General features: G+C 36.7%; 113 protein-coding genes and 1 pseudogene (2 of these 114 cut by a window edge). 97 read left to right on the top strand and 17 right to left on the bottom strand.

Translation table 11 applies throughout. The features are described 5' to 3' along the window. Positions 1–855 carry the 3' portion of a helix-turn-helix domain-containing protein gene (locus tag ILS93_RS22530; protein WP_064476090.1) on the top strand. Its footprint begins 3 nt before the window's first position, so only the last 855 of its 858 coding nucleotides appear in the window; the start codon falls outside the window, past its left edge; its stop codon occupies positions 853–855. Positions 856–944: 89 nt separating this feature from the next. Beyond that, positions 945–1,091 (top strand): quorum-sensing peptide PapR, encoded by a 147-nt coding sequence (locus ILS93_RS22525; RefSeq protein WP_060487965.1) that lies wholly within the window; start codon positions 945–947, stop codon positions 1,089–1,091. Positions 1,092–1,108: 17 nt separating this feature from the next. On the opposite strand, the gene ILS93_RS22520 is transcribed toward ILS93_RS22525, so the two are convergent. The 3 genes from ILS93_RS22520 to cls all read right to left on the bottom strand — a co-directional run bounded on the left by ILS93_RS22520 (position 1,109) and on the right by cls (position 6,093). After that, entirely contained in the window at positions 1,109–3,787 is a 2,679-nt protein-coding gene (locus ILS93_RS22520; protein WP_064476091.1) for a DUF4084 domain-containing protein, read from the bottom strand. Positions 3,788–3,912: 125 nt separating this feature from the next. Next, positions 3,913–4,866, bottom strand: a complete 954-nt coding sequence (gene uvsE / locus ILS93_RS22515; RefSeq protein WP_064476092.1) for a UV DNA damage repair endonuclease UvsE — start codon at positions 4,864–4,866, stop codon at positions 3,913–3,915. Positions 4,867–4,899: 33 nt separating this feature from the next. Beyond that, positions 4,900–6,093, bottom strand: coding sequence for a cardiolipin synthase (cls, locus tag ILS93_RS22510; protein ID WP_064476093.1), 1,194 nt, complete (start codon positions 6,091–6,093; stop codon positions 4,900–4,902). A gap of 400 nt (positions 6,094–6,493) precedes the next feature. On the opposite strand from cls, the gene ILS93_RS22505 reads away from it, so the two are divergent. The 8 genes from ILS93_RS22505 (at position 6,494) to pyrG (ending at position 16,416) form a co-directional block, all read left to right on the top strand. Then, entirely contained in the window at positions 6,494–8,605 is a 2,112-nt protein-coding gene (locus tag ILS93_RS22505; RefSeq protein WP_222661294.1) for a (Fe-S)-binding protein, read from the top strand. A 9-nt stretch (positions 8,606–8,614) separates the two neighbouring features. Beyond that, positions 8,615–9,898, top strand: a complete 1,284-nt coding sequence (locus tag ILS93_RS22500) for an acetyl-CoA C-acetyltransferase (RefSeq protein ID WP_222661292.1) — start codon at positions 8,615–8,617, stop codon at positions 9,896–9,898. Between the two features lie 56 nt (positions 9,899–9,954). After that, the gene (locus tag ILS93_RS22495) at positions 9,955–10,806 is read left to right on the top strand and encodes a 3-hydroxybutyryl-CoA dehydrogenase (RefSeq protein ID WP_048566720.1); all 852 of its coding nucleotides are present in this window, start codon (positions 9,955–9,957) and stop codon (positions 10,804–10,806) included. Between the two features lie 72 nt (positions 10,807–10,878). Then, on the top strand, positions 10,879–12,009 hold the full coding sequence (locus ILS93_RS22490; RefSeq protein ID WP_001009066.1) for an acyl-CoA dehydrogenase: 1,131 nt from the start codon (positions 10,879–10,881) through the stop codon (positions 12,007–12,009). 21 nt (positions 12,010–12,030) lie between these two features. Continuing rightward, complete coding sequence (acdA, locus tag ILS93_RS22485) at positions 12,031–13,170, top strand: acyl-CoA dehydrogenase AcdA (protein ID WP_000545531.1); 1,140 nt, start codon at positions 12,031–12,033, stop codon at positions 13,168–13,170. A gap of 66 nt (positions 13,171–13,236) precedes the next feature. Next, positions 13,237–13,866 (top strand): TetR/AcrR family transcriptional regulator, encoded by a 630-nt coding sequence (locus ILS93_RS22480; protein ID WP_000238598.1) that lies wholly within the window; start codon positions 13,237–13,239, stop codon positions 13,864–13,866. 154 nt (positions 13,867–14,020) lie between these two features. Further along, positions 14,021–14,551 (top strand): DNA-directed RNA polymerase subunit delta, encoded by a 531-nt coding sequence (gene rpoE, locus ILS93_RS22475; RefSeq protein ID WP_064476095.1) that lies wholly within the window; start codon positions 14,021–14,023, stop codon positions 14,549–14,551. Positions 14,552–14,808: 257 nt separating this feature from the next. Beyond that, positions 14,809–16,416 (top strand): CTP synthase, encoded by a 1,608-nt coding sequence (gene pyrG / locus ILS93_RS22470; protein WP_000170450.1) that lies wholly within the window; start codon positions 14,809–14,811, stop codon positions 16,414–16,416. Positions 16,417–16,447: 31 nt separating this feature from the next. Here the strand turns inward: pyrG and ILS93_RS22465 are convergent, their stop codons facing one another. Further along, a complete protein-coding gene (locus ILS93_RS22465) occupies positions 16,448–16,972 on the bottom strand; it encodes a DUF2529 domain-containing protein (RefSeq protein ID WP_064476097.1) in 525 nt (174 codons plus the stop codon). 202 nt (positions 16,973–17,174) lie between these two features. Here ILS93_RS22465 and spo0F point away from each other — a divergent pair, with 202 nt between their 5' ends. The 16 genes from spo0F to ILS93_RS22390 all read left to right on the top strand — a co-directional run bounded on the left by spo0F (position 17,175) and on the right by ILS93_RS22390 (position 30,493). Then, entirely contained in the window at positions 17,175–17,543 is a 369-nt protein-coding gene (gene spo0F / locus ILS93_RS22460) for a sporulation initiation phosphotransferase Spo0F (RefSeq protein ID WP_000398593.1), read from the top strand. 211 nt (positions 17,544–17,754) lie between these two features. Beyond that, complete coding sequence (locus tag ILS93_RS22455) at positions 17,755–18,612, top strand: class II fructose-bisphosphate aldolase (protein ID WP_048542703.1); 858 nt, start codon at positions 17,755–17,757, stop codon at positions 18,610–18,612. Positions 18,613–18,944: 332 nt separating this feature from the next. Continuing rightward, positions 18,945–20,234, top strand: a complete 1,290-nt coding sequence (gene murA / locus ILS93_RS22450) for a UDP-N-acetylglucosamine 1-carboxyvinyltransferase (protein ID WP_064476098.1) — start codon at positions 18,945–18,947, stop codon at positions 20,232–20,234. Positions 20,235–20,350: 116 nt separating this feature from the next. Beyond that, positions 20,351–21,316 (top strand): class II fructose-bisphosphatase, encoded by a 966-nt coding sequence (glpX, locus tag ILS93_RS22445; RefSeq protein ID WP_000442336.1) that lies wholly within the window; start codon positions 20,351–20,353, stop codon positions 21,314–21,316. A gap of 394 nt (positions 21,317–21,710) precedes the next feature. Continuing rightward, a complete protein-coding gene (gene rho, locus ILS93_RS22440; RefSeq protein ID WP_001053898.1) occupies positions 21,711–22,982 on the top strand; it encodes a transcription termination factor Rho in 1,272 nt (423 codons plus the stop codon). A gap of 444 nt (positions 22,983–23,426) precedes the next feature. After that, the gene (locus ILS93_RS22435) at positions 23,427–23,672 is read left to right on the top strand and encodes a type B 50S ribosomal protein L31 (protein ID WP_000643447.1); all 246 of its coding nucleotides are present in this window, start codon (positions 23,427–23,429) and stop codon (positions 23,670–23,672) included. Positions 23,673–23,782: 110 nt separating this feature from the next. Beyond that, positions 23,783–24,367 carry a thymidine kinase gene (locus ILS93_RS22430; protein WP_000281086.1) on the top strand — a complete coding sequence of 195 codons (585 nt, stop codon included), beginning with the start codon at positions 23,783–23,785 and terminating at the stop codon, positions 24,365–24,367. A 40-nt stretch (positions 24,368–24,407) separates the two neighbouring features. Further along, positions 24,408–24,755, top strand: a complete 348-nt coding sequence (locus ILS93_RS22425; protein WP_222661290.1) for a hypothetical protein — start codon at positions 24,408–24,410, stop codon at positions 24,753–24,755. 48 nt (positions 24,756–24,803) lie between these two features. Beyond that, positions 24,804–25,871: a peptide chain release factor 1 gene (gene prfA, locus ILS93_RS22420; protein WP_002096180.1), complete on the top strand. Its 1,068-nt coding sequence runs from the start codon at positions 24,804–24,806 to the stop codon at positions 25,869–25,871. Then, a complete protein-coding gene (gene prmC, locus ILS93_RS22415) occupies positions 25,871–26,722 on the top strand; it encodes a peptide chain release factor N(5)-glutamine methyltransferase (RefSeq protein ID WP_064476100.1) in 852 nt (283 codons plus the stop codon). Before prfA ends, prmC begins: the two co-directional genes overlap by 1 nt. A gap of 113 nt (positions 26,723–26,835) precedes the next feature. Then, on the top strand, positions 26,836–27,699 hold the full coding sequence (gene spoIIR, locus ILS93_RS22410) for a stage II sporulation protein R (protein ID WP_064476324.1): 864 nt from the start codon (positions 26,836–26,838) through the stop codon (positions 27,697–27,699). 49 nt (positions 27,700–27,748) lie between these two features. Continuing rightward, a complete protein-coding gene (locus ILS93_RS22405) occupies positions 27,749–28,207 on the top strand; it encodes a GNAT family N-acetyltransferase (RefSeq protein WP_000758431.1) in 459 nt (152 codons plus the stop codon). 108 nt (positions 28,208–28,315) lie between these two features. Continuing rightward, entirely contained in the window at positions 28,316–29,359 is a 1,044-nt protein-coding gene (locus tag ILS93_RS22400) for an L-threonylcarbamoyladenylate synthase (protein WP_064476101.1), read from the top strand. Positions 29,360–29,433: 74 nt separating this feature from the next. Further along, complete coding sequence (locus tag ILS93_RS22395; protein WP_064476102.1) at positions 29,434–29,982, top strand: manganese efflux pump MntP; 549 nt, start codon at positions 29,434–29,436, stop codon at positions 29,980–29,982. A 19-nt stretch (positions 29,983–30,001) separates the two neighbouring features. Continuing rightward, entirely contained in the window at positions 30,002–30,133 is a 132-nt protein-coding gene (locus tag ILS93_RS28760) for a hypothetical protein (RefSeq protein WP_255299896.1), read from the top strand. An 81-nt stretch (positions 30,134–30,214) separates the two neighbouring features. Next, complete coding sequence (locus tag ILS93_RS22390) at positions 30,215–30,493, top strand: DUF3935 domain-containing protein (protein WP_064476103.1); 279 nt, start codon at positions 30,215–30,217, stop codon at positions 30,491–30,493. 316 nt (positions 30,494–30,809) lie between these two features. On the opposite strand, the gene ILS93_RS22385 is transcribed toward ILS93_RS22390, so the two are convergent. Both ILS93_RS22385 and ILS93_RS22380 read right to left on the bottom strand, forming a co-directional pair. Beyond that, a complete protein-coding gene (locus ILS93_RS22385; protein WP_064476104.1) occupies positions 30,810–31,421 on the bottom strand; it encodes a flavin reductase family protein in 612 nt (203 codons plus the stop codon). A 159-nt stretch (positions 31,422–31,580) separates the two neighbouring features. Further along, a complete protein-coding gene (locus ILS93_RS22380) occupies positions 31,581–31,967 on the bottom strand; it encodes a DoxX family protein (protein WP_064476105.1) in 387 nt (128 codons plus the stop codon). Between the two features lie 386 nt (positions 31,968–32,353). Here ILS93_RS22380 and ILS93_RS22375 point away from each other — a divergent pair, with 386 nt between their 5' ends. From ILS93_RS22375 to ILS93_RS22285, 19 genes are all read left to right on the top strand, one after another. Continuing rightward, positions 32,354–32,851: a PTS sugar transporter subunit IIA gene (locus ILS93_RS22375; RefSeq protein WP_000473649.1), complete on the top strand. Its 498-nt coding sequence runs from the start codon at positions 32,354–32,356 to the stop codon at positions 32,849–32,851. Positions 32,852–33,098: 247 nt separating this feature from the next. Continuing rightward, complete coding sequence (locus ILS93_RS22370) at positions 33,099–33,539, top strand: low molecular weight protein arginine phosphatase (protein WP_064476106.1); 441 nt, start codon at positions 33,099–33,101, stop codon at positions 33,537–33,539. 96 nt (positions 33,540–33,635) lie between these two features. After that, on the top strand, positions 33,636–34,079 hold the full coding sequence (gene rpiB, locus ILS93_RS22365) for a ribose 5-phosphate isomerase B (RefSeq protein WP_000869917.1): 444 nt from the start codon (positions 33,636–33,638) through the stop codon (positions 34,077–34,079). A gap of 21 nt (positions 34,080–34,100) precedes the next feature. Continuing rightward, positions 34,101–34,718, top strand: a complete 618-nt coding sequence (locus tag ILS93_RS22360; RefSeq protein ID WP_098101704.1) for a TIGR01440 family protein — start codon at positions 34,101–34,103, stop codon at positions 34,716–34,718. Between the two features lie 253 nt (positions 34,719–34,971). Beyond that, positions 34,972–36,213: a serine hydroxymethyltransferase gene (gene glyA, locus ILS93_RS22355; protein ID WP_064476109.1), complete on the top strand. Its 1,242-nt coding sequence runs from the start codon at positions 34,972–34,974 to the stop codon at positions 36,211–36,213. Positions 36,214–36,484: 271 nt separating this feature from the next. Next, complete coding sequence (upp, locus tag ILS93_RS22350) at positions 36,485–37,114, top strand: uracil phosphoribosyltransferase (RefSeq protein ID WP_000517539.1); 630 nt, start codon at positions 36,485–36,487, stop codon at positions 37,112–37,114. Positions 37,115–37,485: 371 nt separating this feature from the next. Continuing rightward, complete coding sequence (locus ILS93_RS22345) at positions 37,486–37,599, top strand: DUF4024 domain-containing protein (RefSeq protein ID WP_075309829.1); 114 nt, start codon at positions 37,486–37,488, stop codon at positions 37,597–37,599. Between the two features lie 26 nt (positions 37,600–37,625). After that, entirely contained in the window at positions 37,626–37,850 is a 225-nt protein-coding gene (locus ILS93_RS22340; protein ID WP_001171220.1) for an AtpZ/AtpI family protein, read from the top strand. Further along, positions 37,850–38,242 (top strand): ATP synthase subunit I, encoded by a 393-nt coding sequence (locus ILS93_RS22335; RefSeq protein WP_000567600.1) that lies wholly within the window; start codon positions 37,850–37,852, stop codon positions 38,240–38,242. The genes ILS93_RS22340 and ILS93_RS22335 overlap by 1 nt, the downstream gene beginning before the upstream one ends. Positions 38,243–38,249: 7 nt before the next feature. Beyond that, positions 38,250–38,969, top strand: a complete 720-nt coding sequence (gene atpB / locus ILS93_RS22330) for a F0F1 ATP synthase subunit A (protein ID WP_000399874.1) — start codon at positions 38,250–38,252, stop codon at positions 38,967–38,969. 56 nt (positions 38,970–39,025) lie between these two features. Next, entirely contained in the window at positions 39,026–39,244 is a 219-nt protein-coding gene (atpE, locus tag ILS93_RS22325; protein WP_000052064.1) for a F0F1 ATP synthase subunit C, read from the top strand. Between the two features lie 129 nt (positions 39,245–39,373). Then, positions 39,374–39,880: a F0F1 ATP synthase subunit B gene (atpF, locus tag ILS93_RS22320; protein ID WP_001142625.1), complete on the top strand. Its 507-nt coding sequence runs from the start codon at positions 39,374–39,376 to the stop codon at positions 39,878–39,880. Next, positions 39,877–40,419: a F0F1 ATP synthase subunit delta gene (atpH, locus tag ILS93_RS22315; protein ID WP_046960138.1), complete on the top strand. Its 543-nt coding sequence runs from the start codon at positions 39,877–39,879 to the stop codon at positions 40,417–40,419. Before atpF ends, atpH begins: the two co-directional genes overlap by 4 nt. Before the next feature lie 11 nt (positions 40,420–40,430). Beyond that, positions 40,431–41,939, top strand: coding sequence for a F0F1 ATP synthase subunit alpha (gene atpA / locus ILS93_RS22310; protein WP_000027511.1), 1,509 nt, complete (start codon positions 40,431–40,433; stop codon positions 41,937–41,939). A gap of 291 nt (positions 41,940–42,230) precedes the next feature. Further along, positions 42,231–43,091: a F0F1 ATP synthase subunit gamma gene (gene atpG, locus ILS93_RS22305; RefSeq protein ID WP_000157696.1), complete on the top strand. Its 861-nt coding sequence runs from the start codon at positions 42,231–42,233 to the stop codon at positions 43,089–43,091. A gap of 240 nt (positions 43,092–43,331) precedes the next feature. Further along, complete coding sequence (atpD, locus tag ILS93_RS22300; protein ID WP_002113041.1) at positions 43,332–44,741, top strand: F0F1 ATP synthase subunit beta; 1,410 nt, start codon at positions 43,332–43,334, stop codon at positions 44,739–44,741. Between the two features lie 20 nt (positions 44,742–44,761). Further along, a complete protein-coding gene (gene atpC, locus ILS93_RS22295) occupies positions 44,762–45,163 on the top strand; it encodes a F0F1 ATP synthase subunit epsilon (protein ID WP_000847214.1) in 402 nt (133 codons plus the stop codon). Positions 45,164–45,292: 129 nt separating this feature from the next. Next, entirely contained in the window at positions 45,293–46,075 is a 783-nt protein-coding gene (locus ILS93_RS22290; RefSeq protein ID WP_088047736.1) for a DUF975 family protein, read from the top strand. A 47-nt stretch (positions 46,076–46,122) separates the two neighbouring features. Then, positions 46,123–46,776: a DUF975 family protein gene (locus ILS93_RS22285; RefSeq protein ID WP_222661287.1), complete on the top strand. Its 654-nt coding sequence runs from the start codon at positions 46,123–46,125 to the stop codon at positions 46,774–46,776. A gap of 16 nt (positions 46,777–46,792) precedes the next feature. Here the strand turns inward: ILS93_RS22285 and ILS93_RS22280 are convergent, their stop codons facing one another. Beyond that, a complete protein-coding gene (locus ILS93_RS22280; RefSeq protein WP_222661285.1) occupies positions 46,793–49,522 on the bottom strand; it encodes a putative bifunctional diguanylate cyclase/phosphodiesterase in 2,730 nt (909 codons plus the stop codon). A gap of 289 nt (positions 49,523–49,811) precedes the next feature. Between ILS93_RS22280 and nuoA the strand changes: the two genes are divergently transcribed. The 32 genes and pseudogenes from nuoA to ILS93_RS22120 all read left to right on the top strand — a co-directional run bounded on the left by nuoA (position 49,812) and on the right by ILS93_RS22120 (position 83,987). Continuing rightward, entirely contained in the window at positions 49,812–50,180 is a 369-nt protein-coding gene (gene nuoA / locus ILS93_RS22275; RefSeq protein ID WP_000179273.1) for an NADH-quinone oxidoreductase subunit NuoA, read from the top strand. After that, complete coding sequence (gene nuoB, locus ILS93_RS22270) at positions 50,171–50,689, top strand: NADH-quinone oxidoreductase subunit NuoB (protein WP_000236331.1); 519 nt, start codon at positions 50,171–50,173, stop codon at positions 50,687–50,689. Before nuoA ends, nuoB begins: the two co-directional genes overlap by 10 nt. Beyond that, positions 50,686–51,951 carry an NADH-quinone oxidoreductase subunit C gene (locus tag ILS93_RS22265; protein ID WP_222661283.1) on the top strand — a complete coding sequence of 422 codons (1,266 nt, stop codon included), beginning with the start codon at positions 50,686–50,688 and terminating at the stop codon, positions 51,949–51,951. The genes nuoB and ILS93_RS22265 overlap by 4 nt, the downstream gene beginning before the upstream one ends. A 3-nt stretch (positions 51,952–51,954) precedes the next feature. Then, positions 51,955–53,055 carry an NADH-quinone oxidoreductase subunit NuoD gene (nuoD, locus tag ILS93_RS22260; RefSeq protein WP_098101694.1) on the top strand — a complete coding sequence of 367 codons (1,101 nt, stop codon included), beginning with the start codon at positions 51,955–51,957 and terminating at the stop codon, positions 53,053–53,055. Next, on the top strand, positions 53,055–54,056 hold the full coding sequence (gene nuoH, locus ILS93_RS22255) for an NADH-quinone oxidoreductase subunit NuoH (protein WP_000573437.1): 1,002 nt from the start codon (positions 53,055–53,057) through the stop codon (positions 54,054–54,056). The genes nuoD and nuoH overlap by 1 nt, the downstream gene beginning before the upstream one ends. Positions 54,057–54,081: 25 nt before the next feature. Then, positions 54,082–54,501, top strand: a complete 420-nt coding sequence (gene nuoI, locus ILS93_RS22250; RefSeq protein ID WP_000677191.1) for an NADH-quinone oxidoreductase subunit NuoI — start codon at positions 54,082–54,084, stop codon at positions 54,499–54,501. Beyond that, positions 54,498–55,022, top strand: coding sequence for an NADH-quinone oxidoreductase subunit J (locus ILS93_RS22245; RefSeq protein ID WP_064476115.1), 525 nt, complete (start codon positions 54,498–54,500; stop codon positions 55,020–55,022). Before nuoI ends, ILS93_RS22245 begins: the two co-directional genes overlap by 4 nt. Continuing rightward, positions 55,015–55,329: an NADH-quinone oxidoreductase subunit NuoK gene (gene nuoK, locus ILS93_RS22240; protein ID WP_222661282.1), complete on the top strand. Its 315-nt coding sequence runs from the start codon at positions 55,015–55,017 to the stop codon at positions 55,327–55,329. The genes ILS93_RS22245 and nuoK overlap by 8 nt, the downstream gene beginning before the upstream one ends. Before the next feature lie 29 nt (positions 55,330–55,358). After that, complete coding sequence (gene nuoL, locus ILS93_RS22235) at positions 55,359–57,221, top strand: NADH-quinone oxidoreductase subunit L (protein ID WP_149173781.1); 1,863 nt, start codon at positions 55,359–55,361, stop codon at positions 57,219–57,221. Beyond that, the gene (locus tag ILS93_RS22230; RefSeq protein WP_222661280.1) at positions 57,218–58,720 is read left to right on the top strand and encodes an NADH-quinone oxidoreductase subunit M; all 1,503 of its coding nucleotides are present in this window, start codon (positions 57,218–57,220) and stop codon (positions 58,718–58,720) included. The genes nuoL and ILS93_RS22230 overlap by 4 nt, the downstream gene beginning before the upstream one ends. A 7-nt stretch (positions 58,721–58,727) precedes the next feature. Continuing rightward, positions 58,728–60,242 (top strand): NADH-quinone oxidoreductase subunit NuoN, encoded by a 1,515-nt coding sequence (nuoN, locus tag ILS93_RS22225; protein WP_323135203.1) that lies wholly within the window; start codon positions 58,728–58,730, stop codon positions 60,240–60,242. A 212-nt stretch (positions 60,243–60,454) separates the two neighbouring features. After that, complete coding sequence (locus ILS93_RS22220; protein WP_000940744.1) at positions 60,455–60,691, top strand: DUF1146 family protein; 237 nt, start codon at positions 60,455–60,457, stop codon at positions 60,689–60,691. 51 nt (positions 60,692–60,742) lie between these two features. Next, on the top strand, positions 60,743–61,447 hold the full coding sequence (locus ILS93_RS22215) for a YwmB family TATA-box binding protein (protein ID WP_370458093.1): 705 nt from the start codon (positions 60,743–60,745) through the stop codon (positions 61,445–61,447). A gap of 39 nt (positions 61,448–61,486) precedes the next feature. After that, positions 61,487–62,791 carry a UDP-N-acetylglucosamine 1-carboxyvinyltransferase gene (gene murA / locus ILS93_RS22210; RefSeq protein WP_000411269.1) on the top strand — a complete coding sequence of 435 codons (1,305 nt, stop codon included), beginning with the start codon at positions 61,487–61,489 and terminating at the stop codon, positions 62,789–62,791. Between the two features lie 265 nt (positions 62,792–63,056). Further along, complete coding sequence (gene spoIID / locus ILS93_RS22205) at positions 63,057–64,076, top strand: stage II sporulation protein D (protein WP_222661278.1); 1,020 nt, start codon at positions 63,057–63,059, stop codon at positions 64,074–64,076. A 108-nt stretch (positions 64,077–64,184) separates the two neighbouring features. Continuing rightward, positions 64,185–64,661, top strand: a pseudogene (locus ILS93_RS22200) (AMP-binding enzyme); the annotation flags it as partial. Positions 64,662–64,777: 116 nt separating this feature from the next. Beyond that, positions 64,778–65,785 carry a LytTR family transcriptional regulator DNA-binding domain-containing protein gene (locus ILS93_RS22195; RefSeq protein WP_222661276.1) on the top strand — a complete coding sequence of 336 codons (1,008 nt, stop codon included), beginning with the start codon at positions 64,778–64,780 and terminating at the stop codon, positions 65,783–65,785. A gap of 180 nt (positions 65,786–65,965) precedes the next feature. Then, complete coding sequence (locus ILS93_RS22190) at positions 65,966–66,808, top strand: ABC transporter ATP-binding protein (protein WP_000170857.1); 843 nt, start codon at positions 65,966–65,968, stop codon at positions 66,806–66,808. Continuing rightward, positions 66,808–67,515 carry an ABC transporter permease gene (locus tag ILS93_RS22185; RefSeq protein ID WP_064476123.1) on the top strand — a complete coding sequence of 236 codons (708 nt, stop codon included), beginning with the start codon at positions 66,808–66,810 and terminating at the stop codon, positions 67,513–67,515. The genes ILS93_RS22190 and ILS93_RS22185 overlap by 1 nt, the downstream gene beginning before the upstream one ends. Before the next feature lie 161 nt (positions 67,516–67,676). Next, positions 67,677–68,582: a stage II sporulation protein SpoIIQ gene (gene spoIIQ / locus ILS93_RS22180; RefSeq protein ID WP_064476124.1), complete on the top strand. Its 906-nt coding sequence runs from the start codon at positions 67,677–67,679 to the stop codon at positions 68,580–68,582. A 287-nt stretch (positions 68,583–68,869) separates the two neighbouring features. Next, positions 68,870–69,004, top strand: coding sequence for a hypothetical protein (locus ILS93_RS22175; protein WP_000008903.1), 135 nt, complete (start codon positions 68,870–68,872; stop codon positions 69,002–69,004). 162 nt (positions 69,005–69,166) lie between these two features. Beyond that, positions 69,167–70,015, top strand: coding sequence for a polysaccharide deacetylase family protein (locus ILS93_RS22170; RefSeq protein ID WP_098101687.1), 849 nt, complete (start codon positions 69,167–69,169; stop codon positions 70,013–70,015). Between the two features lie 378 nt (positions 70,016–70,393). Continuing rightward, positions 70,394–70,666 carry a sporulation transcriptional regulator SpoIIID gene (gene spoIIID / locus ILS93_RS22165; protein WP_000544012.1) on the top strand — a complete coding sequence of 91 codons (273 nt, stop codon included), beginning with the start codon at positions 70,394–70,396 and terminating at the stop codon, positions 70,664–70,666. Between the two features lie 161 nt (positions 70,667–70,827). Beyond that, positions 70,828–71,829, top strand: coding sequence for a rod shape-determining protein (gene mreB / locus ILS93_RS22160; protein WP_000457990.1), 1,002 nt, complete (start codon positions 70,828–70,830; stop codon positions 71,827–71,829). A 321-nt stretch (positions 71,830–72,150) separates the two neighbouring features. Further along, the gene (gene tagD, locus ILS93_RS22155) at positions 72,151–72,546 is read left to right on the top strand and encodes a glycerol-3-phosphate cytidylyltransferase (RefSeq protein ID WP_074619506.1); all 396 of its coding nucleotides are present in this window, start codon (positions 72,151–72,153) and stop codon (positions 72,544–72,546) included. 3 nt (positions 72,547–72,549) lie between these two features. Beyond that, positions 72,550–73,728: a CDP-glycerol glycerophosphotransferase family protein gene (locus ILS93_RS22150; RefSeq protein ID WP_222661273.1), complete on the top strand. Its 1,179-nt coding sequence runs from the start codon at positions 72,550–72,552 to the stop codon at positions 73,726–73,728. A gap of 151 nt (positions 73,729–73,879) precedes the next feature. Further along, positions 73,880–75,079, top strand: a complete 1,200-nt coding sequence (locus tag ILS93_RS22145) for a CDP-glycerol glycerophosphotransferase family protein (RefSeq protein WP_222661271.1) — start codon at positions 73,880–73,882, stop codon at positions 75,077–75,079. A 1-nt stretch (position 75,080) separates the two neighbouring features. Next, entirely contained in the window at positions 75,081–75,884 is an 804-nt protein-coding gene (locus ILS93_RS22140; protein ID WP_098101681.1) for an ABC transporter permease, read from the top strand. A 14-nt stretch (positions 75,885–75,898) separates the two neighbouring features. Then, positions 75,899–77,542, top strand: a complete 1,644-nt coding sequence (tagH, locus tag ILS93_RS22135; protein WP_222661269.1) for a teichoic acids export ABC transporter ATP-binding subunit TagH — start codon at positions 75,899–75,901, stop codon at positions 77,540–77,542. 266 nt (positions 77,543–77,808) lie between these two features. Continuing rightward, positions 77,809–79,293, top strand: a complete 1,485-nt coding sequence (locus ILS93_RS22130; RefSeq protein WP_257133664.1) for a CDP-glycerol glycerophosphotransferase family protein — start codon at positions 77,809–77,811, stop codon at positions 79,291–79,293. Positions 79,294–79,516: 223 nt separating this feature from the next. After that, positions 79,517–82,762, top strand: coding sequence for a CDP-glycerol glycerophosphotransferase family protein (locus ILS93_RS22125; protein WP_222661266.1), 3,246 nt, complete (start codon positions 79,517–79,519; stop codon positions 82,760–82,762). A 13-nt stretch (positions 82,763–82,775) separates the two neighbouring features. Further along, on the top strand, positions 82,776–83,987 hold the full coding sequence (locus tag ILS93_RS22120) for a glycosyltransferase family 4 protein (protein WP_098103619.1): 1,212 nt from the start codon (positions 82,776–82,778) through the stop codon (positions 83,985–83,987). A gap of 153 nt (positions 83,988–84,140) precedes the next feature. Here ILS93_RS22120 and ILS93_RS22115 read toward each other — a convergent pair whose 3' ends face one another. Further along, positions 84,141–84,938, bottom strand: coding sequence for a hypothetical protein (locus ILS93_RS22115; RefSeq protein WP_098103711.1), 798 nt, complete (start codon positions 84,936–84,938; stop codon positions 84,141–84,143). A gap of 816 nt (positions 84,939–85,754) precedes the next feature. Between ILS93_RS22115 and galU the strand changes: the two genes are divergently transcribed. After that, entirely contained in the window at positions 85,755–86,636 is an 882-nt protein-coding gene (gene galU / locus ILS93_RS22110; RefSeq protein WP_098103712.1) for a UTP--glucose-1-phosphate uridylyltransferase GalU, read from the top strand. 58 nt (positions 86,637–86,694) lie between these two features. Here the strand turns inward: galU and ILS93_RS22105 are convergent, their stop codons facing one another. After that, the gene (locus ILS93_RS22105) at positions 86,695–87,138 is read right to left on the bottom strand and encodes an SRPBCC family protein (protein WP_098103713.1); all 444 of its coding nucleotides are present in this window, start codon (positions 87,136–87,138) and stop codon (positions 86,695–86,697) included. A gap of 503 nt (positions 87,139–87,641) precedes the next feature. On the opposite strand from ILS93_RS22105, the gene fabZ reads away from it, so the two are divergent. The 13 genes from fabZ to ILS93_RS22040 all read left to right on the top strand — a co-directional run bounded on the left by fabZ (position 87,642) and on the right by ILS93_RS22040 (position 100,577). After that, complete coding sequence (gene fabZ / locus ILS93_RS22100) at positions 87,642–88,076, top strand: 3-hydroxyacyl-ACP dehydratase FabZ (RefSeq protein ID WP_000884318.1); 435 nt, start codon at positions 87,642–87,644, stop codon at positions 88,074–88,076. 121 nt (positions 88,077–88,197) lie between these two features. Next, on the top strand, positions 88,198–89,109 hold the full coding sequence (gene tagU, locus ILS93_RS22095; protein WP_222661263.1) for a polyisoprenyl-teichoic acid--peptidoglycan teichoic acid transferase TagU: 912 nt from the start codon (positions 88,198–88,200) through the stop codon (positions 89,107–89,109). 181 nt (positions 89,110–89,290) lie between these two features. Beyond that, entirely contained in the window at positions 89,291–90,283 is a 993-nt protein-coding gene (gene galE, locus ILS93_RS22090; RefSeq protein ID WP_061679387.1) for a UDP-glucose 4-epimerase GalE, read from the top strand. 121 nt (positions 90,284–90,404) lie between these two features. Next, positions 90,405–91,076, top strand: a complete 672-nt coding sequence (locus ILS93_RS22085; RefSeq protein WP_088047769.1) for a response regulator transcription factor — start codon at positions 90,405–90,407, stop codon at positions 91,074–91,076. Between the two features lie 11 nt (positions 91,077–91,087). Then, a complete protein-coding gene (locus tag ILS93_RS22080) occupies positions 91,088–92,518 on the top strand; it encodes a HAMP domain-containing sensor histidine kinase (protein ID WP_064476141.1) in 1,431 nt (476 codons plus the stop codon). A 66-nt stretch (positions 92,519–92,584) separates the two neighbouring features. Continuing rightward, positions 92,585–93,367: a DUF3919 family protein gene (locus ILS93_RS22075; RefSeq protein WP_000826638.1), complete on the top strand. Its 783-nt coding sequence runs from the start codon at positions 92,585–92,587 to the stop codon at positions 93,365–93,367. Continuing rightward, complete coding sequence (locus ILS93_RS22070; RefSeq protein WP_088047771.1) at positions 93,364–94,398, top strand: ABC transporter substrate-binding protein; 1,035 nt, start codon at positions 93,364–93,366, stop codon at positions 94,396–94,398. Before ILS93_RS22075 ends, ILS93_RS22070 begins: the two co-directional genes overlap by 4 nt. A 19-nt stretch (positions 94,399–94,417) precedes the next feature. Further along, positions 94,418–95,752 (top strand): MFS transporter, encoded by a 1,335-nt coding sequence (pgtP, locus tag ILS93_RS22065; protein ID WP_046960113.1) that lies wholly within the window; start codon positions 94,418–94,420, stop codon positions 95,750–95,752. Between the two features lie 236 nt (positions 95,753–95,988). After that, the gene (locus ILS93_RS22060) at positions 95,989–97,182 is read left to right on the top strand and encodes an efflux RND transporter periplasmic adaptor subunit (protein ID WP_088047773.1); all 1,194 of its coding nucleotides are present in this window, start codon (positions 95,989–95,991) and stop codon (positions 97,180–97,182) included. Continuing rightward, a complete protein-coding gene (locus ILS93_RS22055) occupies positions 97,179–97,859 on the top strand; it encodes an ABC transporter ATP-binding protein (RefSeq protein WP_064476150.1) in 681 nt (226 codons plus the stop codon). Before ILS93_RS22060 ends, ILS93_RS22055 begins: the two co-directional genes overlap by 4 nt. Then, positions 97,856–99,058, top strand: a complete 1,203-nt coding sequence (locus ILS93_RS22050; RefSeq protein WP_000054368.1) for an ABC transporter permease — start codon at positions 97,856–97,858, stop codon at positions 99,056–99,058. The genes ILS93_RS22055 and ILS93_RS22050 overlap by 4 nt, the downstream gene beginning before the upstream one ends. 128 nt (positions 99,059–99,186) lie before the next feature. After that, positions 99,187–99,888 (top strand): YknW family membrane protein, encoded by a 702-nt coding sequence (gene yknW, locus ILS93_RS22045; protein WP_064476151.1) that lies wholly within the window; start codon positions 99,187–99,189, stop codon positions 99,886–99,888. A gap of 218 nt (positions 99,889–100,106) precedes the next feature. After that, a complete protein-coding gene (locus ILS93_RS22040) occupies positions 100,107–100,577 on the top strand; it encodes a sigma-70 family RNA polymerase sigma factor (RefSeq protein ID WP_064476152.1) in 471 nt (156 codons plus the stop codon). A 55-nt stretch (positions 100,578–100,632) separates the two neighbouring features. Here ILS93_RS22040 and ILS93_RS22035 read toward each other — a convergent pair whose 3' ends face one another. Next, positions 100,633–101,139 (bottom strand): competence protein ComK, encoded by a 507-nt coding sequence (locus tag ILS93_RS22035; protein WP_098102999.1) that lies wholly within the window; start codon positions 101,137–101,139, stop codon positions 100,633–100,635. Positions 101,140–101,333: 194 nt separating this feature from the next. Here ILS93_RS22035 and ILS93_RS22030 point away from each other — a divergent pair, with 194 nt between their 5' ends. Next, a complete protein-coding gene (locus ILS93_RS22030) occupies positions 101,334–101,732 on the top strand; it encodes a DUF4359 domain-containing protein (protein ID WP_016085527.1) in 399 nt (132 codons plus the stop codon). 19 nt (positions 101,733–101,751) lie between these two features. Here the strand turns inward: ILS93_RS22030 and ILS93_RS22025 are convergent, their stop codons facing one another. Together ILS93_RS22025 and ILS93_RS22020 are read right to left on the bottom strand one after the other, a co-directional pair. Next, the gene (locus ILS93_RS22025) at positions 101,752–101,967 is read right to left on the bottom strand and encodes a DUF2922 domain-containing protein (protein ID WP_222661261.1); all 216 of its coding nucleotides are present in this window, start codon (positions 101,965–101,967) and stop codon (positions 101,752–101,754) included. A 99-nt stretch (positions 101,968–102,066) separates the two neighbouring features. Beyond that, on the bottom strand, positions 102,067–102,291 hold the full coding sequence (locus ILS93_RS22020; RefSeq protein ID WP_149173770.1) for a DUF1659 domain-containing protein: 225 nt from the start codon (positions 102,289–102,291) through the stop codon (positions 102,067–102,069). Between the two features lie 110 nt (positions 102,292–102,401). Here ILS93_RS22020 and ILS93_RS22015 point away from each other — a divergent pair, with 110 nt between their 5' ends. Further along, on the top strand, positions 102,402–102,887 hold the full coding sequence (locus ILS93_RS22015) for a VanZ family protein (RefSeq protein WP_098354932.1): 486 nt from the start codon (positions 102,402–102,404) through the stop codon (positions 102,885–102,887). A 24-nt stretch (positions 102,888–102,911) separates the two neighbouring features. Here ILS93_RS22015 and ILS93_RS22010 read toward each other — a convergent pair whose 3' ends face one another. Both ILS93_RS22010 and ILS93_RS22005 read right to left on the bottom strand, forming a co-directional pair. Beyond that, positions 102,912–105,668, bottom strand: coding sequence for a DEAD/DEAH box helicase (locus ILS93_RS22010; RefSeq protein WP_154131440.1), 2,757 nt, complete (start codon positions 105,666–105,668; stop codon positions 102,912–102,914). Then, the gene (locus tag ILS93_RS22005; protein ID WP_088047778.1) at positions 105,652–107,271 is read right to left on the bottom strand and encodes an SWIM zinc finger family protein; all 1,620 of its coding nucleotides are present in this window, start codon (positions 107,269–107,271) and stop codon (positions 105,652–105,654) included. Before ILS93_RS22005 ends, ILS93_RS22010 begins: the two co-directional genes overlap by 17 nt. 158 nt (positions 107,272–107,429) lie before the next feature. On the opposite strand from ILS93_RS22005, the gene ILS93_RS22000 reads away from it, so the two are divergent. Genes ILS93_RS22000 through ILS93_RS21990 form a run of 3 tightly spaced genes read left to right on the top strand, consistent with a single transcriptional unit; the run spans position 107,430 to position 110,869 of the window. Continuing rightward, a complete protein-coding gene (locus tag ILS93_RS22000; RefSeq protein WP_222661259.1) occupies positions 107,430–107,921 on the top strand; it encodes a zinc ribbon domain-containing protein in 492 nt (163 codons plus the stop codon). A gap of 5 nt (positions 107,922–107,926) precedes the next feature. Next, positions 107,927–109,477, top strand: coding sequence for a hypothetical protein (locus tag ILS93_RS21995; RefSeq protein ID WP_103655680.1), 1,551 nt, complete (start codon positions 107,927–107,929; stop codon positions 109,475–109,477). Between the two features lie 12 nt (positions 109,478–109,489). Then, positions 109,490–110,869: a zinc ribbon domain-containing protein gene (locus ILS93_RS21990; protein WP_154131442.1), complete on the top strand. Its 1,380-nt coding sequence runs from the start codon at positions 109,490–109,492 to the stop codon at positions 110,867–110,869. Between the two features lie 99 nt (positions 110,870–110,968). Here the strand turns inward: ILS93_RS21990 and ILS93_RS21985 are convergent, their stop codons facing one another. Next, a complete protein-coding gene (locus ILS93_RS21985; RefSeq protein WP_098103004.1) occupies positions 110,969–111,271 on the bottom strand; it encodes a DUF3910 family protein in 303 nt (100 codons plus the stop codon). Between the two features lie 79 nt (positions 111,272–111,350). Beyond that, positions 111,351–112,229 (bottom strand): cell wall-binding protein EntA, encoded by an 879-nt coding sequence (locus tag ILS93_RS21980; RefSeq protein WP_002167369.1) that lies wholly within the window; start codon positions 112,227–112,229, stop codon positions 111,351–111,353. A 664-nt stretch (positions 112,230–112,893) separates the two neighbouring features. On the opposite strand from ILS93_RS21980, the gene opuD reads away from it, so the two are divergent. Continuing rightward, positions 112,894–114,408, top strand: coding sequence for a glycine betaine transporter OpuD (gene opuD, locus ILS93_RS21975; protein WP_064476162.1), 1,515 nt, complete (start codon positions 112,894–112,896; stop codon positions 114,406–114,408). A 610-nt stretch (positions 114,409–115,018) separates the two neighbouring features. On the opposite strand, the gene ILS93_RS21970 is transcribed toward opuD, so the two are convergent. Beyond that, positions 115,019–115,343: the final stretch of a glycosyltransferase family 2 protein gene (locus ILS93_RS21970; RefSeq protein WP_154131443.1), read on the bottom strand. It continues 977 nt past the right edge of the window; the window shows 325 of its 1,302 coding nt (coding positions 978–1,302); its start codon lies beyond the right edge, outside the window; it ends in the stop codon at positions 115,019–115,021.

Below are 115,343 nucleotides of genomic sequence, written 5' to 3'. Positions count from 1 at the left end.
CACGCAGAAAAATTAGGAAGCGAAATAAAGAAAATTAGGGTAATGAGAGGGTTAACACAGAAACAACTCTCTGATAATGTTTGTCATCAATCGGAAGTGAGCCGAATTGAATCGGGCGCGGTATACCCAAGTATGGATATCTTGCAAGGTATCGCAGCAAAATTACAAGTTCCCATTATTCATTTTTATGAGGTACTCATTTATTCTGATATTGAGAGGAATAAGCAGTTAAAAGATCAAATTATTATGCTTTGTAAGCAAAAGAAATATAAAGAAATTTATAATAGAGTATGCAATGAGTTGAAAAAGGAAGAATATCATCCTGAGCTTCAGCAATTTCTCCAATGGCAATATTATGTAGCTGCTTACATATTGAAAAAAATCGATTACGAATATTGTATTTTAGAATTAAAGAAATTGCTCAATCAACAATTGACAGGAATAGATGTATATCAGAATCTTTATATTGAAAACGCAATTGCAAACATTTATGCTGAAAATGGCTATTTGAAGAAGGGTATTGATTTATTTGAAAATATATTAAAACAATTAGAGGCATTGCATGATAATAAAGAATTTGATGTGAAGGTGAGACATAATCATGCAAAAGCATTATACTCAGATAATCAATACGAAGAAGCGCTTTGTCACGCAAATAAAGCTATTGAACTATCGTGTCAAATTAATAGTATGACATTAATTGGACAGTTATACTTTCGAAAAGGTGAATGCCTAGCAAAGCTAGGGTGTGATAGAGCAGAAATTGAAGATGCTTACGAAAAAGCGTGCTTCTTTTTTGATATATTAGGAAACCATGCATTAAAAGAATCAATTATAAAAAAAATGAAGAAATAAAAAATACCTAAAAAACAAATATGCATAATTGCATAAGATATGGATAAATTTTCATGATATATTTAAATAAAAAATGCGGGTGATGGAATATGAAGAAACTGCTTATTGGTAGTCTATTAACGTTAGCGATGGCATGGGGTATTTCACTAGGAGATACAGCTTTAGAAAAAAGTCAAATAATTTCTCATAATAATCAAGAGATACAATTAGCTGGAGAGATACCTTATGAATATTAAAAAAACAACCGTCTTACTTAGACGGTTGTTTTTTTGTGGAGTAACATCCAAACATCTTTACTAGAAACAGGCTTGCTAATAAAGAAGCCTTGAATGTTGTCACAGCTTTGTTCATATAAAAACTTCCATTGTTCTTCGGTTTCTACACCTTCCGCAATAACTTCTAAATTTAGTTCTTTAGATAGTGTAATGATGGAGGAGATAATCGCTTCCTCTAAAGGACTATTTGCAATTCCACAAATAAACTCTCGAGCAATTTTTAATGTGTTGATTGGATATTTTGTTAAATAAGCTAAAGAACTATAACCAGTTCCGAAGTCATCAATTGAAATTTGAATACCGAGATTTTGAAGTTGTTCTAGTTTTGCAACGACGGATTGATTTTGATTAATTGCGATACTTTCCGTAATTTCAATATCTAAAGCTTCTGGTTTTAGCTCTGTTTCTTCTAATACTTTTGAAATGGTTGGGATTAAATCTGCATGGTTAAATTGAACAACAGATAAATTCACACCAACTTTCAAGTGAGAAAACCCTTGATTATGCCATCTTTTTGCCTCTAAGCAAGCGGTACGTAAAATCCAATTTCCAAGTTCAATAATAAATCCTGTTTCCTCCGCTAGAGGAATGAATTGAGCAGGAGATACGATGCCGAGTTTTGGATGCTTCCAACGAATTAATGCTTCAAAACCGATAATTTGTTTTGTTTTTGTGCTTACTTGTGGCTGGTATTCAAGGAAAAATTCATTTTGTTGTAATGCTTTTGAAAGTTCTCCTTCTAAGAAGTTACTCTCATTTTGAGCAATACTCATTTCTTTTGAGAAGAAAACGAATCTGTTTTTTCCGTTTGCTTTCGCGCGATACATAGCCATATCAGCATTCTTCATTAATTCTGTTACATCTGTTCCGTAATCAGGGTACATTGCAATTCCGATACTCGGTGTAATGGACAGTTCTTCATCTTTAATGAAGAATGGTTTGTTTAAAATGGTTAAAATCTGTTCAGCTATAAATATTGCACTCTTTTCTGAGTACATATCTGGTAATAGAATTGTAAACTCATCTCCGCCTTGGCGAGCAACGACATCCTTTGAACGCAAGCAACTGCGTAACCTTTTTGCTACTTCAATTAATAATAAATCTCCGACGTCGTGACCAAGTCTATCGTTAATTTTTTTAAATCGATCTAAATCAAGGAACATGACGGCAACATCATTTGCACTAGTTTGAGCTGTATTTAAAATGTCTTTTAAATCTTTTTCAAACTTTCGGCGATTTGGTAATCCAGTAAGTGCATCATGAAAGGCTAAATGTTCCACTTGTTTTTGTTTTTCATATAAGGTTGTAATATCACGTGCTATGCCGAACATCCCAACAACTTCTTTGTTTATGAAAATAGGGATGAGTGTAATGTGAAGATAATAGTAATAGCCTTCTTTTTCTTTTGTGCGAACTTCTAAAGTTTGTGGTCTACCTTCTTTTGTTATTTGTAGAGCTTTCTGTAGTAAATCATGGTCTTTTTGATCAATAAAGTGTAAAAGGGAATAGCTTTCTACTTCACAATAGTAGGCAGTAAATAAGCTTTCACAAGCTGTATTAGATTGTTGGAAAATACCATTCATATTTAAAGAGAAAACAGCATCGGGATGATCTTCAAATAAAGATTTATAGCGTTGTTCACTTTTGGATAATGCAAATGCACCTTCTTCAACTTCATCTTCTAGTTGTGTAGTCAGCTGTTCATATGTATCGATTAATACTTTATTATCTTTCCACATGTAAAGTTGTCGTAGGAATAATAAGATTAGTGATAATACTAGACCGATGAACATGAACTTATCATCCCAAGGTTGAAAGAGAATAAAAGAAAAAGTAATGATTATACTAAAATAAGGTAATATAAAGCGCACATAATCAAATCGATAATATTTTGTTTTCGTTTCATGCTGTATTGGTTTATCTAAAATATATAGTATGGACGACAAACCAATTAATAAAATTGAAGCGGTATGTATTAAATAAGAGACTTCAGCAGAAGTTTGCATTCCTATGTTTAACTGGAACAGCTGTATATATCCGTAAACGAGAATGATAGTAAAACCAATAATTAATGAGATTCTACTAGAAGAATATTGTTCTCTTCTATATAGGCTAATAACGGCGTAAATTACTAATGATTGTGCGATAAAGTATCCGATTAAAACCCACGTACCCTTTGTTAGCATACTGAAGCTTGAAAGGTCCAAAATAAAAGTTAAGGTGAAATAAATATTCATAATAACGATAAAGATGCTATCGAATGAAAATTGGGCAAGGCCTCTAATAGAGTAATGTTTTATGAACTTTATAGCAAAGCCAGAAAAGAGTAAAATATATTGTATGATGAAAAAAGGTAGTGCCTCATATGAGAATATGACTTGATTACATATAGAAAGTGAATGAAGAAATAAAGTTATCTCCATAGCCAATCCACATAGGCAAGTGCATAATAATAACACCCAAAATAATTTATCACCGCGTTTCATCTTCTTAATTGCTTTATATGAGCAATAACAAGAAAAGATTGCAGCAAAACAAAATAAGAAAAGGATTCCAATTTCTTTTATATTCCACTCATTTGGAATAAAGAATATCCAAAGAGAAAATATACAAATATAAATTATGACAAATTGCACATATTTTTTTTGATTAATCATATTATGACTCCGTTTCAATAAAGTTGAATCTCAGGGGGAAAATGCTAATTTAAATAATAGCATATAAAATAGGAACATTTTTACTATAAGAATTACTTTTTTAAAAAAAAGCACAACATTACAATTTACCATTGTAGCGTTGCGCTTTTTATTCTTTTTATCCCTCTTATAGAGGATAATTCATGTATGAATTGCAGCATTGCTAAATCTTTTTGTTTACTTTCAATCATAATATCGAAATTATGGTTGATTTTTTTTGCAATGTGTAAGAAAGGCTTAATAAACTCTAAATCAATATATTCAGAGTGAGCCCTAAATTCTTTTTTTGATTTAGGGGAGGAAATGTGAACTTTAGGAGGGACATTTGTATGTGACCAAGTTTCAAAAATTGCAGGGAGTAATACTTCTAGCGGTTCTTCGCAAAGGTTTGCCATGTGATGATGATAATCAAATACGAATGGAATCTTTTCTTTTTGGCAAATCGATAAAGTTTCAGCAGTTGTATATGTTTTATCATCATTTTCAAGCGTCATTTGCTCTTTTATATGTGCAGGAAGTTTTTTTATGTTTTCATGGAAACGTCCAACCGCTTGTTCTTTATTTCCATAGGCACCACCTACATGGATGTTAATATAAGAAGAATCTGCAATTCCTATTGCATCTAATACTTTATAATGATAGGCCATATCTGTAATAGCGTTAGTTGTAATATGTGGCTTGTCGCTTGTAAATAGCGTAAATTGATTTGGATGAAAGCTTACTCGTAAATTGTGTTCTTTAATTAATGCCCCGATTTTACGCCAAAGCGGTGTAAATGCCCCGATATAATCAAACTCGACTTCGGGATGTGTTGCAAGTGGGACGATGGAAGAGGATAAACGATATAACGGAATTTCATGCGCTATATTGTAATGAAGAATACGTATTGTATGCTCAAGGTTTTGCCTCGTAACATCGTACAATTTATCTTCTCGTTCTTGTTTACTGAGCTTTTGAAAGCTTGTAAATGTCATCGTTTTGGCAGGAGAGCAGTCCCAGAGTGCCATTGCATGTGAAACATATCCGAATCGCATAATCATATGTGATACACCTCTTTTTACTCATTATCTTTCCTATAAGAAGAAAGAAAGTATCGTTCCTAGCCATTCTTTCCCTCTATCAATAAGAGAAAGGGGGCTAACATCTTTAAAGGAAAGTAAGGACGCGTTTTCTAAATCTTTATGGAATCTGTTTTTTACTGTTTGTATAAAATGTTTATCATATAAAAGGCAGTTGATTTCATGATTAATATATAAACTTCTCATATCAAAGTTTGCAGTTCCGATATCACAAATATAATCGTCCGCTATAATAACTTTAGCGTGAAAAAACCCTCGTTGAAATGCGTAAATATTACATCCGGCTTGTATTAACTTTCGGCAATATGGAAATTTTGCTTCTCGAACAAGGGTGTGATCCGCTTTTTCTGGAACGAGAACCGTGATTTGGACCCCACGTTTTCGCGCTTTTAATAATGCATTCATAATTTTCTTCCCAGGAATGAAATATGGTGTACCGATAAAGAGTTCTTTTTCCGCACTTTCGATTAAATGTAAAAATGTATTTTGCAAATAGGCACCATCAGTAGGGATAAAACGATGTAGAATGATTCCTGGTTGTTGCTTAGGAAAATAAAGAGGTGAATCTAATAAATTTTGGTTCGTATCGTCGAGCCAATCATGTAAAAATTGCTTTTGTAAATCTTGTATTCCTTCTCCTGTAAGGCGTAAATGATAATCGCGCCATAATCCTAATTTTTGATTATGCCCTAAATATTCTTCTCCAATATTAAACCCACCAATATAACCAATTTTCCCGTCAATAACTGTAATTTTTCTATGGTTTCTTTGATTTGCAGAAAAGAACGGAAAAGGAAATTTCACTTTATGACAAAATGAAAAAGAGACGCCGTGTTTTTGTAGGGAACGAATTGCCTCGTTTGATAAATAATGGCTTCCCAATCGATCGAGTAAAAGTCTTACTTCAATTCCTTCCTGTGCCTTATCGATAAGTAACTTTAAAAATTCACGACTGATTTTATCGTTTTTTACAATGAAGAACAAAACGTGTACATGGTGCCTTGCTTGTTGTATATCAGTAAATAAAGCATCATATAAATCTTGCCCGTATGTATAAAGGTGAAAATTACTTTGACGTAAAGGGAAAGTACGAGAGCGCACACGCTTTAAGTGAAGAATCCTCCCATATAAAAGGTCAATTGTGATCCAAAGAGTAACGCATATTAACAAGAGAGATAAGAAGAACATAAGTGGATTCCCTCCTTTGCATTCTTTTCACCTTCATTTTGCTGGTTGCCTGGAAAAGCCCGATTGGTGAAGCTAATAATCAGTAGGGAATAAATAGCTCTCTACTGATTAAAATTTCACTTTATCCGATATTAATGGGAGGTAAGCCACCTACTTAAAAATTAGGCTTACTTAAAGGAATCAGGCGGGAGGAAACAATCCCCTACTGATTAAAGTTTCACTTTATAGTTTCACCGAAATAAACAGCTTTATTAAAAAATATGTTGTTGTATAACAAAAAACTGTTGACTGAATGCTCACTCATTATATAATGAAGATAGGGGAAAAAATTCAGAAAATTATATGTTTTTGAAGATTCTAAAAAAGAAAGAGGGCTTACAAAGAGAGGGGTAGCATAAAAATGAATAGCTTACTGATCATTAATTGGCTGGCTGCCATTGCTGTTATTGCTTATGCGGGATATTTGTTTGTGTATCTTATACGGACGAGGATGGCCTACATACAGTTAGGAAAAAAAATTGAATTTGACCGTCGTTTTAAAGAGCGTTGGGATCTCCTTAAGGTCAATGTTTTCGGTCAGAAAAAGCTGCTGAAAGATAAGAAGAGCGGCATTATTCACGTTATGTTCTTTTACGGATTTATTCTTGTCCAATTTGGAGCAATTGACTTCGTTTGGAAAGGACTCGCACCAGGATCACATCTTCCACTTGGACCACTATACCCTGCATTTACATTCTTCCAGGAAATTGTCACACTTGTTATTTTAATTGCAGTCTTTTGGGCTTTTCATAGACGTTATGTTGAGAAGCTAGTTCGTTTAAAACGTAATTTCAAATCAGGCCTTGTTCTTATCTTTATTGGTGGCTTAATGATTTCTGTGCTACTCGGTAATGGGATGGGAATTATATGGCACGGCGAGGAGCTTTCATGGAGTGAACCAATTGCTTCTGCAATCGCTTACGTTTTCTCGGGAATAAATGAAACCGCAGCCATTTCTGTGTTCTATTTCTCTTGGTGGGTGCATTTACTAATTTTGTTAACGTTTTTAGTGTATGTTCCACAATCAAAACACGCGCATTTAATTGCGGGACCAGTTAACGTTTTCTTCGGTCGTCTTTCAAATCCAGGGAAACTTGAAAAGATTGACTTTGAAGATGAAACGCAAGAAACATTTGGTGTTGGTAAAATCGAAGACTTTAGACAAAATCAGCTTATTGATTTATACGCTTGCGTAGAGTGTGGTCGCTGTACAAATATGTGCCCGGCAACAGGGACAGGGAAAATGTTATCGCCGATGGATTTAATTTTAAAACTTCGTGATCATTTAACTGATAAAGGAGCAGCAGTGACATCAAAAGCACCGTGGGTTCCAGTAGTTGCCTTTAATAATACACAAGGAAATCAGTTAGCGATGATGGCAGCTGGGAAAGGGCAACAAGAATCAGCAGCTACAACGCTTGCTTACGATCCGAGTTTAATCGGAGATGTTATTACAGAGGAAGAGATTTGGGCTTGTACAACGTGCCGTAACTGTGAAGATCAGTGTCCGGTTATGAATGAGCATGTTGACAAAATTATTGATTTACGCCGCTATCTCGTTTTAACAGAAGGAAAGATGGACGCGGAAGCGCAGCGTGCGATGACAAACATCGAGCGTCAAGGGAATCCGTGGGGACTGAACCGTAAAGAGCGTGAAACTTGGCGCCAAGGTGATGATGAAGTAACAGTTCCAACTGTAAAAGAAAAATCGAAAGCTGGCGAGGAGTTCGAATATTTATTCTGGGTTGGTTCAATGGGATCATATGATAATCGTAGTCAGAAGATTGCAATATCGTTTACGAAGTTAATGAACGAAGCAGGCATTTCATTCGCGATACTTGGTAATAAAGAAAAGAATTCTGGAGATACACCGCGACGTCTTGGAAATGAATTTGTCTTCCAAGAGATGGCGACAAAGAATATCGAGGAATTTGAAAAAGCAGGAGTGAAGAAAATCGTTACGATTGATCCTCACGCTTATAACACATTTAAAAATGAGTATCCAGACTTTGGTTTGCAAGCAGAAGTCTATCATCATACAGAATTGTTAGCTCAGTGGGTGAAAGAAGGACGCTTAAAACCCGTTCACGCTATTGAGGAAACAGTTACGTACCATGATTCCTGTTACTTAGGAAGATACAACGAAGTATACGAAGCGCCACGCGATATTTTGAAAGCAATTCCTGGTGTGAATCTTGTAGAAATGGCACGTAACCGTGAAACTGGAATGTGCTGTGGCGCAGGTGGTGGCTTAATGTGGATGGAAGAGACAGCAGGTTCACGTATTAACGTTGCTCGTACAGAACAAGCACTAGCTGTAGAGCCATCTATTATCGGTACAGGTTGTCCATATTGCTTAACGATGATTAGCGATGGGACGAAAGCGAAAGAAGTAGAAGAGAAGGTTCAAACTCTTGATGTAACAGAGATTTTAGAACGCTCTGTTATCGGACAGAAGAAAGAAGCGATGTAATTTGTAGGAATGAATACAACTTTAGAGAGAGGTGCAATCATTGCACCTCTTCTCAACGTAAGAACACCGAGCGAGCGCTCGGTCCTAAAAAAAGAGATGGGGGAAATAAATATGAGTAAAACAGTTATTTTAAGTGCTGCAAGAACACCGGTTGGGAAATTTGGAGGATCTTTAAAAGACGTGAAGGCAACAGAACTTGGGGGAATTGCAATTAAAGCAGCGCTTGAGAGAGCAAATGTTTCTGCTAGTGATGTTGAGGAAGTTATATTTGGAACAGTTATTCAAGGTGGACAGGGACAAATTCCATCACGCCAAGCTGCGAGGGCTGCTGGAATCCCTTGGGAAGTACAGACGGAAACAGTGAATAAAGTTTGTGCATCAGGGCTTCGTGCGGTTACGTTAGCGGATCAAATTATTCGTACTGGCGATCAATCACTAATTGTAGCTGGCGGTATGGAGTCTATGAGTAACAGTCCTTACATTTTACGAGGTGCAAGATGGGGATACAGAATGGGTAACAACGAAATCATCGATTTAAACGTTGCTGACGGCTTGACATGCGCATTTTCAGGTATACACATGGGTGTTTATGGCGGAGAAGTTGCGAAGGAAGATGGAATCTCTCGCGAAGCGCAAGATGAATGGGCATATCGTAGCCATCAGCGTGCGGTTTCAGCGCATAAAGAAGGACGTTTTGAAGAGGAAATCGTGCCAGTAACGATTCCGCAAAGAAAAGGCGATCCTATCGTCGTTGCAAAAGATGAGGCACCGCGCGCGGATACAACGGTTGAAAAATTAGCGAAATTAAAACCTGTATTTGATAAGACGTCGGCAGTGACAGCGGGTAATGCTCCTGGACTAAATGATGGCGGTGCTGCGCTTGTATTAATGAGCGAAGACAGAGCGAAGCAAGAAGGAAGAAAGCCATTAGCGACAATTTTGGCACATACAGCAATTGCAGTGGAGTCTAAAGATTTCCCAAGAACGCCAGGTTATGCAATTAACGAATTGTTGAAAAAAACAGGCAAGACAATTGAAGATATCGATTTATTCGAGATTAATGAGGCATTTGCAGCGGTAGCAATTGCAAGTACAGAAATCGCAGGAATTGACCCAGACAAATTGAATGTAAATGGCGGCGCTGTAGCAATGGGGCATCCAATCGGAGCAAGTGGAGCGCGTATTATCGTTACACTTATCCACGCACTGAAGCAGCGCGGCGGCGGAATTGGAATTGCTTCTATTTGTAGCGGTGGCGGTCAAGGTGACGCAATTATGATTGAAGTTCGTTAATTTACGTGTAGGTGATTTTTGATTTATTAACAATTTATATTAAGGGGGAAGAAAGAATGGGTGTACAAAAAATAGTTGTAATTGGTGCAGGACAAATGGGTTCGGGAATCGCACAAGTATGTGCAATGGCAGGATATGATGTGAAGGTACAAGATTTAAAACAAGAGCAATTAGACAGAGGATTGGCTATTATTACAAAAAACTTAGCGCGCCAAGTAGAAAAAGGACGCATGAAGGAAGAAGAGAAGGAAGCGACGTTAAATCGCCTTACAGTAACGCTTGATTTAGATTGTGTGAAGGAAGCGGATCTTGTTATTGAAGCGGCTGTTGAGAAAATGGATATAAAAAAGAAAATCTTTGCGAATCTAGATGAAATTGCTCCAGATCACGCAATTTTAGCGACGAATACGTCATCTCTACCAATTACAGAAATTGCAGCGGTAACGAAACGCCCAGAAAAAGTAATCGGCATGCATTTTATGAATCCAGTTCCAGTTATGAAACTTGTTGAAATTATTCGTGGTTTAGCTACAGATGATGAGGTGTACGAAACAATTGAAGATATTACGAAAAAAATCGGGAAAGTGCCAGTTGAAGTAAATGATTTCCCAGGATTTGTATCGAACCGTATTTTATTACCGATGATTAACGAAGCGATCTATACGTTATATGAAGGTGTAGCGACGAAAGAAGCGATTGATGAAGTAATGAAACTAGGTATGAATCATCCGATGGGACCACTTACATTAGCTGATTTTATCGGTTTAGATACATGTTTATACATTATGGAAGTGTTGCATGAAGGATTAGGAGATAGTAAATATCGCCCATGTCCATTATTACGCAAGTATGTGAACGCAGGATGGTTAGGACGTAAAACAGGCCGTGGTTTCTACGTTTACGAATAAAGTCCTCCTTTTATTAAAATAGTGGTCTTACCAAATTATTAAAAAGATATATAGCAAACGGAGGCGGAGTACATGAATTTTCATTTTACCGAAGAGCAACAAATGATGAGGAAAATGGTTCGAGATTTTGCGCAGAAGGAAATTGCTCCCTTTGTTCCTAGTATGGAACAAGGGGTGTTCCCTAAAGAGATTTTGCAGAAGATGGGTGAGCTTGGACTAATGGGTATTCCAGCGCCTGCAAAATATGGCGGGGCAGAAATGGATTTTATTTCTTACATTTTAGCAATTGAGGAAATTTCAAAGGTAAGTGCAACGGTTGGTGTAATTTTGGCTGTACATACGTCAGTTGGAATGAACCCGATTTTATATTTTGGAACAGAAGAACAGAAGCAGAAATATGTTTCTAAACTTGCGACTGGTGAATATTTAGGTGCATTTGCATTAACAGAACCAAATGCAGGATCAGATGCAGGGAGTTTGAAATCAAGAGCTGTAAAGAAAGGCGATCACTACATTATTAATGGATCGAAAGTATTTATTACAAATGGCGGTGAAGCAAGTACATATATTGTATTCGCTTCTACAAATCCAGAGGCAGGAAAAAGTGGGATTTCTGCATTTATAGTAGAGAAAGATACACCGGGCTTAATTATCGGCAAAGATGAGCATAAAATGGGACTTCTTGGTTCTCGCACGGTACAACTTACGTTTGAAGATATGAAAGTGCCAGCCGAGAATTTACTTGGTGAAGAAGGACAAGGATTTAAGGTGGCAATGGCGAATTTAGATGTTGGACGAATTGGAATCGGAGCGCAGGCATTAGGAATCGCGGAAGCGGCGCTTGCATGTGCGATTGATTATGCGAAAGAGCGTGAGCAATTCGGCAAGCCAATTGCGGCGCAGCAAGGAATCGGATTCAAACTTGCAGATATGGCGACTAGCGTAGAAGCAGCACGACTACTTGTATACAGAGCAGCATCGCTAAGGGCGCAAGGATTACCATGCGGTAAAGAAGCTTCTATTGCGAAATTATTCGCTTCTAAGACGGCTGTTGAAGTTGCGATTGAAGCGGTGCAAGTATTTGGCGGTTACGGTTATACGAAAGACTATCCGGTAGAACGATTTTTCCGTGATGCGAAAATCACGCAAATATATGAAGGAACGAGTGAGATACAGAAACTTGTTATTAGTCGAGCTTTATAAAAGGACAAGGGGGAGACGGGAATGCATTTTAAACTATCAGAAGAACATGAAATGATAAGAAAAATGGTTCGGGATTTTGCTAAGAACGAAGTAGCACCGACGGCAGCTGAGCGTGATGAAGAAGAGAGATTTGATCGTGCACTATTTGATCAAATGGCAGAGCTTGGTTTAACCGGCATTCCGTGGCCTGAAGAATACGGCGGAATTGGAAGCGATTACTTAGCGTATGTAATTGCTATCGAAGAATTATCTCGTGTTTGTGCTTCAACAGGTGTAACGCTGTCTGCACACACTTCACTTGCTGGTTGGCCAATTTTTAAATTTGGAACGGAAGAACAAAAGCAAAAGTTTTTACGACCGATGGCAGAAGGAACGAAAATTGGCGCATACGGTTTAACGGAACCAAGTTCTGGTTCAGATGCGGGCGGAATGAGGACAACTGCGAAACGAGATGGAGACCATTACATTTTAAATGGATCGAAAATCTTTATTACAAATGGCGGTATTGCTGATATTTATGTTGTTTTTGCGTTAACTGATCCCGAATCGAAGCAGCGTGGTACGAGCGCGTTTATTGTGGAAAGTGATACACCAGGATTTTCAGTTGGGAAGAAGGAAAGCAAGTTAGGGATTCGCTCTTCACCAACAACTGAAATTATGTTCGAAGATTGCCGTATTCCTGTAGAGAACCTACTCGGGGAAGAGGGCCAAGGATTTAAAGTTGCGATGCAAACATTAGATGGCGGCCGTAATGGTATTGCCGCGCAAGCAGTCGGTATTGCGCAAGGGGCTTTAGATGCTTCTGTAGAATATGCAAGAGAGCGTCATCAGTTTGGGAAACCTATTGCGGCGCAGCAAGGAATTGGCTTTAAACTTGCAGATATGGCAACGGATGTGGAGGCGGCGCGTCTTCTAACATACCAAGCGGCTTGGCTTGAATCGGAAGGGCTTCCGTATGGGAAAGAGTCAGCGATGTCAAAAGTATTTGCAGGCGATACAGCGATGAAGGTGACGACTGAAGCGGTACAAGTATTTGGTGGTTACGGTTATACGAAAGATTATCCCGTAGAGCGTTATATGCGCGATGCAAAGATTACACAAATATATGAGGGAACACAAGAGATTCAAAGGCTTGTAATTTCTCGTATGTTAACGAAGTAGGATCAAAGGCGTAGGTATTTTCCTACGCTTTTTCCTTCCAAAAAATAATAGGGAGAGGTGAAGGGGATGGTTAAACATAATGTACATGCGTCCGTGAAAGATGAAAAATTAGTTGCGTTAAGACGTGAACAAATGATTAAAGGTGCGGTGCAATTGTTTAAGCAAAAAGGGTTCCCGCGTACAACAACGAGAGAGATTGCGAAGGCGGCTGGGTTTAGTATTGGAACACTTTATGAGTACATTCGTACAAAAGATGATGTTTTATATTTAGTTTGTGATAGTATTTATGAACATGTAAAAGAAAGATTAGAGGAAGTAGTGTGTACAGAGAAGGGAAGTATAGAAAGCTTAAAGATAGCGATAACGAATTATTTTAAAGTGATGGATGAATTGCAAGAAGAAGTATTAATTATGTATCAAGAGGTACGTTTTTTACCGAAAGAATCACTCCCATATGTATTAGAAAAAGAGTTTCAAATGGTCGGGATGTTTGAGAATATTTTAGAGCAGTGTACAGAAAATGGGACATTTACATTAAATAAAAAAGAGATACAGCTTCTTGCACATAACATTTTCATACAAGGACAAATGTGGGGATTTAGACGTTGGGCCCTGCAAAAACTGTATACGCTTGAAGAATATACAGAAATGCAAATTAGGTATGTACTGCAAGGAGCGCATATGTTTCCGAAATAAGGAATAGACAAATTATAATTTTATTACCATATTAAAGTTTCCCGTTTTTTTTGTAGCATATTTGTGCGACTTTTGTTTATAATGAATAGTATGGATTTTTTTAAGCAGACCGTTATATATAAGGTTATATTTGAAGAAAGGAAGTGCCGCATAAGTGAATTTTAAGCAATATTCACCAGAAGAGCTAAAAGAATGTTCAATGATTGAAGTTGTACATAGCGTTTTAGGGGATAAAAGACAAGCAACGACATTCAACGAGTTGGTTCGAGAAATCGCTCAAGTGCTGGGACTATCTCAAGAGCAAGTTAATGCGAAACTCGCACAATTTTATACAGATTTAAACATCGATGGACGTTTCATTAATTTAGGAGAAAATCGTTGGGGGCTACGTAGCTGGTACCCATATGAGCAAATTGATGAAGAAATCTTACCTCAGCCAAAACCGAAGAAGAAACGTAAAGTTGAAGAGGACGGTTTTGACGACTACATCGAAGAAGATGAAGACTTCGAAGATGCAGACGCAAATGAAGAAGAGGTAGAAGATTTGGACAAGGTTCTTGAAGAAGAAGACGGAGATGACGATGATCTTGATGATTTAGATGAAGATGATGACGATGACTTCGCCGAAGAAGAACTTGAGTACGATGAAGCTGAAGCTGAAGAAGAAGAAGAGGAAGAACTGTAGTTCTTGACTTTTCATTATCGTCCATGTAGAATCATTTTTGGGCTCTTTAAAAAAGGACGATAATACTTTTAAAGTGTAAATATAAAAGAAAATTGCTCCCTACTTATTACTTTATGTGATGAGGGGAGCAATTTTCTTTTTTGTTTTTTGTTTAGAAAATAAAAAGAGTCTAACAATAAGATGGATACAGTGTTATCTACATACGTTGCGCTTTGCAACGGTGATTATATAACAGCAAAATAGGAGGGAGCTTTTTCATGACTAAGTATATTTTTGTAACAGGCGGTGTAGTATCGTCTTTAGGAAAAGGTATTACAGCAGCATCTCTTGGAAGACTTTTAAAAAATCGTGGTTTAAACGTAACGATTCAAAAGTTTGATCCATACATTAACGTAGACCCAGGGACTATGAGCCCATACCAACACGGTGAGGTATTCGTAACAGATGATGGTGCAGAAACTGATTTAGACCTTGGTCACTATGAGCGTTTCATCGACATCAACTTAAACAAATACAGCAACGTAACAACAGGTAAAATTTACTCTTCAGTTCTTCAAAAAGAGCGTCGTGGTGAATACCTAGGAGGAACAGTTCAAGTTATTCCTCACATTACTAACGAAATTAAAGAGCGTGTATATCGTTCTGGTCGCGAAACAAACGCGGACGTTGTTATTACAGAAATTGGTGGAACTGTTGGTGACATCGAGTCTCTACCATTCTTAGAAGCAATCCGTCAAATTAAGAGCGACATCGGTCGTGACAATGTAATGTACATTCACTGTACGTTAATCCCGTACTTAAAAGCAGCGGGTGAAATGAAAACAAAACCAACGCAACATAGCGTTAAAGAGCTTCGCAGCTTAGGTATTCAACCAAATATTATCGTTGTTCGTACAGAATTGCCTGTTTCTCAAGATATGAAAGACAAGCTTGCATTATTCTGTGACATTGATACAAAAGCAGTTATCGAAGCACGCGATGCAGATACTTTATATGCGGTTCCATTATCTCTTCAAGAGCAAAATATGGACCAAATCGTTTGCGATCACTTAAAATTAGACAATCCAGCTGCAGATATGACAGAGTGGACTGCGCTAGTTAATAAAGTACGTAACCTTTCTAAGAAAACAAAAATTGCTCTTGTTGGTAAATACGTAGAGCTTCAAGATGCATACATTTCTGTTGTAGAAGCACTTCGTCATGCGGGTTATTCATTCGACACAGATGTAGAAGTGAAATGGGTAAACGCTGAGCACGTAACACCAGAGAACGTACAAGAATTAGTTGGTGACACAGACGGTATCCTTGTACCTGGTGGATTCGGCGATCGTGGTGTAGAAGGTAAAATCGTTGCAATTCAATATGCTCGTGAAAACAAAGTTCCATTCTTAGGAATTTGCCTAGGTATGCAACTTGCATCAATCGAATTTGCACGTAACGTATTAGGATTAGAAGGAGCTAACTCTTCTGAAATTAATCCTGACACACCTTATGCAATCATTGACTTATTACCAGAACAAAAAGATGTAGAAGACTTAGGTGGCACACTTCGTCTTGGTCTATATCCATGTAAGCTTGCTGAAGAAACAAATGCTTACAATGCTTACAACGAGCCGGTTGTATATGAGCGTCATCGTCATCGTTATGAGTTCAACAATCAATTCCGTCCGGATATGGAAAAAGCAGGATTTGTATTCTCTGGTACAAGCCCAGACGGTCGTCTAGTTGAAATCATTGAATTAAAAGACCACCCTTGGTTCGTGGCAGCACAGTTCCATCCAGAACTTGTATCTCGTCCAAACCGTCCACAACCATTGTTCCATGACTTCGTAAGTGCTTCTATTACGAATAAAGAGAGCAAGTAATAAAAAAAGCGCCTGAAATAGGGCGCTTTTTTTAATATTCATTTAACATTTCATCGATTGTAAATTTGATCCCGTGATATGCAAATAAAGCTACCATTAAACTTGGGAATCCGTAGCGATTGCCTTCATCGTCTGGAATAAGACCTTTTAACAGCTTTGTATCAATATGTACATCTGTATATTGTTCTAGTGATTCAGTACCTTCTTGAATAGCAGAGATGCCGACAATAGAGTGTCCATCAGCTTGAAGTTTTTTTGCCATTGCTACAACTTCTTCATCTGTTGAAAAACGGCTAATAAGAAGTACACGATCTGCAGAAGTTACTTCTACTTCTTTACCATTTTCAAATAATCGTTTTGCTTGCTTCATTGGTTCAGCACCGAATAATGCTTCAGCGACAACGCCCTCCATTTCATTTGTACCATGTAAATAAATGAAACCGTCGCCAACTAATGCTTGAGCAAGTAGACGGGCACTATCTTCTATATTCATTTCTTCTTTTTGAGAAACCCTGGAGAAATAACCACTTAATTGAGTTGAAAAAATTTTTAACATAATGTTACTCCCTTTCGTACGTGTTTATCGGCTTTCATTATAGTTTATTTTTTTAGAAAGGTGAAATCGAAGGGTAGCATAACAAAATAGGAAACGGTAAAATAAGAAAGAATAGGAAGGGATTTGCCAAAGAATAGCGAAAATTAATCGTTAAGATATAAGAAGCTTTAAATCTTGTATTTACACAGAAAGGTTGGGAGTTATGGAAGGTAAAATTTTAATTGTTGATGATCAATATGGCATTCGTGTGTTATTACATGAAGTGTTCCAAAAAGAAGGTTATCAGACATTCCAAGCAGCGAATGGATTTCAAGCTTTAGATATCGTGAAAAAAGATAATCCAGATTTAGTAGTGTTAGATATGAAAATTCCAGGTATGGATGGTATAGAGATTTTAAAACATGTAAAGGAAATTGATGAGAGTATTAAAGTAATTTTAATGACTGCTTATGGAGAGCTTGATATGATCCAAGAAGCGAAAGATTTAGGAGCTTTAATGCACTTTGCTAAACCGTTTGATATTGATGAGATTCGTCAAGCGGTGAGAGAACAGCTTGCTGTAGAGGCGTAAAAAATGAATTTTTTATAAAAAATATGGAAAAAAGCGTTTACATGGACTATTGAGCAGGTGAATACGGTTGAGTTTTTGAGTACAAGTTGTTATCCTATTGAGTGTAGAAAAAAGTCCGGTATGTAAATATACATATTTTACCTTATTCTGGTCATACTACCAGCGATAAGAACTTATCGGATACAAAAAACGTTTTTTAGGAGGATTCACCATGCCTTTAGTTTCTATGAAAGAAATGCTAAACACAGCACTAGAAGGAAAATACGCAGTTGGTCAATTCAACATGAACAACTTAGAGTGGACTCAAGCTATCTTAGCTGCTGCGGAAGAAGAAAAATCTCCTGTAATCCTAGGTGTATCTGAGGGTGCAGCTCGTCATATGACTGGTTTCAAAACAGTTGTAGCTATGGTTAAAGCTTTAATCGAAGAAATGAACATCACTGTTCCTGTAGCGATTCACCTTGACCATGGTTCAAGCTTCGAAAAATGTAAAGAAGCAATCGATGCAGGTTTCACATCTGTAATGATCGACGCTTCTCACCACCCATTCGAAGAAAACGTTGAAACTACTAAAAAAGTAGTAGAATACGCACACGCTCGTAACGTATCTGTTGAAGCTGAGCTTGGAACAGTTGGCGGACAAGAAGACGACATCATCGCTGAAGGCGTAATTTATGCTGATCCAGCAGAGTGTAAGCACCTTGTTGAAGCAACAGGTATCGATTGCCTAGCTCCAGCTTTAGGTTCTGTACACGGTCCTTACAAAGGTGAGCCTAACTTAGGATTCGCTGAAATGGAACAAGTTCGTGACTTCACTGGCGTACCTTTAGTATTACACGGTGGTACTGGTATCCCAACTGCTGATATCGTAAAAGCTATTTCTTTAGGTACTTCAAAAATTAACGTAAACACTGAGAACCAAATTGAGTTTACAAAAGCTGTTCGTGAAGCATTAAGCAAAGACCAAGAAGTTTACGATCCTCGTAAATATATTGGACCTGGCCGCGAAGCTATTAAAGCAACTGTTGCTGGTAAAATGCGTGAATTCGGTTCTAACGGTAAAGCGTAAGAATAAAATTCCGTTTTGGAAACCGTCTAGTCTTTTAGACGGTTTCCTTTCGTTGTATAATGAAAGCGTGAACAAGTCTAAAGATTTTTATCATTTTGCTTTTGAAATAGAAAATAATGTGCATAGTCCTATTAATAAATGTGATAATGTATCTAAATTGATAAAGTAAATTCGATAAATAGTTAATCTTTATCTATTCGTACTACTGGAGAAATGAGGATAATGGTTTCCTATTTATTGAGTTTTAGGGTGGAAAGAGTGATTGAGATTCTTAAGGGGAGCTTTCTATAAAGATATAGAAAGTAAATACATTCACAAGAAGGGAGCTCAATATGGAAAAATTGCTAATTGAAGGCGGAAGAGCTTTAAATGGAACAATTCGAGTGAGTGGTGCAAAGAACAGCGCCGTTGCACTAATTCCAGCGACAATTTTAGCAGATACTCCAGTAACTATTGGTGGTGTCCCTAATATTTCGGACGTGAAAATGTTAGGAGACTTGCTAGAGGAAATTGGAGGAAGAGTAACTTATGGACAGGAGGAAGAGATGGTAGTCGATCCTTCTAACATGGTTGCAATGCCTTTACCGAATGGAAAAGTGAAAAAATTGCGTGCTTCTTATTATTTAATGGGTGCGATGCTTGGCCGTTTTAAAAAAGCTGTTATTGGGCTTCCGGGTGGATGTCATTTAGGACCGAGGCCGATTGATCAGCATATTAAAGGGTTTGAAGCGTTAGGTGCACATGTTACGAATGAACAGGGTGCGATTTATTTAAGAGCAGATGAGCTACGCGGGGCACGTATTTATTTAGACGTTGTTAGTGTAGGAGCTACAATTAATATTATGCTAGCAGCTGTGCGAGCGAAAGGTAGAACTGTTATTGAAAACGCAGCGAAAGAACCAGAGATTATTGATGTAGCTACATTGTTAACGAGCATGGGTGCACGCATTAAAGGTGCTGGAACAGATGTAATCCGAATTGATGGTGTGGATTCACTGCACGGTTGTCACCATACGATCATTCCGGATCGTATTGAAGCGGGTACGTATATGATTTTAGGAGCTGCATCAGGAGGAGAAGTAACGGTTGATAATGTGATTCCTCAGCATTTAGAGTCAGTTACAGCGAAGTTAAGAGAAGCTGGTGTCCAAATTGAAACGAACGATGACCAAATTACAGTGAACGGTAATAGAAGGTTAAAAGTAGTTGATATAAAAACGCTTGTATATCCAGGATTCCCAACAGATTTACAACAACCATTTACGACGCTTTTAACAAAGGCACACGGAACGGGTGTTGTAACGGATACGATTTACGGCGCACGCTTTAAACACATTGATGAATTACGTCGTATGAATGCACAAATTAAAGTGGAAGGTCGTTCGGCAATTGTAACTGGTCCAGTTTTATTGCAAGGTGCAAAAGTGAAAGCGAGTGATTTACGAGCTGGAGCGGCTCTTGTTATTGCAGGGTTAATGGCGGATGGAATTACAGAAGTAACTGGACTTGAGCATATTGATCGAGGTTATGAAAATATAGTAGACAAGCTTAAAGGGCTTGGCGCAAACATTTGGCGAGAACAAATGACAAGTCAAGAAATTGAAGAGATGAAGAACGCATAAGTGATACTTCCGCAAGGGGGAAGCGAAGCATCACTACTTGCGGAAGTATACTTTGTAGAGAAACACGGTTCACAAAATACGGCAGAAATATAAAGACTTAAAGGAGAGGGATTATCGTGGAAAGAAGTTTATCTATGGAGTTAGTACGTGTAACAGAGGCTGCAGCATTATCATCAGCGCGTTGGATGGGGCGCGGGAAAAAGGATGAGGCAGATGGTGCAGCAACATCAGCTATGCGTGATGTATTTGATACAATCCCGATGAAAGGTACAGTTGTAATTGGTGAAGGTGAGATGGACGAAGCGCCAATGCTGTATATCGGAGAGAAATTAGGTACAGGATATGGACCACGTGTAGACGTTGCGGTTGATCCTTTAGAAGGGACAAACATCGTAGCAGCTGGTGGATGGAATGCTCTTGCTGTTATTGCAATTGCAGATCATGGTAATTTGTTACATGCTCCTGACATGTACATGGATAAAATCGCGGTTGGCCCAGAAGCGGTTGGGGCGGTCGATATTGATGCACCTATTATCGATAACTTACGTGCGGTTGCGAAAGCGAAAAATAAAGATATTGAAGATGTTGTAGCGACAGTTTTAAACCGTCCACGTCATCAAGCGATTATCGAAGAAATTCGTAAAGCTGGTGCTCGTATTAAATTAATTAACGATGGAGATGTGGCTGGAGCAATTAACACTGCATTTGATCGCACAGGTGTAGATATTTTATTCGGCTCTGGTGGAGCACCTGAGGGTGTATTAGCAGCAGTTGCATTAAAATGTTTAGGTGGAGAAATCCACGGAAAGCTTCTGCCTCAAAATGAAGCTGAATTAGCTCGTTGTAAAAAAATGGGTATTGAAGATATAAATCGTATTCTTCGCATGGAAGACTTAGTAAAAGGTGACGATGCAATCTTTGCGGCAACAGGCGTAACAGACGGAGAACTATTACGCGGCGTTCAATTTAAAGGTAGCGTAGGAACAACACAATCCCTTGTTATGCGTGCAAAATCAGGCACAGTACGCTTCGTAGACGGACGTCATAGCTTGAATAAAAAACCAAACTTGGTTATTAAATAAAAAGCGTAAGCAGCTCGTTCAGAATGGGAGGGGGATGGAGCTTCTGACGTAGAGGCGCTTTTTGCCTCGTAGGAAGAAGTGAAGCCACCGACCATTCTAGCTGCTGAAGCTGGATTGAATAAAAAGTGGAAGCAGCTCGTTCAGAATCGCAGGGCATTGGAGCTCCTGACCATTCTAGCTACTGGAACTAGGTTAAATAAAAGCGAAGACAAATTTTCTTGTCTTCGCTTCTTGTATTTGTGTTTCAACGTATTGATTAAAACTAGATAAAAGGGTTACAATAGTGAATATTACCCTACTTGAACTTATTGCCTTTCATTATTAATTATTTGCCTTCCGTATTTTTTCCCTTTACCCATGTGAAAAGAGAATAATGTTAAAGTGTGGTGTCTGAATGAATTTGTCAATTGCAGCATTAGAAAACATGAAATTAAAAGAGTTATACGAGCTTGCGAAAGAATTTAAGATTTCGTATTATAGCAAATTAACGAAAAAAGAGTTAATCTTCGCTATCCTAAAAGCTCGAGCAGAAAAAGAAGGTTTCTTCTTCATGGAAGGCGTATTAGAAATTATTCAATCAGAAGGATTTGGATTCCTACGTCCTATCAACTATTCTCCAAGCTCAGAAGATATTTATATCTCAGCTTCGCAAATTCGTCGTTTCGATTTACGTAATGGAGACAAGGTTTCTGGTAAAGTACGACCTCCGAAAGAAAATGAACGCTATTTTGGATTATTACAAGTTGAAGCTGTAAACGGAGATGATCCAGAGTCAGCAAAAGAGCGTGTGCATTTCCCTGCATTAACACCATTATACCCAGATCGCCAAATGAAATTGGAAACGGAACCGAAAAAGTTACCGACACGCATCATGGATTTAATCGCACCAGTTGGATTTGGACAACGTGGTTTAATTGTCGCGCCTCCAAAGGCTGGTAAAACAAGTCTATTAAAAGAAATCGCACACAGTGTTACAACAAATCACCCGGAAGCTGAATTAATTGTACTTTTAATTGATGAGCGTCCAGAGGAAGTAACAGACATTGAACGTTCTGTTAAAGGAGATGTTGTAAGCTCTACTTTTGATGAAGTGCCAGAAAATCATATTAAAGTAGCGGAACTTGTGTTAGAACGTGCAATGCGTCTTGTAGAGCACAAAAAAGATGTTATCATTTTAATGGATAGTATTACCCGTTTAGCGCGAGCTTACAACCTTGTTATTCCGCCAAGTGGTAGAACATTATCGGGTGGTATCGACCCAGCTGCCTTCCATAGACCGAAGCGTTTCTTTGGAGCTGCACGTAATATTGAAGAAGGCGGTAGCTTAACGATTTTAGCAACAGCGCTTGTTGATACAGGATCTCGTATGGACGATGTAATTTACGAAGAATTTAAAGGAACTGGAAATATGGAACTTCACTTAGATCGTTCATTAGCTGAGCGCCGTATCTTCCCGGCAATTGATATTCGCCGTTCTGGTACACGTAAAGAAGATCTATTAATTCCGAAAGAACATTTAGACAAGCTATGGGGTATTCGTAAAACAATGCGTGATACACCAGACTTTGTCGAAGGTTTCTTACGTAAACTTCGTCAAACAAAGACAAATGAAGAATTTTTACAAAACATTGTTGCAGACTCAAAAAGATATGTAACAACTAAGTAAAGGGAAAAGATTGGGACTCGCTTATTTTGTGGTAAGCGAGTTTTTTATGTTTTTTTAAGGGAATATTAGGGAGAGTAATATATGGGAAAAATTTTGTTTTTTGAGATGAAAATCATATTTGGGTCGAGAGTTTGAAGTGTCCCGGATTCTGAACGAGCCGCTTGCGCTTTTAATTATATCCAGCTCCAGCGGCTAGAATCTCCGGCCATTTCGCTCTCTCGGTCGAAGCAAAAAGCGCTTCTTGGTCGAGAGCTCCAATGTCCTGCGATTCTGAATGAGCCGCTTGCGCTTTTAAATTTTAAAAAGACAAAAACAGGTAGTTGCAAAATGGAGTTAGCCTTGTTATAATTTCATCATATGTGTTTCATCAATATAGTTGTGTAAGCAGCTGAAGATGAAAAACTCTGTTTCGAAAATGATTCAGGGCGGAAGGAGATGAAAAGAATGAAAGCAGGAATCCATCCAAATTACAATAAAGTTGTATTTATGGACACGAACACAGGCTTCAAATTCTTAAGCGGGTCTACTAAAGGCTCTAGCGAAACTGTTGAGTGGGAAGATGGTAACACTTATCCATTACTAAAAATTGAGATCAGTTCTGATTCTCACCCATTCTACACTGGACGTCAGAAGTTTGCTACTGCAGACGGACGTGTTGACCGCTTCAATAAGAAATACGGTATCAAGTAATAAAGAACATAAAACAGGCAAGTGTATGTATTCGCTTGTCTGTTTTTTTTGCAAAAATATTAAACCTTTACCCTACTTTGGATTAGGAAAGTAGATGAAAGGAGAGCTCAATGTACTTAATGAATCAAAATGGTTGGATTGAAGTGATTTGCGGGAGTATGTTTTCTGGAAAATCAGAAGAGCTCATCCGCCGTATACGCCGTACGCAATTTGCGAAACAACATGCGATTGTATTTAAACCATGTATTGATAATCGTTATAGTGAAGAAGATGTTGTATCACATAATGGATTAAAGGTTAAAGCAGTTCCTGTTTCAGCTTCAAAAGATATATTTAACCATGTAACAGAAGAAATGGATGTTATTGCAATCGATGAGGTACAATTTTTTGATGGGGACATTGTGGAAGTGGTGCAAGTATTGGCAAATCGTGGCTATCGTGTCATTGTAGCTGGATTAGACCAAGATTTCCGTGGTCTACCATTTGGACAAGTTCCTCAGCTGATGGCGATTGCTGAACATGTAACTAAGTTGCAGGCAGTTTGTTCTGCATGCGGATCTCCTGCAAGTCGTACGCAACGTTTAATCGATGGAGAACCAGCGGCATTTGATGATCCAATTATTTTAGTTGGGGCTTCGGAATCGTATGAACCACGTTGTCGTCATTGTCATGCAGTACCTACAAAACAAAGATAAATGAAACTCGCTATGTAGAGCGGGTTTTTTTCGAAAATAAATGAAGATTGGTGGCCGGCTCTTCAAACAGCTAAGAACTTTAGCAGTCAGAGCTGAGCAAGCCGCTTACGCTTTTAAATATTATCTAGCTCCAGCGGCTAGAATGGTCGGTGGTTTCGCTTCTTCCTGCGAGGCAAAGAGCACCTCTCTGTCAGAAGCTCCAACCTTCTCCCATTCTGAGCAAGCCGCTTACGCTTTTAAATATTATCTAGCTTCAGCGGCTAGAATCTCCGGCCATTTCACTCTCTCGCTCGAAGCAAAGAGCGCTTCAAGGTCGAGAGTTCCAATGTCCTGCGATTCTGAGCGAGCCGCTTACGCTTTTAAATATAATTTGCGTTTTTTTGATTAAGTACCATATACTATTTGTATTAGATACTAGGATGTAGAGGTGAATGGTGTGTTAGATCGTTTGCAAGCTGTAGAAGATCGTTATGAGAAGTTAAATGAATTGTTAAGTGACCCAGAGGTTATTAGCGATACGAATAAGCTTCGTGAGTATTCAAAGGAACAATCTGATATGCAGGAAACGGTAGAGGTGTACCGTGAGTATAAAGATGTTCGTGAGCAATTAAGAGATGCAAAAGCAATGTTAGAAGATAAGTTAGACGCTGATATGCGTGACATGGTAAAAGAAGAGGTTTCTGAATTAGAAGGACAAGATAAAGAATTGTCAGAGCGTCTGAAAATTTTACTTGTTCCAAAAGACCCTAATGATGATAAAAACGTTATCGTAGAGGTTCGTGGTGCTGCTGGTGGTGACGAGGCGGCTTTATTTGCTGGTGATTTATATCGTATGTATAGCCGTTATGCTGAGGTACAAGGTTGGAAAACTGAAATTATCGAAGCGAGCTATACAGAGTTAGGTGGATATAAAGAGATTATCTTTATGATTAACGGTAAAGGTGCTTTCGCGAAGCTAAAATTCGAGAATGGTGCTCACCGTGTACAACGTGTTCCTGAAACGGAATCTGGTGGACGTATTCATACATCTACAGCAACTGTAGCTGTATTACCAGAGGCAGAAGAAGTAGAAATTAGTATTCATGAAAAAGATGTTCGTGTTGATACGTTTGCTTCTAGTGGTCCTGGTGGACAAAGTGTTAATACAACGATGTCAGCGGTACGTTTAACGCATTTACCGACTGGTGTAGTTGTATCGTGTCAGGATGAGAAATCACAAATCAAGAATAAAGAAAAAGCGATGAAAGTATTACGCGCACGTGTTTATGATAAGTTTAGACAAGAAGCGCAAGCTGAGTATGATCAAAACCGTAAACAAGCTGTTGGTACGGGTGATCGTTCAGAGCGTATTCGTACGTATAATTTCCCGCAAAACCGTGTTACAGACCATCGAATCGGTTTAACGATTCAAAAGCTAGATCAAATCTTACAAGGTAAGTTAGATGATTTCATCAATGCCTTAGTGATGGAAGATCAGGCTCAAAAGATGGAGGCAGCTGAGTAATGCGTGTCTATGAAGCCCTGAAATGGGCTTCTTCTTTTTTACAGGAAAATGGACGAGATGAAAATGCGGGAGAAATTGTCCTTTGTCATGTATTAAAGACGAACAGAACCGGAATGCTCATGAATATGCGTGAAGAAATAACTGTGGAACAAGAAACAAGTTTTACGGAGTTTATTCACAAGCATGTAGAAGGTATTCCTATTCAATATATGATTGGTTATGAAATGTTTTATGGACGGTCGTTTTTTGTGAATGAAGAAGTATTAATACCAAGACCGGAAACAGAAGAGCTTATAGTAGGAGTGTTAGAAAGAATCGAGCGTCATTTCGGTGATGAGAAACTGCATGTGGCGGATATCGGTACAGGTAGTGGAGCGATTTCTATTACGCTTGCTTTAGAAAATAAAAATCTTCATGTGTATACGGTAGATATTGCACAAGAGTCGATTGAAGTTGCAAAAGAAAATGCAAAAACTTTGGGCGCAGAAGTAACGTTCTATCATGGTGATTTATTGTCACCATTTTATAAAACAAGTCAAAAGTTAGATGTTGTTGTTTCAAACCCTCCATATATACCGGAAGAGGATTGGCGTGGCCTTTCTCCTGTGGTGAAAGAGCATGAGCCAAAGAGAGCACTTGTTGGTGGTGAAGACGGATTAGATTTCTATCGCCGTTTTATGGAAGAGTTGCCGAATGTGTTGCAGAAGAAAGCAATTGTGGCATTTGAAATTGGAGTAGGGCAAGGTGAGGATGTAAAAGGGTTGTTACAACAAGCTTTTCCACATGCTCATGTTGAGGTTGTTTTTGATATTAATGGAAAAGATCGTATGGTATTTGCAGAGATGGAGTAAGGTTCACACCTTACTCTATTTTTTTTGTGGAAAAATTCATATAGATTTTGAATTTAATAGTTTAGAAAGATGAAAGTCTGTCCACACTGTTTGTAGAAGGGACGGTGGAGGAAATGAAAAAACAAGTTATTGCTTATCTTCTTCTATTATTAATTGGTGCACAGTTACTTGTGCAGTTTGGATATATGAAAGCTGATGCAAAAGGGCCTTCAGTTATTCCGAAAGAGGCCGTTCGATTACGAATTTTAGCAAATAGTGATTCAGATAAAGATCAGGTGTTAAAGCGCAAAGTGCGTGATGAAGTAAAAGCACAAATTGATGGATGGGTAGCGGATTTAACTTCATTTGAAGAGGCGCGTAAAGTCATTCAAAGTCATATTCCAGAAATCGAAAAAACAGTGGCAAATACGTTGAAAAAAGAAGGAAGTAAAGATTCATTTCAAGTGAAATTTAGTAAGAATGTAAAGTTTCCTACAAAGGTATATGGGAATTTTATTTATCCAGCAGGGGAATATGAGGCGGTATTGATTACAATTGGGGAAGGGGAAGGGGCAAACTGGTGGTGTGTATTATTTCCACCGATGTGTTTCTTAGATTTTTCAAGTGGTACAGCTGTAAGGAAGGAAGAACATGTTGTGAAGGCTGAATCTCCTGAAGAGGGGGAAGTTAAGGAGCAAGATGAGGAAGTGGTGGATGTACCAGAGAAGAAAGAGGGTAAAGTGAAAGAAACGAAAGTTGTAAAGCAGGAAGCTGTAAAAAAAGTAACAGCTTCTGAAAAGAAAGTAGTAAAAAATGAAACAAAAGTAGAAGAACAACCTGTAAGTAAAGAGGAAACAAAAACTGTGGACAAAGTGGAGAAACCTGTGGAACAAAAGCAAGAAAAACAAAATGAGTATGTAAAAGTAGAGGAGGAAGAAGAAAAGCCAGAAGTTAAGTTATTTATTGTAGAGGCTTTTACATCTTTATTCTCTAAATAGTACTATTAGTAAATCCCTTCTCATATATAAAAAAGAGGAGGGATTTACTATGAAGAAAGTATATTTTGCGACGAAAGCAGATGTGGAAAGATTGCATTCTTTTTTCGGACAAGCTAATAAAAAAGATGATAAAATAAATGAGTTGTACGCGCAATTTATGATTTTGGAAGAGGCGGAAGAGATACGGGCTGTTATCGGATATGAACAAAGTGAAGAACATGCACTGATTCGTTCTTGTTTATTCACACCTAATGTGGATAAACAGACTTTCTTATATTTTTTTGAAATGTTTTTGCAGTATATGAAAGAAAAAAATATTCGACAATTGTACTTACTAACAAATCATCCACAATCTATAACAATCTTTCAGTTTTTTGACTTTGTTACTATAGAGAAAGAAAACGTACCAGAGGGAATTCGACAGTTAGAACACTTTTGTAAAAATATAAAAGAGCCAAATGCAATAATACTAAATTGTCAGCTATTCACAAAGTTATCCACGGATTAATTAGGTTTATCCACATTTTGTGGATAAACCTTGTTTGTCTTTTGGATAAATCTCATAGTAAACTAAAAATAGACAAGTATTTCAGGGTAGAAAAGGACGTGGGAAAAAATGCATACAAATATGTGGGTTGTGGATAATGTTGTGGAAAGAAAAAAATATTATCCACAGTTAGAAGAAGCAGCAAAATTATTAAGGGAAAACGAGGCGATTGCCTTCCCTACAGAAACGGTATATGGACTAGGCGCCAACGCGATGAATGATGAAGCAATCGCGAAAATTTTTGAAGCGAAAGGAAGACCGAGTGATAATCCACTGATTGTCCACATCGGTACAAAATCACAGTTGGACGGGATTGTGAAAGAAATCCCGCCAGTTGCAGAGAAGTTAATGGAGCACTTTTGGCCAGGTCCGTTAACAATTATTTTACCTAGAAAAGAAGGAATTTCAGAGAAGGTGACGGCAGGACTTAATACGGTTGGAGTAAGAATGCCTGATCATCCAGTAGCGCTTGCTCTTATTGAAGAGGCGAATGTACCTGTTGCAGCACCGAGTGCGAATCGTTCTGGTCGTCCAAGTCCGACGTTAGCGTCTCACGTATATGAAGATTTAAATGAGAAAATCGCAGGTATTGTAGATGGTGGTGCGACGGGAGTAGGTGTTGAATCGACTGTAATTGATTGTACGAGCGCTGTTCCAACGATATTACGCCCAGGTGGGATTACGAAAGAACAATTAGAAGAGGTGATTGGTACTGTTTCTTTAGATCCGGCTTTAAAGGACGAGAAAGAAAAACCGAAATCACCTGGAATGAAATATACACATTATGCACCGAAAGCGCCACTGAGTATTGTAGAAGGTTCACGTGAATTTATTCAACGCCTTGTGGATGAGAAGAAAGAAGAAGGGTTTAAAGTAGGTGTATTAACGACAGAAGAGTATCAGCATGTATATAGCGCGGATGTTGTATTGTCTTGTGGTGTTCGAAGTGATTTAGCTAGCGTTGCGACTAAATTATATGATGTACTTAGAACGTTTGATGCAAGTGAAGTGGATGTTATTTTTAGTGAATCATTCCCGAATGAAGGAATAGGGAATGCCATTATGAATCGCTTAACGAAAGCGGCAGGACATCAGGTTATTACGGAATCATAAGGTACGATTAGCAAACCGAATATTTCTCCTCGGATAAGCATATTTTGAAGTAGCACGTCCGAGGAGGGACATGAATGACGTTTGAACAGCTAATACCTTTAATAATTATGGCATTCGCCCTAGGGATGGATGCGTTCTCGGTGAGCCTTGGTATGGGAATGATGACCTTAAAGGGAAGACAGATCCTGTATATCGGTATGACGATAGGGATATTTCATATTATCATGCCATTTATAGGGATGGTATTAGGTCGCTTTTTATCAGAGCAGTATGGAGACATTGCACATTTTGCAGGTGCTATTTTATTAATTGGACTAGGATTCTATATTGTATATTCATCTGTTTTGGAGAATGAAGAGACTAGAACGGCCCCTATCGGAATTAGTTTATTCGTATTTGCATTTGGCGTTAGTATAGATAGTTTTTCAGTAGGTCTTAGTCTTGGAATTTACGGAGCGCAGACAATTATTACAATATTACTTTTTGGATTTGTTAGTATGTTATTAGCGTGGATTGGTTTATTAATTGGTAGACATGCGAAAGATATGCTCGGCACATATGGCGAGATAGTAGGTGGTATCATTCTCGTTGGATTTGGATTATATCTCCTTTTTCCTATATAATTTTAAATAGGAGGGAGTTATGAATAAATTATTGGAATGGTATATTCGATTTTTAACTTTTTTCCCTAAGTGGTTAAGACGGCTTGTTATTTGGGGTATTATTTTGCAAATTTCAATTTTAGGTTGGATGAAGTTAATTCGCGAATGGTAAGATAGTTCCTTTCTGTGCATAGTTTTATTTATACTATACTGATTGCGCTAAAAAATTATAGATATAGAAAGGATGAGATGAATGACGAGATTAAAGCAAGTTTTTGGTATTATTATTAGTTTTTTTGTTTTTTGGTTTAGTATGCTCGGTGTACAAATGTTTGCTGAGTTTTTAGATATTGAGTCATTGAAGTTTGTTGCGGGAAAAACGGAGGCGGCGCGTACTTTTTATTCTCCGTATCCGTTTTTAATTGTTTTCCTTATTACGTTACTTTCCTTATATTTTTTTGTAATAAAGCTTGGTAGATCTAAAAAAGAGAAATTCCCGGCATTAGAGGAGAAGAACGAAGAATTACGATAAAAAATCCCCCGCTTTCAGCGGGGGGTTATGTTTAGGTGATGGAAGTGAACGGGCCTCTTGCGCTTTTAGGGGATATATCCAGTTCCAGCGGTTAGAATGGTCGGTGGCTTCGCGCCTTCCTGCGAGGCAAAAAGCGCCTCTACGTCAGGAGCTCCATCCCCTTCTCATTCTGAACGAGCCGCTTCCGCCTTTAGGGTGTGATATCCAGCTCCAGCGGCTAGAATCTCCGGTCATTTCGCTCTCTCGCTCGAAGCAAAAAGCGCTTCAAGGTCGAGAGCTCCAATGCCCTGCGATTCTGAACGAGCCGCCTCTGCCTTTAAATTGGCCTCACCAATTCAAATTGTTCTCCTAGTTTTGCGTAGTTGTGTCCTGCTAGGCGGCTTACTGGTTTTAGTCCTTCTGCATGAATGCGTCCGTTTTCGTATAGGTGTTCTGCGACGTGGAAACGAACGACGCGTCCGATTAGTAGATCGCAAGCTGGTGATTCTTCTGTTCCGCCAAGAGGGATTGCGCGTTCTAGTATGCACTCCATTCGAATATTGGCTTCTTTTACACCTGGAACGGAGATAACATCACTTTCAATTGGTGTTAGTTTTGCTAGTTCAATTTCGCTCTCATTTGGCGGGAGGTTAGCCGCTGTTTCGTTAATTGCTTCTACGTAAGATTCATCAGAAATATGTACGACAAACTCACCCTTTTCGATTGCGTTTCGAGAAGTATCTTTCGGTGTTCCTGCTTTTCGTTGTACAGAAACTGAGATAAGTGGTGGATTAGCAGCGACAATATTGAAATAGCTATACGGTGCTCCGTTTAATACGCCATCTTTTGTTACAGAAGTAACGAATGCGACAGGGCGTGGAATGATACTTCCCGTTAATAATTTGTAATTCTCTTTTTCCGTTTGTTCATTTGGATTAATGGATAACATGCGTAAAATCCCCTTTCTAAATATGACGACTTATTGTTTGTTTACAAGATGTTAGTGGAAAACTCCTGCTGAAAATAATATTTTTATTACATAAAAAGAACTTACTTCATTGTGATTGAAGTAAGTTCCGTCTAAATAATCTCGAATTCAAGGTAAAAATTATAATAAAACGTATGCCCCAGGTCCGATTAAAGCTACTCCGACAGCGACAGCGATTAACATTAAATTATACTCAAATCCGTTTTGTGTGATCCAGTAACCATTTTTTCCGTGAACAGTGAAGATTGCCATTAACATTGTTCCAACGATAAATAATGAACCGATTGCAGTGAATATACCTGATGCGAATAAGAAACCACCTAATAATTCAGTTGCGCCAGCCATAAATGCCATGAATACACCAGGGCGTAAGCCAATTGACTCCATCCAGCCGCCAGTTCCCTTTAAACCGTAGCCGCCGAACCAACCAAATAGTTTTTGAGCACCATGACCCATGAATGTAATACCTATAATAAGACGAATAATAAGAAGACCGATATCCATCATTTTAAAAACCTCCTAAAAGTTATTAACTTACCTTATGTAAGTAATAATAAAATAGTTACTTACTTTAGTCAAGTGGATTTCGAAAAAAGTTTGAAAATAATTTTACAAATTAGCGACAAAAAGAAAAATGTAGTAAAGACCTCTAGACAAGTTGGGTAAAAAAAGAGAAAATATAAGTAGAAGTTAACTTCTTATTGTTATTCAGACAATCAGAATTGACTGGAATTTTGCAAAGAGCTACAATAAGAGTCTATTAGTAATGACGTAATTTATTTCGAAAGCGTTTTTACAGTATAATATTCGAAGTATGAAGTCTTACATGTATCCCGGGTTTTACTAGGGATTGCCCTATAAACTTTTAGGTAAATTATGAGGAGGACTATCCTATGTTTAAAAAATTATTCGGTTTTGGTTCAAAAACAAATGAAGAAACAATCGTAGCTCCATTAACTGGAGCAGTGAAAAATATTGAAGAAGTACCAGATCCAGTATTCGCTGGTCGTATGATGGGTGAAGGTGTTGCAATCGATCCTACTGAAGGTGTAGTTGTATCTCCAGTTGATGGTGAAATCGTACAGTTATTCCACACAAAACATGCTGTAGGAATTAAAGCGAAAAACGGTACAGAAATTTTAATCCACGTTGGATTAGAAACTGTAAAAATGGAAGGCGAAGGTTTCGAAGCTCACGTTTCTGAAGGCCAAGCTGTAAAAGCTGGAGATAAATTAATCTCATTCGACTTAGAATTAATCCGTGAAAAAGCGAAAAGTACAATTACTCCAATCGTTATTACAAACACAGATGCAGCTGAGTCTATTAAAACAACTGTAGGCGTAACAGCTACAAAAGGTTCAACAGAAGTAATGAAAGTTACAATGAAATAATTATTGTATAAGAGGAGTCCGTTTCATATGAAATGGATTCCTTATTTTGTTTTGTAGTACGCTTGCTATGTATGTTAAAATACTCTAGGCACTTGGAAATAGGGTTTCACATATATGTGGATAAGGCGCATTTTTCTTAGAAAAAATATAAGAGAAATGCGCCTTTCGTATATTCACATTTCTTTTGTTCTATTCTTATGTACGTTATGATGAAAGATAGGAAAAAGAAGAAAAGGGGTGGGTTTGGATGAAACGAGTGTTATTTATTTGCACTGGAAATACATGCCGTAGCCCGATGGCTGAGGCGTTACTTCGTCATCATGGAGAAGGTAATTTTGAAGTGCAATCTGCTGGTGTTTTCGCCTATCCTGGAAGTGATGCGTCGATATATGCAAAGGAAGCTTTAGCTGAAAAGGGAATTACAATCGATCATGCTTCGCAGCAGATAAATGAAGCTTTGATTGATTGGGCAGATATTGTAGTAACAATGACGGAAAACCATAAGCAAATTGTACTTGGGCATTATCCGAGTGTTGAAAAGAAAGTGGATACATTATATGGAGTAACTGAGGGGATAAGTAAGGATATTTCAGACCCATTTGGCGGGTCACTTTCTATTTATAAAGAAACGTTAGAAGAGATGGAAAAACTTGTACAAACTTTACTGAAAAAACATTCAGAAGGTTGATGTTTCGTGTATAATACGATATTGGAGATCACTTCGTTCCGTTAAGGTAACGAGTGAGAAATGAAGATAATTGATTGAAACTTTGGAGGGGTAAAAATGAAAGTAGTAGTAGCATCTGATCACGGCGGTATGAATATCCGTAAAGAACTTGTAAGTTTATTAGAAGAGTTAAATATTGAATATATTGATTTAGGTTGTGAATGTGAAGCTGGTTCTGTTGATTACCCTGATTTTGCGTTTCCAGCAGCGGAAATGGTAGCGAATGGCGAAGTAGATCGTGGTATTTTAGTTTGTGGGACAGGCATCGGTATGTCAATTGCAGCAAACAAAGTAAATGGTATTCGTTGTGCATTAGTTCATGATACTTTCAGTGCGAAAGCAACGAGAGAGCATAATGATACGAACATGTTAGCAATGGGCGAGCGTGTAATTGGTGCAGGTCTAGCACGTGACATCGCAAAAATTTGGTTAACAACTGACTATGAAGGTGGTCGTCATGAAAACCGCGTAGGAAAAATTAAAACATACGAAACAAAGTAATGGATTCTAACTAGAAGTAGTATGAAATATAATTTGGTGAACCAACCTGTGAAAGGAAGAGGCGTAATGACAGAAATCGTAAAGGTAAGAGAACAGTTACAAATTTCGCTTTCTGATTTCCAAGAACAAGCTTCATTACAAAGTGGTCAAATTTTTGTAGTGGGATGTAGCACGAGCGAAGTGCTAGGAGAAAGAATTGGGACATCAGGAACGATGGAAGTAGCAGAGGCGATTTTTTCTGAGTTAAAACAATTTCAAGAGCAAACAGGTATTGAGTTGGCGTTTCAATGTTGTGAGCATTTAAACCGTGCTTTAGTAGTTGAGAGAGAGTTAGCGATGAAATATCAATTTGAAATTGTAACAGTTACGCCTGTTAGATCAGCAGGTGGTGCATTAGCAACATATGCGTATCACAATTTGAAAGATCCGGTAGTAATTGAGTTTATTAAAGCAGATGCAGGAATGGATATTGGTGATACATTTATCGGTATGCATTTAAAGCATGTAGCTGTTCCGGTTCGTACAGGTGTGAAGGAAATTGGAAGTGCGCATGTAACGATGGCAACAACACGTGGAAAACTAATTGGTGGAGCACGTGCTGTTTATGCGGCGAAGGAAGAGACTATCACTTGCCGTTAGACATAAAAAATTATAAAGTCGCATAATGGCTTTATATCGAAAGATAAAAGGTATGTAGTCTGACTTTATAATAGAAGAAAGAAAAGACCGATTTTCGGTCTTTTTTTTCTTTTATGATATAGAAAGTCATGTTAGAATGTAGTTGAAAACATGAAGGTTCGAAAGAATTACAACCTGAATTTTCGTTTTTTCTGAATAAATGAGAAAAAACTATTGGGAATCGATGTAATTCGTTCAGAAAAGGGGGATTTTGGTGAATCATTTAAAACGTCAAGATGAAAAGGTATTTGCTGCAATTGAGGCAGAACTAGGAAGACAGCGTTCAAAGATTGAGTTAATTGCTTCGGAAAACTTCGTAAGTGAAGCAGTAATGGAGGCGCAAGGTTCTGTTTTAACGAATAAGTATGCTGAGGGATATCCTGGAAAACGTTACTATGGTGGCTGTGAGCACGTAGACGTAGTGGAAGATATCGCACGTGATCGCGCGAAAGAAATCTTTGGTGCAGAGCATGTAAATGTTCAACCACATTCTGGTGCACAAGCGAACATGGCAGTATACTTTACGATTTTAGAGCAAGGCGATACAGTACTTGGTATGAATTTATCTCATGGTGGTCACTTAACACACGGAAGCCCTGTTAACTTCAGTGGAGTACAATATAATTTCGTAGAATATGGCGTGGATGCTGAATCTCACCGTATTAATTACGATGATGTATTAGCAAAAGCGAAAGAACATAAACCAAAATTAATCGTTGCAGGTGCAAGTGCATATCCTCGTGTTATCGATTTCAAACGATTCCGTGAGATTGCAGATGAAGTGGGTGCATACTTTATGGTTGATATGGCACATATCGCTGGTTTAGTAGCTGCTGGTTTACATCCAAACCCAGTACCACACGCACATTTCGTTACAACGACAACACATAAAACATTACGTGGTCCACGTGGTGGTATGATTTTATGTGAAGAGCAATTTGCAAAACAAATTGATAAATCAATCTTCCCTGGTATTCAAGGTGGTCCACTTATGCACGTAATCGCTGCAAAAGCTGTTGCATTTGGTGAGACACTACAAGATGAGTTTAAAACATATGCACAAAATATCATTAATAATGCGAACCGCTTAGCTGAAGGTCTTCAAAAAGAAGGACTTACACTTGTTTCTGGTGGAACAGACAATCATTTAATCCTGATCGATGTTCGTAACTTAGAAATCACAGGTAAAGTAGCAGAGCACGTATTAGATGAAGTTGGTATTACAGTGAACAAAAATACAATTCCATTTGAAACAGCAAGCCCATTTGTAACAAGCGGTGTACGTATCGGTACGGCAGCTGTAACATCTCGTGGTTTCGGTTTAGAAGACATGGATGAAATTGCGTCACTTATTGCTTATACATTAAAAAATCATGAAAATGAAGCTGCATTAGAAGAAGCAAGTAAGCGTGTAGAAGCGTTAACGAGCAAATTCCCAATGTACACAGACCTATAATAGATGAAAGAAGGCTGCTGAGACGTAATTGTTTTGGCAGTTTTTTTTTGGACATATATTGTTCTTTAAGTATGTATACAAATGATGAATAAATTTTGGCGATATAATGAAGGATACAGCTCCCATAATTGGTAAAGATACTAGATAGATTCATCGTAAAATCATGATTTTGCCAAATTTGCCCTTGAATATTAGTAGCGTTTTCTTTACAATCGTAAATAGTGTAAAAAAGCGTGCAAACGCATGAATATCATCTAAAGGAGAGATTCACATGGGAAAACTGTATGTATTTGATCACCCGTTAATTCAACATAAGATTACATATATTCGCGATAAGAATACAGGCACGAAAGATTTTCGTGAATTAGTGGACGAAGTAGCAAGTTTAATGGCTTTCGAAATTACTCGCGATCTTCCACTTAAAGACATTGAGATTGAAACACCTGTAAGCAAAGCGACAACAAAAGTGATCGCTGGTAAAAAGCTTGGTTTAATTCCGATTTTACGTGCAGGTTTAGGAATGGTTGATGGAATTCTGAAATTAATTCCAGCAGCAAAAGTAGGGCACGTTGGTTTATACCGCGACCCTAAAACATTGCAACCGGTAGAATACTATGTGAAACTTCCAACGGATGTAGAAGAGCGTGACTTCATCGTACTAGATCCGATGCTAGCAACAGGTGGTTCTGCAGCTGAAGCAATTAACTCTCTGAAAAAGCGCGGTGCAAAACAAATTAAATTAATGTGTATCGTTGCAGCTCCAGAAGGAGTAAAAGTAGTACAAGAAGAACATCCTGATGTTGATATTTATGTAGCAGCATTAGATGAGAAATTAAATGACCACGGATATGTAGTACCAGGTCTTGGTGATGCTGGTGACCGTTTATTCGGAACGAAGTAAGACAACTGACGAGAGGGGGTTCCCTCTCGTTTTTTTGTACCTTGATGAGGTAGGGGAGGGGGGATAAATATACATAGTATATACAACATAAGTTGCATACACATCACATATAATATAGAAGTCTTACGTCTAAAGAGCACTATATTATGGAAGGAAAGCGTTATATCTTAAAAATATAATAGTGACAAACTTGTGAACATTTCCTTCTATTATAAAGAGAAAACTGTTAGAAATTGCATATCTCTAACCAGTATTTAGAAGGGGAACGTTTTCATTTTTGGGAGGAAATGACTAATACTCAAATTTTTTGATTTTTTACGATTTCTCGTTGACACTGTTAATACCCTATTGTATGCTAACAACGGGGATAGATGGTAGGGCTTTCAGTGACAAAAATACATCTATTCCGTGACGAAAATGTAAACTTTTTATTTTGTATAGGATTTATGCAAAAAAATGAGTTATTATTAATACATCGTGAATGAGGGTTACATATTGGAGGGATGAATCCTTGCAAAAAAACGATCGCAGCCATATAAAAGCTTATGCTTTAATGTCAGGTATTCTTGCTCAGTTAGTCGGTTCTATTCTTATTGGAATCTTTGGTGGGCAGTGGATTGATAGTAAGGTTGGAACGTTTCCATTGTTTCTTATTATAGGGTTATTACTCGGATTAGGAACAGGGATATACGCAATGATTCGACTCATTCGACATTACTATTCGGGAGAGCAATGATGATAGACGTACATGGACTTGTCCAAAGACAAAAGAAATATATGTACTACTTGCTTGCGCTTCTAGTGCTAGGATGGGGATTCACCTCTTACAAGGATGTATTTCTTGGGCTGATTATCGGAACGATTTTCAGTTTTCTTAGTTTGCGCATCATTGCACGTAGAACAGACAAGCTGTTGGATCGCGTAACAAATGGAGAAAACGTAAAATTTAAGGCGACAGCAGTAAGTACATATTCGAGATTCGCCACGATTGGATTATTAATTTTATTTGCAGCCAAATATCAAGAGTTAATTGCGATGTGGGGCCTAGGTGTAGGATTGCTGACAGGATACCTTGTCATGATCATAGATTTTCTTTATTTAGAGTATAAGAGCAGGGAAGAGAGGTGAATTACTAGTGGAACACGGTAAATTAGTTGAATTTCTAGGTTTAACGTTCGATTTGTCATCAGTTATGATGGTTACTGTAGCAGCAGTTATTGTTTTCTTAATCGCTGTTATTGGAACTCGCAGTTTAGCCCTTCGCCCAACCGGGATGCAAAACTTCATGGAATGGGTGTTTGACTTCGTGAAAGGGATTATCAATAGTACGATGGACTGGAAAACAGGTGGACGTTTCTTAACGCTTGGCGTTACGCTTATCATGTTTATCATCGTATCGAACTTCCTTGGTTTACCATTCATGTATTCAACAGTTGAGGCTGGCGAACATATTGCATGGTGGAGATCACCAACGTCTGATCCAGCAGTTGCATTAACATTAGCCGTGATGGTAGTTACCCTCACCCATTATTATGGAATTAAGATGAAGGGTACGAAAGAATACGTAAAAGGTTATTTCCAACCTATGAAATTCTTATTCCCATTAAAGGTTATTGAGGAGTTTGCTAACACATTAACGTTAGGTCTTCGTTTATTCGGTAACATTTATGCAGGTGAGATCTTATTAGGATTACTTGCTAAGTTAGGCGGGGCATCGTTCCTCGGAGCATTAGGTGCGCTTGTACCAATGTTAGCATGGATGGGATTCAGTGTATTCGTTGGATCAATCCAGTCATTTATTTTCGTTATGTTAACGATGGTTTATATGGCTCATAAAGTAAGCCATGACCATTAATATAATTTAAGTAAGAAAAAAATTATTTTTTTATAATACAAAGGAGGACAAATTAAATGAGTTTAGGTGTAATCGCAGCTGCAATTGCAATTGGTTTATCAGCATTAGGTGCAGGTATTGGTAACGGTCTTATCGTATCACGTACAATCGAAGGTGTTGCTCGTCAACCAGAATTAAAAGGCGCGCTTCAAACAATTATGTTCATCGGGGTTGCTTTAGTTGAGGCACTTCCAATCATCGGTGTAGTTATTGCATTCATCGTAATGAACAAATAAGGGAGACTCCCCTTACATAGATGGCGAAGAGTGTTTTTCCGAACTTTCTTCGCCATTGCTTTATGAACGAAACGTATGTCTTTTTTTTTCATATGATCAATTTAGATATTTTGAAGGGAGTGAATCCTTGTGCCAACTTTATTATTAGGGGCTTCCATTCCATTTGGAACGATTGCTTATACATTGTTCATTTTCTTACTTCTATTAGTAATGCTACGCAAATTTGCGTGGGGTCCTTTAATGGGAATTATGAAAGAACGTGAAGAGCATGTTACTAATGAAATCGACGCTGCAGAAAGAAGTAACGCTGAAGCGAAGAAATTAGTAGAAGAACAACGTGAAATGTTAAAACAATCGCGTGTTGAAGCACAAGAGTTAATCGAAAGAGCGAAAAAACAAGCTGTAGATCAAAAAGATGTTATTGTTGCTGCTGCGAAAGAAGAAGCAGAATCAATTAAAGCATCTGCTGTACAAGAAATTCAACGCGAAAAAGAGCAAGCGATTGCTGCTTTACAAGAACAAGTCGCTTCTTTATCTGTTCAAATTGCTTCTAAAGTAATTGAAAAAGAATTAAAAGAAGAAGATCAAGTTAAGTTAATTCGCGATTATATTAAAGAAGTAGGAGAAGCGCGATGAGCAATGGGATTGTAGCAAAACGTTATGCTGTCGCTCTTTTTAAAATTGCAAAAGAAAAACACGTATTAGAAATGTTTGAAGAGGAATTACGCCTTGTACAAAACGTTTATGTAAAGAACGAAGAACTACATAGCTTTTTAACGCAACCGAACATTTCAAAGGAACAAAAGAAAACGTTTCTTGCAAACGTATTCGGATCTGTTTCTGAATCTATTTTAAATACGTTATATATTTTAATTGATAACAAACGCATTGATATCTTACCTGAAATTGCAGATGAATATGTTGTTCTTGCTAATGAAGAACGTAACGTAGCCGACGCAACTGTATATTCTACTCGTCTTCTATCAGAAGAAGAGAAGCTTAACATTGCAGAAGCATTTGCAAAGAGAACGGGAAAAGATGCAATTCGCGTAAAAAATGTTGTAGATGAAGATTTACTAGGCGGCATTAAAGTACGTATTGGAAATCGCATTTACGACGGAAGCTTACAAGGAAAATTAGCACGTATTCAGCGTGAATTAATGAAGAATAGATAGGGGTGAAGCACATGAGCATCAGAGCTGAAGAAATTAGCGCACTGATAAAGCAACAAATCGAGAACTATCAGTCTGAAATCGAAGTTAGTGATGTTGGTACAGTTATCCAAGTTGGTGACGGTATTGCGCGTGCTCATGGTCTTGATAACGTTATGGCTGGTGAACTTGTAGAGTTCTCTAACGGCGTTATGGGACTAGCACAAAACTTAGAGGAAAACAACGTAGGTATCATTATTTTAGGACCTTACACAGAAATTCGTGAAGGTGACGAAGTTCGTCGTACTGGTCGCATCATGCAAGTACCAGTAGGAAAAGAACTAATCGGTCGTGTTGTAAACCCATTAGGTCAACCAGTTGATGGTTTAGGCCCAATCAATACAACAAACACTCGTCCAATTGAAAGTCCAGCACCAGGTGTAATGGATCGTAAATCTGTTCATGAGCCACTTCAAACAGGTATTAAAGCGATCGATGCTCTTGTACCAATTGGCCGTGGTCAACGTGAGTTAATCATTGGTGACCGTCAAACAGGTAAAACAGCAGTTGCGCTTGATACAATCATTAACCAAAAAGATGAAGATATGATTTGTATCTATGTAGCTATCGGACAAAAAGAATCAACTGTACGTAACGTAGTAGAAACACTACGTAAGCACGGTGCATTAGATTACACAATCGTTGTAACTGCATCAGCTTCTCAACCAGCTCCATTATTATACTTAGCTGCTTATGCTGGTGTAACAATGGGTGAAGAGTTCATGTACAATGGTAAACACGTATTAGTAGTATATGATGACTTATCAAAACAAGCAGCGGCTTACCGCGAGCTTTCATTACTATTACGTCGTCCTCCAGGTCGTGAAGCATATCCAGGGGATGTGTTCTACTTACATTCTCGCTTATTAGAGCGTGCAGCAAAATTAAGTGATGCAAGAGGCGGCGGTTCTTTAACTGCACTACCTTTCATCGAAACACAAGCAGGGGACGTATCAGCTTACATCCCAACAAACGTAATTTCTATTACGGATGGACAAATCTTCTTACAATCTGACCTATTCTTCTCTGGCGTACGTCCAGCGATCGATGCGGGTACTTCTGTATCTCGTGTAGGTGGATCTGCTCAGATTAAAGCAATGAGTAAAGTATCAGGTACACTTCGTCTTGACCTTGCATCTTACCGTGAGTTAGAAGCGTTCGCTCAGTTCGGTTCTGACCTTGATAAAGCAACTCAAGCGAAACTAAACCGTGGTGCTCGTACTGTTGAGGTATTAAAACAAGGATTACACAAACCATTACGTGTAGAGAAACAAGTTATCATTCTTTACGCTTTAACACGTGGATTCCTAGATGATATCCCAGTAGTAGATATCACTCGTTTCGAAGAAGAATTCCATGCTTGGTTAGATTCTAATGCGACTGACTTATTAGAAGAAATCCGCACAACTAAGAAACTTGCGGATGACGACAAATTTGCAGCAGCTATTAATGGATTTAAAAAAGTATTCGTAGCTTCTGAATAATAAAAGCGGAAGCGGCTCGTCCTGAATGTGAGGGGGATGGAGCTTCTGACGAAGAGGCGGTCTTTGCCTCGTAGGAAGAAGTGAAGCCACCGAACATTCAAGCCGCTGGAGCTAGATAATAATATATAAAAGGCATCTCAAGTTTTGAGATTGCTGACGGTTATGTAAAGGAAAAGAGTAGGTGCACCTATTCTTTTCCTTCAATCATGAGCAAGAATATCTTGCAACGTAGATTAGGAAGAGAATTCTTACTAATCGTGCCAACTTCCGGAAAAAAGGTGGTGAAAACCTGTGGCATCTTTACGCGATATAAAAGCGAAGATTAACTCGACAAAGAAAACGAGTCAAATTACGAAGGCGATGGAGATGGTATCTGCATCTAAGTTAAACCGTGCAGAGCAAAATGCTAAATCTTTCGTTCCGTATATGGAAAAGATTCAAGAAGTAGTAGCGAGCATTGCGCAAGGAAGTAAAGGAATTAATCATCCGATGCTAAATGCGCGTCCTGTAAAGCGTACAGGGTACATCGTTATTACATCTGATCGCGGACTAGCAGGTGGTTATAACAGTAACGTATTACGTACAGTAAGTAACGTAATTCGTGAACGTCATAATATGGATTCAAACCAATATTCAATTATTGTGCTTGGCCGACTAGGACGTGATTATTTAAAACGTCGCGGCTTTAACATCATTGATGAAGTAGTTGGACTATCTGACCACCCATCATTTACTGATATTAAAGATCTTGCTTCTCGAGCAATTGCGATGTTTGCAGATGGTGCTTATGATGAGCTGTATATTTACTACAACCATTACGTAAGTAAAATTTCACAAGAAGTAACGGAAAATAAAATTTTACCGCTTACTGATGTGGCGTCTGACAAACCGACGACAGCTTATGAATTCGAACCTTCTGAAGAAGAAATTTTAAAAGTACTATTGCCACAATACGCAGAAAGCTTAGTGTACGGTGCATTACTAGACGGTAAAGCAAGTGAACACGCAGCGCGTATGACAGCAATGAAGAGTGCTACAGACAACGCAATGGAAGTTATCGATTCACTTACACTTTCATTCAACCGTGCGCGTCAGGCAGCGATTACGCAAGAAATTACGGAAATCGTTGGTGGAGCAGCAGCGTTAGAGTAGTATTAAAAAGTGGAAGCGGCTCGTCCAGAACAAGAGGGCATTGGAGCTCCTGACGAAGAGGCGTAGTTTGCCTCGCAGGAAGGCACGAAATGACCGAATGTTCTAGTCGCTGGAACTAGATTCTATAAAAGCGTAGGCGGCTCTTTCAAAAGAGTCGCGTAAGCTATAAACCAATAAAAAATGAAAAGCTAACTGCTCGTAGCAAGTTGGCTAATTAAAAGAAAGCTAGGAGGGAACCCGATGAATAAAGGGCGCGTTACGCAAATCATGGGTCCGGTTGTAGACGTTAAGTTTGATGGCGGAAAGCTACCAGAAATCTACAACGCCCTTACGGTAAAACAAAGCAACGAAAACGGAGCAAGCATTAACTTAACATTTGAAGTTGCACTTCATTTAGGTGATGATACAGTTCGTACAGTTGCAATGTCTTCCACAGACGGACTTGTTCGTGGTACAGAAGTAGAAGATACTGGTAAAGCAATCTCTGTACCAGTTGGAGATGCAACACTTGGTCGCGTATTTAACGTATTAGGTGATGCAATTGACTTAGATGGTGAGGTTCCTGCCGATGTACGTCGTGATCCAATTCACCGTCAAGCACCTGCATTCGAAGAATTATCTACTAAAGTAGAAATTCTTGAAACTGGTATTAAAGTAGTAGACTTACTTGCTCCTTACATTAAGGGTGGTAAAATCGGTCTATTCGGTGGTGCCGGTGTAGGTAAAACGGTATTAATTCAGGAATTAATTAACAACATCGCACAAGAACACGGTGGTATCTCTGTATTCGCTGGTGTAGGTGAGCGTACTCGTGAGGGTAATGACTTATACCACGAAATGAGCGATTCTGGCGTAATTAAGAAAACTGCGATGGTATTCGGACAAATGAATGAGCCACCTGGAGCACGTCAACGTGTTGCATTAACCGGTTTAACAATGGCTGAGCATTTCCGTGATGAGCAAGGACAAGACGTACTTCTGTTCATCGATAACATCTTCCGTTTCACGCAAGCAGGTTCTGAAGTATCTGCCCTTCTTGGTCGTATGCCATCTGCGGTAGGTTACCAACCAACACTTGCAACAGAAATGGGTCAATTACAAGAGCGTATTACATCTACAAATAAAGGATCTATCACGTCTATCCAAGCGGTATATGTACCAGCCGATGACTATACGGATCCAGCACCAGCTACAACGTTCGCTCACTTAGATGCAACAACAAACTTAGAGCGTCGTTTAACACAAATGGGTATTTACCCAGCCGTAGATCCATTAGCATCTACATCTCGTGCACTTTCTCCAGAAATCGTAGGAGAAGAGCATTATGAAGTAGCTCGTCAAGTACAGCAAACTTTACAGCGTTATAAAGAGCTTCAAGATATCATCGCTATCTTAGGTATGGATGAGTTATCTGAAGAAGATAAGTTAGTTGTACATCGTGCTCGTCGTATTCAATTCTTCTTATCTCAAAACTTCCACGTAGCTGAGCAGTTTACAGGTCAAAAAGGTTCTTACGTACCTGTAAAAAATACAGTTAGCGGATTTAAAGAAATTCTAGAAGGAAAATATGATGACCTTCCAGAAGATGCATTCCGTCTTGTAGGTAGTATTGAAGAAGTTATTGAAAACGCGAAGAAAATGATGGCGTAAGGCCTTAGGAGGGACGAATTATGAAGACATTTCCAGTCAGTATTGTAACTCCTGATGGACCGGTTTACGAAAAAGAAGTAGAAATGGTAAGCGTAAAAGCAGAGAGTGGGGAAATGGGGATCTTACCAGGTCACATTCCAACTGTTGCACCATTAAAAATTAGTGCAGTTCGTCTGAAAAATGGTGGACACACTGATTATGTAGCAGTAAGCGGTGGCTTTATCGAAGTTCGTCCGGATAAAGTAACTGTATTATCATCATCTGCTGAAGAAGCAAACCATATCGATATCCATCGTGCAAATGAAGCGAAGCGTCGCGCTGAACAACGTATGCAAGATAAACAAGCACATGTTGACTTTAAACGTGCAGAAATGGCATTACAACGTGCCGTGAACCGTTTAAACGTTTCTGATATGAAATAAAAAATCCGTAAAGGCTTTGCCTTTACGGATTTTTTATGGAGTTTATGGATAATTTTACAAAAATGGTATAATTATATTGATGCTTGTATAAGTAGAGAATGTACAACAATTTATAAAGGGGATGAATAAATGATCGGTGAAATGAAACGAGAAGCGTTGCACTCTTTAAAGGGAAAATGGGGACTAGGTGTTGGATCAACGATTTTATATTTTATTTTAAGTTATGTTGTTTCAATGGCTGCAATGCTTATACTTTTAATTCCAGGAGTTATTATATTTTTACTATTTGCTGGTTTCACAGGTTCACTTGAAGAGGAAACAATATCAATTGGAGCAGGTATTACATTTGGTATTTTTTATTGCATCATAATAATTTTGAGTAACGCATCGTATGGGATTACATCATACGGTTATACAAATGTGTTTTTACAGATTAGTAAACGAGAAAGTGCTAAAGTAGATCACTTATTCGAAGGATTTCGGGGCTTTAAAAGAATGATGAAAACAATGTGGGCAATGCTTGCGATTTTGTTATATACAGGTACATGGATCCCGATGTTGCTAGTAGCCTTATTTGTATTTTTTGGTGAAGAAGGAAATACGTCTTTTGCTATTGCTTTCTTTGTACTATTAGCTATTTCAATTGTTGGTATGATTGTGATGTACTTTTCTTATGCGATGACGTACTATGTTATGGTTGAAAATCCAGAGTATAGTGTGTCACAGGCAATGAAAGAAAGTAAGCGTCTTATGAAGGGGCACAAATTAGATTTATTTTTGTTGTGGCTGAGTTTTATAGGTTGGGCAATTTTAGCGATTCTTACACTCGGAATAGGATTTCTTTGGCTTAGCCCGTATATGAGTACAACGACAGCGCATTTTTATCGCTATCTTTCAAAAGCTGAATTGTAGTAGGAACATGCTATACTAATAGAGTTATTACGTATAGGAGGAAGAATATGATTAGTGATTTAAAAGGAGAAGCGTTAGATTCATTAGAAGGGAAATGGGGATTAGCTGTCGGGGCAACATTACTGATTTCGATTCTTATTTCAGCTTTTAGTTTTAGTATTGATTTCATTTTCTCTCAATTTTGGGATTGGAAAGAAGTAAATAACTCACTTTCAATAGACGTTATTACAATATTGATGGTAGGTCCATTAACGCTAGGTGGTTATTATTTAGCTCTGCATATCATTCGTGAAAAAGAAGCGCGTATTGGGCATATATTCAGATGGTTTACAGAAGGAAGTAAGTTTATAAAGTCATTTTTATTATATATAGTAGTGAACATTTATATCTTCTTATGGTTTTTACTATTTATTATTCCAGGCATTATTAAATCATTTTCTTATGCGATGACGTACTTTATAATAAATGATCATCCTGAGTATTCCATAAATCAAGCTATTACAGAAAGCCGTCGTATGATGGATGGACATAAGATGGAGTATTTCATTTTATGTTTAAGTTTTATTGGTTGGTTTATATTAAGTTGTATTACACTCGGGATTGGATTCTTATGGCTAATTTCATATTTTTATACGACGTCAGCAGCCTTTTATGAAGAAATTGCAGAGGAGTATTACGAGAAAACAATTCCCACACTATAAAAACACCCAGTATGAGCTATTGGTTCATACTGGGTGTTTTTTGTAGAAATTTTATTAATTGATGACTCGTAAGTGGTTTACTGAAATAGTAGCCTTGCATATATTTACAGTTGTTCTTTTGTAGAAACTTAAGTTGTTTTTCTGTTTCAATTCCTTCAGCAACGACAGAAAGGTTTAAAGTATTTGCAAGGGAAAGGATAGTGGAAACGATAGCTCTTTCCTCAGGTCGATGATCGGCTAGTTGTGTAAATTCTCTCGGTACTTTTAATGTATCGATAGGGAAAATTGATAAGTAAGCGAGAGAAGAATAGCCGGTACCGAAGTCATCAATGGACGTTTGAATACCATATTCCTTTAATTGTTTTAGTCTTGATAATGTTTCTTTTTCATCAATCATTGCAATGCGTTCTGTTAACTCAAGTATTACATGCTTTGGATCGACTTTAATGTCTGTTAGTATTTGTGAAATGTTCTTGATTAAATTCTCTTGCTGGAACTCTTTTGCGGATAAGTTCACACTTATTTTTAAATCTGTGTAGCCGAAAGTATGCCATATTTTTAACTGGCGACAGGATTCTTTTAATACCCAATGACCGAGTGGAACGACTTGTGGCGTCTCTTCTACAATTGGAATGAACTCACATGGCGGAATGTCACCTAGGAGTGGGTGTTTCCAACGTATTAATGCTTCAGCACCAATAATCTTTTTCGTCGTAATATCAACTTGTGGTTGATAGACGAGATAAAACTCTTCGTTTACTAAAGCGAGTGGTAAATCTTTTTCAATTCGAGCTTTTCGTTCCATTTTTTTATACAATTCTTTCGTGTACAGAGAGCTACCGTTTTTTCCTTTGTTCTTTGCTTCGTACATGGCCATATCAGCATGCTGTAAAATAGACAATGGATCTTCACCTGCTTCAGGATATATTGCAATCCCGATGCTCGGTGAGATTTGTAAATGTTGATTTTCGATTTCGAATGGTTCGTTCATGGCTGCTACAATCGTATCAGCCATTTTTTTTACATCGGGTCTTTTTTTATAATTTTCGATAAGGATTGTGAACTCATCTCCAGCTAGCCGGGCAAGCTTCATACTTGGTGTCGATAGTCTTTCGAGTCTTTTTGCTACTGCAATTAATAGAAGGTCTCCTACCCTATGACCGAGGGTATCATTAATAACCTTAAAGCGGTCTAGGTCGAGAAACATAACAGCAAAAGGCCTTTTTGATATTTCGGATCGAGCAATTGCTTGTTCTACATATTGATGAAATGAACGGCGATTTGCAAGCTCTGTTAAAGTATCATGGTATGCCAGAAAATTAATTTGTTCTTGTTGTTGTTTGCTTTCCGTAATATCTTTAATCATTAAATAAACCCCAGAAATATGATTCTTTAAAAAGATAGGAACAGCTGTAACATGCAAGTAGTAAATATCTCTATTTTTATGATATGCCCGTATTTCTAAAGAAATAGATTTCCCCTTTTTTACGCTATGAAAGGCATTAATGATTTCTTCCAAATCTTCTTCATACGTAAGTGAATAGTAAGGTTGATTTAATAATTCATTCGTTTGATAACCGAGCAAAGTAGTACCAGCGTTATTCACTTTGAGAAAATTACCGTACAAATCTAAGGTGAAGATTGGATCTGGATGATGCTCATATAAAGATTTAAACATCTGTTGGTTATGATATAGTTCATTTTTTTGTTCTACTAAATCTTCTGTACGTAGTTCAATTTGTTTTTCGAGTTCCGAGTTGAATTGCATTTGGGCTAGTAATAATATTTTATTTTGTCTTCGAACTAAACTATGGCGTATGAGAACGAAGGAGAAAGTTATTATAAGCCCGATTACTACAATCGGTGCAAAAACATATTCAACTAATATAAAAACAATAAGCATTACTACAGAAATATAAGGTAATGATAATCTGATTGATTCCCCAAGTTTAGGGGTTAATAGTACTTGCTCTTGTTTTTCAGGTTCTTTTGTATGCAGAATACAGGCAATTGCTACTAGTACTAAAGTTACTTGATAGAGAGGAGTAACTGTAAACATAGAATACTCTGGTGTGAAGTATTTGATATAAGCATAAATCGCATCTGTAGTAGCATACAAAATTAAAGCAATGCCAAGAAGCGCACCAACTTTTTTTGATAATAAGGATAATGGCTTGAATAACAGATTGATTCCTATGAGAAAAAAGAGCAAATCGGCCATTGGATAGGTAAGTTGAACAAATATGTCGATATAGGATGTTGAAGAAATGTGAATGGTTCGTTCAATAAGTAAGTAGTAACTTAAAGTAAATTGGGCTGTAACAATAATACAAATATCACATATCATAAAAAGCTTTTCTAATAAATCGCGATTATAGATGATTTCATATAGAAAGGCAAATGCAAAGCTAATTAAAAAAAGTAGGTAAAAAAAGTCAGACGGATCAACGAATGTATAGTAATCCTTTAAAATTAAACGTTGATAGGCAACGACTAAATCACCAATGAAATAAGAGAGGGTTCCAACACATAATATGGTCCAAAATAAACGAGGTAACCCTTCTTTCCTATTTGAAAAATAAAGTATATAACTACAAGCGATAATATCAATGAATAAGGTACTCATTCCAATTAATATTTGAAAAGGAAATGAGTATTCATATAGAAAAGGCATTGCCACGTAATGAATCGCTATAGACAACAATATAATGCTTATAAGAATACTTACATGTGTTTGTTTTTTCATTTATCTCACCCACGGTATATACATATAAATTCCTCTTTTTATTTTTTATTGTTTCTTGAAAAACATATATAATTTCTATACTTATTTTGCACAGGTATAGCGAGTTATAAAAATAGATTTTAATAATTCTCGTTTCTGTCCCCAACATATCGACATAGGAATTTGAAGTTTGCTATAATGATTAAAATAGTTGCATTATTTAGAAAAATTTAAAAATAATAATTACTGCAACTAGGACATATTGTTTACTAAGTGAACTTGTTCTTAATTCAGGGGGGAGGGTTTCACAATGGCAAGTGTATATGAAAATAGTTATATGATCGTTTTGATTTTCTTGCTATTAGGTATATTGCTGCCGGTAGTGGCTCTTACATTAGGAAGGATGCTGCGTCCAAACAAACCAAGTGCAGCGAAAGCGACGACGTATGAGAGTGGGATTGAGCCTTTTCATGATGCAAATATTAGGTTTCATGCTCGTTATTATATTTTTGCTTTATTGTTTGTCATCTTTGATGTAGAAACTTTATTTTTATATCCATGGGCTGTTGCATATGACAAGCTCGGTTTATTTGCACTGATTGAAATGCTCATCTTTGTTGTAATGTTGCTAGTTGGATTAGCGTATGCTTGGAAAAAGAAGGTGTTACAATGGTTATAAATTTTGAGGAATTACATCCAAATGAACGAGCGGAATTAGAACGAAATATCTTTTTTTCTACATTGGAGCAGTTGAAAGGATGGGCACGGAGCAATTCTTTATGGCCGATGACATTCGGACTAGCATGCTGTGCAATTGAAATGATGGGAGTAGGTTCATCACATTACGATTTAGATCGATTTGGGTCATTTTTTCGGACTTCACCAAGGCAATCGGACGTTATGATTGTGTCGGGAACGGTAACGAAGAAGATGGCTCCTATTGTTCGGCGCTTATACGATCAAATGCCTGAACCAAAGTGGGTGATTGCAATGGGATCTTGTGCGACAGCAGGTGGCCCATATGTAAATTCATATGCTGTTGTGAAAGGTGTGGATCAAATTGTACCAGTTGACGTGTATATTCCTGGCTGCCCACCAAATCCCGCCGCTTTAATTTATGGAATTAATAAATTGAAAGAAAAAATTCGTTACGAGGCAAAGACAGGAAAGCAGGTGACGAATAAATGAGTGATCCAAATAAAGACCTAGAGGATTTGAAAAGAGAAGCGGCAAGGCGTGCGAAAGAAGAGGCGAGAAAGCGTCTCGTTGTGAAACATGATGCGGAAATAAGGAAACTTGAGGAAGAAGATCAAGAAAAAGAGAAAGCGCTACCAAAAAATGATGGTATGACTGTGGAAGAAGCAAAACGACGTACAGCAGCGGCCGCAAAAGCAAAAGCGGCAGCATTAGCGAAGCAGAAAAGAGAAGGAACAGAAGAGGTAACGGGAGAGGAAAAGGCCAAAGCGAAGGCGAAGGCAGCAGCCGCGGCAAAAGCAAAAGCGGCAGCGTTAGCGAAGCAAAAAAGAGAAGGAATAGAAGAAATACCGGAAGAAGAAAAGGCGAAAGCGAAAGCGAAGGCAGCAGCCGCGGCAAAAGCAAAAGCGGCAGCGTTAGCGAAGCAAAAAAGAGAAGGAATAGAAGAAATACCGGAAGAAGAAAAGGCGAAAGCGAAAGCGAAGGCAGCAGCCGCGGCAAAAGCAAAAGCAGCGGCATTAGCGAAGCAGAAAAGAGAAGGAACCGAAGAAGTAACGGAAGAGGACAAGGCTAAGGCGAAAGCAAAGGCCGTGGCAGCAGCAAAGGCAAAGGCAGCGGCTCTAGCGAAGCAGAAGGCCTCGCAAGGTGATGGGGAATCGGGAGATGAAAAGGCGAAGGCAATTGCAGCAGCGAAGGCGAAAGCGGCTGCGGCAGCAAGGGCGAAGACAAAGGGCGCTGAAGGTAAAGTGGAAGAGGAGCCGAAGCAGGAAGAGTCATCCGTGAATCAGCCGTATTTAAATCAGTATGTTGAAGTTATTAAGGGGAGAATAGGAGAGGATACATTAGTAGATTCCTATATTAATAAACTTTCAAAAGATGTACCAACTCTTGTGGCGGAGCCCTCAAAATATTATGAAGTAATGGAGTTACTGCGATTCCATGAGGGACTTGCTTTTGATTATATGTCAGAGCTACATGCGACGGATTTTGTGACACATATGGAAGTATATGTTCATTTATTTTCATATGGAAAGAAACAGTCAGTAGCGGTGAAGGTAAAGCTGGATAGGGAAGAGCCGCAAGTAGAATCGGTGACAGCGCTTTGGAAAGGAGCGGACTGGCCAGAGCGAGAAGCATATGATTTGCTCGGCATTGTATTTAAGGGACATCCGAATTTATCACGTATTTTAATGCCGGATGATTGGATAGGGTATCCGCTTAGGAAAGATTATGAACCGTATGATGTGGAGGTGTAGCTTATGATCCGTACGGAAGAAATGCTTTTGAATGTAGGGCCTCAGCATCCGAGTACGCATGGTGTATTCAGGCTTGTTATTAAGATTGACGGGGAAATTATTAAAGAAGCTACACCAGTTATTGGATATTTGCATCGCGGGACCGAAAAGATTGCCGAGAGCTTACAGTATACACAAATTATCCCTTATACAGATCGAATGGACTATTTATCGGCCATGACGAATAATTACGTCATTTGCCATGCTGTAGAGACGATGATGGGGCTTGAAATCCCGGAGCGGGCCGAATACTTACGAGTGCTTGCAATGGAGCTTGGAAGGATTGCAAGCCACCTCGTTTGGTGGGGGACAAATCTTCTTGATATAGGAGCGGTCAGCCCGTTTTTGTACGCGTTTCGTGAACGAGAGATGATTATAAATTTATTAAACGAATTATGCGGTGCCCGGCTTACTTTTAACTATATGAGAGTCGGGGGTGTAAAGTGGGATGCGCCGGACGGTTGGATTGAAAAAGTGGAAGAGTTTGTTCCGTATATGAGAGAGCAATTAGCAGGTTATCATGATCTCGTTAGCGGTAATGAGATTTTCTTAAATCGTGTAAAAGGCGTTGGTATATATAACGCGGAAGAAGCGATTTCGTATTCTTTAAGCGGAGCGAATTTGCGGTGTACCGGAGTAAACTGGGATCTTCGCAAGGATGAACCGTACTCCATTTATGATCGTTTTGATTTCGATATTCCTGTTGGGAGTGTGGGAGATGCTTGGGATCGTTACGTTTGCCGCATGCAAGAGATTGAGGAGTCATTAAAAATTGTTGAGCAAGCTGTCCAGCAGTTTCCAAAAGACGGAGCTGTGCTAGCAAAAGTACCGAAAATCATTAAGGCGCCTAAAGGGGAAGCGTTCGTCCGTATAGAATCGCCGCGAGGAGAGATTGGTTGCTATATTGCTAGTGATGGAAAGAAAGAGCCGTACCGCTTGAAGTTTCGCAGGCCGTCTTTTTACAATTTGCAAATTTTACCGAAGTTATTGAAAGGTGAAAACATCGCCAATTTAATTACGATTTTAGGTGGAGTTGATATTGTACTTGGGGAGGTTGATGGCTAATGATTGAAACGCTCTTACAATCACCTTCAAGCTGGACGAATTTCTTCATTTTTTTCGGATTAGCGGTGCTTCTATTATTTGCAGTCCTTGGCTTCGTTACATATGGTATTTTGGCAGAACGGAAAGTGATGGGTTTTATGCAAGGGCGGATTGGCCCAAACCAAGTTGGGGGCCGGTTCGGCTTACTACAAACGGTAGCTGATGTTTTAAAACTATTACTGAAAGAAGATAGTATTCCGAAAGCGGCAGATAAACCGTTGTTTATATTAGCACCTGTTATTGCATTCGCACCGGCATTTATGGTGCTTGCAGTCATCCCGTTTACTGATAAATTTCAGTTCGCGGATATTGGCGTAGGCTTACTGTATTACATTGCTGTTTCTGGCATTACGACGATTGGTGTCGTAACTGGAGGATGGGCATCAAATAATAAATATTCCCTTTTAGGAGGGATGCGTGCGGCGGCGCAAATGATTTCTTATGAAATTCCGCTCGTAATGAGTGTAATTGGCGTCGTTTTGTTAGCTGGTAGCCTGAATTTAAATGAAATTGTAGCGGCGCAGGAGAATGTTTGGTACATTTTCGTGCAGCCAATCGGTTTCGTCGTTTTCTTAATCGCGGCGGTAGCAGAGTTAAATAGGACGCCGTTTGATTTACCAGAAGCAGAATCGGAACTTGTTTCTGGATATCATACGGAATACTCAGGGTTTCGATGGGCGTTTTTCATGCTTTCAGAGTACGTATATTTCTTCGGAATGGCATCTTTAATTACAGTGCTCTTTTTAGGCGGATGGAATCCAGTTATGTTCCTTGGATTTATCCCAGGAGCTGTATGGTTTGCTTTGAAATTTAGCAGTGTAGTCTTTCTATTAATTTGGTTCCGCGTTACGTTCCCGCGTATAAGAGGTGACCAGTTAATGGAGTTTGGCTGGAAAGTATTATTGCCAATTGCACTTGCAAATATTTTCTTAACGGCATTGATTAAGGAGTTGTTCTTCTAATCTATGAGGGGGGTGCCAGTAAGAGATGAAAGGACTATTTAAAGGATTAAAATATACATTAAGCAATTTGAGTAAGAAGAAGGTGACTTATGATTATCCGAATCAACCGTTGCCGCTGCCGGACCGCTTTCGAGGTATTCAAAAGTTTTATCCGGAAAAGTGTATTGTTTGTAATCAGTGCTCCAACATTTGTCCGACAGACTGTATTCAGTTAACGGGAAAAAAACATCCGGATCCTACGAAAAAAGGAAAAATTATCGACACGTACGACATTAATTTTGAAATTTGTATTCTGTGTGATTTATGTACAGAAGTTTGTCCGACAGAGGCGATTGTTATGACAAATAACTTTGAACTCGCGGAATATTCACGTGATGATTTATTTAAAAATTTGCAGTGGCTTGACGAAAACGACGAAAACGTCAGGAAGGAGAATAAAGCATGAATGGCGAGTTTGTAGCATTCTTCATACTATCCTTGTCTGCAATTATCGGCGGTATTCTTATGTTGAACTTAACGAAAGTCATGCATATGATGCTAGCTCTCGTTCTGACATTTCTTAGTATCGCAGGTTTGTACTTTCTTTTATCGGCCGAATTTATCGGAGTTGCACAAATTTTACTTTACTCCGGTGCGATCACAATTATTATGATTTTTGGCATTATGTTAACACAACATAACGCAGAAAATGAATCGCGTCTTACTCTTCGAAAATGGATTATCTTCTTTGCGGTTGTAGCATTTGGGGCAGTTATGTATTTCGCTGTTAACAATATTGATTTTGCAAATGAAAGCACACAAGGAAGTTTACCTCTCCATGAAAAAAACACACTTCAAATCGGTACACTTCTCTATTCGAAATATATTATTCCATTTGAGTTAACCTCAGTTATTTTACTTGTAGCACTTGTTGGCGCGATTATACTTGCGAAGAAGGATGAGAAAGAGGAGGATTCCAATGAGTAGCGTTCCAGTTTCTGCATATTTAACGCTTGCGATTATTTTGTTTTGCATCGGTTTGTTTGGAGCTTTAACGAAGCGAAATACAGTGATTGTATTAGTTTGTATTGAATTAATGCTTAACGCGGCCAATTTGAATTTAGTAGCGTTTAGTAAATTAGGTTTGTTCCCAAATTTAACAGGGCAAATTTTCTCTCTATTTACGATGGCTGTAGCAGCAGCGGAGGCGGCGGTAGGACTCGCCATTTTAATTGCTTTGTATCGTAATCGTACGACGGTTCATGTAGATGAAATGGATACGCTCAAAGGATAACATTGTGACCGAAAAGGGGGAAGGAAACAATGATCGATTATGCATGGCTCATACCGCTTTTCCCACTTGTTTCGTTTTTTTTATTACTTATATTCGGGAAGAAAATTAGAGAAGGAAGCAGTGTACTTAGTATTTTCCTCGTCTTTCTCTCCTTTATATTTGCGGTACTTGTATTAATAGAAAGATTTTCAGAAGCAAGCGTGAAGCATAAGTGGGTATGGCTTAGAACGGGAGATATTGATATATCATTTGGCTTTGAAGTGACTGCATTAGGGGCTTTAATGCTGTTTATCGTTACACTTGTGAGTTTACTTGTACATGTGTATTCGAAAGGTTATATGAAAGGTGAGGAAAGATTACCAACCTTTTATGCCTATTTAGGGCTCTTTACATTTGCGATGCTCGGGCTCGTTATATCCCCGAATTTATTACAGCTTTATATATTTTGGGAGTTAGTCGGCCTTGGTTCATTTTTACTCATCGGTTTTTATTTCTTTAAAGAAGAAGCGAAGGCTGCTGCGAAAAAGGCTTTTATTATGACTCGTATTGGAGATGTCGGTTTATTTATTGGGATGATCTTAATTTTCTGGCATGCAGGTAGTTTTGAATATGACGCAATATTTAGGGCGATTCATACGGGGGATCTTACCCCTACGATGATTACAATAACAGCGATATTAATTTTTATCGGTGCGATGGGGAAGTCAGGTCAGTTCCCGCTTCATACGTGGTTACCAGATGCGATGGAAGGGCCGACGCCTGTTTCGGCACTTATTCATGCGGCGACGATGGTCGCAGCTGGCGTATATTTAGTGGCGACGATGTTCCCGCTATTTTCAGCAAGTGCGGTGGCGATGCAGACGGTGGCAATCGTTGGAGCCTTCACTGCAATCTTTGCGGCTTCCATAGGTCTTGTACAAACGGATATAAAGAGAGTGCTTGCTTATTCTACAGTGAGCCAGCTTGGGTATATGATGCTTGCGTTAGGATCTGCCGGTTATGTAGCTGGTGTTTTCCATTTAACGACACACGCCTTTTTTAAAGCGCTACTATTTTTGGCGGCAGGAAGTGTCATTCATGCAGTGCATACGCAAGACATTAATAAAATGGGTGGTTTACAGAAGAAGATGAAAGTAACGGGTGCACTATTTTTAATCGGTACACTTGCAATTAGTGGGGTTCCGCTCCTTTCAGGTTTCTTTAGTAAAGATGAAATTTTAGCGGTGACTTGGATGAATGGCAATTACGTTTTATTCATATTAGCAGTAATTGCAGCGTTCTTAACAGCATTCTACATGTTCCGGCTATACTTCCTTGTCTTTACTGGGGAAGCCAAGACGAAGGGAGATGTGCAGGAATCGCCCCGCATTATGACGTATCCGATGATCGTCCTTGGCGTTCTCGCGGTAGTGGCGGGTTATATGAATACACCATGGTTTGGGACATTCCTCGGGGATTGGCTTACGAAAGATGTAGCATTTAAAACGCGAGAGGCACACGGACCAGTTTGGATTATGATCGTAGCGACTATCGTTTCATTTGCTGGGATTGCTCTTGCATATTTCATATATGGCAAGAAATCTATTTCTAGAGATTGGGCTGGTGGTGATGGAACACCTCTTTATAACCTTTTGAAAGAAAAATATTATGTGGATGAACTATACAATATGACGGTGCTCCCTATTACGAAGGGAGTCGCCCATGTGCTTCGCTTATTTGAGGTGTATGTAGTCGAAGGAATTGCCATTTTAATAGGGAGTCTAATTAAAGGGATAAGCGGACTCGGTTCTAGACTCCAAAACGGAAATGTACAAGTGTACGGCACTGTAACAGTTGTTTCGCTTGCAGTACTCGTCATTATTTTGCTCTATACGGGAGGGGATTTACGATGAATGATTTGTTATTAACGTTCTTCATTTTTTCCCCGCTTTTAGGAATTCTCTTACTTGTATTAACACCGAAAAAAGAATCGCGTACAGTGCGAGCGCTTGGTTTATTTGGAACGGCGCTTCCATTTGGAATCGCTATCGTTCTCGCTTGTACATATGCTTCTGGAAAGAGTTTATCGCTATTTGATGAAAAAGTGAAATGGATTAAATTTGGGGATCTTGCAGCGGTGGATAAAAGATGGTTTTCCATTTATTACGAGCTCGGCATTGATGGTTTATCGCTCGTTATGATGGTGCTGACAGCCCTTCTAGCGATGTTTGCAGCAATTGCGGCATTTACTATTAAAAGAAACTTGAAAGCCTTTTATATGCTGCTACTCATGTTAGAAATAGGGATGCTCGGCGTCTTCGCTGCTCAAAATTTAATGTTGTTCTTTATCTTCTTTGAAATTACGTTGCCACCAATGTTTTTATTAATTGGGAAGTGGGGGAAATTGTCGAGTGAAAAAGCTGCTTATAGTTATTTAATATATAACGGTATTGGCTCCGCCATTTTGCTCATCGTTTTCTCGGTTTTATTTGCGAAAACAGGTACAACAAATATTACAGAGCTTAAAGAAATATTAACGAGTGTAGGTGCTGGGGGAGGAATGGCTGTCTCAAGTAGTTTACAGTTCGGCTTGTTTCTTGCCATAATGATTGCTTTTGCGATTAAACTACCCGTTTTCCCGTTACATCGCTGGATGGTCAATGTGCATATTGAAGCGCATCCGGCTGTAGTTATGCTTCATGCGGGCGTTTTACTGAAGATTGGGGCATACGGTATGATTCGTTTCGGAAAGGGGCTATTCCCGGAATACTTTCGCGAGTTTGCAACGCTCATTGCGATTTTAGGAGTCATTAATTTATTGTACGGAGCCTTCTTAGCACTCATCCAAACGGACTTCCGGAAGGTACTTGCTTACTCTAGTATTTCGCATATGGGCATTGTATTAATGGGCCTTGCGGCGTTAAATGCACCAGGTACACAAGGGGCACTATTCCAAGTTGTCTCTCACGGTTTAATTGCAGCCTTACTCTTCTTCTTACTGGGCGTTATAGAACAGCGCTTTGGAACGTCGGATATTACAGCGCTTGGCGGACTCGCAAAAAGTGTCCCAGTACTTAGCGGATTCTTCTTAGCAGGAGGAATGGCATCGCTTGGATTACCAGGAATGTCTGGATTTGTTAGCGAGTTTCTTGCCTTTCTCGGTTTATTCCAAGGGGAGCCAATCATTGCTACAGTCGGTGTACTTGGCATCATTTTAACCGCTGTATACGTATTGAGAGCGACACTTCAAGTAACATTTGGTAAGAAAGAGTGGGAGGCGAAAGCTGATATACACGGATGGGAGTATGTCCCTATATTGCTACTTATCTTCTGCATTATTGCAATTGGAGTAATGCCAGAAATACTAGGGGATCCGCTTCAAAATACATTGAAAACATTGGGGGTGAAGTAGGATGGATATGAATACGTTACTTAGCTTATCATGGCATCTCATGGTGCCAGAATTCATTATTCTTGGAGCTGCCATCCTTCTTTCCATATGTGATTTGTTTTTTAAGTTGAACCATAGATATGTAGCGCTTAGTGCAATCGCAGCCGTCATATTAGCAATTGTCTCATTAATTACGCTATATGGTGAACCGACAGGAGATATTTTAAACGGATCGTTTGTGTTAGATGGGTTTTCAAAAGGGTTCAAAACGTTGTTGTTAGGCGGAGCGGCCCTCATCTTATGCACCGCAATGAGCGATGATAAGAAGAATCCAATTGAAGATAAGGGAGAATATTATTACTTATTTTTAATGGCACTTCTTGGGGCTATGTTTATGGCTTCTAGTGTCGACTTCATTACACTTTTCATCGGTTTAGAATTGCTTTCACTTTCTTCATATATTTTAGTAGGAATACGAAAAAAGAACCGTGCATCAAACGAGGCGGCCATGAAATATGTCATTAATGGAGGAATTGGAACGGCAATTACGCTCTTTGGAATGAGTTATTTATACGGTATTACAGGATCAACTAATATCGTGGATATGCAAAAAGTATTCACAGGGGAGCTTGCTGGTGGTATTCAGTTATTGTTAGCTCTCGCATTTCTACTCCTGCTCGTTGGACTCTCATTTAAAATTGCGACAGTACCGTTTCATATGTGGGCACCAGATGTGTATGAGGGAGCGGCTACGCCTGTTACTGCTTTTCTCGGGACGATTTCTAAAATTGCAGGGTTCTTACTAATTACTCGTCTGTTTCTCATGGTTTTTGCAAGTGTATCGGTGCAAGGAGACATGCAATCTTTATACGGACGTATGAGCATATACATTGTAGTACTAGCGAGTATTACGATGATTATTGGAAACGTAGTAGCGTTAAAGCAATATAACGTAAAACGTCTATTTGCCTATTCGGGAATCGCACATGCGGGGTATTTACTCGTTCCGCTTGTAGCATTATCACCATTTACGATGGATAGCATGTGGTTTTACATGCTTGCGTATATGCTTATGAATATAGGCGCGTTTGCAATTATCCACGGCTTAATCTTACAAAGCGACAAAGAAAACATTACCATTTTCACCGGATTATATAAGCGGTCGCCATTTACAGCGATAGTGATGACGATTTTTATATTATCGTTGGCCGGGATACCAGGAACAGCTGGTTTCATCGGGAAAATTAACATCTTTTTAGGTGCACTGCATGTAGAGCCAGCTCATTACGTACTAGCTTCTATTATGATGGGGACGACAGTCATCTCATTCGTATATTATTTCCGTATTTTACAGCAAATGTTTTTCCGGACGGGAGAAGTGGAAGAGAAAATTCGTTTGCCATTGAATATAAAGGTTGTTATGAGCCTTTGTGCAATTGCGATTGTAATACTAGGGATTATGCCGATGATTGGATACAATTTCTTTTATGAATATTTTCCATTAATGAAGGATTTCTTCTTCTTAGGGAACGTGGTACAATAGTGAAAATAAAAGGTGTGGAGTTGTTACTCTGCGCTTTTTATTTTGTGTGAATTACAATTGAAAATGCATGTAGGTATATGTTTTTTGAGAGCAAATTATGATGTGAAATGTAAGATGCTTATTTGTATTTGAAAAAGTGTGGCTCCTACTTATTATGGTATCGTTTTTATAGTATTTCGTAAGTAGTAGCTGGGTAAAAAGGGGTCGATTTTTTGGCACATCTTTTAGGGCAACAAGCACTGATTGCCATTGTTTCGCATTTATTGTTTATTACCATTACATGGTGGGCCTTACAAGGTGTTCACATTGAGCGTTTAATGAAGTCTGGAAAGGTGATGCAGACGCGAGTGTTACTCATCCTAATTACAATTGCAATTGGGACATCTGTAAGTAACTTTTTCCTTGATTATTTAGGCTATTCAAAGAGTTTAACGTATTTAGTAAAGTAAGTGTATAGAACCTCATATCTCCGTTAACAATGGGGATAGGAGGGGATGAAATTGAAGCTTAAAGCCATTCTTATTGTTGTGATAAGTGTTGTTTTATTTTTGGTTGGATATAGAGAGATGAAACCGATCAGCGATGAACAGAAAATGGAGAGCATGATTGCAACTTTAGAGAAAAATGATGCTAAAGTAGAGAAGTGGTCATGGTTAGCGCGAGAAACAAAAACAATTTCTAATATACATACGTTTCAAAAGTTGTTAAACGATGTGAAGGACAAGGCGAATGTTCAAAAGTGGGAATTAGAGCAATCTCCAGATGGATATAAAGCTACATCCTATAAAAAATTTTCTTCTTATGAAGAACGAGTAGTAGTAACATGGAGTAAGGAAAATACTAAAGAAAACACTTTCATTATTTTTGAAGTAAGCGGGGCGAAATGGGACCCGAAGTACATTCAGAAAACAAATAAAATTTTTAGTGAAAAACCTATAATTTACACTTGTGTTCAAGGTGTACTGAATGATAAGATTGAAGGTGTTTTGCAAAATAAAACCAATCAGGTTTTGAAAGATCTTTCAGCAAGAGCGATCGAACAGATAGAAGAAAGAGCATTTGTGTCAGTCTCCGCATACAATAAAAAGTGGGATGACGCTCTTTCAACAAATAGAGAGAAAATAAATGTGCAAATAGCAATACGTTCTACAGACAACAAAGATACAATTGTGGTTGGCACACCGATCATAACTTCTGAGTATTGAGTGAATAGATACTGAAAAAAGGACACGGAGGGGAATAATTTGGAAAAGATCATCGTCCGTGGCGGAAAGCGGTTAAACGGCACAGTGCGTGTTGAGGGCGCAAAAAATGCTGTATTACCTATAATCGCTGCAGCCCTATTAGCGAGTGATGGAAAGAATGTACTATCTGAAGTACCAGTTTTGTCTGATGTATACACAATTAATGAGGTATTACGTCATTTAAATGCTGAAGTCGTATTTGAAAATAACCAAGTAACAATCGATGCTTCTAAAGAACTAAACATTGAAGCACCATTTGAATATGTACGTAAAATGCGTGCATCTGTTCAAGTGATGGGACCATTACTTGCACGTAACGGTCGTGCTCGTATTGCACTTCCTGGTGGATGTGCAATTGGTTCACGTCCAATTGACCAACATTTAAAAGGCTTCGAAGCAATGGGAGCAAAAGTACAGGTTGGTAATGGTTTTGTTGAGGCATACGTTGAGGGAGAACTAAAAGGAGCTAAAATTTATTTAGACTTCCCAAGCGTGGGCGCGACAGAAAACATTATGTCTGCAGCTACATTAGCAAAAGGGACAACAATCCTTGAAAACGCAGCGAAAGAACCAGAAATCGTTGACTTAGCTAACTTCTTAAATGCAATGGGAGCGAAAGTACGCGGAGCTGGAACTGGAACGATTCGTATCGAAGGCGTTGATAAATTATATGGTGGAAACCACTCTATTATTCCTGACCGTATTGAAGCGGGAACATTCATGGTTGCAGCGGCAATTACTGGTGGAGACATCTTAATTGAAAATGCTGTACCTGAACATTTACGCTCAATTACAGCGAAAATGGAAGAAATGGGTGTTAAAGTTATTGAGGAAAATGAAGGTGTACGTGTTATCGGCCCAGATAAGTTAAAAGCGGTTGATATTAAAACTATGCCTCACCCAGGTTTCCCAACAGACATGCAATCACAAATGATGGCATTATTACTACAAGCTGATGGAACAAGTATGATTACAGAAACGGTATTCGAAAACCGCTTTATGCACGTTGAAGAATTCCGTCGTATGAATGCTGATATTAAAATTGAAGGTCGTTCTGTTATTATGAACGGTCCAAACAGCTTACAAGGTGCTGAAGTAGGCGCAACTGACTTACGTGCTGCAGCTGCATTAATCTTAGCTGGTTTAGTATCTGAAGGTTACACTCGTGTAACTGAGTTAAAGCATCTTGACCGTGGTTATGTAGATTTCCATAAGAAATTAGCTGCATTAGGTGCAACTATTGAACGTGTAAACGAAAAAGTAGAAGAAGTGAAAGAACAAGAAGTTTCTGATCTTCACGCTTAATTGAAATAGTCTCTACGTCTTTTGACGTAGGGGCTATTTTTTTTGGTTATTACTGTTATAGTCAATAAATTCTATACTTATGCATGTACCAGTAAAAATATTTAGAAAATTTTTGTTTTATCCTGCGTTAACTGCCCGTAAACATTCGATTGGTGCGGCTAATTAAAGTTTCACTTTATATGGTTCCCCTTCAGTATGTTCTAAAAGAACGAGTTGTTCCATAAGAATGAATGGAGTAAAGCTTTTGGATATTGGGGGAAATAAGATGAAATTTTCAAAGCCACTTTTTATCACAGTAGCGCTTCTAATAGCGCTCGTTATCATTGTACCTGCTGCTCTTGTTATTCCGTTTGCGAAAGCAAAAGTAGGGGAAGAAGCAGCTTCTAAAACTCCTCCAGCAATAGAAAGTATACCAGCTCCAGGGAAAGTGGATACAGCGATTCAAGTTGCTGTATATCGTGATCAGCAAAAGAAGGTAGAAACATTACCTATGGAGGAGTATGTGACCGGTGTAGTAGCTTCTGAGATGAATGCCAGTTTTGAAATAGAGGCGCTAAAGGCGCAGGCATTAGCAGCGAGAACATTTGCGGTGCAGCGTATGCTAAGCGGAGGAAAGAAAAACAATGCGGACGTGACCGATACGGTGAAAGATCAAGTGTACAAAAGCAAAGAAGAATTGAAGAAACAATGGGGTAATAACTATGAAAATAATTTGAAGAAAATCGAAGAAGCCGTTTCGAAAACCGCAGGACAAGTTTTAACATACGATGGAAAACCAATCTCAGCATCCTTCTTCTCAACGAGTAATGGCCGGACAGAAAATGCGGCTGATTATTGGGGAAATGATTATCCGTACTTAAAGAGCGTAGATAGTCCGTGGGATCAAGCCTCTCCAAAATTTACGAGCGAGCAAACTTTTACAGTAGCTGACTTTCAAAAACGTCTTGGTGTGAAGGTGTTGGCAGACGGGAAGGTTGGAAATATTAAAGATCTTACGGAAGGAAAGCGAGTAAAAGATGTAGCATTTCAAGGGAAAACATTAACAGGAAAGCAAGTTCGTGAAAAGCTAGATTTACGCTCTTCTGACTTCACGTGGAAACAAGAGGGGGATAAAATCGTCGTTACAACGAAGGGATTCGGTCACGGCGTTGGCATGAGCCAATACGGAGCAAATGGCATGGCAGCGGAAGGTAAGAAATATACAGATATCGTTGCTCATTATTATAAGGGTGTCGAAATAAAGTCGATGAATGATTATGAAGGAAAGTTAATGGTGAAGAAGTAGGGGGAAAAGAGACCGTTCCAAGAGATATATTGGGACGGTTTTCTTTTGTTAGTGGATAGGTTCCTTGTCGAATCGTTGATATATTAAAAAAATCGTCAATGTTCAGCGATGACAGAACTCTGTTTAAAGGGCCCATGGATCGCTGGAAGCTATTATAAGGATGAACGTACAGAAGAATCAATGAAAGACGGTTGGCTCTATACAGGAGACATTGTCACGGTTGATTCGGAAGGATGTATTAAGATTGCTGATTGTACGAAAGACTGAATTAAAAGTGGAGGCGAATGGATTTCTTCCGTAGATTTAGAAAATGCCTTAATGTCGCACGATAAAGTGTTAAAAGCATCTGTTGTGGCGGTGCCGCATGAAAAATGGCAAGAACGTCCCGTTGCTTGCGTCGTATTAAAAGAGGGACAAGTAGTAGAAAGAGAAGAACTGTACGCTTTACTAGAAGTAGAATTTCCGAAATGGTGGATGCCAGATGATATTTTATTTGTAAATCAAATTCCGAAAACATCTGTAGGGAAGTTTTTAAAGAGAGCACTACGTGATCAGCTCGAGACTTATATGGTAGAACAAAACTAGAGAAGAAGGCTATCCTTTCATTTGGATAGTCTTCTTTTTATGGTGCTTCATAAAATATCAAAAATTTCCATTAATTGTTTGGTATAATGTGATAAAAAGCATTTGGGGGAGACAGAATGGCGTTATTGGAGTTGAGACAATTAGGGAAGACGAACCAGTTACCAGCAGTTGAACTGAAGGTTGAGCAAGGACAATGTGTTGTTTTGCAATGTAATAACCATACAGCTAAAGTGTTGCACCGCATTATTATTGGTGAGGAAGAAGCTTCAACTGGCAACGTGCTATTTGAGGGAGAAGCGATTGGAAAGAAAAATTATTCACGCATCGGCTTTTGTTTTTTGAAAGATGAAGCATACGACCGTTTGAAGGTAAAGGAATACTTCAAGTTTTTAATAGGACTTTATGAATCAAATATGAGCACGGAAGAAGTAGTACAATATGTCGGGCTCTTAGATAAATTAAACGTTAAAATAGAAAAACTATCATTTTCAGAGAAACGTCGCCTTCATATTGGGCGTGTTATGATTCATAATCCAGATTTAGTTATTTTGGAAGAGCCGGAGCAAAATGTAGATACAGAGAGCACAATTATTATTCGAAAAGCAATTATGAAAATGAAAGAGCAAGGAAAGGCCATTTTTATTACGTCATCCCTTCTATCGGACGCCCTTTCGTTAACAGAAGATGTATACATATTAAATAAAGATGGTGTGAAAAAAATAGAAATCGAACAAGAAGAAGTTGAAGAGGTGGATGAAGAGAAGGTCGTGCAAATGATTCCGCAAATGAAACTTGAAAGAATTCCAGCGAAAGTGAACGATAAAATCATTTTATTAGACCCGATGGAAATTCATTTCATTGAAACACAAAATGGAGTGACACATATTCATGTGCGCGAAGGTGATTTCGTATGTGCATTAACGTTAAGCGAACTAGAAGCGAGATTAACAGGATTCGGGTTCTTTAGATGTCATCGCTCGTACCTTGTGAATTTACAAAGAGTACGAGAAGTGATTACGTGGACTCGTAATAGTTTTAGTTTAATTTTGGATGACGAAAGAAAAAGTTCAATTCCGCTTTCAAAAGGACGAATGGATGAATTAAAAGGTGTGATTGGGTTATAAAAATTGCTCCAATAAGCTTAAAATACGATTCATTCACTGGTAAAAATACTCCTTTTACCGGTATTTTACTGCGTAACCCCTTTGTTTTTCATATGATTGAGTCAAGAAAAGCGAAACAAACAAACGAAAAGCGCTAAAGCGACTTTCATCTATAAAAAGAAAAACAAAGGGGATGACGGGATGACATTGGCAATTGAAATGAAAGATGTAATGAAAAGTTTCAACGAAAAAACGGCACTTCGAAATGTAAATATTGAGGTGAAGCAAGGAGAGATTTTCGGATTCCTTGGACCAAGTGGATCTGGAAAAACGACAACAGTAAAGATTTTAACTTCTCAATTACTCCATAGTGTTGGAACGGTAAGGGTATTAGGAAAAGATATTACAGGCCCAAGCAGCATCGATTATAAACGAATTGGTATTTTAACAGACAACAGCGGTTTATATGAAAGACTTAGCATTTATGATAACTTACTATTATTTTGTGACTTATACGATTGTAAAAAAGAACGAATCGATGAAGTGCTAGCGCAAGTAAATCTATTAGATGATAAAAAAACACCAGTAAAGAAACTATCAAAAGGAATGAAGCAGCGCGTTACATTAGCTAGAGCAATCCTTCATAAACCAGATATCCTCTTCTTAGATGAACCAACATCCGCACTCGATCCAGTAAACGTACAAAACATTCATAAAATCTTAAAAGACTTAAATAAAGAAGGAACGACGATTTTCTTAACGACTCACAATATGAACGAAGCAGAGACGCTTTGTAACCGCATCGCCTTTCTATGCGGCGGAGAAATTGTAGCGCTTGATACACCAGAAAACCTTCGTCTACAATACGCGAAAGATCAAATACAAGTTGTATTAAAAGATAAGCAAAAAGAAGTCGTGCAAAAAGATGAATTAGGTGCAAAACGTATTTCAGAATGGATGAAAAAAGGTGAATTACTATCCATTCATTCACACGAACCAACGCTAGGCGATATCTTTATTGAAGTTACTGGGAGGGGACTATAATGACATTTTCAATGAGACGATTTTCAGCTATTTTTCGGAAAGAGGTACAGGATATTAAAACAAATGCATCGGTACTTGTAATGGCGGCGATGCCAATTATGTTCGCTTTTGTTTATCAACAGATGGATGGGCCAAAAGAACAAATAGCTAATATGGTAACTTTAATGACTTTAATAATGGTAGGGAGCTTTGTTCAAGCGGCTTTAATTGCAGAAGAAAAAGAAAAGCATACTTTACGTGTGATGATGTTATCACCAACATCATCGTTAGAAGTATTACTAGGAAAAAGCGCATTAACAGCTCTTATTACCTTTGTAATTTGTATTAGTAACTTCGCCATTTTAGGTGTGATAAAGGGGAATATGGTTTTAATCGTTCTATTTTTACTTGCTAGTATATTTTTCTTCCTTATGTTAGGTACGGCAATTGGATTAATAGCTAAAACAATGGCATCGACATCAGTAGTAGGTATGCCGATCTTGTTTGTTTTTTTCCTGGCTCCAATGTTGGGCGAATTTATTAAAAATAAGTTTGTAACAAAGGCAATTGAGTTTCTTCCAACGAAACATCTTGTAGATGCAATGCCAAAGATGCTGGCTGGAAAAGGTTTTTCAACTGTTAGTGGTGATTTAATCAATATTATAATTTGGTGTGTGCTTTCAATTGTTCTTTGTATGGTAGTTTACAAAAAGAAACAAATGGACTAAAAACTGAGCTGAAATGCTCAGTTTTTTCTTTTTTCTATCATTTCCTCGGAAATTTTACAATTCCTATACATATTTTTACATATTTTGTCGAAAAGTAATTAGTTATACGTTGTATAGGATACGTGAATATTGTTCAAAATGATTGCTGAGGTGATGATGGAATGCGAGGAAGAAATAATAAAAAGTCGCAAAAGGTAGTACATTTATTTCAAAAAAGATGGGTGTTTCCGGCACTATACATTGCTTGTGCAGCGGTAATTTTAATGGTTGCGCTATGGTTCCAAGGAGCTAATCCGAAGAAGAATCCGAACCAAGATCAAGCAACACCGTATACACAATCGGAAGATCCAGCAGTACCAGTAACGAAATCTTCAGAAGTAGTGAAAATGCCAGCTGCCGCTAATGCGGAAGTAGTCGTACAGAAGAAATTCTATGAAGATGCAGCAACTGAGGCGGAACAAGAAAAAGCACTTGTCTTTTATAACAACACATATTCCCCAAACAAAGGAATCGACATTGCTGCGAAGAATGGAAAAGAATTCAATGTAGCTGCTGCTTTAAGCGGTACAGTAACGAAGGCTGAAAAAGATTCACTTCTTGGTTATGTTGTAACAGTTGATAGTGGAAATGGTGTAGCAGCTTCTTATCAAAGCTTAGGTAGTGTGAAAGTAGAAAAAGGTGCACGAGTTGTACAAGGTGAAGTATTAGGAACATCCGGTCTAAGTGCAATGAATAAAGAAGCAGGTTCTCACGTTCACTTTGAAGTACGTAAAGACAACGTGGCTGTGAACCCTGAGCGCTACTTAAATAAGTCAGTAGCAGAAATTAAAGCTGATGCAGGTGCTGCAAAAGCAACGAATGCTTCTGGTAAAAAGGCTGATGACAAATCTCAAAAAGAAGAGAAGTCAACGAGCACGAAACCAGAAAGTAAAACAGAAGATAAGTCTCAAAAAGAAGAAAAATCAACAAGCGGTTCGACTAGTGACAAAAAAGAAGAGCCGAAGAAAGAAGAAAAATCAACAAATGGTTCTACAGAATCATCTAACAGTTCTTCTTCACAAGAATAAGAAAGTGAAAAAATCAGCTCTCACTAGGAGAGCTGTTTTTTTTACTTTTACCCCGCATTAACGGGCAGTAAGACCCCTACTTCAAAATTCAGTGAAAGCTAAGAAGTTAGGCCTGGGGTCAACTGCCCGTAAAAGCCCGATTGGTTCAACTAATAATCAGTGGGAAATGGCGCCCACTGATTAAAGTTTCACTTTATATAAAAATACTCAATTTCGAGAAAAAAGTTGCAATAACAAGGAAAAATGACGAGATTCTCGAATATATATTAAAAAAAGGAGGGGATACTGTGTCATTTTTATTTGTTCTGTCGACTGCTATTATTTTATTGTTTGTTTTATTCACTTTATATTATTATATTGCCGGTAAGAAAGAGGTTCCCCACCATCAATTGTTAGAAGAAGAGTTGGAACGAGAAGAATGACACTCTAAGAAAGAGTGTCTTTTTCTTTTTGTACACCTATTGGAATTTTTAGAGCTAAGTCGTATAATACTAATTGTGATTTTTTACATAAGAAAACGATATTTGAATGCAGTAGGACTCTAAAATACTGTGTTTTTTTGTTGTGGTTGAGGGGGAAGTTTAATGAAAGCTAGAGAGCGCAAAGGTTTTAATAAGGTTTTTATTTTCATCGCTATAGCAATTGTATTAATTGGTACGATTGGGTTTGTTATTTTTAGTAAGGTTAGTAAAGATAGTAAAGAACAAAAAATTCCAGTTTTTACTTATTATTATTTAGCAAAAGATAAGGATAAAAAGGTAAGTGCCGAGCTGAAAAATCGAAACACAGTTTTATCTGTTGAAGAATTTGAAAAACAAATGAAATATTTAGCTGATAATCAGTATCGTACTCTTACATTACAGGAATTTAATGAATTTATAAAAGGAAAAAAGAAATTACCTAAAAAAAGCGTGTTGATCACGTTTGATAATTCTTCAAAGTCAAATTATTCGTATGCCTATCCTATTTTAAAAAAATATAAGATGCATGCAGCTTCATTCGCAGTTACTTCTAAAATTGTAGCTAAAGAACAGAACTTGGATGTTCAAAAAGTTCAGCCATTAAGTGAAGTAGAGATGGATAAAATGAAAGATGTCTTTGAATTTGGAAGTCATACACATAATCTTCGTGATAGCGCTGATGGTTCGGTGGCTTTAATAAGTAAATCAAAGGATGAAGTTAAAAAGGATGTAGCAAAGAGTCAACAAATTTTAAAAACAAAATACATGTCGTACCCATTAGGAAAATACAATAGAGAGACTATCCAAGCGTTAAATGAATTGAATATGTCTTTAGCATTTACTAGCTTACAAGGTTATGCAACATCAGAACAGGATCCATTAGAAATCAAGCGTTGGTCTATTTCTACAGATATTACAATGAATCAATTTTCTGAAATTGTTTCTGGAAAATACAAGGCTAATAAGAAGTAAAATTTAATCGATGTTAAAGTTATATAGTTTACACCTGGAAAACATATTTGGATTCTTTTGAATTCTAATATGTTTTTTACTATTTATAATGATAAAAATGTTAGAAATATGGAATGATCTCGATTTTTCACATAAGAAATTTAGATTTCTTAAAGTTAGTCTGCAAAAATACTGAACATGTAGCATATATCAGTAGTGCGGGCAATACAATGGTATAAACCAAAGCAAAGAGAGTGTTTGAGGTGAGAAATCGTGAATCATTTCATTATAAATCCAAGAATGTTTAACGCTTACAAACAGCACTCACATTTACTTCTTAGTCGTATGCAGCGAGGCTCATTTCACACTTCTCACATCCAATTTAGGGAGGCGAGTGGTGTGCACGATTACATCAAAGAGAGAACTATCAAGATTGGTAAGTATATCGTGGAGACAAGAAAGACAGTGCGTGTCATTGCAAAGGAATTTGGGGTATCAAAAAGTACAGTCCATAAAGATTTAACGGAACGTCTACCAGAAATTAATCCAGAGCTCGCAAATGAAGTGAAAGAAATACTTGATTATCATAAGTCTATTCGTCATTTAAGAGGCGGAGAAGCAACAAAGCAAAAGTATAGAAAAGAAGATGTAGAAAAGCCGGTACGTCAATAAATGCACGATCGCAAACATTCCGTTTCAATTCGGTAATATTTTTCAGAAGAATTCTTTTTGCGAATATTACGTTTCTGTTAAATTTATGATAAAATCAGAAATTAGGTGTAAAAGAATTCGGGTGTAACCTGATTTTGAATATCGAGGAGGAAATGACGGGAATGTTTGCGCGAGATATCGGAATTGACCTAGGTACGGCTAATGTATTAATTCATGTTAAAGGCAAAGGTATTGTATTAAATGAGCCATCTGTTGTGGCAATTGATCGTAACACAGGTAAAGTATTAGCAGTAGGTGAAGAAGCAAGAAGTATGGTGGGACGTACACCTGGTAATATTGTAGCAATTCGTCCGCTTAAAGATGGTGTAATCGCAGATTTCGAAATTACAGAAGCAATGTTAAAGTATTTCATTAACAAATTGGACGTAAAGAGCTTCTTTTCAAAACCTCGCATTTTAATTTGCTGTCCAACAAATATCACATCTGTAGAACAAAAAGCAATTCGTGAGGCTGCTGAACGTTCAGGTGGTAAAACAGTATTTTTAGAAGAAGAACCAAAAGTAGCCGCAGTTGGTGCTGGTATGGAAATCTTCCAACCAAGCGGTAACATGGTTGTTGATATTGGTGGAGGTACAACAGATATCGCTGTACTATCTATGGGTGATATTGTTACCTCTTCCTCTATCAAAATGGCTGGCGATAAGTTTGATATGGAGATCTTAAACTACGTTAAACGTAAGTATAAGCTATTAATTGGAGAACGTACTTCAGAAAATATTAAAATTAAAGTTGGTACAGTATTCCCAGGTGCACGTAGCGAAGAGCTTGAAATTCGCGGACGTGACATGGTAACGGGCTTACCACGTACAATTACAGTATGCTCTGAAGAAATTACAGAAGCACTAAAAGAAGACGCGGCTATCATTGTACAAGCTGCAAAAGGCGTACTAGAGCGCACGCCACCAGAACTATCTGCGGACATTATCGACCGCGGTGTTATTCTAACAGGCGGTGGAGCTTTACTACACGGTATCGACATGCTTCTAGCAGAAGAACTAAAAGTACCAGTATTAATTGCTGAAAACCCAATGCAATGTGTTGCGGTTGGTACAGGTATTATGTTAGAGAATATCGATAAATTACCAAAGCGTGCTTTGAGATAAAAAAATTCAATTGTAAATAAAAAACCAGAAAGAAGCAATTCTTTTCTGGTTTTTTTATTTAATAAAATATACTGGGAAAACACTTACAAATTAACTTTGTTGGCGCTTTGTTTATGTGTATATTACATAAAACGCATATTGATTGTAATAGTTGGTCAATAAAAAGTGTGTTATAATCGCTAGTGTGAATTTCGTGTGAACTTAATGTAAAAAAATTGTAAATCTTGGCGATTTACATAGGGCTTTTGTTATTTGAATAATGATGCGTGAAAGGTCCTATTGTTTGTTTTTTTGAAAAATTTGCAGGGGGACAATTAAATTATGAAAAAGGTAATTACATATGGTACGTTTGATTTACTACATTGGGGACATATTAATTTGTTGAAGAGGGCAAAGGGTTTAGGGGATTATTTAATTGTGGCCGTGTCTTCTGATGAATTTAACAAAATAAAAAATAAAAAATCTTATCATAGTTATGAAAATCGAAAAATGATGCTAGAAGCAATTCGATATGTAGATGAGGTGATTCCAGAGTGTGATTGGGAGCAAAAGGTAAAAGATATCCAAGAACACAATGTTGATGTATTTGTTATGGGAGATGATTGGAAAGGCAAGTTTGACTTTTTAAAAAGCTACTGTGAGATTGTTTACTTGCCAAGAACGATAGGCATTTCCTCAAGTAAAATCAAACAAGAATTAATGTTAATTGCTAGGTAAAGTATGTTAAGAGAAATTATTGTAGCAATATACCTAGTTGTATTCAAAATTATATTTAGCATAGCAAACATAGCTCCGCTTAAAAATAAAGTTACCTTTATTATGTCATATGGTGAAAATCTTATTTTTATTTATGAAGAAATGAAAAAGCAAAACATAGATTGTGAGGTTGTTTTTTTATATAAATCAACTTGCAAGTATGAAGTAAAGAATTATCCAGATGTAAAGGCAGTAGCATTTGAAACAAAAAATATTATACAAACAATAAAAGCAATATATCATTTAGCAACATCTCGGTATGTTATTATTGATAATTATTTTGGATCATTATCTGCGATACGTTTCAAAAAAGGGGTCGAATGTATTCAAATTTGGCATGCAGCAGGAGCATTTAAAAAGTTTGGGCTGTTAGCCCCTGCCTTTGAAAAGCGGTCTAAATATGCTCAGGGTAGATTTTTAAGAGTATACAACAACTTTCATAAAATTGTTGTAGGATCGGATGCATTAGCTGAGATTTATAAGCAGGCGTTTGGAGTGAAAGAAGAAAATATATTGAAAACAGGTATCCCACGCACCGATTTATTTTTTTATGAAAATGATCAAAAAGTTATTATTAATAATCTAGTAAGTAGCAATCCAAGTTTAACTAAGAAAAAAGTGATTTTATATGCTCCTACTTTTAGAGATAAAGAGCTAGAGGATTTTGATTTGGGTTTAAATATTGATGCAATGTATGAAGCGTTAAAGGATGAATATATTTTTATCATCAAACTACATCCTGCTATTAGAAATAACTTGAAACACAAGGAAACGTATAAAGGCTTTTTGTATGATTATTCTTTATATCCAAATATAAATGATTTATTTTTGGTGACAGATATTTTAATAACGGATTACTCTTCTGTGCCTTTTGAATTCTGTCTGCTAAATAAGCCAATGATATTTTTTGCGTATGATTTAAATAAATATGCGAAAAAAAGAGGGCTTATTGGAGATTTTGTATCAAATGTGCCAGGGCCAGTTGTATATAGTTCGACTGAGATTATTAAGAAGATACAAACTCAATCGTTTAATTTTAGAAAAATTGAGCAGTTTAATGTACAATGGAGCCAATATTCAAATGGGAATTCCAGTAGGGATTTAGTGCATTACTTATTTAACGATAATAATAGTAAACTGTAAGTTAATTATAATTTATGAAAATCACTTAGTCTTCCGTTTGTTCGAGTATTTCGAAGGGTTTTATTAAAAAGACATTTGATGTGAAAAAGTAAATAGATAGCTGCATGATTTTGTAAAATGGTTAAGCATAGTTAGAGGGTGTACGAATAATATGAATGTCATCAAAAGGATAAAAAATCATCGGTTGGTAAAAGGTTGTTGCAAAGCAATATTTGTTGCTTGTAGCTACTTACCTGCTCGAAAAAAATTAGTTGTTTTTGAAAGTTTTTCTGGCAAACAGTATAGCTGTAATCCACGGGCTATATACGAGTATATGGAACAACAAAATTTAGGATTTCATATGGTTTGGAGTGTGAATAACAGTTACACAGCACATTTTGAAAAAGAAAACATTCCATATGTTAAACGTTTTTCAATTCGCTGGTTTATTTTAATGGCACGTGCCCAATATTGGGTTACAAATAGCCGAATGCCTTTATGGCTTCCGAAACCGAGGCATACAACTTATGTACAAACTTGGCATGGTACACCACTAAAGAAACTCGCTTTGGACATGAAAGAAGTTTACATGCCAGGGACAACCACAGAAAAGTATAAGATGAATTTTCAAATAGAGGTAAGAAATTGGGATTATTTATTGTCTCCTAATACGTACTCAACAAAGATTTTTCAAAGGGCGTTCCAATTCGAAAAACATGTAGTAGAGTCTGGATATCCTCGGAATGATTTCTTATATGTAAATAATAATTGTAAGAAGATTGATGAATTAAAGAAAAAGAATGGCTTACCTCTAGATAAAAAAATCATTTTATATGCTCCAACATGGAGAGACGACCAATTTTATATTAAAGGACGTTATAAATTAGACTTGCAATTAGACTTAAATCTGTTACAAAAAAAATTGGGTTCTGATTACATTATTTTGTTAAGAATGCATTATCTAATAGCAGAACAGTTCGATTTAGAACCGTATTTAGGGTTTGTTTATGATTTTTCTCATTATAGTGATATTAATGAACTATATATATTAGCTGATTTATTAATAACAGATTATTCTTCTGTCTTTTTTGATTACGCAAACTTGAAAAGGCCTATTATTTTTTATGCGTATGATATGGATTCATATCGTGATAAGCTGAGAGGCTTTTATTTTGATTTAGAGAAGAAAGCTCCAGGGCCAGTTGTCTTAACAACAGAAGATGTACTAGAAGAAATTATGAAGTTTGCAAGACAAGGATTAGGGGAGTTTGAAAAAAAATATGATGCTTTCTATGATAACTACTGTTACTTGGAAGATGGTTTTGCATCTAAACGTGTGGTAGAGAAGGTGTTTTTTGGAGAGGCGCAATAAAATGAATGCAATGATTATGGTATTAAAAGAACAGATAAATAGTATTTATTTAATTAAACGTCTATCTATTTATCAAGTTAAAAGTTCAAATAAAGATAACTATCTGGGCATTGTTTGGGAAATGTTAAATCCTTTAATTCAAATGAGTATTTACTGGTTCGTCTTCGGGATTGCAATAAGAGGTGGTTCAGGTGTTGATGGTGTTCCATTTGTATATTGGTTAATTTCTGGTATAGCAGTATGGTTCTTCATTAATCCTGCAACTTTGCAAGCCTCTAAATCTATTTATACAAGATTAAATATGATTTCAAAAATGAGCTTTCCAATGAGTGTTATTCCTAGTTATGTGATTATGTCCAACTTTTATCAACATCTAATATTAATAGGTATTGTTACTTTTATATTTTTAGTAGGAGGCCAAGGGATTTCAATTCACTATATTCAATTAATTTATTATATGTTTGCTACAGTTATGCTTGTTTTTGCATTTTCCTTAATAACCTCTACTTTATCTACGATTGTACGTGATGTACAAATGATTGTACAATCTTTAATGAGGATGTTACTCTATTTAACACCAATTTTGTGGACTCCTGAGAAGTTACCACATGCACTACAAAAAGTTATGCAACTTAATCCATTATGCTACATTGTTGAAGGTTACCGAAAGTCCTTTTTAGGGACAGGTTGGTTTTATGAAGATATAAGGTATGCCCTCTATTTCTGGGGGTTTGTGTTTGTTATGCTATTGATTGGTACATCAATACATATGAAATTTAAAAAACATTTTGTAGACTATCTATAATGAGGATTATAAAAATGAATTATTCAGTGAAGTTTCATAATGTAACAAAAAAATATAAAATGCATAGTAAAAACTCTGATAAGTTAAAGGATATTATATATCCTGGCGGATTTGGTGAAGATTTTTACGCATTAAGAAATTTAAATTTTGAGGCTCAAAAAGGTGATGTAATAGGTATTGTTGGTGTGAACGGATCAGGTAAATCAACAATGTCTAATTTAATTGCAGGTATTACACCACCTACAGCAGGGAATATTAATATAAAGGGTAATATAGCACTTATCGCTATAGCAGCTGGGCTTAATAACCAATTAACAGGTCGTGAAAATATTGAATTGAAATGCTTGATGATGGGATTGAGTAAAGAGAAGATTCAAAGTTTAACACCAGAAATTATCGAATTTGCTGATATTGGTAAATTTATTGATATGCCTGTTAAAAAATATTCTAGCGGTATGAAGTCTCGTCTTGGTTTTGCAATTTCTGTGAATATTGATCCGGATGTTTTAGTTATTGATGAAGCATTATCTGTAGGGGATCAAACATTTACAGATAAATGTTTGAAGCGAATGAATGAATTTAAAGAACAGGGAAAAACGATTTTCTTTGTAAGTCATTCATTAGGACAAGTAAAGCAGTTTTGTACAAAGGTGTTATGGCTAGAGTATGGTGAAATAAAAGACTATGGACTTATGCAAGATGTAATGCCTAAATATGAACAATTTTTAAAACAATACCGTGCTATGAGTAAAGTGGAACAAAAAAAGTTTAAAGAAGAGGCACAAAGAAAGCAGGCTGGTGAAGAGATTCAACAAGTCAATAATATAAATGTTGAACAGCCTATATATGGATATGCGTCACTAAAGCGAAAGAAAGATAATAAAAAGAAAAAAAATATGATGGCTGCAGTAGGGTTACTCTTATGTATTGGATTGGGAAGTATAGTTTATTGGAACAAAAATTTAATATTGAATTCACAAAAAGTAGAAACAGTAAATAAAAAGACAACGGTATCCAGTGAAAAAAAGAAAAATCCATTAATGGATTTAGATGTGCGATATGTAAAAGCAGCAAAGGCACGTATTAGAAATACGCCGAATTTAAATGGTAAACAGATAAATTTAATGGGATTTGGTACACCATTCATCGTGAGAGAACAAAAAAAAGATGAAAAAGATGATATAAATTGGTTGAAAATTGTATATGAAGACGGAACAGAAGGATGGATTAGTGAGGGTGTATCAACTACTATTCCTTTGGATACAGCCGCACAATATGTTGTAATTACTAACAAGTTAGAAGAGCTATTAGGCTCAAATCAAGAATTTAAAATGGGGATATCCCTATTAGGAAAAAATCAAAAAGATGTACAAAATATAATTGGAGAACCTAAAAACATAGAAAATCTATTAGAAGGTGTATTAAATATCTATAAAAATATTAATGTTTTATATAACCGTGATTCTACTGTAAAACAGGTCACAATAAAAAATATGTCTGTTTCTAAGGCAATGATGTTAGAGGAATTGGGTCAAGCGCAATTAGTAAGTGAAGACGACTCATCATATATATATCGATCGGATAAATATGATTTTGAATTTTTAACTGTAGATGGTATAACTGTTGATCAGATGTCTGTGTTTTCGCATATTAATTAAATTAATACAATTTTTGCATGTTTAAGGTTTGATTAAAGATTCGTGCATCATTTATAGCTAAGTTATAACATACAATTTGTTTAGCGAACTAGTAAGGGTATTTTATAGTTAAGTATATGAATTTAATTTATTGAGATATTGAAGAGAGTGTGAAATGGATGGCGGACTCTTCCCAAAAAATAATTACTAAAATACGAATAATATCGTTTAAGAAACGAAAAGGAAAGTGGCAGTTTGGCATAAGAATAAAGTGTAGAGAAAAATGTATGGTCCAAGGTATCGTTTTGAAAAAAAGGAATGGAGATAAAGTTTATCAAATCGCATTTCAGGAAAGTAACGTAAATGAATTTGAAAAAAAGGTTACCTTTGAAATAGATCTGAATCAAATTGAGCTGGGACCATTCTTTTGGGATTTTTATGTTCAGCTAAAATCCGATATACTTACCTGTTATCGGATTAAACATCCAAGTTATATGGTTAATAGGAAAATAAATAATCGTTTACAGAATGACTATACTAAAGACGGATATGTGGTATATCCATATGTGACCGTTAAAAATGGACTCAGTTTACATTATCGAAAAAAAGGGCCTTATGACAAGTTACAATATGCTTGGAAAGAAAAGCTGGCACTAATTCTATACTATGTACTTAAAAGCTACTGGGATAGAAAAAGTATTGTATTAGTATATGAAAAATTTAGCCAAACGGCACAAGATAATTCTTATTATTTCTTTAAGTATTGTTACGATCATAAGGGAATTCCTAACATATATTATGTAATTAACAAAAGGTCTAAGGATTATAAGATGCTTGATCAATATAAGGATAAAGTTGTCGACTTTATGAGTGTTAAGCATATGATCTATCTCCTTGCTAGTAAATTTATGATATCGTCTGAGTCAAAAGCACACTGTTATATATGGAAAGAAAACAGAGGGATATTAAAGAAAGCTATACATGCAAAAAAACATGTTTTTTTACAACATGGTGTAATAGGTTTAAAAAAGGTAGATTCAATTTTTAAAAAAGATAGCCCAAATGGAACGGATTTATTTTGTGTGTCTTCAGAATATGAAAAAGAAATTGTAAAACAATTTTTGCATTACAGGGAAGATGAAATAATTGTGAGTGGATTAGCAAGATGGGATCACTTGCAAAATAGAAGCGTAAAGCAAAAGCAGATTTTATTACTACCGACATGGCGAGAGTGGCTAGATGAGGTATCGGAAGAAGAGTTTTTAAAGAGTCAATTTTATAGGCAATATGAAAAGCTACTAAATGATACAAACTTAATTGAACTATTAGAGAAACATAATATTATATTGAAGTTTTGTATGCATCCAAGAATCCATAATTCTATTCATTATTTCCAATGCACTACTCCGAATGTACAGTTTATTGGCTCTGGAGATATAAAAATTAATGAATTGATAATGGAATCTTCATTGCTTATAACAGATTATTCTAGTGTTGCTTGGGATATGTACTATTTAAAAAAACCAATTGTTTTTTTTCAATTTGATCAAATAATGGATGGCTATTTGAATATAGAGAATGAATTGTTTGGGGATAGATGTGTACAAGTGGATGAATTAGTCCAATTGTTGACGGTTTATATTAATAGTGAATTTAAGGAAAAGAAAAAGTATAAATTGCTTAGAAAAAATTTGTTTTCCTATACTGATCAAAATAATTCGGAGAGAGTTGTTGAAGGTATTCGTTCAAAGGAAAAACAATTAAAAAACTAATACTTGTTTTTGTAATTACTCGAGGATATTTTGCTGTATTGCTAAATAAATCAATAGGTATACTGTGTTTAGCGTTTTTAAATGTAATCAGGGTTTTGTTTCTTAATTACGTCAGGAATAATAGTTTTTATATAAGAAATACAACATCATTTTTGAATAAAAGAATGGATATAGTAGTAGGGGTAGTGGAGCTAACTGTTAACAAAGGAAAGGTGAGGTCGAATTGAAAGTAAAAATATTACTGGAAGAAATGAAGATTACTCAAAATAAAAATATTGAATTTGAAATCTCTATACAAACAGATGAAAATGCTAAAGCTGTTTATGAGAGAGTAAAAGGATTATATATTCATAAAGGGGAGTCTAAACACCAGTTATCACTATCCAGTATAAGGAACTGTAATGATAGGGTTATATTTGTCCTTCCAGTTTCGGAACTTTCTAAAATAATGAATTACGGAAAATTAAAGGTTTCCTTACAGCTAGATAAAGATATTATTCTGCTTCATGTATATAACAATTTGAAAAAGAGTTTCTTTATATGCCCTAACAATACAAGTTTTCAAGTGAATGCGAGTAATTCAATTGAAAAACTTGTTGAATTTAATAGGGAAGATTCTGTAAGTATTGCTGTATTGGCAAATGAAATTTTTAAAAATGAAGAAGATTTTATTATACAAGGAAAATTCTCTCCAGAGTTCAAACGGAGAGAAGTACGTTTAAAAGAGTTTTTCTTGAAAAATAACCTTACAAAAGAAGTTAGAAAACTAACAAATTTAAAAGTGAATGAGAATATAAATGAATATCAAGTAATACTGAAATTAAAGGGAAATCCTTTATATGAGGGGAATTGGGAACTATTTTGTGCAGGAATGCTTAATGGGAAACCTGTATTAGTAAAAGTTAGAAATAAACAAGAAAGAAAAGTAGTTGGAAGTTATTTTAGTTATAAAGATCAATTACATTACCATATGTGTTCTCGTAATAATGAACATGAACTCGTTATGAATATTAAAAGGAATACAGAGCGAATGGCCTCTAGTAAAGTTGAAAATGTAAGTTTAGATCAGAATAAGCTTACTATTGAAGGCTCAGTTCAATTTAATCGTATGGTAGACATGAAAAACCAAATGGTAGAGCTACTATTTATTCAAAGAGGTACAAAAAAGGAACAATCTCACACTATTAGTATAACGAATGATTTCTTTAAAAAGACCATTGTTTTTGAAGAGGGTGAATTCTTTGAAGAAAAAGGAATTTGGGATGTATTCATAAGATTTAAAGTGCAAGGAATCAAAAGTAAAATTCCTTTAAATTTAGGTTCTAATTCGGATTCAAAAGCAGATTTTATAATTATACCTAAAACAATTTATAGCAAATCAGGCGCTATAAAGAGAATTCGCCCATACGTAACTCAAGATAATAATTTAGCGTTATTAATTAGAAATGAAGGAGTATACTGTGATGTTATTAGAGTTGACTATGAAGCGAGTAAGTTAGTTGTAAAAGGTTTTGTAAACATCCCGGACATTAATTATGTCTTAAAAGATGTATATCTGTATGAAGAATCTTTAAATTTGAAAATGAAGTGTATAAATAAATTTTCAAAAGAAAGTGGTGGCTATTATTTTAGTAGCTCATACGACTGGGATTCATTTGATATTGCTAAAACTGGTGAAGTGAATCTTAAATTTATGGTTCATGTTGAGAGTAATGGAAATAACATATCATTTAAATTAGTCTCTAATTTAGATGATATTAAAAATAAATCAAAGATAATGATTTATCCACCATTAAATAAAGATACTAATGGATATCCAATACAAATTCGACCTTACTATACAAATAAAAATGAACTCTCTATTTCCATATGCAATTCTCTTCAAGCATATTGTACTGTGGTCGATGCAAAGAAAACACATGTAAAATTTACAATTCAGTCCAAAATACAGGATAATTTTGTATTGCAGGATACAGAACTAGTCTTAGAGCATAGTCAAACAAAAGAAATCATAAAACAGCAGTTGCAGTCGAATGGTCAAAATGAATATATATGTAATATGAATCAAGCGTTTATTGAATCTATTAAAGTACATGAACAGGGTAGATGGGAAGTTTATTTTTCTACACGTGTAAATAATAATATCGTTCGAACAAAATTATTTGGTAAGGATCTTGAGGTTATTAATAAGAACTCTACGTTCAAATCAAATGCGATAAAAATAGCAGATGAGCTATACATGTCGATTTTCTTTGATAAAAAGAATAAAATAATGTCACTTGAAACGCGAAATATAAAAGCTTATGAGAAATCAAGTGAAAAAATAAGATTTTTGGCTGCAAAAGGTATTGCTAAAATATGGAGTAAATTTAAAAAGAAAAAGGTATGGCTTATTGGTGAAAATTTAGGAGAAGTTGCACAAGATAACGGATTTGCCTTTTTCGAATCTTGTATTAAGAAGAATGTTCAAGAAGAAACGTATTATGTGAGTAAGAAAAATAATAAAAATATCCATAATCTCTTACCATATAAAGATAGGGTTGTGCAATATGATAGTTTTAAACACCTTGTTTTATACTATTTAAGTGAATATACAATTGTAAGTCATGGAATTAGGGATGTTATTCCAAGTATTGTTCATAATAAGATGGCAAGTAATACAAAGAAAGTTATCTATTTGCAACATGGTATTATTGCAATGAAAAAATTGCAGTTTAATAGAAATTCATATAACGGCATGATTAAAAAGTTTGTTGTTTCTTCCGAACATGAAAAAAATATCATGATCAATGAAATGAAATTTAAAGAGCAGCAAATCATGGTTACTGGCTTAGCTAGGTTTGATTCGTTAGTAGATAAGAGTAAAGATAAGAAAACGAGAGAAATTCTCCTTATGCCTACATGGAGAGAATGGGTGATTGGTTCAAAAGAAGGATTTTTAGCTTCCGATTTCTTTATACATTACCATGGATTATTGCAAGATAAAAAGTTACATGATTTGCTTGAAAAGCATGATTTAGTGCTTAAGTTCTTCCCACATATTGAAATTCAAAAAAAATATAAGGGTGAATTTGAGTCTCTAAATAAAAGGATACAGGTTGTTAAGTTAGGTGAAGAAAGTGTAAAAGAATTGATGCAAAACAGTTCTTTAATGATTACAGACTATTCAAGTGTTGTATTTGATTTTAACTATTTGAAAAAGCCAACAGTCTTCTATCATTTTGATGTAAATGATTACTTAAAACATAGAGGTTCTTATGTGGATTTAAGAAAAGATCTAGTTGGGGATATTGCACTGACAAGAGATGAAGTTATTAAATATGTGAGAGATTATGCTGAAAATGGCTTTAAATATAAACCAAAATATAATATAAATTCTAAAAAATATTATGCTTATCATGATAAGCATAACTTTGAACGAATTTATAATGAAATTGAAAAATTGTCTAATAAAGTAAAGACTAAATAGTGAGGTGAAAAAAATGAAAGTTACATTTCTTGTATATAATATTTATGGGATGGGTGGAACGGTAAGAACTGTTGTAAATACAGCAAATTATTTCGCTGCTAAAAACCATGAAGTAGAAATTATTAGTGTGAGAAGAACAAGTGCTACTCCGATGTTTGACATTGATAAAAAAGTGAAAATCATCCCAATCTTTGATGCAAGGAAGGGGAAATTATTTGGTAAAAACACACCTTTATATCAAAAAATCATTAAAAGAATACTAATGAAATTTCCCAGTGTCTTCATAGATAAAAGTGAAGACTTGTATCATATGTTTAATTTATTTGTAGATTTTAAAATCATTGCAGCACTTAAAAAGATAAATAAAGGAATTTTAATTACGACAATACCTTCTTTTAATATTCTGGCTACAAGGTTTGTAAAGAAAGATGTAATAAAAGTAGGACAAGAACATTTATATTTCGCTGGTCATGCAACAGGATTGCAAAATAAAATAAAGAAACATTATAAAAAGCTAGATGCTCTAACATGTTTGACTGATTCTGAAATTAGTGACTATGAGCAGTTATTAAAGGGAAGTAAAGTAGATTTATATAAAGTAGAAAATGCAACAGATATTCCAGGAGAAACAGCAAAACTGGATAAAAAAGTGGTCATTGCAGCTGGACGTTATGCTCCTGAAAAGGGATTTGATTTATTAATTCCAGCTTTTTCAAAGGTTATAAAAAAATATCCTGATTGGAAATTGAAAATTTTTGGATCTGGAGTAGAGGAAGAGGTACTTCGCGAAAAAATCTTTGAGGAAAAAGCGTATAATAATATTTTCCTTATGCAAAAGACAAATAATATTATTGGTGAAATGCGCAACTCTTCGATATACGCTTTAAGTTCTAGATATGAGTCCTTTGGAATGGTAATTATTGAAGCGATGTCTGTTGGGGTACCTTGTGTAGGTTTTGCTTGTACAGGCCCTAGAGAAGTCATTGCACATAAAGAAGATGGTATTCTAGTTGAAGAAGGAAATGTAGAGGAACTAGCTAATTCATTAATGATGTTAATTGAATCTGAAGAATTACGAAAAGAGTATGGTCGAATGGCAAGAAAGAATGTAGAAAAGTATACATTTAATGTTGTTGGTGGAAAATGGGATCGTATATTAGAAGAACAAGTACAAAAAAAGTCAAAAAAGAACGTAAAAGAAGTGCTAGTACAGACATCTGTATAAAGTAATTTAATATGAAAAGAGCTGACTCGCAAAGCCAATAGATTTCTATTAGCTTTGCGAGTCAGCTCTTTTTTAGGTAATTACAAGTGATTTGAAAAATTTCTAAAGTACTAACCCTTGGATATTTTTTTATTCCTGTGTATTATATAACTGTTATGCTTGCGGATTGAAGAACGTTTTTATTTTATTGTCACATAAAAGCATACTTAAAATAGCAAGTATTTCATTCATTGTATTTACAACAACATTATTATGTCTAGTAACATACATTTCGTTATTTTCATAAACGAATAGATTAGATCCGGTTTTATTTATTGATTCTATTAACGGAATAATATGATCATCATACAAATTGTCATGTTGTGATGTAACTAAATAAACATTTGGTTTATATCGACTTTCTTTAATTACATTACCTAGATAATTATTATAAAATGCTTTTGTTTCCTCTGTAATAGTTTGGGGTAGAATATATGTTAGAAAGCTTTTATATTGCTCAATAAAGTTATAAAGATGATATTGTGGAACGGCAGTTAATATATTTTCGACACCTAATTCATATCCAAAATTTAGTGCAGCATAGCCACCTTTAGAAGGACCAAAGAAAATAATGTCTTCTTTTAGAATTTTATATTCATTGATTTTTAGTTTTAAAAATTCGAGTACTGCATCACGAACATCAAATTTTCCATTTAGGCCTAAATAGTAACTACCTACATGTCCTATATCATCTTTTATATAGATTTTTCTACAGTTATAAAATTTTAAACCATCAATTAAAGTATAAGGATAGCGATGCCTAGCATCATCTGAATTTTCATTACCTAATGATTGGAAAATAACTAATAATTTTCGCTCACCTTTAAAATTTTGTATTGGATAAGGATCTTCCATATAGGTTAGTTCAATACCGTTTTTTGCTTTATAATGTACTTCAGTTTTTCCACTCATAATATACTCCTTGCATCAAGTTTTTAATTATTTTTGCTGAAAATATAATTTTGTAAAGACAAATAATTGATAAGAAAAATATATATTTAGAAATGCTAATATACAAAAATCATATTAAGTATACAGTGTTCAAACTATATATACAACGAATAGTAATATTTGTTGTGGACTAAAAAATATTTTATAGATATTATGTAAGGGGCTTTTTATAGGTACATGGAAAACAATAATGATATTTACACTGTTAGGTAGTACGATTAATCTGATATAGAAAGAAAATACTATGCTGGTTATTCATTAAATTACAGAAATTATTCTTTGCTGCTATTGAGTTTTATATGTTAATAAAATTCTAGAGTTAGAAGAAGGGTGTATAATTAAAATGAGGAATATTTTAGGAAGTCTACTGACTATTTATTAATGCTATGTATTTAAATTGTAGAATATCACAGTTTATTGTTTATTATCTTTATATCTAAATGTTAATTTGTGTGATATTCAGCTTTGTCGAAAATGTGAAATGTAATGCTCATATTAACCTAACCAACTAGAAAAGGAAAATTGAAGTGTAGACGGTGGTATGAGAAATTGAATTATATCTGATTCTGATGATAAAAAGAAGTAATTTAATCAGAGGAACATTAGTTTTAGAATGAGAGTAGCACAATTTGTTTTATTCTTTTTATTGTTTATAAAATACAAAGACCATAATTATTTTTTTAAAATAATCAAAAATGGCTCTTGTTCTGATAAATAGAAAAATATGTTATGTGTTGTGTGATTAAAAGAAAATCTTATAAGTTAGGATGATTATCATTGAAAATAGTAAAAAAAGCTATTATCCCAGCAGCTGGACTAGGAACTCGTTTTCTACCAGCAACTAAAGCAATGCCAAAGGAAATGTTACCAATTGTTGATAAGCCAACAATTCAATACATTGTAGAAGAAGCGATTCAATCTGGAATTGAAGATATTATTATCGTAACTGGAAAAGGGAAGCGTGCTATTGAGGATCACTTTGATCATTCTTTTGAGTTGGAACAGAGCTTACTAGAAAAGGGTAAGCATGAAATCCTTAAGAAGGTGCAGGAGTCTTCTAAAATTAATATCCACTATATTCGTCAAAAAGAACCGAAAGGCTTAGGTCATGCTGTATGGTGTGCTCGTAAGTTTATTGGTAATGAGCCATTTGCTGTTTTACTTGGTGATGATATTGTACAAGCTGAGACACCATGCTTACGCCAATTAATGGATCAATATGAGGCAACACAATCATCGGTAATCGGTGTTCAAACTGTTGCGGAAACGGAAACACATCGCTATGGTATTATTGATCCACTAGTACAAAAAGGTCGTAGTTATCAGGTTAGTAAGTTTGTAGAGAAACCAGATCAAGGAACAGCACCATCTAACTTAGCAATTATGGGGCGCTATGTATTAACACCTGAGATTTTTACGTTCTTAGAGAATCAACAAACAGGAGCAGGTGGCGAGATTCAGTTGACGGATGCTATTCAGCGCTTAAATGAAATACAAAGAGTATTTGCTTATGATTTCGAAGGAAAGCGATACGACGTTGGAGAGAAGCTTGGATTCATTCAAACAACACTTGAAATGGCATTACAGCATGATGAGTTAAAGAATGAATTATTAAGCTATATGGAGAAATTATTAAAAAAAGAAATGGTTAATAATTAACTTTCATAAAAAAAACATCTCGGAAAGTTATTGTAAAATAAATTTCTGAGATGTTTTTTTATAACTGTTTCATTAATTTATCTGCCACTTTTTTAGAAAGTTGCTTTGCCATTTTAGGGACAAATGGTTTTATTGCGCCATTAAAAACAAAGGCTCCTTTACCAGTTGTTCGCAAGTCTAACTGACTTGTTATTTTTGTAGTAGAAGAAGAGGTTGATTCAGCAAGAAAAAAGCCGCTACCAACTAATTTTTTTGTTGGAGAAGTCATCGTAAAGCTAATTTTATCAGGCATTTGCCATTCAATAATTTCAACATTTAGACTAACGTCTCGTTTAATAAATCCTAAATCACCGTGCAAACGCCAAGTTGAATGTTTGTCATCAATAATTTTATGTTTAACATAGCCTGTGACTAGTGGAGCCCAATTGTTTATATCGCTAATAAATTTCCAAATTTGATTTGGTGAAGCATTTAACTCGATAGTATGTATACCTTTTGCCATTTTGGGATTCCCTTCTAAAAATAAAGATATTTGAACGATCAGGTTAAAATTTTATATTCATTTTATTATAATATAAGTATGTAAATTCTATTACAAGCGTTTTTTTCTTTTATTTTAATGATTTTTTACTAAAATTCATATTTCTAAATATCACATTTAAGAGAATGTAAGGAAAATAGAGAAATCCTGAGCAATATTAGGAAATTAATGCGAAAAAGGTCGAAAATTAGGTTTTAATTTCTTATTTTTGTCATATATAATGAATCTTGAATACGACATTAAGGCTTAATATATTTGATATAATATGCCTTTCCCTAACTTGGGTATACACTCTTTTCAACCTCCGTGTCAGTAATAATACATATTGAAAAGAGTGTATACATTTTTTTATTTAGAAGAGAAATCTTGAAATCCTTTTTTATAATGACAAATAAGATTTAAAATGGGATAATGATAGTATAACTTCTGGTGGTATGACCAATCTTGTTTAAGGAGAGAAGTGTATGCTAGATATTCAACAAATTAAGGAAATAATTCCTCATCGCTATCCATTTCTACTAGTGGATAAAGTTTTAGAAGTAGAAGAAGGAAAGCGTGCTATTGGGATAAAGAATGTTACAGCTAATGAAGAATTTTTTAATGGGCATTTTCCAGATTATCCTGTAATGCCAGGTGTTTTAATTGTAGAGGCTTTAGCACAAGTTGGCGCTGTTGCTATGTTGAAGAAAGAAGAGAATCGTGGTCGCTTAGCATTCTTTGCAGGCATCGATAATTGCCGTTTTAAACGACAAGTCCGTCCAGGTGACCAACTTCGTTTAGAAGTTGAAATGACACGTGTACGTGGAGCGATTGGAAAAGGAAAAGCAATTGCTACTGTAGATGGTGAAATTGCTTGTGAGACAGAAATCACGTTTGCGCTTGGTGACAAAAAAGAATAAATATATTAAGATATGTGATAGACAAATAACAATATATAATTGTTGTTTGTCTATTTTTTATGATTTGTATAATAGGGTCCATATCTATTGTAAGTTAGGCTTAAGAAAGAAGGTTACAATAATGAAAAAGAAAATTTTATTTTGGGTACTCGGTATTCTTGGGGTACTAATAATAGGCGGGGGAGTTTATGCTTATAATGTATATTCTTCTGTATCTAATACATTAAAAGAAGTTCATCAACCTTTAAAACGTGATCAAAACAACAGTAACGTTGAAGAAAAAGTTAGCAAGAGTGAACCAGTGTCAATTTTATTACTAGGGGCAGACGAGCGTGGTAATGATAAAGGACGTTCAGACTCTTTAATGGTAATTACATTAAATCCTAAAAATAACTCTATGAAAACAGTAAGTATTCCTCGTGATACTTATACAGAAATTGTTGGAAAAGGTAAAAGCGATAAAATCAATCATGCTTATGCATTCGGCGGAGTAGATATGTCTGTAGCGACCGTAGAAAACTTCTTGAATGTTCCTATTAATTATTATATTGAAGTGAACATGGAAGGCTTTAAAGATATCGTTGATGCAGTCGGTGGGGTAGATGTAAATAATGATTTGGAGTTCTCTCTAGAAGGGAAGCACTTCCAAAAAGGGAATATTCATTTAACAGGTGACCAAGCTCTAGCGTACACACGTATGCGTAAAGAAGACCCACGCGGCGACTTTGGACGTCAAATGCGTCAGCGTCAAGTAATGCAGGCTGTTATTAAGAAGGGTGCAAGCTTCTCTTCTTTAACAGGTTATGGAGATGTATTAGCGGCAATTCAAAAGAATGTGAAGACAAACTTAACGCAAGATCAAATGTTTGATATGCAAAAGAACTATAAAGATTGCTTAAAAAATAGTGAGGATATCCAAATCCCGGGTGACGGTCACAAGGCTGCTAATGGCATTTGGTACTACTATGTTCCAGATGCAGCAAAACAAGATTTAACGAATAAATTAAGAGCGCATCTTGAAGTGAATCAGTAATAAGTATGATTCAACTTCTTTAGACAAAGCAAAGTGCTAAAGGGCATGAAGTTTGGGCACAATATGTAACGGATTATTTCGTTGCTAAGTAATAAAGGTACACAAAAGGTATACGAGCAATCGTATACCTTTTATAATAAGAGAGTGAATAAGAAATCCTAATATATGTAGGAGGAAGACGATGAATTCAATTCTAATCTGCGGCGGAGCTGGTTATATCGGTTCTCACGCTGTGAAAAAATTAGTAGACGAAGGTTTATCTGTTGTAGTAGTAGATAACTTACAAACTGGTCATGAGGATGCAATTACGGAAGGTGCGAAGTTTTATAATGGCGACCTTCGTGATAAAGCATTTTTAAGAGATGTTTTTACACAAGAAAATATTGAGGCGGTTATGCATTTCGCAGCGGATTCTTTAGTTGGAGTTAGTATGGAGAAGCCTCTTCAATATTACAATAACAATGTGTATGGTGCACTTTGCTTATTAGAGGTAATGGATGAGTTTAAGGTAGATAAGTTTATTTTCTCTTCTACTGCGGCAACGTATGGTGAGGTAGATGTAGACCTTATTACTGAGGAGACGATGACGAATCCAACGAATACGTACGGAGAAACGAAGCTAGCAATCGAGAAGATGCTTCATTGGTATAGCCAAGCTTCTAATTTACGTTATAAGATTTTTAGATACTTTAACGTGGCTGGTGCAACTCCAAATGGTATTATTGGAGAAGATCACCGCCCAGAGACGCATTTAATTCCTCTTGTGCTGCAAGTGGCGTTAGGTCAACGTGAGAAGATTATGATGTTTGGTGAGGACTATAATACACCAGATGGTACTTGTATCCGTGATTATATTCATGTTGAAGATTTAGTAGCAGCTCACTTCTTAGGGCTTAAAGACCTACAGAACGGCGGAGAAAGTGATTTCTATAACTTAGGAAATGGTAATGGTTTCAGTGTAAAAGAAATCGTTGATGCAGTTCGTGAAGTTACAAATCATGAAATTCCAGCTGAGGTGGCACCGCGCCGTGCGGGAGATCCAGCACGTTTAGTTGCTTCTTCTCAGAAAGCGAAAGAGAAGTTAGGATGGGATCCTCAGTATGTAAATGTGAAGACAATCATTGAGCATGCTTGGAATTGGCATCAGAAGCAACCTAATGGGTATGCTAAATAAATATAATAAGTGAAAGAGAGGGTATTGTCGTTCAACATATGTTCGACAATACCCTCTCTTTTTTTGTATGATTTTTGCTATACTAAACTGTACTATAATACGGGATGAAAGGAGGAGAATAATGAAAATACTTGTAGTTGATGATGAATCGAGTATTCGTAATTTGATTCGGATGCAGTTGGAGATGGAAGGGTATGAAGTGCTCACGGCGGCTGATGGAAGAGAAGCTTTAGAGAAATGGAATGAAGGGCCGGATGTATTGATTTTGGATGTTATGCTACCAGATACAGATGGGTATGAGTTGCTTCGCTTGTTCCGTGAGAAGAATAGGGATATTCCAGTGCTCATGTTAACTGCAAAGAGTCAGATGAATGATAAATTGCTTGGTCTGCAGCTTGGTGCGGATGATTATGTGACGAAGCCATTCAATTATGCTGAGCTTATTCTTCGGGTCAAGAATATGACGCGGCGTGTGAAGAAGGCAGAGGTAACGGTAAGTCATGAAGTAATTGGGGCAGGAGAGATAACGATTTGTCCTAAGGAAAGAAAAGTGCATGTTAGTGGACAAGAAATTCAGTTAACGTACCGAGAGTTTAATTTATGTCAGTTGTTTGCTTCAAATCCGCAGCGTGTATTTATGAGAGATGAGTTACTTGAGAAAGTATGGGGGTTTGAGTATATCGGAAATACGAGAGCGGTTGATATTATGGTGCAAAGACTGCGGAAGAAGCTAGGGAATAGCGGGGAATATATTAAGACAATTTATGGCGTTGGCTATAAACTGGATTGTTAAGTGGTGATGGTATGTCTTTAAAAAGAAATATGGTGTTTGGAATAGTGGGACTGTTAATCCCGATTTTTGTTCTTTTGTACGCAGTTGTTTATATTACGTTAGAAAAGAATATGTATCATAACGCGGCAAATTCTTTAGAGAAATTAAGTGTAGAAGCACAAATTTATACGATGAATTATTTAGAGAAGGAAGCAGAGGTAGAGACGCTCGGTCCGAATTCACTTTTAATTGCTTCGTATTTAGCGAAGCGTATGGATGTCCGTGTACAGATGATTGGAAAGAATGGAGATGTTGTTGCGGATACGCAAAAGGGAGCACTTCTTCATCGGAACATTGATATTGAGAGCTCTTTGAAGGGGAAGAAGTCTTATGTTTTTGAAGAGGGAGACCCAGCTCCAATTCTTTTGTTTTCAAGCCCAGTTTATTATGGAAACGATGTCATCGGAAGTGTTCGTTTTATAAATGAGTTAACGGGTGAGAAGGAAGTTTTAACAAATGTTGGCTGGACGTTTTTAATGACGTCTCTTTGTCTAGTAGCTGCGGGTATTTTCTTTGCAATTCGTTTGGCAAAGTCTCTTCATAAGCCAATCGATCAGTTAAGACAAATGGCAAAGCGGCTTGCGAATGGGGATTATAAAAGCAAGATTGAGCTAAATGAATATGTGGAAATTGCTCAGCTTTCAGCGTCTTTTAATGCGATGGCGGATGGAATTGAACTACATATTAAGCAATTGAAAGAGGAGAAAGAGAAGCAGAAAGATTTCTTAGACCGTATTACACATGAGTTGAAAACACCGCTAACGGCGATTATTGGCTATGTGGATTTAATTCCAAAGTTGAAGGCAAAGGAAGATGTACAGGAGAGCCTGCGTTATGTGGCTGTAGAAAGTGAGCGTCTATTATCACTTGTAGAGGAATTACTTAAGTCTTCAAAGTACGGGACGAGTACGTTTGAAGTGTCACCTACAGTTGTGAATATAAAGGAATTAGCAGAAGAAGCAGTTTCAATTGTGAAACCTCGCCTGCAGAAATTTGAGATTGAAGTGATAAATGAGTTAACAGATGTACATGTTGTTGCGGATTTCGATAAGACGAAACAGATTTTCTTAAACGTGCTTGATAATGCGATAAAATATAGCGATGCTACGCAAATTCGTATGAATGTAATTGTAAATGAACGTGAGGCAAAGGTTTTTGTTCATGATGATGGCATTGGTATAGATGAAGGTGTGCTTGCAGAGTGGAATGAATCGCCAGAAGGGAAGGTACTGCCTTCTAGTTACGGGAATGGTTACGGTTTGTATATTTGTCAGGAGATTATGAATAAGCAGGGCGGAAGTATGCGAATTGAGAGCAGTGAAGAAATAGGCACTACAATATTTATTACATTCTTGCTTCCGAGACGAATGGAAGACATAAAAAACCTGAAAGCGGTTAAATGATACATTTATGAAACAATTATGCGGTATTTTCGAAACAACGTTTTTTTATCTTGGAGGTAGGCAGAAATGAAAAGGCTATCATTTCAAATTCTTATGTTTGTCCTTTGTATAATTGTTTCTCTTATTTTGTTTTATGTGATGGAGAAGCAAATATACAATCGAATCACAATAGTGAATGACAAACAAACTGTTTTACAAAGGGTGAATGAATCCCTGCCTACTGAAATGAAGGTTAGGCATGAAAAGTGGGGAGAAATTGTTATAACGGATGAAGTTCGTTTGCATACGATTGTTTCATTCTTTGACCGAATTCAAATAGAACCGAGAGAAGCTAAGAATCAAGAACAAGTATTTACTGGAGAAGTAACGTACTTGAATGGACATAAACGTACTTTTGCAGTAGGTGACTTGTTCCAGTACGGGGCTGATATGTACGGAAAGAATGGTACGGATCCAATGATTTCAGCATTTCAAACGTATTTGTTAAGCCTGTATTACACACCAGAACGTATTAGTGATTTTTTTGCGTCAGCGCAAGATGTCATAGTACGTCAAGGTGATGTAGAACGTGCGATGAATCTTACGCACATACTTGATTCGATTCGGTACGCAAAGCAAATTACAGATTACGGAGAAATACAGAAATTATTACAATCACAGAATGAACCGATTGCTTATATTACCGCTTATAAAACAGGGAAGCGTATAAAGAATGAGCGAGAAGACATTCTTACTATTTCTGTGTATCCATCGTACTTTGTTGTGCAATATCTCGGTGATAATAACGGGAATGTTATGTATATGAAAAGCTCCCTCGCAAATTTATTTGTAAAGGAGAATGTGTCATGAGAAAGATAGCCTTTTTCTTCTTTTTGCTAGTAATTGGAGGAGCGATGTCTAGTTGCTCTCGAGATACAACCTCTATTAAATATAATAAAAGTGGTCTCCCTATTTTGGATGATCGTCATCTTGTTGCGTATGTAGCAGCTCGTGAGGAAGTTGGTGAAGCTTTGCTGTCATCATTTTGTAAACCACGCGGCTGTACGTATGAATTTATTCGTCTTTCGACAGAAGAGCTTCTTCGGAGGGTAGAAGAGGAAGCGGGAAATCCGAAAGCGGATATTATTATTGGCGGTACGGTAGACGCGCATCAAATGATGAAGCAAAAAAATCTATCTATTCCTGTTACGAGTCAGCATGCGAACCGTATTTCAAAAACTGTTAAAGATAAAGACGGTTATTGGTACGGTTATGAAGTGGAGAAGCTGGCAATTGCGATCAATAAAGAGCGGTGGAATGAAGAAATAGCACCGCTCGGACTTCCTTATCCATCAAGGTGGCAAGATTTATTAAATCCAGTATATAAGGGGAAAATTGTTATGCCAGATCCAAATGTCTCAGGAACAGCATATACGTTTTTTCAATCACTTATTGATACTTTAGGTGAAGGGAAAGCGAAGGAATATGTTAAGAACTTGGCAGGACAAGTTGGAGAAGTAACAGTGAATGGTTACATACCGGCAGAACTTGTTGCAAGCGGTGAATATATGATAGGAATCAATTTCATGGGAGATCAGAGAATGCTTCAAAAACGAGGCTTTCCTATTTTAAGTAACGAACCTGAGCAAACAGGATTATCTGTTAATGCGATTTCGAAACTAAAACGTGCACCGAATGGTATTATTTCGGATTTATTTATTGATTATTGTTTATCAGAAGAAGCGGGTCATATTTTAGAAAAGGTTTCGTTTGGCGTACCAACGATGTTTGCGAAGAATGAGAAAGAAATAGAAGGACAGCCGGTTAGAAGAACAAACAAAAATATATCAAATAGCGGAATAATCGAGATATGGAATAGACAGCGTCTCTCTCAGAAGTGAGAAAAGGAGACGAAAGAATATGTTTAAATGGCTTAAGCCAGCACCTGCAATTGAACGTTTGCCAGCAGATATGATTGATCGAGTATACAAATTACTACGTATTCGTGTATTAATGGGAATTTCAGTTGGGTATGCTGCTTATTATTTAGTTCGTAGTAACTTTACGTTATCAAGTACGTATTTAGTACAAGAATATGGATTTAGTACAGCTGAAATTGGACTACTAGGTTCAATCATGGCAATTGTTTATGGATTTAGTAAGTTCTTTATGGGGAATTTGTCAGATAAAGCTTTCGCCCAGCGCTTTATCGCAGTCGGTTTATTCTTATCAGGGCTTGTAAATATTTGTTTCGGTTTTGCATCGTCATTTGGAATGATTGTTACACTGCTTGTTCTAAACGGTATTGTACAAGGTATGGGAGCACCCCCTTGTAGTATCGTTATGACGAAATGGTTCTCGAAGAAAGAACGCGGTACGAAAACGGGTATTTGGAATATTTCACATAACGTTGGCGGAATGCTCGTACCACCACTTGTCGGAATTGGTGTAGCTATTTTTGGTGAAAATCATTGGCAAGGCGGCGTGTTTATTTTCCCTGCGATTATCGCAATGGTAATTTCAGTTCTTGTTTGGATTAATGCGAAGGATACACCAGAATCAGAAGGTCTTCCTCCAATTGATGAGTATCGTAATGACTATGAAAATCTTGAAAAAGCAGATAACGCTAACAAGATGTCACCAAAAGAAATTTTAATGAAGTATGTAGTGAAAAATAAATTTGTATGGTTCTTATGTATTGCAAATGCATTTGTGTATTTAATTCGTTTCGGCGTTATTAACTGGGTTCCACTTTATTTAACGACAGTTAAAGGCTTCTCAAAAAATGAAGCACACGCGGCGTACGCAATCTTTGAAGGTATGGCAATTCCAAGTTCATTAATCGTTGGTCTTTTAAGTGATAAATTATTTAAAGGAAAACGTATGCCATTATGTATCATTAGTATGGTCGGAGTTGTTATTGGTACGTTTGTATATTGGCAAGCAACTAGCATACTTGTTGTAAGTATTGCAGTTTCTATCATCGGTTGTTTAATTTATGTACCACAGTTCTTAATCGGTTTAAGTGCGATGGAATTAGTACCGAAATTTGCAGTAGGTACGACAGTTGGTATGTGTGGTCTGTTCGGTTATGTGGGCGGAAGTCTTGTAGCTAATGCAGCGATTGGTATTATTGTTGATCGTTCTGGCTGGGACGGTTGCTTCATCTTACTATTAACAGGTGCAATTTTATCAACAATCTTCTTGTTCATCGTTCAACGTGGACATGAGGGGAAAAAAACTAAAGTAGCATAATATTTTGTTTGAAAAGCTATCCAATTATCATTTTGGATAGCTTTTCTTATATTAATATAACCTTTCCTTAAATCTATCTTAAAAGACAATATGTCATATTTCTAATCATTGGAATTTTTGTTACAATATAAATGGATGTGTAAAACTTTGTAAAAAGAATGTAATATGTAATTTGTTTTCAGAAAGTTTTATACAATTTTTATATTAAACTATTAAGTTATAAAGGGAGAGAGAATATGGTACCAAATACGGTTCGTACTCCAAGCAAGAAGAAGAAATGGATTATTATCGGGGTTATTGCACTAATTGTTATTGTAGCGGCGGTTAATATTTTTATTATGCAAGGCAAGAAGAAGGGGGCATCAACATCTGCTGATGCTGTGAGCTTTGAGAAGGTAACGGAGCGAAAGCTTAATAATACGAAATTAATTTCTGGCCAGGTGAAACCAGGGAATATTGAAAGTTTCTATGCGGATCCGACTAAAGGGAAAGTGAAAGATATTGCAGTGAAAGAAGGACAAGAGGTAGAGAAAGGTACGAAGTTATTCTCTTATGATAATGAAGAGATTAACTTGCAAATGAAGCAAGCTGAGCTTGATCAGAAGATGGCGGATATGCGTTATGATCAAGGGAAGAAGAAGATTGATTCGTTGAAGAAAGAAATTAAGAAGGCAAAGGATAGCGGAGCTGGGAAAGAAGTAACGGATCCGATGGACGAGCAAGTAAGTGAGTTAGAGATGGCACAAAAGACAACTGATCTTGAGAAAGAAAAAGGGAAGTTGCAGAAAGAAGAGTTAAGTAAAAAGCAGAAAGAGCTTACGATTTATAGTAATTTTACTGGTGTCGTTCAAAAGTTAGATAAAGATGCGGCGCAAAGTTCATCTCAAGCGTTAGGTGGTCAAGGGAAAGCATTTTTACAAGTGGCGTCTAAAGATCCGTTCCAAGTGCAAGGGACGTTAACTGAGCTTCAGAAGTCACAAATTCAACCAGATCAAACATTTACTGTAACTGCTAAAGCAAATAATAAGAAGAAGTGGACAGGTAAAATTACAGAGGTAAGTGAATTCCCAACGAGTGCAGAGATGGCTCAAGCTGGTGGTATGGGTGAAGCGACTCAAAATATGTCTCAATATACATATAAAGCAAGTCTTGATAGTCAAGATGGTTTATCTCCAGGTTATCATGTTTCATTGCAAGTAAATTTAGAGAATAAGACGATGATTGCTGTTCCAACTAAGAGCATTGTAGAAAAAGATGGTGATGCATTTGTTTATGTTGAGGATAAAGGAAAGCTTCGTAAACAAAATGTGAAAAAAGGTTCTACTGATGGAGACTGGACAGAGATTGTTGAAGGCGCAAAAGTGGGGCAAAAGGTGGTTAAAAATCCTTCCGACGACGTGTATGACGGAATGGAAGTGAAAGAGAAATGATTACGTTAAATAATATTGCTAAAACGTATTATCAAGGAAAATTGGCAGTGCCAATCTTACATGATATTAGTGTAACAATTCAAAGCGGTGAGTTCGTTTCGATTATGGGACCGTCTGGTTCTGGTAAATCAACGCTTATGAATATTATCGGTTGTTTAGATCGTCCGACAGAAGGCGAATATATGCTGAATGATGTGAATATCTTAACAGCAGACGAGTCAAAGCTTGCTTTAATTCGTAATGAATATATTGGCTTTGTGTTTCAGCACTTTAATTTGCTTCCACGTCTTTCGGCAGTAGAAAATGTTGAACTTCCGCTCGTATACGGTGGTGTGAAGAAAGCAGAGCGTCGTCAAAGGGCTCTGGACGCGCTTGGTAAAGTCGGTTTGTCAGATAGGGTTCACCATTTGCCGAATGAATTATCAGGTGGACAGAAGCAGCGTGTAGCGATTGCAAGGTCGATTGCGAATAATCCAACGTTCATTATGGCTGATGAGCCTACTGGCGCGCTTGATACGAAGTCTGGTGAGCAAGTGATGAATATTTTCACGAAGCTTAATGCAGAAGGTACAACGATTGTTATGGTTACGCATGAAGAGGAAGTAGCAGCGTATTCTTCCCGCCGTATTGTACTGCGAGATGGGAAAATTACAGAAGATAGAAGGTGTGCGGTATGAGTTTACTAGATAGTATAAAAATTGCCCTATCTTCTATTTTAGCTCATAAACTGCGTTCGGCATTAACGATGCTCGGTATTATTATCGGCGTTGGTTCTATTATTACTGTCGTTGCGATTGGGCAAGGCGGGGAAGCAATGCTGAAGTCGAAATTCGCAGGTTCTGGTGGTAATAACCTTATGCCAATTCAATTTAAACCAGATATGAATGATGAGTTTGCTATAGGCGGATTTGAAATACCGAAGTTAACGGAAGAGGATATTTTAGAAGTAAAACAAGTGAAAGATGTTTCACATGTTATTACGACAAATTCGACGACAGAGATACTAGATGTAAATGATAAAAAAGCAAATCTGAATGTTATTGGTCTTGATAATGAATATTTTGCGGTTAATAAAGTAAAGGTCGTAAAGGGACGTACTTTAAATGAATCAGATATTTCTCATGCAAATAACGTTGTGATGATTAGTACAAAAACAGAAAAGACGTTATTTAAGGACGTAAACCCAGTTGGGCAAATTATTGAGATGAAAGGACAACCGATGCAGATTGTCGGTGTGTATACATCTGATAATGAGTTTATGGGATTTGAAATGGAAGAAGCGTTAATCCCCCTTACATTATGGCCTGTTTTATTCGGAACAGATGATATTCAAAATATCGCAATTCAAGCTAAAAATGTAGACGATTTAGAAGCAGCTGGTAAACAAGCTGTTGATGTATTAAATAGTCGTAAGCCAAGTGAAATTCCAGGTAAATATGAACTAGTGAATTTAAAAGAATTCCAAGAAAATGTTTCTAAAGTAACTGGTATTATGACGATGATTATCGGTGGTATTGCGGGTATTTCATTAGTCGTTGGTGGTATTGGTGTTATGAACATTATGCTTGTATCTGTAACGGAGCGTACGCGCGAAATCGGGATACGTAAAGCACTTGGGGCAACACGTAGTAAAATTTTATTACAGTTTTTAATTGAAGCAGTTATGTTAACACTTCTAGGTGGTTTAATCGGAATTGGTCTTGGATATGGCGGGGCCTATATCGTTTCCACATTTGCGAAATGGCCACCACTCGTTTCATGGGAAGTTGTCGTTGGAGGCGTACTATTCTCTATGACACTTGGTATTATTTTCGGATTAATTCCAGCGAACAAAGCTGCGAAATTAGATCCAATTGAAGCATTACGTTATGAATAAGTTAGTAGTGTAATAGAGAGGGAGCTCTCTACTACACATTACCGTTCTAGTGGGCGGTTCGTAGCCTCTATGTTGAGGAAGTGAACCGCCCGTTAGAACGGGTTATATAAATAGAAGGAGGCGTTATAATGGAAGCGAATTTGAATACGCAAAAAGCTGGTGGAGAGAAGCCATCATTGTTCGGAATGATTACTTCTCCTGGTTTACAGTTTGAGAGAATGAAGACGACTGAGAAAGTTTGGGGTATGTTCTTCATAGTTGCGCTATTACAAGGACTTGTAGGTGGTTTAAATTCGTATATTACGTATACATCACCTGAGATGATTGAAATGCAAAAGAAATTAGGTGGTGCACTTGCAGAGCAGGGCTCGCTTGTATCAAATTTAATTTCTAGTACGATATGGGGGATAGTAGGTGTTATGATTGCAACATTCGTTGTTGCAGCTATTTATAAAGTGTTTATGATGTTTTACGGGAATGATACTTCTTATAAAAAAATAGTAATGATTATTGTATACACGGATATTATTGTTATTATTGGTGGACTCATTAATGGTATTATAGCTTTAATTTTAGGTGCTGCACCAACTGCGTATACAAGTTTAGGTCCGTTATTTGAGAAAGGCTCACTTGCATATGGAATCGCTAATTCAATTGAAGTGTTCTATTTATGGAATTTAGTTTTAATTTGGTTAGGATTACAAGTTACAGCAGGATTAAGTAAAGTGAAAGCAGCTATTCCAATTATCGTTTTATTCATTATTAAGGCGGTATTCTTAGCTGCGATTGTTGTATTGATGGCAAAGTTTTTACCTGGTTTGCCGGTATAATATGATTGGACTAAAAGGTGACTCTCCCAAGAGTCACCTTTTTTATTTTTACCCTTATTTCAAATAAGACAAGCAGAATTTCAAATTCTACTTCATGTAATTTCAAATTTCGGCGGTAGTATTTAAAATTACTCACAGTGAAATCGCTTCTTTATTTTTATATTGTGGAGGTACCGGCGGAATAACAAAGAGGTATACCTTTTAGAAACAGGTACTGTGTGAAGCCAGCGACTTTTACAGAGACAGTTGTTTTGTATGAAGGAATGATTGTAAATCAAATAAAGAAGCTAGGTATTTATCAAGATCATGAAGAGTATTATCAATGTGGTTTAATTGGCCTTTGGCATGCGTATGAAAGATTTGATGCGGAGAAGGGCTGTTTCCCTGCATATGCAGTTGTAACGGTGCGTGGTTATATATTGGAAAGGTTGAAGAAAGAGTCTGCCTTGCAAGAAAGGAATGTTTACGTAGGTGAATATGAGGAGATTTTTTCATTTGAAGATGTTGGATTGAGAGTACAGGATTTTATGAGTGTATTAGATGAGAAGGAGAAGTATATTATTTTCGAACGTTTTTTTGTAGGGAAGACGATGGGAGAGATCGCTAGCGAGATGGAAATGACCTATTATCAAGTGAGGTGGGTGTATCGGCAAGCACTTGAGAAAATGCGAAATAGCTTAAGAGGATAAATAGGATTATAAGAATGGAAGGCAAAGGATATTGCTTTCCATTCTACTTATTCTGTTAAGGTAGTAAATGTAATAAGAGGTTTTTAAAGTGTAGTGAATCTTGCATGTTCATACGTGATAATACGTATCCAGCTTTTAATAATTGCTGTTTTAACTTATGGGGACTGATATGTATTGTTGTAGTAGTGCCATTTGAAAAATGAATGTTAGCTTTTTTACTCTTTTTGAAAAATTCTATGTCATCTATATGGTTATAAAATAGCCATATACAGTTTGGAGAAGAAGGAGATTCTGTTGGAAAAGCACAAATATATTCTCGATGATTAATCGGAATTGGGACATTTTGTTTAAATTTAAAGTTTGTTTGGACTGCATTACGTCTGCCTTGATAAGTAGAATGAACATTGGTTAGACAAGATTGCTTGATGAGTTGGAGAGCGGTTTGACAGGAGTAAAGATGGTTCCCGCTACTGTCAATAATTTTGGTGCGATAAGAAGGGTGCTTGTAAGGTTCCAGCATCATTGTAGAATTAGAAATAATAATATCATTTTCGTCATTCATAATTTTGATTCCTCCCTTATAAATGATTTTAATTCCAAATATAATTATATACGAATTAAGTAAAGTGAATGTTAATATTCCGTTTCATATTGTAAATTTTGGCTATTCGTTTACAATCAATAGATGTTAGTCTTTCTAATTTGCATCGCTTGTACATATATATGAAAATAGAAAAGAGTAGGCGGTGAGATAGTATGAAGAAAAGGTATATTATTATGGCTCTAGTTGTTGTTCTTCTAGTATATTTAGCAAATAGTAATCCGAGTAAAGGAGAATATACGGACTGGGCAGCAAAGCAGTTTATGAAACGTAATGATGTAAGTAAGAAGCTAGACGAAGTTCAAAAAGAAAATGAAGAGGGCCTCCTTGGCGATTTAGCATCGGCTGGTAAGAAGTTGGCGAAAAAATATGTTGAGCCACAAGTTGGATTATTAATCGAGAATTATACAAAGCGAAATGATTATATTTTCTTCTCAACATATACGACCGAGTTTGATATAGGCGGAGAGCACTATAAATATGTATGCGTCGGTTTTTCAAAAATCTTTATTCCGATTGAAATGCCGAAGAAAAAAGACGAATCTGCAAAATGAAGCAGATTCGTCTTTTTGTTTATAAGGTAATAGGAACTTCAGATACATTCTTTTCTACGAGACGGGCTCCTTTTTTTCGGGTATTATCATTAATTGTTGAAAATACAGATGAGGCAAGGATGGTATCCATTACTTGATTTACGACGTGTGCATCGACAGGTGTAATAGGTTTCTCGATAGAAAAAACAACTGTTTTTCCATCTTCTTTCGCGAAAATTAATTCTAGTACTTGCATACGTTATTTCCTCCTTTTTATTTATCCCGCTATATTGCGAGTAGGGTGTTGGTTCATACTTAGTGGGGGATGAACACCCCCACTGAGTACAGTTTAACCTTATAGGGTAGAAAGATCTGATGTGCTAACAAGCTGTATAGCGTGAAGCGGTGCTGCTTGTAAAGAAGCAAGAGCACGTGCTACGTTGTGTACTTGCTCTAAGTTTGCGTTTGTTTTAACACGCTTAAATTGTTTTTGCTTAAAAGCTGTTTTTCCGTTCTTATCTAATCCATTGTTTAAGACAAGACGTAAAGTTAAGTCCGTTACGATTGTTTCGACTGCCATGTTTATCACCCCCTTTCACTTTATAAATAGGTTGCAAATGTCATGTTTTGGCGTGAAATTTATTTTTTTTTTTGGTACTCTTAAAAGATTAAGAGAGGGGCTTCGGAAGAATGAAACGTAAATGGTTATTTTGGATTCCTGTTTTACTATGGATGGGGTTGATTTTCTATTCCTCGGCACAACCATATAAAAAGCAGGATATGCGCTCGGATATTGAACAATATGTAAATGTGGAGTTTGTGAAAGAGCATTTTTCATGGGTATCTATTGATTATGGCGGTGGTACACCTGTTAGCATTGCAAATAAAGGTGTAGGCGGATTTATTGAGTTTTTCCTTCGTAAAGGTGCTCATTTTATGGTGTTCTTTATGCTAGGTTCATTGACGTATTATGCTTTTCATCGATCGGGTCATTCGAGAAAACGGTGCTTTATATACGCTCTTCTTTTCGTTGCGGGATATGCAACATTTGATGAAATTCATCAATGGACTACGGGAGATCGTACACCGATGTGGCAAGATTCATTACTGGATACGTGCGGCGGATTAACAGGGATTATAATAAGTAATTGGTTTTGGAATAGAAAAAGAAGCTAATCTTTTGAGATTAGCTTCTTTTGTTTATACACCAAGTAATTCTTTTAGTTCATCTGTAGATAGTTCGGTCATCCAACTATCGGTTGTAATGACAGCGTTGTTTAATGATTGTTTTCTTTCTAACATTTCATCAATTTTCTCTTCGAGTGTCCCCGTTGTAATCAGTTTATGAACGTGAACGAAGCGTTTTTGACCAATACGATATGCGCGGTCTGTTGCTTGGTTTTCTACAGCTGGATTCCACCAACGGTCGTAGTGAATGACATGGTTGGCAGCGGTTAAGTTTAAGCCAGTTCCACCTGCTTTTAACGATAAGATGAAAATGTCATACGTTCCGTTTTGGAATTGCTCGATCATTTTGTCACGTTCTTTCTTCGGTACACTACCGTTTAAGAAGAGGACGCGCTGACCGAAATGTTCTTCTAACACATTTTTTAGCATGTTCCCCATACCGATGTATTGTGTGAAGATTAAACAACTTTCATTTTGATCTTTTATATTTTCAATTAGTTCCATTAGGGTGCTTGTTTTCATGGAACGTTCGATTATGTCTTTTGGTTCTGTTTCTTTTAAATAAAGAGCGGGGTGATTACAAATTTGTTTAAGTTTGTTCAGCATGAGTAATATAAATCCGCGTCTTTCAATCCCGCTTAATCCTTCTACATTTTGCAATGTATCTTGAACAAGTTGTTCATATAAGGAAGCTTGTTCACCAGTAAGTGGACAGTAAGCTTTCTGTTCTTGTTTATCTGGTAAGTTTAATGCGACGGTTTGATCTTTTTTCGTACGACGCAGTAAAAACGGCGAGATAAAACGTTGAACTTGTTGGATTTTTCCTTCGTCACGGTCCTTTTCAATCGGTGAGACGAAGCGGCGCTGGAATTGTCCTAAGCTGCCGAGATATCCATGATTAATGAAGTCGAAAATAGACCAAAGCTCGGCAAGTCGGTTTTCCATCGGTGTACCGGTTAAAGCGATTTTGTGATTTGCTGGCAAGTTTCGTACTGCTTTCGATTGTTTCGTATGTGGGTTTTTAATATTTTGTGCTTCATCCAAAATAACAGCATCCCAGCATAACGTACTAAGTTCCTCTTCATCAAGCTGAGCTAATGCATAAGATGTTAATACAACATCTGCTGATTGAAGGAAGTCTTTAAATAATTCGCCTTTCGCTCGGTTACTTCCATAATGTAACTGAACGCGTAAATTTGGTGCGAAACGCTCAAATTCTTTTTGCCAATTTCCAAGAACAGATGTCGGTGCCACGATTAAAGCAGGGCCTGTTTGGAGATTGTTCTCTTTTATATATAGTAAGTAAGTGATCGTTTGAATGCTTTTTCCAAGTCCCATGTCGTCAGCTAATAATGCTCCGAATCCAAGCTTTCTTAAATATAATAACCACTCAATGCCATGTTGTTGATACGGACGGAGTGTTGCGTTTAGTGCAGAAGGAACATCTACTTTTGGAATATCTCCAATGTGCAATAGTTTTTGGAATAGCTCTTCATAATATCCATCTAGCTCGATTTCAATATCGGTAAATGGACTATCTTCTTCTACAATTTCTGTTTCAGCAGTGTTTGATAAATGTTGCTGAAGGACATCTTTCATTTCTAGTCCATATTTATCGGCACGGTTCATAAGCTTTCGTACTTCTTCAATAAAGGCTGGATCCAGTCTCATCCATTGACCATTTATATTGAATAACCGTTTGTTTTGTTCAACGAGTTCGAAAAATTCGCTTTCGGATAAATCAATGCCGTTCGTTGAAATGCGCCAGTCAAAGTTAACGAGTGTATTCATGCCGAAGAAAGATTGCGTTTGCGTGGCATTTTGCTTCAACTGCACACGTAATTTTGGTTTTGTCGCTTTTAAATTTTGCCACCAGGATGGCAGTAAAATCGTAATACCTGCAGCGAGTAATTCGTTACTTGCTTCTGTTAAGAAGTTCCACGCTTCTGTTTCAAAGAGCTCACTTCGGAATGTATCGCCTTCTTTTAACCACGGTACGAGCTTACTGAATCCTTCTTGTGTTTCAAGAATACGTTCTTCATAATCGTGCCATCGTTTTGGCAAAGAATCGATACTTTCATATACATATATGCGATGTGCCCCGCGCTTTGGTGTAACAATTGTCTCAAGCTTCCACATTTCAAATTCTTCTTGCGGCTCTTGTAGCCGTAGTCCGATTGTAAAGGGAAGGTCATCTTCAATGTAACCAATTTTTCGAAGCCAATCTTCTTCATGTAGTGCTGCATCCAATTGTCTTTTCGTAAAGTCGTAATGTTCATAAAGTCTCTTGGCATCTTCCCATCCATCGTTTGAACGGTTATCTTGTAATATGCTTTCATTTACCGCGGCGGAGAAAAGAGATGCCAATGTGTCATCTTCAATTGGGCTATTTTGCACTTTCCAAGATGGTTGCTGAGACCAACGCTCCATATCAGGTACGAAGCTACCGCTTGTGAAGGCATCCCATAATTCATTCGCATCTTTCGTAAGTGCTGTAATAGGGCCATTCATTTGAATATGGGCAAAGGAGTTCATCGGTTTATTAGCGATGTATTCAAATGCTTGTGCGTTTGTTAGCATAACACCTTGTTTTCCTTCAAAGGTCGCTTCTTTTAGAAACGTGCCGTAGAAGGAGGTAGAGTGCCATGTAAATGCATTTCGTTTCCAACTTGTTACGGATAATGGAGTACCGCTGTCATCTTCTCCCCAAAGGAACCAACCTTGACTAACGTGCTGGAGCCTAATTGTTACTTCAGTTTGATTGATCATCAATTAATTTTCCTTTCCGTAATTCCTCTTGTAGTGCACGCAGACGTGAATGTAAGTTTGCGATGTGAATAATGAAAGCATCCCATTCATCAGTACGCTTTAATCGTTTATATAATGTACGTAATTTCTTTAAGTAACGAACTGCACGTCTATATGATTTGCGGTTTCGCTCTTCAATGGCCTCGGTAGCAGCAAGGTGATAAAGAGGAAGGGCTGCTTCTGGTGCTTCCTTTTCAATATCTTTCAGTGGCTCTTTCAAAAGTTCAATTGCTTCAAACCCATGTAAGAGCTGAAGTTCTGCCCATGTACGATATTGCTTTTTCGCGAGTACGTATTGCTCATAGTTTGCGAAACTATATGGTAATAGTTCTTGCAAAATCATTTCGAGTCCGGCTTGTTCATTTGTATGGTTTGCATACGTTTCATACATGATGACAAATAAGCGAACGATATCTTTTATGAAAATCGTATTTTCGTGCTCATGTATCGTTTTCTTCACTTGTTTATACGTAAAGGAAAGCCAGTTTTTCGCACGATCCCACTGCATTGTATTTAATAGCTCTTCTAACCAATAGAAGTACAGACTTACAACAGAAGCAGGCTGTTTCTTTAGTAAGTCCATAGCTATTAGGTCTTCGTCATTTAAAAAGAGTAGATGAGAAGATGCTAATGCTTTGGAAAGTGGATTGATTTTCGTATCGATTCGCTTTTCTTCTTCTTGCAGTTTCTCTTTATTGTGTAAGAGTTCACTCCATATGTGACGATAAATAAAAAATCTTTCTTGCGTATAGGCGTCGGTGGAGAAGAATACTTCGTGAACGAGACGAGCTGTTTCTTGCAAAATTGCTTCAGACTCTGAAGGAATCGCTTCTGATTGTAAGTCCCGAACGATGGATTCCACTTTATCTACAAATAAGCGAACGACGTTAACAGGCTGGTGATAAGAATACGTTTTATTTGCTTCGAAGTCCTGAATTTCTTCTAATAATTTTTGAAAGCAATAAAGCGCTGCATGTAGCCTGAACAACTCATGTATCACAACGATACGCGGAGCTTTCCGCTCCAGTTTCGTATAGAAGTCTGTAAAAATACTCATAAGAAAATACATTTGTTTATAAGTAAGCCGAGCTTGTTCTTTTTTAAATGATTCATATTCGTTGTCAAAATACGATTGCCAACTTTTATAATCCGTTTCTTCAAACGCTGATGATTGCAATACTTGTCTTGCAGTTCGAATAGGAGGAAGGGAAGGTTTCGTATTATTTTTAAATAAAGTTAATACATCTCCTACTTGCCCGAAACTAGATGCTGCAGATAGTAAAACAGCGAGCATATGCTCACATTGCGTTGGTGCAAAGCAATCGCAATAGCTTTCAGCGACGTTACGAATCGGGATATGGACGCTATATACGCTGCCTCCAGCATCTACAGTTCCTGATAGCGTATAACCATCAAAGTCAACGTTGTAGACAACACCACTACGATATAGGTGCCGAGCTGTAGCGACATGTTCCTGATCAGCTGTTTGCTGTGGATCTAGTCCTTGAACGAACTCATTCGCAATCATCATAATTTCATCTTTCGTAATTGAGTGTTGCAGCATAATATTCCTCCGTACACATATTTCTTTCCTTTACCATTATAAACAAAAAATGCTCAAAACAGAAAAAATGAAATTTGGATTACATAAATTGAAAATCATGGTAATATATATAATGTTAATTTCGCATATTACTATATATGTATAGGGGGAGAAATGATTTGTCAGATTTACAGACGAAGTTAGGCAGTGGAATGAATAAGTTACAAGAAGGAATTGAGCAAGGGAAGATGAAGTTACAAGTTGCGCAAGAAATCGCTCAACTGAAAAAAGAAATGCAAGTGCAAATGCAGAAAAAGGCAGAGGTTCTATTAGAGATTGGACAACGAGTCTATGTTCAATTAAGAGGAAATGGAGTAGATGAAGCGAGCTTAAAAGAAATGATTGCTCCAGTTCAAGAATTTGATGTAGCTATTTATCAAGCAAGAAAACGCATTGTTGAACTGCAAAAGCAACAAGGCGAGAAAGCTACATGTGAATGTGGTGGACCTTTATCAATAAATGATAAGTTTTGTGGTTCGTGTGGAAAGCCTAATCCAATGTTAGCGATAGAAAATGAAGGTGAAACGACAAATTGTATTTCATGTAATGAACATATCGATCAACACTCTACTTACTGTCCGGTTTGTGGAATTAAGCAAAGTGGGGAGTGAATTAGATGTATTGTCGCACATGTGGAAATCAACATGGTGAAGAGGTAAACTATTGCCCTAATGAAGGAAGTATGGAGATTGCAGGAGCTATAGATGCAGTAACGTTAGAACAAGATACTGCAAAATACTGCAAAGGTTGTGGCGGTGAAAATGCTCAGCAAAATTTATATTGCCAAAAGTGTGGGCATTCCTTATTTATTGTGAAGAAAAAAGAACAATCTATTAAATTGCCTACAATGGACGGTACTCCTGAAGTTAAATTTACAGCAGATAAAGCCGTTTTAAAAACAGGTTTTATTGGTGGGATTGTTGCAAGTATTCTCATGTTAATTGCTGGTTGGATTGGTAGTGTATTATTTGCTTCTATATTAAGTGAGATGTTTAGTAAATTTGCGAAAGAATTAGAAATGTTGCCAAGCTTTTATTCAAGTGCAACTTCTACGATGTTAAGTTATCATTTACTTGGTTTTACAGCTAGCGACGAGAGTGGATTGATATTTTCTTTATCTTGGCATACTCCATTTACATTACTATTAATTATTCCATTTATGATTTTCGCTGGTACAGGAATTTGGTTAGGAAAGCAGCGTGTTGCAAAAACGATTAAGGATCAAATCTTTATAGCAGCAACAGTTGGTATTATTTATGGTGTCTTTTTATTCATTATAAGTTTTATAGCATCACAATCTTTCGCAATTCCATTCTCAGAAGCAGGTAAGATTACGGTTGGCTATTCAGCGATTAAGAGTTTATTGAGTGGTTTTGCATGTGGGACATTATTTACCTTAATAGGATTTATTGCTCATACAAGCAAAAATAATATGGCAGCAGCATTTCAAGAGTTAATGCCATATGGAGCGTCTGTTTATTACGGTATTTCAGCCATGATAAAAGGACTTTTAATAACAGCAGTAGTGGTTTGTATTATGGCGTTAGTAAATAAGGAAGACAGTATTGAACCGTTAAAAGAAATAACAACTTTAAAATCTGAAAGTACATTATTAGCATTAGAGTTAACACCTCAATTATGGAGTATGGCTCATTTTGCTCCGTTAGAAGTATCAAGTCCAGCACTTAGTAAGGAGTTTACTGGAATTGGTAAGAAATCAAAATCATCTGAGAGCACATTATCATTTTCATTTATATCAGGCATCTCTGTAAATGGCGTAGTGGTTAGAGATATAATGATTTCAAAAGGAGCAAGTCAGGAAAGCCTTGCTGAATTTGATGAAGTGAATAACGTATTCCATTACGGTTTATTACTGCTTATTATTCCATTGTTCCTTATGTTTAGAGCGGGAAGAAAGTTAGCTGAATTATCGACTGCCAATATATATATTACATTAGTAGTATGCAGTGGTTCTTACACGATTATGATGATTGTAATGAATATGATTTCTAAGTTCCAAATTGATGTTTCAGGGACTGTAACAAGTTTGTTTGGAACAAGTGGAACGGTATTATCTATGCAAAATTCATTTGTATATTTAACTATATGTAGTTTTATTGTGACATATGTAGCAGCATTTGTTGGAATGAAGTTAGCTAAAAAGTAGGAGGAGAGCACGTTGAAGTTTTGTGGAACATGTAAAAAGAACGTTGCAGACCATTTGAACTTTTGTCCCGAGTGTGGGAGTAAAGTAGAAGTAATCGTCGATAACACCGCCGCTTCATATACAGAAGTGCAAAGCGAGACAAAACCAGCCAAAAGTAAGAAAAATTTATTTTTAATCATTGGTTTCGCCATCATTGCCATTTTATTATTTGGGGCATATAAATTTGGAGCATACAAGTTTTCAAAAGAAAAGCAAATAAATGTAATGATTGAAGCATTCCAAAAGAAAGATATTACTGCAATTGATGAGTTTGTGAAAGCGAATGATTCAAGCTTAAAGATTAAGACAGAGGATATTAAAGCGTACATGCGTTACTTAAAAGAGAACCCTTCTTACAATAAACAATTATTGTCTTATTTACAGAAAGAGACAGTAGATCAAAAGTTAACAAAGGATAAAAATTCGTTTAAAGATGGGGAAATTGTAGAAGAGGGAAAAGAGTGGTTCTTATATCCAAAGTATAAGTTTAGCATGAAATCTTATTATATGAGTGTTAGTACAACTGCAAAGAATGCGGAAATATATGTGAATGATAAAAAAGAAACAGAACTTTCTAGTGATAAAACTTCGAAAGAGTTGGGACCATACTTCCCAGGTACGTATGTTGTCAAGGCAACAGCGAAGACAGAACTTACTGAATTAGAAACAGAGAAAGAAGTAGATTTAGCAGATGAACAGGGCGAGAAAGTGAATGTAGATTTATCACTTGAAGGAAAGTATGTAAGCATTTCTTCTGATGAAAATGATGCAACCGTATTTGTAAATGGTAAAAAACGTGGGAAATTAAGTTATGGTAATTATAAACTGGGTCCTGTATCCACAGATGAAACAGTAGAAGTACATTTAGAGAAAACTACTGATTTTGGTGTAATAAAATCTGAAAGTATTAAAATTGGAGACCAAAGCACGTATTACTTAAAATTCCCGAAAGAAACATCAAGCTCAGCAGTGGGTGATTTTGTACGAAATCACATTTATAATAACGTACGTGCGATTTCGTTAAATGATTTTAGTTTAATTGAAAATGATTATGATAAGAGCGGGAAATCGTACAAGGAAGACCGTGATTACATACAGTATCTACACAAAAAAGGAATTACAGAAGACTTATTAACGATGGATGTTCGTAATGTAGAACGTCAAAGTGCTACGAAATATAAAGTAACGACATATGAAGAGTACCATATTCGTTACGGTGATGGGTCTGTAAAGTTCAAAAGTTTTAATAATGACCATATCGTTACTGTTAATGGAAATGGAAAGGTGCTATATCATTCTCTGGGTGCCAATGATACGTTGAAATCAGAGGAAGTATCTGGTCCGACTCGTTAATAAAAGAGAGAGGTTGTTCAATATTGTTGAACAACCTCTTTTTTATAGTTTACTTCTTTTGTGAATTTTTGCCGGTAAAATGATATCCCTTTTTTACAATTATGAGCGCGTTTCCTTTAATATCGCTTGCACATATGGATCATGTAATATTTGTTCTATAATTGGTAACATGTTTTGTTTGAATGGAATATCAATAGGGAATGGCTTTTGAGAGCCGGGTTTGATTCCATATTGGACAATTTTGTAATGTGTATTTTCTTCAGAGCTGAGCACAACTAATTTATATCTATTGTCATCGCCAGCGAGTGAAAAGTCGATGGAAGTAGCGTCGTATGTTACTTCATCTTTATATATATACGGTTTTGGGGTACCGATCCAGTCTATTTTTGCTTGTACATTCATGAACATAACCTCCTTATAGTTATTATAAAAAAATAAAAGCCAGCTCTCAACAAAGAGAACCGGCTTTAGCAGTCATTGGTTATTTTAAAATTTTCACTTTAACAGTTTTGCGTCCCCATTTTTGAGCAGCGCTATCTGATCCAAGTAGGATGTCGATACGGTTACCTTTAATTGCACCGCCAGTATCTCCAGCGATAGCTTCTCCGTAACCTTCTACCCATACTTTAGATCCTAATGGGATTACTTTCGGATCAACAGCGATCATTTTCATGTTTGGGTTCGCTGTTAAGTCATGACCCATTGCAGTTAATACACGGCCACCGTATGTGCCACCGTTTTCGCTCGGATGAGCTGTATATGCTGTAGCTACAACTGTTAACTCACGACCACCAGAAGGTGTGCTAGTTTCAGCAGCTTTCACAGCAGGCTTAGCAGCTGGTTTTGCTTGTGCTGCAGGTGCTTGTGCTTTAGCTGGTGCTACAGTTTTAGCAGGAGCAGGTTGTTCTTGTTTCTCAATAACAGGCGCTGTGCCTGTTAAGAAAGGAACGTGAACATAAGCTGTTTTCCCGTTATATTCAAATTGTAACCACTCATTTTGTACTTGGTTCGTTGTTTCGATCATATCGTCTTTCTTCAACGTTCCAAGAATTTCTGAGTTTGTGTTCGCTTCAGCACGTACATTTAATACGTTAGCTGTTACATAGTAAGAGTTCTTTGTAAACTCTGCACTTACGAATGCGTCTTTACCATCTAATTTGATTTGTGACCATCCGTTTTCTGTATTTAGAACATCTAATTTATGACCATTCTGTAATTTACCGACAACTTTTGATTCAGTAGTAGGGTTTTCTCGTACGTTTAGTACGTCTGTTGTTACAACAGTTTCTGCATTAGCAGATGCGGTGAAAATCCCAAGACCAAAAACTGCTGCTGTTGCTATTCCAATTAATTTTTTCATGATAGCCTCCATTGCGTTTGTTTTCGTGTCCTCATTATAGCAACAGATTTTTTCGGATTTCGGGAAAACACACAATTACAAACCATTCGTAATCAGTCGTTAACATCCTGTAATATAACAAAAGATATAGGAAAGCGTTTTTCATTCTATGTGATTAGTAGGTTTCTACTTATATTCAAAATATTTAATACAACATATATTTTTCGGCGTAAATAAAAATATTACAGGAGTGTTACATAATATTTACTAAACGATTACATTCCTTGAGTATTTTGCCGTTTTATGGGTAATATAGTTATATAAACATAAACATTTCGTTTGTGAAACTATAAACACGTGCTATATACTAGCAAAAAAACCGCATAATTGTTACAAAAAGAAAGGGTTGCAAGGAAGAAAAATGCCCTTTTTTACATCTGTAACACATCCTTTTTTGGGAAAATACATTCCCATCCGCATTTTTCTCACACAATTTGACAGCAGTATTTCGATCTTGTAGCTCTTGCAGAGTGAAAAGGTTATACGGAAGGTAAGGCTGTCCATAAGAATTCGAATTGGTGAAGGTGAAAGTAAGAAAATCACCGTAAAATTATAGTTTTCTATCCGATTTTACATATCGGAATTTATGTTATTTACAAAAGTGAAACCTACGAAGGGGGATTTGATGAGGAAACTGACAAAAACATTCATCGTATCATTAACATTATGTATTGCATTTACACTTTGGGGGATTATTCCCGAATCTATTATTGGAAAAGGTAGCTTAGGAAATGTAACAACCGCAATTCAAACTGCATTAGTTAGTAAGTTTGGATGGTTCTATATTATTTCTGTTTCTATTATATTAGGTGTGTCTATCTTTTTAATTGTTTCGAAATACGGTTCTATTCGTTTAGGTAAAGATGATGATGAACCTGATTATAGTTATATGACATGGTTTGCTATGCTATTTAGCGCTGGTATGGGTATTGGTTTAGTTTTCTGGGGCGTTGCCGAACCATTAAACCATTTGTACGCACCTCCGTTTGGAGAAGGTGCAACTGAGGAAAGTGCGCGTCTTGCACTACGTTTTTCATTTTTCCATTGGGGATTACATCCGTGGGGACTATATGCATTTGTAGCGCTGTGTATTGCTTACTTTACTTTTAGAAAAGGAAAAGCAAGTACGATTAGTGCGACAGTAGGTCCGTTATTTAAAGGCGGAGAGCATGGACGTATTGCTCATTCATTTGATGTGTTAGCTGTTTTCGCAACTGTGTTTGGTGTTGCAACATCATTAGGTCTTGGTGCGAAGCAAATTGCAGGTGGTGTTAGTTATTTAACATCTATCCCGAATTCATTGCCGACACAGTTAGTTATTATTGCAATCGTAACCGTTCTTTTCATGTTATCTGCGCAAACAGGTCTTGATAAAGGAATTAAATATTTAAGTAATGCGAATATTATTTTGGCGTTTGCACTTATGATTATTGTATTATTTGCAGGTCCAACAAACTTTATTATGAATTACTTCACTTCAACAATCGGTTCTTATATTCAGGAATTGCCAAGCATGAGCTTCCGTTTAAGTCCATTAGATGAAGGCGGAAATCAATGGATTCAGTCATGGACAATTTTCTATTGGGCATGGTGGATTGCATGGTCACCATTCGTAGGTACGTTTATTGCCCGTGTTTCACGAGGACGTACGATTCGTGAGTTTGTTATCGGTGTGTTACTCGTACCGACTGTAATCGGTGCGCTTTGGTTCTCTGTTTTCGGCGGGACTGGTATTCATATGGAGCTGTTTGGTGATGCTCATATCTTCGACAAAGTGAAAGAGATGGGAACAGAAGTAGGGTTATTCGCTATGTTTGATCAGATGGGAAGCTTTGGATCAGCTTTATCGGTATTAGGTATTCTGCTTATTGCAACATTCTTTATTACATCTGCAGACTCTGCGACATTCGTTTTAGGGATGTTAACGACACATGGTAGTTTAAATCCACCAAACCGCATTAAAATGGTTTGGGGTATCGTTTTAGCATCGATAGCTTCTACCTTATTATATGTTGGTGGATTAGAAGCACTGCAAACAGCAGCTATTATTGCGGCATTCCCATTCGTCTTCGTTATTTTCTTTATGATGGCAGCATTATTTAAAGAGTTACAAAAAGAGGGGCGTATGAAGCGTCATTAATAATAGAAGGAAAAAGGGCTGATTATGTATCAGCTCTTTTTTATATAGAAGGAATTTTAAACACAAGTAAGGGAAATAAAATACTTTACTATATAAGTAGTATGCCTTTTATATAAAGAAAAATCGATACATTTCGACAAATTACGATATTTTGTAAATTCTATTCATATTTTTGACAAAAAATTGTCGGAAATGTGTTGTCACGTTTATGTATATGTGCTATATTATTTCCTGTAAGCGATTTCAAATAGTTTTAAAGCGCATTCAAGGGGGACATCTAGAATAATGAAACGTTACGAAAGAAAGTGGAAGCATATTTGTTTGAAACGTGTGGCACATCGTAGTGTCCAAGAAAGCACGGAACCTAAGACTGAAACGCGCAAAGAACAGCAAGAGAAGCAATTGGTTCTACAAAAATAGCAATCACTTTTTCGTATATAAATGAAGGTCAATCGTTCGTTGGGGGATGGACGTGAAATTACTTTCAGCTAAGGGGTATTGTCTGATATATAATTTATACGGCAATAAATCAGCACAGAGCATACGGCGCTCTGTGCTGATTTTTATTTTGTAAATAAAAATCAGTGGGAGAACCCCACTGATTAAAGTTTTACTTTTCTTTTTTGAATCGAACTGTTTTATCCCAGCCAATGACTTGTTTCTTGCTCTTCGCACGTAAGTATAAAATTAAGCTGCGAATGAATAAGTACGTAAAGAGCTGTGCGTACGTAAAGTACATGATAACACTAATAAAAATATTAGTTGGTGTAAAGGTTCGTTCCACACTCTGGGCACTAAATAATTGAGAAACGTATGTAATATATGCGACATACCACATAAATAGTAGCGGAATGCTATATTGAATTTGGAATATCCCGAGTAACCCAATTACAAACCAAACGTTCGAAATGATTAAGAATAGCCAAAATACAACA

The organism is Bacillus sp. 16GRE42 (assembly GCF_019837435.1).
GTDB classification, from domain to species: domain Bacteria; phylum Bacillota; class Bacilli; order Bacillales; family Bacillaceae_G; genus Bacillus_A; species Bacillus_A wiedmannii.
Note: the sequence above shows the minus strand (reverse complement) of the source record. Positions and strands in the feature narration are given on the sequence as shown.

Bases quoted from the DNA above. Each gene is read 5' to 3' on its own strand.
- ILS93_RS22525 (WP_060487965.1), top strand. From the start codon at position 945: ATGAAGAAACTGCTTATTGGTAGTCTATTAACGTTAGCGATGGCATGG.
- ILS93_RS22520 (WP_064476091.1), bottom strand. From the start codon at position 3,787: ATGATTAATCAAAAAAAATATGTGCAATTTGTCATAATTTATATTTGT.
- uvsE (WP_064476092.1), bottom strand. From the start codon at position 4,866: ATGATTATGCGATTCGGATATGTTTCACATGCAATGGCACTCTGGGAC.
- cls (WP_064476093.1), bottom strand. From the start codon at position 6,093: ATGTTCTTCTTATCTCTCTTGTTAATATGCGTTACTCTTTGGATCACA.
- ILS93_RS22505 (WP_222661294.1), top strand. From the start codon at position 6,494: ATGAATAGCTTACTGATCATTAATTGGCTGGCTGCCATTGCTGTTATT.
- ILS93_RS22500 (WP_222661292.1), top strand. From the start codon at position 8,615: ATGAATACAACTTTAGAGAGAGGTGCAATCATTGCACCTCTTCTCAAC.
- ILS93_RS22495 (WP_048566720.1), top strand. From the start codon at position 9,955: ATGGGTGTACAAAAAATAGTTGTAATTGGTGCAGGACAAATGGGTTCG.
- ILS93_RS22490 (WP_001009066.1), top strand. From the start codon at position 10,879: ATGAATTTTCATTTTACCGAAGAGCAACAAATGATGAGGAAAATGGTT.
- acdA (WP_000545531.1), top strand. From the start codon at position 12,031: ATGCATTTTAAACTATCAGAAGAACATGAAATGATAAGAAAAATGGTT.
- ILS93_RS22480 (WP_000238598.1), top strand. From the start codon at position 13,237: ATGGTTAAACATAATGTACATGCGTCCGTGAAAGATGAAAAATTAGTT.
- pyrG (WP_000170450.1), top strand. From the start codon at position 14,809: ATGACTAAGTATATTTTTGTAACAGGCGGTGTAGTATCGTCTTTAGGA.
- ILS93_RS22465 (WP_064476097.1), bottom strand. From the start codon at position 16,972: ATGTTAAAAATTTTTTCAACTCAATTAAGTGGTTATTTCTCCAGGGTT.
- spo0F (WP_000398593.1), top strand. From the start codon at position 17,175: ATGGAAGGTAAAATTTTAATTGTTGATGATCAATATGGCATTCGTGTG.
- ILS93_RS22455 (WP_048542703.1), top strand. From the start codon at position 17,755: ATGCCTTTAGTTTCTATGAAAGAAATGCTAAACACAGCACTAGAAGGA.
- murA (WP_064476098.1), top strand. From the start codon at position 18,945: ATGGAAAAATTGCTAATTGAAGGCGGAAGAGCTTTAAATGGAACAATT.
- rho (WP_001053898.1), top strand. From the start codon at position 21,711: ATGAATTTGTCAATTGCAGCATTAGAAAACATGAAATTAAAAGAGTTA.
- ILS93_RS22435 (WP_000643447.1), top strand. From the start codon at position 23,427: ATGAAAGCAGGAATCCATCCAAATTACAATAAAGTTGTATTTATGGAC.
- ILS93_RS22430 (WP_000281086.1), top strand. From the start codon at position 23,783: ATGTACTTAATGAATCAAAATGGTTGGATTGAAGTGATTTGCGGGAGT.
- ILS93_RS22425 (WP_222661290.1), top strand. From the start codon at position 24,408: ATGAAGATTGGTGGCCGGCTCTTCAAACAGCTAAGAACTTTAGCAGTC.
- prmC (WP_064476100.1), top strand. From the start codon at position 25,871: ATGCGTGTCTATGAAGCCCTGAAATGGGCTTCTTCTTTTTTACAGGAA.
- spoIIR (WP_064476324.1), top strand. From the start codon at position 26,836: ATGAAAAAACAAGTTATTGCTTATCTTCTTCTATTATTAATTGGTGCA.
- ILS93_RS22405 (WP_000758431.1), top strand. From the start codon at position 27,749: ATGAAGAAAGTATATTTTGCGACGAAAGCAGATGTGGAAAGATTGCAT.
- ILS93_RS22400 (WP_064476101.1), top strand. From the start codon at position 28,316: ATGCATACAAATATGTGGGTTGTGGATAATGTTGTGGAAAGAAAAAAA.
- ILS93_RS22395 (WP_064476102.1), top strand. From the start codon at position 29,434: ATGACGTTTGAACAGCTAATACCTTTAATAATTATGGCATTCGCCCTA.
- ILS93_RS28760 (WP_255299896.1), top strand. From the start codon at position 30,002: ATGAATAAATTATTGGAATGGTATATTCGATTTTTAACTTTTTTCCCT.
- ILS93_RS22390 (WP_064476103.1), top strand. From the start codon at position 30,215: ATGACGAGATTAAAGCAAGTTTTTGGTATTATTATTAGTTTTTTTGTT.
- ILS93_RS22385 (WP_064476104.1), bottom strand. From the start codon at position 31,421: ATGTTATCCATTAATCCAAATGAACAAACGGAAAAAGAGAATTACAAA.
- ILS93_RS22380 (WP_064476105.1), bottom strand. From the start codon at position 31,967: ATGATGGATATCGGTCTTCTTATTATTCGTCTTATTATAGGTATTACA.
- ILS93_RS22375 (WP_000473649.1), top strand. From the start codon at position 32,354: ATGTTTAAAAAATTATTCGGTTTTGGTTCAAAAACAAATGAAGAAACA.
- ILS93_RS22370 (WP_064476106.1), top strand. From the start codon at position 33,099: ATGAAACGAGTGTTATTTATTTGCACTGGAAATACATGCCGTAGCCCG.
- rpiB (WP_000869917.1), top strand. From the start codon at position 33,636: ATGAAAGTAGTAGTAGCATCTGATCACGGCGGTATGAATATCCGTAAA.
- ILS93_RS22360 (WP_098101704.1), top strand. From the start codon at position 34,101: ATGAAATATAATTTGGTGAACCAACCTGTGAAAGGAAGAGGCGTAATG.
- upp (WP_000517539.1), top strand. From the start codon at position 36,485: ATGGGAAAACTGTATGTATTTGATCACCCGTTAATTCAACATAAGATT.
- ILS93_RS22345 (WP_075309829.1), top strand. From the start codon at position 37,486: ATGGTAGGGCTTTCAGTGACAAAAATACATCTATTCCGTGACGAAAAT.
- ILS93_RS22335 (WP_000567600.1), top strand. From the start codon at position 37,850: ATGATAGACGTACATGGACTTGTCCAAAGACAAAAGAAATATATGTAC.
- atpE (WP_000052064.1), top strand. From the start codon at position 39,026: ATGAGTTTAGGTGTAATCGCAGCTGCAATTGCAATTGGTTTATCAGCA.
- atpH (WP_046960138.1), top strand. From the start codon at position 39,877: ATGAGCAATGGGATTGTAGCAAAACGTTATGCTGTCGCTCTTTTTAAA.
- atpA (WP_000027511.1), top strand. From the start codon at position 40,431: ATGAGCATCAGAGCTGAAGAAATTAGCGCACTGATAAAGCAACAAATC.
- atpD (WP_002113041.1), top strand. From the start codon at position 43,332: ATGAATAAAGGGCGCGTTACGCAAATCATGGGTCCGGTTGTAGACGTT.
- atpC (WP_000847214.1), top strand. From the start codon at position 44,762: ATGAAGACATTTCCAGTCAGTATTGTAACTCCTGATGGACCGGTTTAC.
- ILS93_RS22290 (WP_088047736.1), top strand. From the start codon at position 45,293: ATGATCGGTGAAATGAAACGAGAAGCGTTGCACTCTTTAAAGGGAAAA.
- ILS93_RS22285 (WP_222661287.1), top strand. From the start codon at position 46,123: ATGATTAGTGATTTAAAAGGAGAAGCGTTAGATTCATTAGAAGGGAAA.
- ILS93_RS22280 (WP_222661285.1), bottom strand. From the start codon at position 49,522: ATGAAAAAACAAACACATGTAAGTATTCTTATAAGCATTATATTGTTG.
- nuoA (WP_000179273.1), top strand. From the start codon at position 49,812: ATGGCAAGTGTATATGAAAATAGTTATATGATCGTTTTGATTTTCTTG.
- nuoB (WP_000236331.1), top strand. From the start codon at position 50,171: ATGGTTATAAATTTTGAGGAATTACATCCAAATGAACGAGCGGAATTA.
- ILS93_RS22265 (WP_222661283.1), top strand. From the start codon at position 50,686: ATGAGTGATCCAAATAAAGACCTAGAGGATTTGAAAAGAGAAGCGGCA.
- nuoD (WP_098101694.1), top strand. From the start codon at position 51,955: ATGATCCGTACGGAAGAAATGCTTTTGAATGTAGGGCCTCAGCATCCG.
- nuoH (WP_000573437.1), top strand. From the start codon at position 53,055: ATGATTGAAACGCTCTTACAATCACCTTCAAGCTGGACGAATTTCTTC.
- nuoI (WP_000677191.1), top strand. From the start codon at position 54,082: ATGAAAGGACTATTTAAAGGATTAAAATATACATTAAGCAATTTGAGT.
- ILS93_RS22245 (WP_064476115.1), top strand. From the start codon at position 54,498: ATGAATGGCGAGTTTGTAGCATTCTTCATACTATCCTTGTCTGCAATT.
- nuoK (WP_222661282.1), top strand. From the start codon at position 55,015: ATGAGTAGCGTTCCAGTTTCTGCATATTTAACGCTTGCGATTATTTTG.
- nuoL (WP_149173781.1), top strand. From the start codon at position 55,359: ATGATCGATTATGCATGGCTCATACCGCTTTTCCCACTTGTTTCGTTT.
- ILS93_RS22230 (WP_222661280.1), top strand. From the start codon at position 57,218: ATGAATGATTTGTTATTAACGTTCTTCATTTTTTCCCCGCTTTTAGGA.
- nuoN (WP_323135203.1), top strand. From the start codon at position 58,728: ATGAATACGTTACTTAGCTTATCATGGCATCTCATGGTGCCAGAATTC.
- spoIID (WP_222661278.1), top strand. From the start codon at position 63,057: ATGAAATTTTCAAAGCCACTTTTTATCACAGTAGCGCTTCTAATAGCG.
- ILS93_RS22195 (WP_222661276.1), top strand. From the start codon at position 64,778: ATGGCGTTATTGGAGTTGAGACAATTAGGGAAGACGAACCAGTTACCA.
- ILS93_RS22190 (WP_000170857.1), top strand. From the start codon at position 65,966: ATGACATTGGCAATTGAAATGAAAGATGTAATGAAAAGTTTCAACGAA.
- ILS93_RS22185 (WP_064476123.1), top strand. From the start codon at position 66,808: ATGACATTTTCAATGAGACGATTTTCAGCTATTTTTCGGAAAGAGGTA.
- spoIIQ (WP_064476124.1), top strand. From the start codon at position 67,677: ATGCGAGGAAGAAATAATAAAAAGTCGCAAAAGGTAGTACATTTATTT.
- ILS93_RS22170 (WP_098101687.1), top strand. From the start codon at position 69,167: ATGAAAGCTAGAGAGCGCAAAGGTTTTAATAAGGTTTTTATTTTCATC.
- mreB (WP_000457990.1), top strand. From the start codon at position 70,828: ATGTTTGCGCGAGATATCGGAATTGACCTAGGTACGGCTAATGTATTA.
- tagD (WP_074619506.1), top strand. From the start codon at position 72,151: ATGAAAAAGGTAATTACATATGGTACGTTTGATTTACTACATTGGGGA.
- ILS93_RS22150 (WP_222661273.1), top strand. From the start codon at position 72,550: ATGTTAAGAGAAATTATTGTAGCAATATACCTAGTTGTATTCAAAATT.
- ILS93_RS22145 (WP_222661271.1), top strand. From the start codon at position 73,880: ATGAATGTCATCAAAAGGATAAAAAATCATCGGTTGGTAAAAGGTTGT.
- ILS93_RS22140 (WP_098101681.1), top strand. From the start codon at position 75,081: ATGAATGCAATGATTATGGTATTAAAAGAACAGATAAATAGTATTTAT.
- tagH (WP_222661269.1), top strand. From the start codon at position 75,899: ATGAATTATTCAGTGAAGTTTCATAATGTAACAAAAAAATATAAAATG.
- ILS93_RS22130 (WP_257133664.1), top strand. From the start codon at position 77,809: ATGGTCCAAGGTATCGTTTTGAAAAAAAGGAATGGAGATAAAGTTTAT.
- ILS93_RS22120 (WP_098103619.1), top strand. From the start codon at position 82,776: ATGAAAGTTACATTTCTTGTATATAATATTTATGGGATGGGTGGAACG.
- ILS93_RS22115 (WP_098103711.1), bottom strand. From the start codon at position 84,938: ATGAGTGGAAAAACTGAAGTACATTATAAAGCAAAAAACGGTATTGAA.
- ILS93_RS22105 (WP_098103713.1), bottom strand. From the start codon at position 87,138: ATGGCAAAAGGTATACATACTATCGAGTTAAATGCTTCACCAAATCAA.
- fabZ (WP_000884318.1), top strand. From the start codon at position 87,642: ATGCTAGATATTCAACAAATTAAGGAAATAATTCCTCATCGCTATCCA.
- tagU (WP_222661263.1), top strand. From the start codon at position 88,198: ATGAAAAAGAAAATTTTATTTTGGGTACTCGGTATTCTTGGGGTACTA.
- galE (WP_061679387.1), top strand. From the start codon at position 89,291: ATGAATTCAATTCTAATCTGCGGCGGAGCTGGTTATATCGGTTCTCAC.
- ILS93_RS22085 (WP_088047769.1), top strand. From the start codon at position 90,405: ATGAAAATACTTGTAGTTGATGATGAATCGAGTATTCGTAATTTGATT.
- ILS93_RS22080 (WP_064476141.1), top strand. From the start codon at position 91,088: ATGTCTTTAAAAAGAAATATGGTGTTTGGAATAGTGGGACTGTTAATC.
- ILS93_RS22075 (WP_000826638.1), top strand. From the start codon at position 92,585: ATGAAAAGGCTATCATTTCAAATTCTTATGTTTGTCCTTTGTATAATT.
- ILS93_RS22070 (WP_088047771.1), top strand. From the start codon at position 93,364: ATGAGAAAGATAGCCTTTTTCTTCTTTTTGCTAGTAATTGGAGGAGCG.
- pgtP (WP_046960113.1), top strand. From the start codon at position 94,418: ATGTTTAAATGGCTTAAGCCAGCACCTGCAATTGAACGTTTGCCAGCA.
- ILS93_RS22060 (WP_088047773.1), top strand. From the start codon at position 95,989: ATGGTACCAAATACGGTTCGTACTCCAAGCAAGAAGAAGAAATGGATT.
- ILS93_RS22055 (WP_064476150.1), top strand. From the start codon at position 97,179: ATGATTACGTTAAATAATATTGCTAAAACGTATTATCAAGGAAAATTG.
- ILS93_RS22050 (WP_000054368.1), top strand. From the start codon at position 97,856: ATGAGTTTACTAGATAGTATAAAAATTGCCCTATCTTCTATTTTAGCT.
- yknW (WP_064476151.1), top strand. From the start codon at position 99,187: ATGGAAGCGAATTTGAATACGCAAAAAGCTGGTGGAGAGAAGCCATCA.
- ILS93_RS22035 (WP_098102999.1), bottom strand. From the start codon at position 101,139: ATGAATGACGAAAATGATATTATTATTTCTAATTCTACAATGATGCTG.
- ILS93_RS22030 (WP_016085527.1), top strand. From the start codon at position 101,334: ATGAAGAAAAGGTATATTATTATGGCTCTAGTTGTTGTTCTTCTAGTA.
- ILS93_RS22025 (WP_222661261.1), bottom strand. From the start codon at position 101,967: ATGCAAGTACTAGAATTAATTTTCGCGAAAGAAGATGGAAAAACAGTT.
- ILS93_RS22020 (WP_149173770.1), bottom strand. From the start codon at position 102,291: ATGGCAGTCGAAACAATCGTAACGGACTTAACTTTACGTCTTGTCTTA.
- ILS93_RS22015 (WP_098354932.1), top strand. From the start codon at position 102,402: ATGAAACGTAAATGGTTATTTTGGATTCCTGTTTTACTATGGATGGGG.
- ILS93_RS22010 (WP_154131440.1), bottom strand. From the start codon at position 105,668: ATGATCAATCAAACTGAAGTAACAATTAGGCTCCAGCACGTTAGTCAA.
- ILS93_RS22005 (WP_088047778.1), bottom strand. From the start codon at position 107,271: ATGCTGCAACACTCAATTACGAAAGATGAAATTATGATGATTGCGAAT.
- ILS93_RS21995 (WP_103655680.1), top strand. From the start codon at position 107,927: ATGTATTGTCGCACATGTGGAAATCAACATGGTGAAGAGGTAAACTAT.
- ILS93_RS21985 (WP_098103004.1), bottom strand. From the start codon at position 111,271: ATGAATGTACAAGCAAAAATAGACTGGATCGGTACCCCAAAACCGTAT.
- ILS93_RS21980 (WP_002167369.1), bottom strand. From the start codon at position 112,229: ATGAAAAAATTAATTGGAATAGCAACAGCAGCAGTTTTTGGTCTTGGG.
- opuD (WP_064476162.1), top strand. From the start codon at position 112,894: ATGAGGAAACTGACAAAAACATTCATCGTATCATTAACATTATGTATT.